General features: G+C 70.6%; 100 protein-coding genes, 1 tRNA gene and 1 riboswitch (2 of these 102 only partly in view). Of the genes, 53 read left to right on the top strand and 48 right to left on the bottom strand.

Translation table 11 applies throughout. The features are described 5' to 3' along the window. Nucleotides 1-531, bottom strand: the 5' portion of a protein-coding gene (gene ettA, locus OG266_RS28850; protein ID WP_266462053.1) for an energy-dependent translational throttle protein EttA. It extends 1,134 nt beyond the left edge of the window; 531 of the gene's 1,665 nt are visible here — the first part of the coding sequence; the start codon lies at nt 529-531; its stop codon lies off the left edge, out of view. Nucleotides 532-710: 179 nt separating this feature from the next. Between ettA and OG266_RS28845 the strand changes: the two genes are divergently transcribed. Further along, on the top strand, nt 711-983 hold the full coding sequence (locus OG266_RS28845) for a DUF1876 domain-containing protein (protein WP_266462051.1): 273 nt from the start codon (nt 711-713) through the stop codon (nt 981-983). 152 nt (nt 984-1,135) lie between these two features. Here the strand turns inward: OG266_RS28845 and OG266_RS28840 are convergent, their stop codons facing one another. Continuing rightward, nucleotides 1,136-1,783 (bottom strand): TetR/AcrR family transcriptional regulator, encoded by a 648-nt coding sequence (locus tag OG266_RS28840; protein ID WP_371549087.1) that lies wholly within the window; start codon nt 1,781-1,783, stop codon nt 1,136-1,138. 107 nt (nt 1,784-1,890) lie between these two features. Here OG266_RS28840 and OG266_RS28835 point away from each other — a divergent pair, with 107 nt between their 5' ends. Beyond that, nucleotides 1,891-4,089: an MMPL family transporter gene (locus tag OG266_RS28835; protein WP_371549085.1), complete on the top strand. Its 2,199-nt coding sequence runs from the start codon at nt 1,891-1,893 to the stop codon at nt 4,087-4,089. 139 nt (nt 4,090-4,228) lie between these two features. Continuing rightward, nucleotides 4,229-5,254, top strand: coding sequence for a TIGR01777 family oxidoreductase (locus OG266_RS28830; protein ID WP_371553000.1), 1,026 nt, complete (start codon nt 4,229-4,231; stop codon nt 5,252-5,254). On the opposite strand, the gene OG266_RS28825 is transcribed toward OG266_RS28830, so the two are convergent. After that, nucleotides 5,216-5,288: transfer RNA gene (locus OG266_RS28825), tRNA-Arg, on the bottom strand. The genes OG266_RS28830 and OG266_RS28825 overlap by 39 nt on opposite strands. 311 nt (nt 5,289-5,599) lie before the next feature. Between OG266_RS28825 and OG266_RS28820 the strand changes: the two genes are divergently transcribed. The 4 genes from OG266_RS28820 to OG266_RS28805 all read left to right on the top strand — a co-directional run bounded on the left by OG266_RS28820 (nt 5,600) and on the right by OG266_RS28805 (nt 11,641). After that, nucleotides 5,600-7,207: a dynamin family protein gene (locus tag OG266_RS28820; RefSeq protein ID WP_266462043.1), complete on the top strand. Its 1,608-nt coding sequence runs from the start codon at nt 5,600-5,602 to the stop codon at nt 7,205-7,207. A 311-nt stretch (nt 7,208-7,518) separates the two neighbouring features. Then, entirely contained in the window at nt 7,519-9,258 is a 1,740-nt protein-coding gene (locus OG266_RS28815) for a GTPase (protein ID WP_371552998.1), read from the top strand. A gap of 237 nt (nt 9,259-9,495) precedes the next feature. After that, nucleotides 9,496-9,942, top strand: coding sequence for a single-stranded DNA-binding protein (locus OG266_RS28810; protein WP_266462038.1), 447 nt, complete (start codon nt 9,496-9,498; stop codon nt 9,940-9,942). 286 nt (nt 9,943-10,228) lie between these two features. Beyond that, on the top strand, nt 10,229-11,641 hold the full coding sequence (locus tag OG266_RS28805) for a Cys-Gln thioester bond-forming surface protein (RefSeq protein WP_266462036.1): 1,413 nt from the start codon (nt 10,229-10,231) through the stop codon (nt 11,639-11,641). Nucleotides 11,642-11,662: 21 nt separating this feature from the next. Here OG266_RS28805 and OG266_RS28800 read toward each other — a convergent pair whose 3' ends face one another. Next, nucleotides 11,663-12,007 (bottom strand): winged helix-turn-helix domain-containing protein, encoded by a 345-nt coding sequence (locus OG266_RS28800; RefSeq protein ID WP_371549082.1) that lies wholly within the window; start codon nt 12,005-12,007, stop codon nt 11,663-11,665. An 80-nt stretch (nt 12,008-12,087) separates the two neighbouring features. Next, a riboswitch (cobalamin riboswitch) is annotated at nt 12,088-12,342 on the top strand. A gap of 27 nt (nt 12,343-12,369) precedes the next feature. Here OG266_RS28800 and OG266_RS28795 point away from each other — a divergent pair. Continuing rightward, complete coding sequence (locus OG266_RS28795) at nt 12,370-13,473, top strand: HoxN/HupN/NixA family nickel/cobalt transporter (protein WP_266462033.1); 1,104 nt, start codon at nt 12,370-12,372, stop codon at nt 13,471-13,473. 91 nt (nt 13,474-13,564) lie between these two features. Here OG266_RS28795 and OG266_RS28790 read toward each other — a convergent pair whose 3' ends face one another. Continuing rightward, a complete protein-coding gene (locus OG266_RS28790; RefSeq protein WP_371549080.1) occupies nt 13,565-14,296 on the bottom strand; it encodes a YcnI family protein in 732 nt (243 codons plus the stop codon). A gap of 30 nt (nt 14,297-14,326) precedes the next feature. After that, nucleotides 14,327-14,908 carry a hypothetical protein gene (locus OG266_RS28785; RefSeq protein WP_371549079.1) on the bottom strand — a complete coding sequence of 194 codons (582 nt, stop codon included), beginning with the start codon at nt 14,906-14,908 and terminating at the stop codon, nt 14,327-14,329. Between the two features lie 127 nt (nt 14,909-15,035). Here OG266_RS28785 and OG266_RS28780 point away from each other — a divergent pair, with 127 nt between their 5' ends. Further along, a complete protein-coding gene (locus OG266_RS28780) occupies nt 15,036-15,995 on the top strand; it encodes a D-2-hydroxyacid dehydrogenase family protein (RefSeq protein ID WP_371549078.1) in 960 nt (319 codons plus the stop codon). 704 nt (nt 15,996-16,699) lie between these two features. After that, nucleotides 16,700-16,975: a chaplin gene (locus OG266_RS28775; RefSeq protein WP_266462018.1), complete on the top strand. Its 276-nt coding sequence runs from the start codon at nt 16,700-16,702 to the stop codon at nt 16,973-16,975. Nucleotides 16,976-17,130: 155 nt separating this feature from the next. Here OG266_RS28775 and OG266_RS28770 read toward each other — a convergent pair whose 3' ends face one another. The 9 genes from OG266_RS28770 to chpG all read right to left on the bottom strand — a co-directional run bounded on the left by OG266_RS28770 (nt 17,131) and on the right by chpG (nt 22,795). Continuing rightward, a complete protein-coding gene (locus tag OG266_RS28770; protein ID WP_266462016.1) occupies nt 17,131-17,997 on the bottom strand; it encodes a tyrosinase family protein in 867 nt (288 codons plus the stop codon). After that, nucleotides 17,981-18,514: a tyrosinase family oxidase copper chaperone gene (locus OG266_RS28765; RefSeq protein ID WP_371549075.1), complete on the bottom strand. Its 534-nt coding sequence runs from the start codon at nt 18,512-18,514 to the stop codon at nt 17,981-17,983. Before OG266_RS28765 ends, OG266_RS28770 begins: the two co-directional genes overlap by 17 nt. Nucleotides 18,515-18,668: 154 nt before the next feature. Continuing rightward, a complete protein-coding gene (locus tag OG266_RS28760; RefSeq protein WP_266462012.1) occupies nt 18,669-19,187 on the bottom strand; it encodes a hypothetical protein in 519 nt (172 codons plus the stop codon). A 101-nt stretch (nt 19,188-19,288) separates the two neighbouring features. Then, nucleotides 19,289-19,873: a vitamin K epoxide reductase family protein gene (locus tag OG266_RS28755; protein ID WP_371549073.1), complete on the bottom strand. Its 585-nt coding sequence runs from the start codon at nt 19,871-19,873 to the stop codon at nt 19,289-19,291. Next, nucleotides 19,873-20,370 carry a DUF5949 family protein gene (locus OG266_RS28750; RefSeq protein WP_266462008.1) on the bottom strand — a complete coding sequence of 166 codons (498 nt, stop codon included), beginning with the start codon at nt 20,368-20,370 and terminating at the stop codon, nt 19,873-19,875. Before OG266_RS28750 ends, OG266_RS28755 begins: the two co-directional genes overlap by 1 nt. A 217-nt stretch (nt 20,371-20,587) precedes the next feature. Further along, nucleotides 20,588-20,827 (bottom strand): chaplin, encoded by a 240-nt coding sequence (locus OG266_RS28745; RefSeq protein WP_371549071.1) that lies wholly within the window; start codon nt 20,825-20,827, stop codon nt 20,588-20,590. Nucleotides 20,828-20,956: 129 nt separating this feature from the next. Then, on the bottom strand, nt 20,957-21,259 hold the full coding sequence (locus OG266_RS28740) for a hypothetical protein (RefSeq protein WP_266462006.1): 303 nt from the start codon (nt 21,257-21,259) through the stop codon (nt 20,957-20,959). Nucleotides 21,260-21,514: 255 nt separating this feature from the next. Beyond that, nucleotides 21,515-22,318: a hypothetical protein gene (locus OG266_RS28735; RefSeq protein WP_371549069.1), complete on the bottom strand. Its 804-nt coding sequence runs from the start codon at nt 22,316-22,318 to the stop codon at nt 21,515-21,517. Nucleotides 22,319-22,555: 237 nt separating this feature from the next. After that, nucleotides 22,556-22,795: a chaplin ChpG gene (chpG, locus tag OG266_RS28730; protein ID WP_266461998.1), complete on the bottom strand. Its 240-nt coding sequence runs from the start codon at nt 22,793-22,795 to the stop codon at nt 22,556-22,558. A gap of 250 nt (nt 22,796-23,045) precedes the next feature. On the opposite strand from chpG, the gene OG266_RS28725 reads away from it, so the two are divergent. From OG266_RS28725 to OG266_RS28685, 9 genes are read left to right on the top strand one after another with little or no spacing between them, the layout of a single operon-like run. Continuing rightward, nucleotides 23,046-24,146: a DUF3344 domain-containing protein gene (locus OG266_RS28725; RefSeq protein WP_371549066.1), complete on the top strand. Its 1,101-nt coding sequence runs from the start codon at nt 23,046-23,048 to the stop codon at nt 24,144-24,146. A gap of 40 nt (nt 24,147-24,186) precedes the next feature. Continuing rightward, nucleotides 24,187-25,383, top strand: a complete 1,197-nt coding sequence (locus OG266_RS28720) for a glycosyltransferase (protein WP_371549064.1) — start codon at nt 24,187-24,189, stop codon at nt 25,381-25,383. Continuing rightward, nucleotides 25,380-26,816, top strand: a complete 1,437-nt coding sequence (locus OG266_RS28715) for an exopolysaccharide biosynthesis polyprenyl glycosylphosphotransferase (RefSeq protein ID WP_371549062.1) — start codon at nt 25,380-25,382, stop codon at nt 26,814-26,816. The genes OG266_RS28720 and OG266_RS28715 overlap by 4 nt, the downstream gene beginning before the upstream one ends. A 40-nt stretch (nt 26,817-26,856) precedes the next feature. Then, a complete protein-coding gene (locus OG266_RS28710) occupies nt 26,857-28,197 on the top strand; it encodes an O-antigen ligase family protein (protein WP_371552996.1) in 1,341 nt (446 codons plus the stop codon). Then, the gene (gene murJ / locus OG266_RS28705) at nt 28,194-30,164 is read left to right on the top strand and encodes a murein biosynthesis integral membrane protein MurJ (protein WP_266461983.1); all 1,971 of its coding nucleotides are present in this window, start codon (nt 28,194-28,196) and stop codon (nt 30,162-30,164) included. The genes OG266_RS28710 and murJ overlap by 4 nt, the downstream gene beginning before the upstream one ends. Before the next feature lie 49 nt (nt 30,165-30,213). Further along, a complete protein-coding gene (locus OG266_RS28700; protein WP_323178319.1) occupies nt 30,214-30,906 on the top strand; it encodes a polysaccharide deacetylase family protein in 693 nt (230 codons plus the stop codon). After that, nucleotides 30,906-32,018 carry a glycosyltransferase gene (locus OG266_RS28695; protein ID WP_371549060.1) on the top strand — a complete coding sequence of 371 codons (1,113 nt, stop codon included), beginning with the start codon at nt 30,906-30,908 and terminating at the stop codon, nt 32,016-32,018. Before OG266_RS28700 ends, OG266_RS28695 begins: the two co-directional genes overlap by 1 nt. 17 nt (nt 32,019-32,035) lie before the next feature. Further along, entirely contained in the window at nt 32,036-32,695 is a 660-nt protein-coding gene (locus tag OG266_RS28690; RefSeq protein WP_266461974.1) for a lipopolysaccharide biosynthesis protein, read from the top strand. Beyond that, entirely contained in the window at nt 32,692-33,822 is a 1,131-nt protein-coding gene (locus OG266_RS28685; RefSeq protein WP_371549058.1) for a GNAT family N-acetyltransferase, read from the top strand. Before OG266_RS28690 ends, OG266_RS28685 begins: the two co-directional genes overlap by 4 nt. 31 nt (nt 33,823-33,853) lie before the next feature. Here the strand turns inward: OG266_RS28685 and OG266_RS28680 are convergent, their stop codons facing one another. Further along, entirely contained in the window at nt 33,854-35,167 is a 1,314-nt protein-coding gene (locus OG266_RS28680) for a glycoside hydrolase family 26 protein (RefSeq protein WP_371549056.1), read from the bottom strand. Nucleotides 35,168-35,338: 171 nt separating this feature from the next. Here OG266_RS28680 and OG266_RS28675 point away from each other — a divergent pair, with 171 nt between their 5' ends. Beyond that, nucleotides 35,339-36,601 (top strand): ATP-grasp domain-containing protein, encoded by a 1,263-nt coding sequence (locus OG266_RS28675; RefSeq protein ID WP_371549054.1) that lies wholly within the window; start codon nt 35,339-35,341, stop codon nt 36,599-36,601. Beyond that, nucleotides 36,601-37,848 carry an NAD(P)-binding domain-containing protein gene (locus OG266_RS28670; RefSeq protein ID WP_371549052.1) on the top strand — a complete coding sequence of 416 codons (1,248 nt, stop codon included), beginning with the start codon at nt 36,601-36,603 and terminating at the stop codon, nt 37,846-37,848. Before OG266_RS28675 ends, OG266_RS28670 begins: the two co-directional genes overlap by 1 nt. A gap of 46 nt (nt 37,849-37,894) precedes the next feature. Here the strand turns inward: OG266_RS28670 and OG266_RS28665 are convergent, their stop codons facing one another. From OG266_RS28665 to OG266_RS28655, 3 genes are all read right to left on the bottom strand, one after another. Continuing rightward, nucleotides 37,895-38,770, bottom strand: a complete 876-nt coding sequence (locus tag OG266_RS28665; RefSeq protein WP_371549050.1) for a chaplin — start codon at nt 38,768-38,770, stop codon at nt 37,895-37,897. Nucleotides 38,771-38,907: 137 nt separating this feature from the next. Next, nucleotides 38,908-39,165 (bottom strand): chaplin, encoded by a 258-nt coding sequence (locus tag OG266_RS28660; protein WP_326723004.1) that lies wholly within the window; start codon nt 39,163-39,165, stop codon nt 38,908-38,910. 242 nt (nt 39,166-39,407) lie between these two features. Further along, nucleotides 39,408-39,818 carry a rodlin gene (locus OG266_RS28655; protein ID WP_266461963.1) on the bottom strand — a complete coding sequence of 137 codons (411 nt, stop codon included), beginning with the start codon at nt 39,816-39,818 and terminating at the stop codon, nt 39,408-39,410. 252 nt (nt 39,819-40,070) lie between these two features. On the opposite strand from OG266_RS28655, the gene OG266_RS28650 reads away from it, so the two are divergent. Next, nucleotides 40,071-40,481 (top strand): rodlin, encoded by a 411-nt coding sequence (locus OG266_RS28650; protein WP_266461959.1) that lies wholly within the window; start codon nt 40,071-40,073, stop codon nt 40,479-40,481. A gap of 222 nt (nt 40,482-40,703) precedes the next feature. Continuing rightward, nucleotides 40,704-41,111 carry a rodlin gene (locus OG266_RS28645; protein ID WP_266461957.1) on the top strand — a complete coding sequence of 136 codons (408 nt, stop codon included), beginning with the start codon at nt 40,704-40,706 and terminating at the stop codon, nt 41,109-41,111. Nucleotides 41,112-41,182: 71 nt separating this feature from the next. On the opposite strand, the gene OG266_RS28640 is transcribed toward OG266_RS28645, so the two are convergent. After that, nucleotides 41,183-43,102: a long-chain fatty acid--CoA ligase gene (locus OG266_RS28640; RefSeq protein WP_371549047.1), complete on the bottom strand. Its 1,920-nt coding sequence runs from the start codon at nt 43,100-43,102 to the stop codon at nt 41,183-41,185. An 83-nt stretch (nt 43,103-43,185) separates the two neighbouring features. Beyond that, nucleotides 43,186-44,004, bottom strand: coding sequence for an SDR family NAD(P)-dependent oxidoreductase (locus tag OG266_RS28635; protein WP_371549045.1), 819 nt, complete (start codon nt 44,002-44,004; stop codon nt 43,186-43,188). A gap of 173 nt (nt 44,005-44,177) precedes the next feature. On the opposite strand from OG266_RS28635, the gene OG266_RS28630 reads away from it, so the two are divergent. Further along, nucleotides 44,178-44,753 carry a TetR/AcrR family transcriptional regulator gene (locus OG266_RS28630; RefSeq protein ID WP_266461946.1) on the top strand — a complete coding sequence of 192 codons (576 nt, stop codon included), beginning with the start codon at nt 44,178-44,180 and terminating at the stop codon, nt 44,751-44,753. Nucleotide 44,754: 1 nt separating this feature from the next. Here the strand turns inward: OG266_RS28630 and OG266_RS28625 are convergent, their stop codons facing one another. The 3 genes from OG266_RS28625 to OG266_RS28615 form a co-directional block, all read right to left on the bottom strand. Continuing rightward, the gene (locus OG266_RS28625; protein ID WP_371549043.1) at nt 44,755-46,347 is read right to left on the bottom strand and encodes a von Willebrand factor type A domain-containing protein; all 1,593 of its coding nucleotides are present in this window, start codon (nt 46,345-46,347) and stop codon (nt 44,755-44,757) included. 153 nt (nt 46,348-46,500) lie between these two features. Further along, nucleotides 46,501-47,364, bottom strand: coding sequence for an ABC transporter permease (locus OG266_RS28620; protein WP_266827658.1), 864 nt, complete (start codon nt 47,362-47,364; stop codon nt 46,501-46,503). Continuing rightward, nucleotides 47,361-50,018, bottom strand: a complete 2,658-nt coding sequence (locus OG266_RS28615) for an alpha/beta fold hydrolase (protein WP_371549042.1) — start codon at nt 50,016-50,018, stop codon at nt 47,361-47,363. Before OG266_RS28615 ends, OG266_RS28620 begins: the two co-directional genes overlap by 4 nt. A gap of 116 nt (nt 50,019-50,134) precedes the next feature. Between OG266_RS28615 and OG266_RS28610 the strand changes: the two genes are divergently transcribed. Further along, complete coding sequence (locus OG266_RS28610) at nt 50,135-50,545, top strand: GNAT family N-acetyltransferase (protein ID WP_371549040.1); 411 nt, start codon at nt 50,135-50,137, stop codon at nt 50,543-50,545. 22 nt (nt 50,546-50,567) lie between these two features. On the opposite strand, the gene OG266_RS28605 is transcribed toward OG266_RS28610, so the two are convergent. The 6 genes from OG266_RS28605 to iolC form a co-directional block, all read right to left on the bottom strand. Further along, entirely contained in the window at nt 50,568-51,977 is a 1,410-nt protein-coding gene (locus OG266_RS28605; RefSeq protein WP_266461932.1) for an APC family permease, read from the bottom strand. Nucleotides 51,978-52,282: 305 nt separating this feature from the next. Beyond that, entirely contained in the window at nt 52,283-53,785 is a 1,503-nt protein-coding gene (gene mmsA / locus OG266_RS28600) for a CoA-acylating methylmalonate-semialdehyde dehydrogenase (RefSeq protein WP_266461930.1), read from the bottom strand. 14 nt (nt 53,786-53,799) lie between these two features. Then, nucleotides 53,800-55,722: a 3D-(3,5/4)-trihydroxycyclohexane-1,2-dione acylhydrolase (decyclizing) gene (gene iolD, locus OG266_RS28595; RefSeq protein WP_371549036.1), complete on the bottom strand. Its 1,923-nt coding sequence runs from the start codon at nt 55,720-55,722 to the stop codon at nt 53,800-53,802. A gap of 8 nt (nt 55,723-55,730) precedes the next feature. Continuing rightward, nucleotides 55,731-56,564, bottom strand: a complete 834-nt coding sequence (gene iolB, locus OG266_RS28590) for a 5-deoxy-glucuronate isomerase (RefSeq protein WP_371552994.1) — start codon at nt 56,562-56,564, stop codon at nt 55,731-55,733. A 31-nt stretch (nt 56,565-56,595) separates the two neighbouring features. Then, a complete protein-coding gene (locus tag OG266_RS28585) occupies nt 56,596-57,582 on the bottom strand; it encodes a deoxyribose-phosphate aldolase (protein WP_371549035.1) in 987 nt (328 codons plus the stop codon). Beyond that, nucleotides 57,579-58,547 carry a 5-dehydro-2-deoxygluconokinase gene (gene iolC / locus OG266_RS28580; RefSeq protein WP_266461922.1) on the bottom strand — a complete coding sequence of 323 codons (969 nt, stop codon included), beginning with the start codon at nt 58,545-58,547 and terminating at the stop codon, nt 57,579-57,581. The genes OG266_RS28585 and iolC overlap by 4 nt, the downstream gene beginning before the upstream one ends. 122 nt (nt 58,548-58,669) lie before the next feature. Between iolC and OG266_RS28575 the strand changes: the two genes are divergently transcribed. The 3 genes from OG266_RS28575 (at nt 58,670) to OG266_RS28565 (ending at nt 60,882) form a co-directional block, all read left to right on the top strand. Next, on the top strand, nt 58,670-59,611 hold the full coding sequence (locus OG266_RS28575; protein ID WP_266461919.1) for a sugar phosphate isomerase/epimerase: 942 nt from the start codon (nt 58,670-58,672) through the stop codon (nt 59,609-59,611). A gap of 344 nt (nt 59,612-59,955) precedes the next feature. Beyond that, on the top strand, nt 59,956-60,156 hold the full coding sequence (locus OG266_RS28570) for an AlpA family transcriptional regulator (RefSeq protein ID WP_266461912.1): 201 nt from the start codon (nt 59,956-59,958) through the stop codon (nt 60,154-60,156). A 135-nt stretch (nt 60,157-60,291) separates the two neighbouring features. Continuing rightward, nucleotides 60,292-60,882, top strand: coding sequence for a GNAT family N-acetyltransferase (locus OG266_RS28565; protein ID WP_266461909.1), 591 nt, complete (start codon nt 60,292-60,294; stop codon nt 60,880-60,882). Here the strand turns inward: OG266_RS28565 and OG266_RS28560 are convergent. Both OG266_RS28560 and OG266_RS28555 read right to left on the bottom strand, forming a co-directional pair. Beyond that, nucleotides 60,863-61,906 (bottom strand): zinc-dependent alcohol dehydrogenase family protein, encoded by a 1,044-nt coding sequence (locus OG266_RS28560; protein WP_371549032.1) that lies wholly within the window; start codon nt 61,904-61,906, stop codon nt 60,863-60,865. The genes OG266_RS28565 and OG266_RS28560 overlap by 20 nt on opposite strands. Before the next feature lie 88 nt (nt 61,907-61,994). Then, on the bottom strand, nt 61,995-64,283 hold the full coding sequence (locus OG266_RS28555) for an MMPL family transporter (RefSeq protein ID WP_371549031.1): 2,289 nt from the start codon (nt 64,281-64,283) through the stop codon (nt 61,995-61,997). 198 nt (nt 64,284-64,481) lie between these two features. On the opposite strand from OG266_RS28555, the gene OG266_RS28550 reads away from it, so the two are divergent. Then, nucleotides 64,482-65,219, top strand: a complete 738-nt coding sequence (locus OG266_RS28550) for a TetR family transcriptional regulator (RefSeq protein ID WP_371549029.1) — start codon at nt 64,482-64,484, stop codon at nt 65,217-65,219. On the opposite strand, the gene OG266_RS28545 is transcribed toward OG266_RS28550, so the two are convergent. Next, on the bottom strand, nt 65,179-66,411 hold the full coding sequence (locus OG266_RS28545) for a cation:proton antiporter (RefSeq protein ID WP_371549027.1): 1,233 nt from the start codon (nt 66,409-66,411) through the stop codon (nt 65,179-65,181). The genes OG266_RS28550 and OG266_RS28545 overlap by 41 nt on opposite strands. A 208-nt stretch (nt 66,412-66,619) precedes the next feature. Here OG266_RS28545 and OG266_RS28540 point away from each other — a divergent pair, with 208 nt between their 5' ends. From OG266_RS28540 to OG266_RS28530, 3 genes are all read left to right on the top strand, one after another. Continuing rightward, the gene (locus OG266_RS28540; protein WP_371549026.1) at nt 66,620-67,570 is read left to right on the top strand and encodes a PrsW family intramembrane metalloprotease; all 951 of its coding nucleotides are present in this window, start codon (nt 66,620-66,622) and stop codon (nt 67,568-67,570) included. A 95-nt stretch (nt 67,571-67,665) separates the two neighbouring features. Further along, nucleotides 67,666-67,905: a heavy-metal-associated domain-containing protein gene (locus OG266_RS28535; protein WP_266461894.1), complete on the top strand. Its 240-nt coding sequence runs from the start codon at nt 67,666-67,668 to the stop codon at nt 67,903-67,905. A 101-nt stretch (nt 67,906-68,006) separates the two neighbouring features. Then, a complete protein-coding gene (locus tag OG266_RS28530) occupies nt 68,007-70,271 on the top strand; it encodes a heavy metal translocating P-type ATPase (protein ID WP_371549025.1) in 2,265 nt (754 codons plus the stop codon). 542 nt (nt 70,272-70,813) lie between these two features. Here OG266_RS28530 and OG266_RS28525 read toward each other — a convergent pair. Then, nucleotides 70,814-72,103 (bottom strand): citrate synthase, encoded by a 1,290-nt coding sequence (locus tag OG266_RS28525; RefSeq protein WP_266461889.1) that lies wholly within the window; start codon nt 72,101-72,103, stop codon nt 70,814-70,816. Nucleotides 72,104-72,365: 262 nt separating this feature from the next. Further along, nucleotides 72,366-74,594, bottom strand: coding sequence for an ATP-dependent RecD-like DNA helicase (locus OG266_RS28520; RefSeq protein ID WP_371549022.1), 2,229 nt, complete (start codon nt 74,592-74,594; stop codon nt 72,366-72,368). Between the two features lie 169 nt (nt 74,595-74,763). Here OG266_RS28520 and OG266_RS28515 point away from each other — a divergent pair, with 169 nt between their 5' ends. The 8 genes from OG266_RS28515 (at nt 74,764) to OG266_RS28480 (ending at nt 84,176) form a co-directional block, all read left to right on the top strand. Further along, nucleotides 74,764-75,780: a LacI family DNA-binding transcriptional regulator gene (locus OG266_RS28515; RefSeq protein ID WP_266461883.1), complete on the top strand. Its 1,017-nt coding sequence runs from the start codon at nt 74,764-74,766 to the stop codon at nt 75,778-75,780. A gap of 62 nt (nt 75,781-75,842) precedes the next feature. Further along, nucleotides 75,843-77,366, top strand: a complete 1,524-nt coding sequence (locus OG266_RS28510) for a sugar ABC transporter ATP-binding protein (RefSeq protein ID WP_329547496.1) — start codon at nt 75,843-75,845, stop codon at nt 77,364-77,366. After that, complete coding sequence (locus OG266_RS28505) at nt 77,356-79,302, top strand: substrate-binding domain-containing protein (protein WP_371549019.1); 1,947 nt, start codon at nt 77,356-77,358, stop codon at nt 79,300-79,302. Before OG266_RS28510 ends, OG266_RS28505 begins: the two co-directional genes overlap by 11 nt. A gap of 100 nt (nt 79,303-79,402) precedes the next feature. Further along, the gene (locus OG266_RS28500; RefSeq protein ID WP_329547494.1) at nt 79,403-80,305 is read left to right on the top strand and encodes a ribokinase; all 903 of its coding nucleotides are present in this window, start codon (nt 79,403-79,405) and stop codon (nt 80,303-80,305) included. Further along, nucleotides 80,302-80,691 carry a D-ribose pyranase gene (gene rbsD / locus OG266_RS28495; RefSeq protein ID WP_329547493.1) on the top strand — a complete coding sequence of 130 codons (390 nt, stop codon included), beginning with the start codon at nt 80,302-80,304 and terminating at the stop codon, nt 80,689-80,691. Before OG266_RS28500 ends, rbsD begins: the two co-directional genes overlap by 4 nt. A gap of 229 nt (nt 80,692-80,920) precedes the next feature. Then, a complete protein-coding gene (locus OG266_RS28490; RefSeq protein ID WP_329547492.1) occupies nt 80,921-81,301 on the top strand; it encodes a DUF937 domain-containing protein in 381 nt (126 codons plus the stop codon). Nucleotides 81,302-81,507: 206 nt separating this feature from the next. After that, nucleotides 81,508-83,010 (top strand): subtype B tannase, encoded by a 1,503-nt coding sequence (locus tag OG266_RS28485; protein ID WP_371549016.1) that lies wholly within the window; start codon nt 81,508-81,510, stop codon nt 83,008-83,010. Nucleotides 83,011-83,186: 176 nt separating this feature from the next. Next, entirely contained in the window at nt 83,187-84,176 is a 990-nt protein-coding gene (locus OG266_RS28480; RefSeq protein WP_371549014.1) for a helix-turn-helix domain-containing protein, read from the top strand. A 184-nt stretch (nt 84,177-84,360) separates the two neighbouring features. Here the strand turns inward: OG266_RS28480 and OG266_RS28475 are convergent, their stop codons facing one another. Genes OG266_RS28475 through OG266_RS28465 form a run of 3 tightly spaced genes read right to left on the bottom strand, consistent with a single transcriptional unit; the run spans nt 84,361 to nt 87,487 of the window. Beyond that, entirely contained in the window at nt 84,361-85,158 is a 798-nt protein-coding gene (locus OG266_RS28475; protein WP_266464224.1) for a sugar phosphate isomerase/epimerase, read from the bottom strand. A 26-nt stretch (nt 85,159-85,184) separates the two neighbouring features. Further along, nucleotides 85,185-86,339, bottom strand: a complete 1,155-nt coding sequence (locus OG266_RS28470; protein ID WP_371549013.1) for a dihydrodipicolinate synthase family protein — start codon at nt 86,337-86,339, stop codon at nt 85,185-85,187. After that, nucleotides 86,336-87,487 carry a Gfo/Idh/MocA family protein gene (locus OG266_RS28465; protein ID WP_371549011.1) on the bottom strand — a complete coding sequence of 384 codons (1,152 nt, stop codon included), beginning with the start codon at nt 87,485-87,487 and terminating at the stop codon, nt 86,336-86,338. Before OG266_RS28465 ends, OG266_RS28470 begins: the two co-directional genes overlap by 4 nt. A 302-nt stretch (nt 87,488-87,789) precedes the next feature. Between OG266_RS28465 and OG266_RS28460 the strand changes: the two genes are divergently transcribed. From OG266_RS28460 to OG266_RS28440, 5 genes are all read left to right on the top strand, one after another. Next, on the top strand, nt 87,790-88,839 hold the full coding sequence (locus OG266_RS28460; protein ID WP_371549009.1) for a LacI family DNA-binding transcriptional regulator: 1,050 nt from the start codon (nt 87,790-87,792) through the stop codon (nt 88,837-88,839). A gap of 202 nt (nt 88,840-89,041) precedes the next feature. Beyond that, nucleotides 89,042-90,076: an alpha/beta hydrolase family protein gene (locus tag OG266_RS28455; RefSeq protein WP_371549007.1), complete on the top strand. Its 1,035-nt coding sequence runs from the start codon at nt 89,042-89,044 to the stop codon at nt 90,074-90,076. Nucleotides 90,077-90,407: 331 nt separating this feature from the next. After that, complete coding sequence (locus OG266_RS28450) at nt 90,408-91,346, top strand: GNAT family N-acetyltransferase (protein ID WP_371549005.1); 939 nt, start codon at nt 90,408-90,410, stop codon at nt 91,344-91,346. 17 nt (nt 91,347-91,363) lie between these two features. Beyond that, entirely contained in the window at nt 91,364-92,164 is an 801-nt protein-coding gene (locus tag OG266_RS28445; RefSeq protein WP_371549003.1) for a sugar phosphate isomerase/epimerase family protein, read from the top strand. Between the two features lie 134 nt (nt 92,165-92,298). Next, nucleotides 92,299-93,621 (top strand): MFS transporter, encoded by a 1,323-nt coding sequence (locus OG266_RS28440; protein WP_371549002.1) that lies wholly within the window; start codon nt 92,299-92,301, stop codon nt 93,619-93,621. Between the two features lie 15 nt (nt 93,622-93,636). On the opposite strand, the gene OG266_RS28435 is transcribed toward OG266_RS28440, so the two are convergent. Continuing rightward, on the bottom strand, nt 93,637-94,221 hold the full coding sequence (locus OG266_RS28435) for an RBBP9/YdeN family alpha/beta hydrolase (protein ID WP_371549001.1): 585 nt from the start codon (nt 94,219-94,221) through the stop codon (nt 93,637-93,639). A gap of 50 nt (nt 94,222-94,271) precedes the next feature. Here OG266_RS28435 and OG266_RS28430 point away from each other — a divergent pair, with 50 nt between their 5' ends. Beyond that, nucleotides 94,272-95,210 (top strand): LysR family transcriptional regulator, encoded by a 939-nt coding sequence (locus OG266_RS28430; protein ID WP_371549000.1) that lies wholly within the window; start codon nt 94,272-94,274, stop codon nt 95,208-95,210. Here OG266_RS28430 and OG266_RS28425 read toward each other — a convergent pair. Both OG266_RS28425 and OG266_RS28420 read right to left on the bottom strand, forming a co-directional pair. Next, nucleotides 95,203-95,847, bottom strand: a complete 645-nt coding sequence (locus tag OG266_RS28425) for a GNAT family N-acetyltransferase (RefSeq protein ID WP_371548999.1) — start codon at nt 95,845-95,847, stop codon at nt 95,203-95,205. The two genes, OG266_RS28430 and OG266_RS28425, sit on opposite strands and share 8 nt — an antisense overlap. Nucleotides 95,848-95,953: 106 nt before the next feature. Next, complete coding sequence (locus tag OG266_RS28420) at nt 95,954-96,475, bottom strand: AAA family ATPase (RefSeq protein ID WP_371548998.1); 522 nt, start codon at nt 96,473-96,475, stop codon at nt 95,954-95,956. 56 nt (nt 96,476-96,531) lie between these two features. Here OG266_RS28420 and hemC point away from each other — a divergent pair, with 56 nt between their 5' ends. Next, entirely contained in the window at nt 96,532-97,467 is a 936-nt protein-coding gene (gene hemC / locus OG266_RS28415) for a hydroxymethylbilane synthase (RefSeq protein WP_371548997.1), read from the top strand. 96 nt (nt 97,468-97,563) lie between these two features. Here hemC and aroA read toward each other — a convergent pair whose 3' ends face one another. Both aroA and OG266_RS28405 read right to left on the bottom strand, forming a co-directional pair. After that, nucleotides 97,564-98,799 (bottom strand): 3-phosphoshikimate 1-carboxyvinyltransferase, encoded by a 1,236-nt coding sequence (gene aroA / locus OG266_RS28410; protein WP_371548996.1) that lies wholly within the window; start codon nt 98,797-98,799, stop codon nt 97,564-97,566. Nucleotides 98,800-98,803: 4 nt separating this feature from the next. Then, entirely contained in the window at nt 98,804-99,724 is a 921-nt protein-coding gene (locus OG266_RS28405) for an EamA family transporter (RefSeq protein ID WP_371548995.1), read from the bottom strand. A 112-nt stretch (nt 99,725-99,836) separates the two neighbouring features. Here OG266_RS28405 and OG266_RS28400 point away from each other — a divergent pair, with 112 nt between their 5' ends. The 3 genes from OG266_RS28400 (at nt 99,837) to OG266_RS28390 (ending at nt 103,856) form a co-directional block, all read left to right on the top strand. Beyond that, nucleotides 99,837-100,754 carry a LysR family transcriptional regulator gene (locus tag OG266_RS28400; RefSeq protein WP_371548994.1) on the top strand — a complete coding sequence of 306 codons (918 nt, stop codon included), beginning with the start codon at nt 99,837-99,839 and terminating at the stop codon, nt 100,752-100,754. Nucleotides 100,755-101,212: 458 nt separating this feature from the next. After that, complete coding sequence (locus tag OG266_RS28395; RefSeq protein ID WP_371548993.1) at nt 101,213-103,048, top strand: glycoside hydrolase family 3 protein; 1,836 nt, start codon at nt 101,213-101,215, stop codon at nt 103,046-103,048. A 169-nt stretch (nt 103,049-103,217) separates the two neighbouring features. Next, nucleotides 103,218-103,856, top strand: coding sequence for a hypothetical protein (locus OG266_RS28390; protein WP_371548992.1), 639 nt, complete (start codon nt 103,218-103,220; stop codon nt 103,854-103,856). Between the two features lie 63 nt (nt 103,857-103,919). On the opposite strand, the gene OG266_RS28385 is transcribed toward OG266_RS28390, so the two are convergent. The 5 genes from OG266_RS28385 to OG266_RS28365 all read right to left on the bottom strand — a co-directional run bounded on the left by OG266_RS28385 (nt 103,920) and on the right by OG266_RS28365 (nt 111,748). Beyond that, the gene (locus OG266_RS28385) at nt 103,920-105,368 is read right to left on the bottom strand and encodes a S28 family serine protease (protein WP_371548991.1); all 1,449 of its coding nucleotides are present in this window, start codon (nt 105,366-105,368) and stop codon (nt 103,920-103,922) included. Nucleotides 105,369-105,495: 127 nt separating this feature from the next. Then, the gene (locus OG266_RS28380; RefSeq protein ID WP_266461817.1) at nt 105,496-105,885 is read right to left on the bottom strand and encodes a hypothetical protein; all 390 of its coding nucleotides are present in this window, start codon (nt 105,883-105,885) and stop codon (nt 105,496-105,498) included. 88 nt (nt 105,886-105,973) lie between these two features. Further along, nucleotides 105,974-109,693, bottom strand: a complete 3,720-nt coding sequence (locus OG266_RS28375) for an ABC transporter ATP-binding protein (RefSeq protein ID WP_371548990.1) — start codon at nt 109,691-109,693, stop codon at nt 105,974-105,976. A gap of 87 nt (nt 109,694-109,780) precedes the next feature. Then, nucleotides 109,781-110,812, bottom strand: coding sequence for an esterase-like activity of phytase family protein (locus OG266_RS28370; protein WP_371548989.1), 1,032 nt, complete (start codon nt 110,810-110,812; stop codon nt 109,781-109,783). An 84-nt stretch (nt 110,813-110,896) separates the two neighbouring features. Then, the gene (locus OG266_RS28365) at nt 110,897-111,748 is read right to left on the bottom strand and encodes a serine hydrolase (RefSeq protein WP_371548988.1); all 852 of its coding nucleotides are present in this window, start codon (nt 111,746-111,748) and stop codon (nt 110,897-110,899) included. 207 nt (nt 111,749-111,955) lie between these two features. On the opposite strand from OG266_RS28365, the gene OG266_RS28360 reads away from it, so the two are divergent. The 3 genes from OG266_RS28360 to OG266_RS28350 all read left to right on the top strand — a co-directional run. Continuing rightward, nucleotides 111,956-114,259 (top strand): ArnT family glycosyltransferase, encoded by a 2,304-nt coding sequence (locus OG266_RS28360; RefSeq protein WP_371548987.1) that lies wholly within the window; start codon nt 111,956-111,958, stop codon nt 114,257-114,259. A 241-nt stretch (nt 114,260-114,500) separates the two neighbouring features. Continuing rightward, nucleotides 114,501-115,304 carry an endonuclease I family protein gene (locus OG266_RS28355; protein ID WP_266461804.1) on the top strand — a complete coding sequence of 268 codons (804 nt, stop codon included), beginning with the start codon at nt 114,501-114,503 and terminating at the stop codon, nt 115,302-115,304. 26 nt (nt 115,305-115,330) lie between these two features. Beyond that, nucleotides 115,331-115,343 carry the beginning of an ATP-binding protein gene (locus OG266_RS28350; RefSeq protein ID WP_371548986.1) on the top strand. It continues 476 nt past the right edge of the window, so only the first 13 of its 489 coding nucleotides appear in the window; the start codon lies at nt 115,331-115,333; its stop codon lies off the right edge, out of view.

Genomic DNA, 115,343 nt, shown 5'->3' with positions numbered 1-115,343 from the left:
AGCCTCGATCAGCAGCTTGCAGAGCGCTACGCGGCGCTTCTCACCACCGGAGAGGTTGGTGACCGGCCAGTCGCCGGGCGGGCAGCCCAGCGCGTCCATGGCCTGCTCCAGCTGCGCGTCGAGGTCCCAGGCGTTGGCGTGGTCCAGGTCTTCCTGGAGCTTGCCCATCTCGTCGAGGAGCGCGTCCGAGTAGTCGGTCGCCATCAGCTCGGCGACCTCGTTGAAGCGGCTGAGCTTGCCCATGAGCTCGGCGGCGCCGTCCTGGACGTTCTGCAGGACCGTCTTGGACTCGTCCAGCTGCGGCTCCTGCATGAGGATGCCGACGCTGAAACCGGGCGACAGGAACGCGTCACCGTTGGACGGCTGCTCAAGGCCCGCCATGATCTTGAGAACGGTGGACTTACCGGCGCCGTTCGGCCCCACCACACCGATCTTCGCTCCGGGCAGGAAGCTCAGGGTGACGTCATCAAGAATCACCTTGTCGCCGTGCGCCTTGCGCGTCTTGCGCATGGTGTAAATGAACTCAGCCAAGAGAAACCGTCCGGACGCTTGAAATCGGCAGTGGGCAGATACACCCCATCTTGCCTGACTGCCAGCCCTCGGGGGAAACCCGTTTGGTCGGCCCTCCGTGACCTGGCCGTTCCCCCGGGTGTGGGAGGACACTCGTAGACAGGGGACCGTCGACGGGCAGGGACCCGGAGGTGATCGTGATGACGCAGACCGCTGTCGGATGGCACGTGGAGCTGGAATTCGAGGAAGACGCTCACCGCACGCGCGCCGCCGCACTGGTACGGCTCCCGGACGGGAGCGAGGTGCGCGCCCACGGGTACGCGAGCCGCCACCCCTCCGACTCGAACCAGCCGAGGGTCGGCGAGGAGGTCGCGGGTGGCAGGGCGCTCAACGAACTGGCGATGAAGCTGCTGACCAAGGCGCACGACGAGATCGACGAGGAGTCGGGCAGGACGTCGCATCCGTTGACGTGAGGTGACGTGACGTGACGTGACGTGAGCCGGTCCGGGCCGGGCGGGCACAGGAACCTCGACCGGTCCGACCGGCTGACGCCTGTCCAACGCTTGGGCCGCGCTGCCCAAGCGCGCGAGCCCCGCTGCTCAACGCGTGAGCCAGCCCCCGCCGCCTAACGCGTAAGCCCCGCGACGATGGCCGTGAGCGTGCGCTCGATCACCGCGTCGCGCTGGTCGGCGGGCAGGTGGGCGAGCGGGCCGTCGAGGATGAGCAGCGACAGGCCGTGGACGGTCGACCACGCGGCGACCTCGGCCGCGGGCCGGTTCTCCGGCCGCATCCGGCCCGTCGCCGCAAGCACGTCGAGCGTCTCCGAGAGCAGCGCGAACGCCGCGAACTCCGGTCTTTCCTCGGGGATTTCGAGGCCGGCGAAGTCACCGTCCTCCGGTGTCGTGCGGCAGAAGGCGGTGCGGTAGAGCCCGGGGTGCTCGATCGCGAAACGTACATACCCGCGCCCGATCGCCTCGGTCCTGCGCACGGCCTCCTCGCCCGGATCGTCGAGTGCGGGCAGTGCACGTACGGCCTCGACCATCGAATCGGCGAGCGCCAGCTGGCCGCGGGTCTTCACGGCCTCCAGGAGGTCCACCTGGCCGCTGAAGTGGCGGTACGCGGCGGTGGGTGACACGCCGACGCTGCGGGCCGCCTCGCGCAGCACGACGCGTTCGGGGCCGCCTTCGGCCGCGAGTTCGAGGGCGGCCTCGATCAGCGCGTTGCGCAGGTCGCCGTGGTGGTAGCGGGACTTGCCGTCCGTGATCGATCCCATGACCCCATCCTGCCCGAAGTCGAAGTGGCCGACATCTTGAAGTTGACGCCGTTAACATCGTGTGCCATCGTCAATGTTAATAGCGTAAACATCAAGAGGTGAAGACCATGTACGACCGGATTTCGGAGCTTGCCCTCCGCAGGGGGCGGCTCGTACTGATACTCACCGCGGTGGCTGTCGTCGCCATGGCGGTCATCGGCTTCGGGGCGTTCGGCAAGCTCCTGGGCGGCGGCTTCGAGGATCCGAGCGCGCCCTCGACGCGCGCTCAGCAGCTCATCGACGAGAAGTTCGGAGGGGAGAGCAACCTGGTCCTGCTGGTCCGGGCCGACGACGGCGACATCGGCTCCGGCGCCGCCGAGCGCGCCGGCTCCGCCCTCACCTCGGACCTCAAGGGCGAGCCGACCGTGGCGAACGTGATCTCGTACTGGGACACCGGCGCCTCCTCGCTGACCTCCCGGGACGGGAACGAGGCGCTGGTACTGGCCCACATCAAGGGCGACGAGACCGAGCAGGCCGACAACGCCTCGGCGATCATCGACGAGTACACCGGCGACCGCGACGGGCTGACCGTGCAGGCGGGCGGAGCGGCCGCGGTCGGCAACGAGATACCCAGCCAGGTCGCCAAGGACCTCGCGGTGGCCGAGGCGATCGCCGTGCCACTGATCCTCATCCTGCTCGTGATCGCCTTCGGCAGCGTCGTCGCGGCGCTGATTCCGCTGGTCATCGGGCTGATCGCGATCGTCGGCACCTTCGCCGAGCTCTACGTCCTCGGCAGCCTCACCGACGTGTCGGTGTTCTCCATCAACCTCACCACCGCCCTCGGCCTCGGCCTCGGCATCGACTACGCACTGCTCATGATCAGCCGGTTCCGCGAGCACCTCGCGGAGGGCGCCGAGGTCCCCGAAGCGCTCCGGCACACGGTGAGGACGGCCGGGCGGACCATCACCTTCGCCGCGGCGACCGTCGCCATCGCGCTCTCCGCCCTGCTGGTCTTCCCGCAGTACTTCCTGCGCTCGTTCGCCTACGCCGGCATCGGCGTCGTGGTCATCGCAGCCGTCAGCGCCCTGCTGGTCGTACCGGCACTGCTCGCCGTACTCGGCCACCGGGTCAACAACGGCCGGCTGCCCTGGGCGAAGACCGTGCGCAGCGCCGAGGCACCGCTCTGGGGCCGGCTGGCCCGTACGGTCATGCGCAGGCCCGCCCTGACCGCACTGCCGGTCCTCGCGATCCTGCTGCTCGCGGCGAGTCCGCTGCTCGGCGTCGTCTTCGGCACGCCGGACGAGCGGGTGCTGCCGGAGAGCGCGCAGAGCCGGCAGGTCGCCACCGCGGTGCAGAACGACTTCACCGGCAGCGACGAGTCGGCGGTGCAGATCGTCACGACAGGCCCGGTGGCCCCGGCCGAGCTGAGCGCGTACGCGACCGACCTGTCGCGGCTCGACGGCGCGGCCCGTGTGGAGACCTCCGCCGGCACCTTCAGCGACGGCCGGTCCACCCCGCCCGGCCCGGCCGCCGCAGCGCTCGGCCGGCCCGACGCCCAGCGGATCGCCGTGATCAGCGACCTCACTCCCCACTCGGACGAGGCGCAGAACCTGGTCACGGACATTCGGGCCATCGACCCACCCGCCGGGACCGAGGCACTGGTCGGCGGCAACGACGCGCGGCTCATCGACGCCAAGGCCTCGATCGCCGACCGGCTCCCGTTCGCCATCGGCCTCGTGGCGGGCACCACGTTCGTGATCCTCTTCCTCTTCACCGGCAGCGTGGTCCAGCCCCTGCGGGCACTGGTCCTCAACGGCATCAGCCTCACCGCGGCGATCGGCGTCATGGTGTGGATCTTCCAGGACGGCCATCTGTCCTCGCTGCTCGGCTTCACTCCGCAGCCGATGGACACCTCGATGACCGTGCTCATGTTCTGCATCGCCTTCGGACTGTCCATGGACTACGAGGTGTTCGTGACCAGCCGGATCAAGGAGCTGCACGACGCGGGCGCCGACACGGAGACCGCCGTCACCAGCGGGCTCTCCCACACCGGCCGCATCGTGACCATGGCAGCCGGCCTGCTCGCGGTGAGCTTCTTCGCCTTCGGCACGGCCAATGTCAGCTTCATCCAGATGTTCGGGCTGGGCAGCGGCCTGGCGATCCTGATCGACGCGGTGGCCGTACGCGGGGTCCTGGTTCCGGCGGCCATGCGGCTGCTCGGCCGTACGGCCTGGTACGCGCCGAAGCCGCTGCGCGCGGTGCACGAGCGGCTGGGCATCTCCGAGGGCGGGCCCGCCGAGGAGAGGCGGGCACCGGCCAAGGTCTGACCCTGCTTTACGCGGAAGGCCCGGCCGGGATGTCCCGGCCGGGCCTTCCGCGTCTCTCGGGCTCATCGCGTTTTTGAACATGTTCAATTATCTGGGATATGCTCGCCCCGCACGCCGTCGCGCAACGAGGGGGAGCCCGATGAAGGTAGTCATACCCGGAGGGACCGGGCAGGTAGGAACCATCCTGAACCGCGCACTGACCGCCGTGGGCCATGAGGTCGTGGTCCTGACCAGACGGCCGACGCGCGACCGCGAAATCCGCTGGGACGGCGAGACACTGGGCCCCTGGGCCAAGGAGATCGACGGCAGCGACATCGTCATCAACCTCGCCGGACGCAGCGTCAGCTGCCGTTACACCCCGGCCAACCTGCGGGCGATGATGGACTCGCGCGTGCACTCCACCCGGGTCGTCGGTGAGGCCATCGCGGCCGCCGAGCAACCTCCTCCGCTCTGGCTGCAGATGAGCACCGCCACCGTCTACGCCCACCGCTTCGACGCACCCAACGACGAGGCGACCGGCGTGATCGGCGGCACCGAACCCGGCGTCCCGGACTACTGGGCCTACAGCGTCGAGATCGCCAAAGCCTGGGAACGTACGCAAGAACAAGCCAAAACCCCGCACACCCGCAAGGTCGCCCTGCGCTCGGCCATGGTCATGAGCCCCGACCGCGGCGGCGTCTTCGACGTCCTGCTCCGGCTGGCGCGACTCGGCCTCGGCGGCCCGGTCGCGGGCGGCGCCCAGTACGTCTCCTGGATCCACGACCACGACTTCGTCCGCGCAGTCGAATTCCTGGCCGCCCGGGAGGACCTCGCCGGCCCGGTGAACCTCTCCGCCCCCGCCCCGCTCCCGCAGCGCACGTTCATGCGCGCACTGCGCGCCGCCTGGGGTGTCCCCGTGGGCCTGCCCGCAACCAAGTGGATGGCGGAACTGGGCGCGTTCGCCCTGCGCTCGGACACCGAACTCCTGCTGAAGAGCCGCCGCGTCACCCCCGGCCGCCTACTCGAAGCCGGCTTCGCCTTCGACCACCCCCAGTGGCCGGAAGCCGCCGCCGACCTCACACGCCGCCTGCGCGGAGGCCCCACCCCAACCACCAAAAAGCCCTCCCGGAGGGAGGGCGGAGACTTGCGCCCCCGGCAGGACTCGAACCTGCGGCCAAGCGCTTAGAAGGCGCCTGCTCTATCCACTGAGCTACGGGGGCCGGGTGTGGCGGCCTTTGTCCTGGTGCCCGGGTGTGGGCTGATCCCTGACCTTGCCGGGGACAAGGATAGGGCTCCAGAATCCCCGACCCGCTCGCTTCGCCTCCGTGGCTCGATGTGGAGGTTCAGTGAAGCGGTCCTGATAATCGCAGGCGGGTACGAATCGTGCACCGCTTTTGGCGTCTCACGCATCGGGTGTTGTGCACTCGTTATGCCTGCGCCCCCGGTCATCCCTTCCGTCCCGTGTGTCCTGTCGGCGCGCAGACATACCCATATGCTTCAGAAAGACTCCAAAATTGGGCATTCTTCGCATGTGGTGACCTTGGACGTACGGCCTCAGCTGCTCGACGCACTCTCCGCCCTGCGCGACCGTGTCGCCGCCGCACGCTTCCCGCTGCCCCTGGCGGGGGCTCCACGCGCGCGTGCCAACCGCGACGAACTACTCGCACAGCTCGACGACTATTTGGTGCCCCGGTTGAGAGAACCCGAAGCACCCCTCCTCGCCGTCATCGGAGGTTCGACCGGCGCCGGGAAGTCGACGCTGGTCAACTCCCTTGTGGGGCGCCGGGTCAGCGAGGCGGGCGTGCTGCGGCCGACGACCCGCACGCCGGTGCTGGTGTGCCACCCGGAGGACCATCACTGGTTCAGCGGGATGCGGGTACTGCCCGACCTCACGCGCGTGTGGGTGCCCCATCAGGAGCCCGGCGACGACCTGCCCGCGCTCACCGAACGCGGGGAACGGGTGCTGCGGATCGAGACCGCGGACACCCTCCCCCGCGGCCTCGCTCTCCTCGACGCCCCCGACATCGACTCCCTGGTCGCCGACAATCGCGTACTCGCCGCCGAACTGATCTGCTCGGCCGACATCTGGGTCATGGTCACCACTGCCGCCAGGTACGCCGACGCCGTGCCGTGGCATCTGCTGCGTACGGCAAAGGAGCACAAGGCGACCCTGGTCACCGTGCTCGACCGGGTGCCCCACCAGGTGGTGTCCGAAGTCTCGCGACAGTACGGCGCGCTGCTCGCGAAGGCCGGACTCGGCGAGGTGCCCCGCTTCACCGTCCCCGAGCTGCCCGAATCGGCATGGGGAGGCGGCCTGTTGCCCGCCACCGCTGTCGCCCCGCTGCGTACGTGGCTCACACACCAGGTGGAGGACCCGGGAGCCCGGCACGACGCGATGGCCCGTACCGCCTACGGAGTCCTCGACTCGCTGAAGGCGCGGATGCCCGAACTGGCCAGCGCGGCCGCCGCGCAGTACGCCGCCGCGCTGCGGCTCACCGCGGCCGTCGACGGGGCGTACGACAGCGAGCACGCGCGCGTGAGGGGGCGTCTGCAGGCCGGGGCCGTGCTCTCCGGGGACGCGCTCAAGCGGTGGCGCGCCTATCCGCTCGACTGCACCGCGGGCGAACTGCTCGACGCGCTGGTCGAGAGCCTGAGCGCGCTGCTGCTGTGCTCCGTGACAGCCGCCGACGAGCGCGTGGACGAGGCCTGGCGGCGCGAACCGGCCGCGGGCGCTCCCGGGCTGACCGACCGTGATCCCACGCTGGAGAGCGCCGAGCACAGGATCGGGATGGCCGTACGACGCTGGCGGCGCGTCCTCGAGGAGTACTCCGAGGAGGAGGTGCGCGACCTCGACAGGAGTGTCGCGCAGGACGCGGAGGTGGTCGCCGCACTGGTCGCCACCGCGCTGCTCGGCGGCCGCAGGGCGCGATCCGCGGGCGAGGGGCTCGCGGAGCGGATCGGGGCGCACAGTGCCCTGCGGCTGCGCGACCGCGGCGGACGCCTGCTCGCCGATTACCTCGACAAGGCCCTGCAGACCGAACGCGAACGCCGTCTCGCCCCGCTCGACGCACTCGACGTACATCCAGAACCCCAGGCCGAACTCATCGCCGCGCTGTCCGTACTGCAGAAGGAGAGGTGACCGCGGTGACTGCCGTCACTGACCACACGGATCACGCCGACCGCCCAGACCAGCCCGGGGAGGACCACCTCGAAAACGCCTCCCCCGAAGAGGGCACATCCGAGAACGACCTCTCCGGGGACGCAAGTTCCGAGGACGAGAGCAAGGGCGAGGGCCAGAACGAGGGCGACCAGGACAAGGACCATGCCAAGGTCAAGGCCGAGAAGAGCACCGGCGACGGCGAGCCCCCCGCCGAAGAGGGGCTTCCCAAGAACACCCCCTCAGGGGACGTCCACGCGCGCGTGGAGCCTCAGGAAGCGGAGCACGCACGCGTGAAGGACGACGACCCGTCCGCGCGCGCGGAGGGCGGCCCCGCCTGGGACGACGGGCTCATCGCGCGGCGCGTGTCCGAGACGGCCACCGCGCAGGCGGCACCGGTGGAGACCAAGCCTGCCGTTCAGGACCCGCCCGCCCCTCTCGCGTACGACGGAGCCCTGCGCTCACGCCTCGACGCGCTGCGCGAGCTGGTGGGACTGTCCCGCACGCGGCTCGACAGCAGGACGCTCGCCGAGGCGGGCCGGGTCCTCGACGAGGCGGCGGCGCGGCGCAGGCTCTCCGGGCAGCACACCGTCGTCGCCATCGCCGGGGCCACCGGGAGCGGCAAGTCGCAGCTCTTCAACGCGCTCGCCGGTGTGGCCATTTCGGAGACCGGCGTACGCAGGCCCACCACCGCGGCACCCATCGCGTGCAGTTGGAGCGACGGCGCGGCGACGCTCATCGACCGGCTCGGCATCCCCGGACGGCTGCGCAGACGCCCGTTGCAGAGCGCGGAGGCGGAGGCACAACTGCGCGGCCTCGTCCTGGTCGACCTGCCCGACCACGACTCCGCGGCGGTCCAGCACCGCGAACACGTGGACCGCATCCTGGCGCTCGTCGACGCGGTCATCTGGGTCGTGGATCCGGAGAAGTACGCGGACGCGATCATCCATGAGCGCTATCTGCGGCCCATGGCGGGTCACGCGGAGGTCATGTTCGTAGTCCTCAACCAGGTGGACCGGCTGCCCGGTGAGGCCGCCGACCAGGTCCTCGACGACCTGCGGCGGCTCCTCGACGAGGACGGGATCGCGCTCGGCGAGTACGGCGAGCCGGGCGCGACCGTGCTCGCGCTGTCGGCGCTCACCGGGGACGGCGTCGGCGAACTGCGCGAGTCCCTCGGCCAGTTCGTGGCCGAGCGGGGCGCCGCCGCCCGCCGGATCTCCGCCGACGTGGACGCCGCCGCGGCACGGCTGCGGCCCGTGTACGCGACCGGGCGGCGGACCGGCCTCAGCGAGGAGGCGCGCGACGAGTTCGCGGCCCGGCTCGCGGATGCGGTGGGTGCGGTCGCGGCAGGCGACGCGGCCGAGCGCGCGTGGCGCCGCAACGCCAACCGCGCGTGCGGCACGCCCTGGCTGCGGCTGTGGCGCTGGTACGAGGACCGGCGCGAACCACCGACCGGACGGCTGCCCGTCCGTGCCCCCGCGGACGAGGAGGCCACGGCACGCCAGCGCGTCGAGCAGGCCGTACGTACGGTGGCGGACCGGGCGGCGTACGGGCTCCCCGCGCCCTGGGCGCAGGCGGTGCGCGAGGCGGCCGCACGCGGGGCGCAGGGGCTGCCCGAGGCGCTGGACGAGATGGCGGCGCGCGCCACGGCACCGGTGGGCCGGCCACCGCGGCCGGGCTGGTGGCCGGTCGCCGTGTTCGCCCAGGCTTCGATGACGGTCCTCCAGGTCATCGGCGGGCTCTGGCTGCTGGGGCAGATCATCGGCGTCACGTCACCGAATCTCGGGGTGCCGGTGCTGCTGATGGTGGCGGGCATCATCGGCGGTCCGGCCGTGGAGTGGAGCAGCAGGATGGCGGCGCGCGGGCCCGCCAGACGCTATGGGCTCGAAGCGGAACGGCGGCTGCGGGAGGCCGCCGCCGGGTGCGGAAGGGCCCGCGTGCTCGATCCGGTGGCGGCGGAACTGCTGCGGTACCGGGAGGTCCGGGAGCAGTACGTACGGGTCACGGGGGCGGCGTCCGCCTCCGTCGGCTGAACCGAGAGCCGCTGAACCGACGCCTGCGGAAGCGGCACCCGCTGAAACGCTGAACCGGCACCACCCCGTCGGGTGACGCGGTTGTCCACAACCGGCCGGTGGCACACAGCGCTCAGCGGGCCCGGCCTGGCGAAGGCAGTCTGAACTCGCGGCGATCGCAGCGCATGCGGTCGCCGCGAGAGGCGCGAGAGGCGCCGCAGACGCATTCGTGCGGGAGATACGGGAGAGGTGTTCGGGATGAACGAGACGATGGTGTGCGCGGTGGGCAACGTGGCGACGCCACCGGTGTACCGGGAGCTGGCCAACGGGGCGTCGGCGAGGTTCCGGCTGGCGGTGACGGCGCGGTACTGGGACCGCGAGAAGAGCGCGTGGACGGACGGACACACCAACTTCTTCACGGTGTGGGCCAATCGGGCGCTCGCCACGAATGTGGGGGCATCGGTGTCGGTGGGCGATCCCGTCATGGTGCAGGGCAGGTTGAAGGTGCGCACCGAACAGCGCGACGGCCAGAGCTGGACGTCGGCGGACATCGACGCGGTGGCGATCGGCCACGACCTCTCACGAGGCACGTCGGCGTTCCGACGTGCCTCCAAGGGGGACACCGGATCGACTCCGAGCCCCCAGCCGGAGCCCAGTTGGGAAACGGAGCCACAGACTCAGCCCGAGCCGGCCGGAGTGACGTGATGTCAGAGCCGGAAACGACCTGACCGAACTGCGGCTTATCGACAAGTACATTCCGAACAGCTTTCGTGGATTTGTCGATAAGCGCAGCTCACAGGCGTGTTGAGCGATAACGATTCCGAGTCGGATCGGTTATCGGATGACATGACTGGGGAGCGTGGTGCGCCGCGTCCTTAGGATGCCGGACATAGCTCATGGATCACGGGGCTTCTGATTCTGCTGCCGGGACCGTCCCCCCATGTCAACGGGTCCTGCTCGAAGTCAACGGGTCCTGCTCGAAGGGAATTCTGTGCTTTCTTCGTTCTCTGCGTTGTCCGCGCGCAGGCGAGGCGCCGCCCGCCTCGCCGCCGCGGCGTTGGTGTCGGGGCTCGTCGCCGCGGGGGCGATGGCCGCCGCCGGTACGGCCGTCGCCGACGAGACGCCGCGGAACCAGGGTGGCGCGACCGCCACCATAGGCGGCCTGAAGACCTACGGAACCGCCGTGATACACGACGCCAACGGCGAGGACCAGCAGGTGTCCGCGGGCCTGTTCGAGATGTCCGTCGACAACGGCGGCACCCTGCAGACCTACTGCATCGACCTCCACAACCCGACGCAGAAGGACGCCAAGTACCAGGAGACCTCCTGGAGCGGCACCTCGCTGAACGGCAACGCGGACGCGGGCAAGATCCGCTGGATCCTGCAGAACTCCTATCCGCAGGTGAACAACCTCGTGGCGCTGGCCGAGAAGGCCGGAGCGGACGGTCTCACCGAGCAGGACGCGGCGGCCGGCACCCAGGTGGCCATCTGGCGGTACTCGGACGGCGCCGAAGTGGACGCGGTGGACCCGCAGGCGGAGAAGCTCGCGGACTACCTGGAGAAGAGCGCGCAGAACCTGGCGGAGCCCGCGGCCTCGCTGACCCTCGACCGGCCCGCGGTCTCCGGCCACGCCGGCGGGAAGCTCGGCCCGGTCACGGTGCACACCAACGCGGACGGCGTGACGGTGATTCCGCCCGCGGACTCCGCCACCAGCGGAGTGGAGATCGTGGACGCGGAAGGCAAGGTGATCACCTCCGCGGTCGACGGCAGCCGGCTCTACTTCGACGTGCCCGAGGACAGCACGGACGGTTCGGCCGCGCTGACCGTGCAGGCGTCGACGACCGTGCCCGTCGGCCGGGCCTTCGCCTCGGAGACCCGCAGCCAGACCCAGATACTCGCCGGCTCCAGCGAGTCGACGGTCTCCGCGACGGCGACCGCCACCTGGGCCACGGAAGGCGCGATACCCGCGCTGTCAGCCGAGAAGAACTGCGCCAGGGGCGGCGTTGACATCACGGCTGCCAACGAGGGCGACGAGGCGTTCACCTTCGAGCTGGCGGGGATCGAGCACACCGTCCCGGCAGGCGAGTCCCGGGTGGTGACGGTGACGCTCCAGGAGGACCAGGCGTACGACTTCACGGCCATCGGCGCGAACGGCTTCGAGAAGCGTTTCACCGGCATGCTCGACTGCGAGACGCAGGGCAGCACGAGCGACGTCACGACCCAGACGGCCGGTGAGCCGAGCCCCGCCACGTCGGTCAAGACCTTCAGCGACGGCACCGACCTCGCCGAGACCGGCAGTTCCAGCGCCACCCCGATCATCGGGGGCGTGGCGATCGCCCTCGTCGTGATCGGCGGCGCAGCACTGGTCTTCGTCAACAAGAAGAAGGCACCGGAGCAGCACTGAGCGACACAGCACCTTGGCAACTCAACAGTGCTCGAGGAGTTCGGCGGTCGGGCCGTCGGTCACCCGGTAGCGCACGACCCGCCCGTCCTTGTCGCCCTCGACCACCCCGGCGGTACGGAGCAGACGCAGGGCCTGGGACACGGCGGGGTCGTTCATGCCGGTCGCGACGGCGAGGTCGGAGACGGCGAGGGGGCCGGCCCGGTGCAGGGCCAGGAGCAGGGCGAGGCGACGCGGGTCCGCGAGGAGGGAGAAGCGGTCGGCCCAGGCTCGTACGTGCCCTGGTTCACCGATGCCGGCGACTGCGTCGCAGACCCGGTGGCCGTCGATGGTCCGGCGATCGGCGCGCTCGGCGGGGACGAGGTGCATGAGGTCATCTTCGCAGGCACCGCTATGTGATCTTCAATACCTGCGCACCTGTGCAGCTTTGCAGGGGAGAGCGGCCACGCCTACGGTTGGTGGGCCGTGGTGTTCGGGAAGACCGGTGACGGCCTCTTCGTCCTCGAAGGGGCCCAGGCCGGAGCGGCCCTCGCCACTGTGATCGGGCCTCGGACCAGGTCCGTACACGGCGTACTCGTGTACGGAGCAAACGGCTTGAGGCGCCCCGTCCCACTTCGGCCACTGGTCGCCTCCCGGCGGCCGGGAAGGCGGGACGGTGCGGACCCCCGTCAGCCAGGAGACCGGCCACGGCATCTCACGAAGTGATCCACGAGGTGCTGGAGCGTGACCCCATGACCCTGCCCACGCAGTCGTCCCCACCCGCCGCCGGATTCCGCTGGCGACGCGAGGACACCGTGCGCACGGCCGTACTTCTGGCAGTGATCGCGGCGCTGCATGTCGTCGCGTTCGGCATCCTGTTCCTGCTCGTGGTGCCGGAGCACTACGAGGTCGGCTCCAAGGCCTTCGGCATCGGCCTGGGCATCACGGCGTACACCCTGGGCATGCGGCATGCCTTCGACGCCGACCACATCGCCGCGATCGACAACACCACCCGAAAGCTGATGGCCGACGGGAAGCGGCCGGTGTCGGTGGGCTTCTGGTTCGCGCTGGGGCACTCAAGCGTGGTGGTGCTGCTCGCCGCGCTGATCGCCGGAGGCACCCAGCTGGCCGGGCGGATCATGAACGAGGGCTCGAGTACGCACCAGGTGCTCGGGGTGATGGGCACCACGGTCTCCGGGTCGTTCCTCTACCTGATCGCCGCCCTCAACCTCGTCGCGCTGGTCGGCATCCTGCGGGTCTTCAGGGCGATGCGGGCCGGTACGTACGACGAGGCCGAGCTCGAACAGCACCTGGATTCCCGGGGGTTCATGAACCGGATCCTCGGCCGCTTCACCAAGTCCATCACGCGTCCTGGGCAGATGTACCCGCTGGGCTTCCTCTTCGGCCTCGGCTTCGACACGGCCACCGAGGTCACGCTGATGGTGATGGCGGGCAGCGGCGCGGCGGCCGGCCTGCCCTGGTACGCGATCCTGTGCCTGCCGCTGCTGTTCGCGGCGGGGATGAGCCTGTTCGACACCCTGGACGGCACGTTCATGAACTTCGCCTACCAGTGGGCCTTCTCCAACCCGGTGCGCAAGGTGTTCTACAACCTCACCATCACCGGCCTGTCCATCGCGGTGGCCTTCTTCATCGGCACGATCGAGCTGGTGAGCGTCCTGCACGAGAAGCTCGACCTGACCGACTCGGTCACCGGCTGGATCGCGGGGCTCGACCTGGGCAACGTCGGGTACATCATCGTGGGCCTGTTCGTGGCCGTCTGGGCCGCGGCCGTGGCGTACTGGCGGCTGGCCAAGGTGGAGCAGCGATGGGCGGTCCGCCCCGCCGAGGGGAGTTGAGACCGGCGGGGCGGCAACCGCTCGCGGACTGGGAGCGGAACAGGACGGACTAGGACGGACCAGGAACGGGACGGACTAGGAGCGGGACGGACTAGGAGCGGGCGCTGCGGGCGCGCGCGAGGGCGAAGCCGGCCGCGGCCAGGCCGAGGACGCCCACGACCAGGCCGGCGATCCCCAGGCCACGAGCAGTCGAGTCACTGCTCGCGGCCGAACTCTCGGCGGCAGGAGCCGAGTCCGAGTCCGAGCTCGACGACGCGGCCTCCTCGGAGTCGGCCGCGGTCTTGGCCGTGAGCATCAGCACCGGCGCTGGGTTCTCCGGCTCGTCCCCGCCCTGTTCCGCCTCCTCGATCCAGCGGGCGACGCTTCCGTCCGAGTAGGTCTGCAGCGTCTTGAAGGTCAACTGGTCCACGTCGTCGGGAAGTTGACCGAAGGCGACGTTGAAGTCCTGGTACTCGCCGTGGCGGATCCTGCCGCCGGTCCAGGTGATCTCGGAGACGGCGTCGGTGATCGTGCCGTCGTCCGTCTTGACGGGGGTCTTCAGCTTGGTCGTCGTCACCTCCGGGGTCCAGCCCTCCTCGGGAGTGACCAGAACGCCCAGGACCGGATGGTCGGTGGGCAGGAAGACCTGCACCTTCGTGGTGCTGGCGGTGTCCTCCTCGTTGGGGACACGGAAGGTCAGAACGCCGTCCGTGGCGCCCTTGGCGTAGCTCTCGGGGTGAACCGTCACATGGGCGAAGGCCGCGCCCGCGGCCGCCAGGACTCCGGCCGCGGCAAGACCGGCGACGAGGCCGGCCCGGCGCAGGGTGGTGCGTATCGGGGACATCAGGGAAGCTCCGTACTGGTGGGGATGGGATCAGGGCGTGTACACGAGCCCTGTCGGCGGTCCCCGGCGGGAGACGGCGTGCCGCAGCAGCACCTGTCGAAGTGGCCGTGGCTCGGCCGCGTTCCGGCATACGGCGTTCCAGCGCGGCTGGGCGTGGGACGGTCCGGTCTGCACCCGCCACCATGCCGCGAGCCCCGGGACGAGCGTCGCCGCTCTGCGCAGCAGGGACCACAGCGCCGCCTCACCGCGCCGCAGCCACCAGGTCGCGAGGAGAGCGGCGGCCAGGTGGGCGGCGGTGGCGTGGGACGTCATGGCATGCGGGTGCGTCATGTGCGCGCCGTGCATGTTCATCGCCATGTGTGGCCGGGTCGCCGCGAAGGCGACGTGCAGTCCGGCCTGCGCGGCGAGCATCCCGCCGCCGATCCCGAGGAGCGACCGCTCCCGGCCGCTCAGCAGGCAGCCTGCCGCGAAGAGGGCGAGGACCCCGGCACCGTCCGCCCACAACGGGGGTGCCTCTCCCGTCGCCAGCCCGTGTCCCCCGGCGGCCAGCAGCACACACAGCACGGCGAACACCGCCGCGCGCAGGCTCCGTACCGCCAAGGTCGCACTCATGGGTGCTCAGACTGCCATGGGGAGCGAGCGGCCGTCGCGGCTTCCGGAGGAGCAGGTTCCCTGGGCCCCGCCCCGCCGCCCTTCCTTCGCTCGGGTAGGGTCCGGTCGAGCCTGGAAGGGACCTGACATGCGACTTCGGTGTGCCGTGCTGGACGACTATCAGGGCGTCGCGACCGAGGTCGCCGACTGGTCGCCCGTCGCGGACGACGTGGAAGTCGTCGGTTTCGCCCGGCACTTCGCCGACGAGGACGCGCTGGCCGCCGCGCTGGCGGACTTCGACATCGTCGTCACCCTGCGGGAGCGGGTGCCCTTCCCGGCGTCGCTGCTGGCCCGGCTGCCCCGTCTGAAGCTGCTGATCGCCTCCGGGATGCGCAACACGGTGATCGACTACGCGGCCGCCGAGGCGCAGGGCGTGACCGTGTGCGGCACCCCGAGCGCTTCCACTCCCCCGGTCGAGCTGACCTGGGCGCTCCTGCTCGGCCTCGCTCGGGGGCTCGTCGCGGAGAACGAGGCGCTGCGTGCGGGCGGCCCCTGGCAGAGCACCGTCGGAGCCGATCTGCACGGCCGCCAACTCGGTCTGCTCGGGCTCGGGAAGATCGGCAGCCGGGTGGCTCAGGTGGGCCTCGCGTTCGGCATGCGGGTCAGCGCGTGGAGCAGGCACCTCACCAAGGAACGCGCCGAGGAGTTCGGGGTGGAACTGGCCGCCTCCAAGGAGGAGTTGCTCGCGAGCAGCGACTTCGTCTCCGTCCACCTCGCGCTCGGCGACCGCACCCGCGGCCTCATCGGCGCCGCCGAACTGGCCCTGCTCAAGCCGACGGCCTACCTCGTCAACACCTCGCGCGCGGCGATCGTCGACCAGGACGCGCTGCTCACCGCCCTGCACGAAGGCCGGTTCGCCGGAGCGGGCGTCGACGTGTTCGACGTCGAGCCACTCCCCGCCGACCATCCGATGCGCTCGGCCCCGCGCCTGCTGGCCACCCCGCACCTCGGCTATGTGTCGCGGGCCAACTACGAGGCGTATTACACCGGCGCGGTCGAGGACATCCAGGCGTTCCTGGCCGGCTCACCGGTACGCCGACTCGGCTGAGCAGCTTCGCCTGTACTCCGCCGGGGCTGACCAACGCGCCCCCACATCGGCTGACAGAGCCAGCCTGAATGGCCTGTGCATCCTTGGTGCGACTGGCTATCACGGGGTAGTGCTCAATGTGGTGTGGTCAGGCTTTTGTGGCACTTTCCAGTGACTGCGTGTCTCTGCGGTACAGGAGCATGATGGTGCTGCCGGTAGCGTGCGTGTCACTGCGAGGCCGGTGGGAGCAGCAATCACGATTCCGGTCTCCTTGAGAATCCGCCCCGTGCCCAGGAAAGCGACGCGGGGGCCCCGCCCCGCCCGGGTCCACACCGTGCGGAAAGCGTCCGGCGGGGCGGCTACCCCAGTTTCCGAATCGCCGCAGCCAGCAGCGCCACAGGCGGCAGGTGCCGCACACGATGAGCACCCGCACCGCACCCTGCGGCGACGGCCCACGGTCCACCGGCAGGCGTCCACACCCCGCCCAGCACGACGGACCGCCTCCCGGTGATCCCGGAAACCCAGGATCGCCCAACAGGGAACCTCAGCTCATCAGCGACGCTAATCGAGGGCATACCGCGAGCCGAAGCGATTTTCCTGCGCCCGCGGCGCGGCCCAAGAGTGATCGCCCGATGAAACGCCGTGACCAGCGGTGGGTGAACGCGTTGAAGGGTGAGTGCGGTCGCGGTCGTGCGGTCGCACTCACCAAGTCAAAGGAGAACGTGATGTCTCGCATCGCGAAGGTAGCCGGTGTCGCTCTCGGCACGGGTGCCGTGGTGCTCAGCGGAGCCGGTCTGGCCATGGCGGACGCCGGTGCTCAGGCCGAGGCCGTCGGCTCGCCCGGCGTTCTGTCGGGCAACGTCGTCCAGCTCCCGATCCACGTGCCGGTCAACGTGTGCGGGAACACCGTCAGCGTCATCGGTCTGCTGAACCCGGCGTTCGGCAACACCTGCGTGAACGCCAGCGACCACGACAAGGGCCACGGCGGCTACGGCGGCTGACCCGACGCACGTACGACCAGGCCCCCGGCAGTGACCACTGCCGGGGGCCTCGCCGTTCCACCCGAGCCGCCCACGCGACCCGACAACCGTTCATGCGACCCGACAACCGTTCACTTCACGCGGTGTGACAACCCTTCAGGCGCTCCGGTGGAGGTTCAGGCGTACCGGTAGATCCGGCTGTGATCCTCCAGCTCGTCCGGTGTCACGCGCCACGGCGGCATCTTCTCGTGCCGCGCGACGATCCGCCTGTACTGCTCGTCGTCCGGCCCCGGCGGCCGCGCGGGCAGATAGCGCGCGCCGCGGTGCCGCTTCTGCCAGCGGGACCACTGAAGGTCCACGAAGGCGTGGTGCAGCCAGAAGACGGGGTCGTTGACCGACGCCCCGCCGAGCATGTGCCCACCGACCCAGCGGTGCACGCGGTTGTGGTTGCGCCAGGCCGCGGTCCCGGACCCCGACCCCCACCCTTCGAGCCGGTTGCGGAACCCCTTGGAGGATGTGGAGTTCCAGGGCGCCGTGTCGTAGACGGGGTCGGCCAGAGCGGAGTCCAGCTCACGCTTGGTGGGCAGCTCGATCGGGGCCTGCGGGCGGCCGAACTCGCGTGTGAGGAACTCCCCGTCGGTCACGGCTTCCCTGATCCGCCACTTGCCGTGCGCGTAGGCGAAGGGCCCGGTCATGACCTGCCGGTCGGAGCGCCGCCCGTTCCCTCCGAGCAGATCCTGCGTCCACGGCGCGGATGAGGTCGTACGGTCCCGCGTCCAGTCCCAGTACGGCACGCTCACCGCGGAGTCCACGCGGCGCAGCGCCCGCTCCAGGTCCAGCAGGAACCGCCGGTGCCAGGGCAGGAAGGAGGGCGCCATGTGTGCCGTACGCAGTCCGCCGTCGCCGTCGGAGACGTAGTACTCGATGTGTGTGCGGACGAACTCGTCGTACTCGCCCCTGCGTTTGACCTCCAGCATCGCGCCGACGAAGCGGCGCCGCTCCGCTCGCGTCAGTGTGCTGACGTTCTTACGGGTGTACACCATGCGCGTGACCACTTCCCTCCGCGGCACTCTCCTCCGCGTCCGTGCCGCGCAGTTGCTCCGAGGGGCCCAGTTCGTCGACGGCCGCGCGGGCCGCCTCGAGCGCCGTCGGATATGACCGGTAGTGGTCCACCATGCTCAGATAGGTGCCGTCCGCGCGGCGCATCAGGTGCAGCGGCCGGCCGTCCACGGTGACCTGCCACTCACCGCCGCCGGCCGCGGCGCGGCGGCCCGCGTCGGTCTTCGCACCGAGAAGGTGGCGGCCTCGGTAGATCTCGTCGAACGGAGAGTCCTCGGAGCGAGCGGGCCGAGGGGGGTGCGGGGGCCGTGAGGCGGCGACGACCGGGGTCAGCGCCACGGCGACGGCCGACGCGAGCAGGCCGCGCACGACGTCCCGCCGGGTCCCGCGCCGGGAGGCCACCGGGCGGCCGGGTTCCCCCGCACTCGCCGGGACGACCGGCTGCACCGGCCTCACCGACACCGCGCTCGACACTCTGCTCGGCACTCTGTTGACGAACATGGTTCTCTCCTCGCCGGATCAGCCGGATCAATCGGGTGCGAGTACGGATGCAGCTGATGCGGATACAGGTGCGGTCGATGACGGTCGGGATCAGTCGCGGGAAGGTGTGGGCGGCAGGCCCGGGCCGGGCGCCCGGACCTCGCCCGTATGGCCGTTACGCTCCAGCCCCCATGACCACGTTCGCCCCGGGCACCGTCTGCAGCAGCGGTGTGAGCACGGCGACCTGAGGCAGCTTCGGCTCCGGCAGGCCGAAGTTGTCCGGGTTCGGCGCGGTGAGCGGGGTGTCCAGGGACAGCCCGGGGGTCAGCGTGCGGAGATCGGCGGCGGGCGCTCCGACTCCGAGGTGGTCGAAGCCGTCCCCGAGGACATGCGGGAGAGGCGTGCGCACGTCCGCCCCGGGCAGCCCGGCAGTGACCGGGAGTTGCGGCAGAGCCCGATCGGGGAGCAGCCGACCCTCGACGTACCGCGGGCCTTCGGGGCTGCCCGGCATGGGTACCGGCAGCTGCCCGGTGATCCTGGGCGTCTGCAGATTGAGGGCGCTCTCCACACCGTCCAGCGGCACGGGGACGGGGACCGTCTCTGCCGCGACGGCGGGGGCCGCGGCGGCGGCACCCACCGCTGCCGCGACGCCGGTCAGGACAGCGGCCAGAGTTCCTCGAGTGGTCGGCTTCATTTCAGGTACGGTCCCTTTCAGGATTCGGGGGGTCAGCGTCCGTACCGCGTAACGATGCTGAGAACCTCATCAGCGCAAGATTCCCCCAACAAGCCCAATAGTCAGCTCGTCCAGAAGTCCCACCATCGGGTCAGGATCAGCATGCCGATGATCCCGATGTGCAGCACCGGCAGAACCCAGGTGAATTCCCCGAGGAATCCCCTCAACCAGCCGGGCGCGGGCAGGAATTCATTCCGTACGTTGAACGACGTCACGTACCAGAACATGATGATCGTGGCGATCCAGGCCAGACAGCACCACAGGCACAGCGAGTTGATTCGGTAGAGCGACTGGAATTGCAGCCAGGTGCAGAATCCGACGCCGAACAGCGTGCCCGCGTCGAAGAGCAGCCAGTACCAGCGTGGAAAGGCCGCTCCGGCGAGCAGGCTCACGCCGACGCAGATCACGATGCCGTACGCCACCAGGCCCAGCATCGGGTTGGGGAACCCGAAGGCCGAGGCCTGGTCGCTCTTCATGATGTTGCCGCAGGAGACGACCGGGTTCAGGCTGCACCCGGGCACGAAGTCCGGGTTCTCGAGGAGCTTGAACTTGTCGATCGTGATGATCCAGGAGGCGAGCAGACCGGCCGCCCCCGTGAGCACCAGCAGCAGGGCGAGCGCACGGCTGCCACCCGCGGTCCGTGCCATCAGCCGCGCAGGCGGCGCGCGGGCAGCAGAACGTGCGCCGCGCTGTTCAGGGTCTCCTCGTCACCCGCGAAGGCGGCCAGGTTCTCCGGGTCGACGGGCTTGCCGGGCTCGGCGTCGGGCCAGGCGCGGGTGGCGAACAGGAAGTAGGCGTAGCCGCGTTCGCCGACGGCGGCGAGCCACTCGGGCGGAACGACGCACTGGGCGTTGAGGGACGGCATGGTGACGACGGCCTGGCCCGCCTCGACGAGGAGGGTGAGCGGCAGGCTCGGGTACTGCGAACCGTCGAGGAGCGTGTCTCCGACGGGCAGACCGTTGTCGCTCAGCAGCCGCTCGATGGCGGCCGAGGTGGCCTCCGGGCCGCCCTCGCTGTCGCCCAGGGAATAGGCGAGGAGGTACGGCATGTCCCCGTCGGGGGCGTCACCGCTGAAGGCCATGACGGCGAGCGTGCCGAGATCGGCGGCCCGGAAAGGGCGCGTTTCGCTTGAGGTTGAGGTCACCGCGGAACCTTATCGACGCACCCGAACGGGCCCGCCCCTTTCTCACCCGACCGGGCGACAACCGACCGGCCGACCACACGAACGAGGGACGCGAATCGAACAATGCGCAGCCGGCAACGCGGCAGCGCGCGGCCGGCAAACGCGAAGGGCCGACTCCGCGGGATGCGGAATCGGCCCTTTCAGCGCGCGTACGAATGTCGATGGTCGACGTACGACGTCACTTGTTGACGCAGGTGTTCCCGAACGCCGGGTTCAGCAGACCGATGACGTTGACCGTGTTGCCGCAGACATTCACCGGAACGTGCACCGGGACCTGTACGACGTTGCCGGAGAGGACACCCGGGGACTTGACCGCGGCTCCCTCCGCGCCGGCGTCGGCGAAGGCGCTGCCCGAAGCGGCACCCGCTGCCATTCCGGCAGTGGCGATAATCAGAGCGGCCTTCTTGGCAGTGTTCATCGTCAGCCCTTTCCTTGGAGATTTGCTCCAGCGTATGGAGGTGTCCGTGGGCCTCGCGGAAAAGACACGCGATGAAATGAACCGATTAGCTCGATTCAAGCCCTGACTCGGGTCAGCCCCTGACTCGGGTCAGCCCTGAAGGGGAAGTCCGCCGAGGAGCGCAGTGGGACCACCGGGCGAGTTGAGCGCGTCCGTCGCGCTGCTCACGGCACTGAGCGGTGAGCTCTGGTTCTCGGTGTTGAGCGCGTCCGACTGGTGCTGGAGCGGCTGCACGTCCTTCAGGCTGAGCGAGCGCTGGCTGGTGATGGTCTCCAGGGCGCCGTTGAGGCTGGTGGGCGTGAGGTCGGAGGCCTCGTAGGCAAAGGCGGGCGCGGCGGCACCAGCGATGGCGATGGACCCGGCAACGACAGCGGCGGCCTTCAGGGACTTCATCGTGTTCCTTTCTTCGGCAACTCATGTCACCGGTTCGGCAACTGATGTCACCAGAGGGAATGTGCATACGCCCTGGCTAACGATGGCCGGACGCGACGGAAACCCCGTGTGCAGAAATTTCCTGCACCCCACCCGAATGAACGGCGCGTCGCATTCTCATATAAGAGCGAATGCAAAACAGCCGTCGTGCCGACCGGGACGGTCGGCACGACGGCTGGGTGGCGACTGCTTCGCCTCAGGCACCGCTCCCCGGGATCAGGAGGGCAGAAGACCGCCCGTCGGGAGGGCCGGAACCGCCGGGACCGCGGGAACTGCGGGAACCGCCGGAACTGCCGGAACCGCGGGGACCGCCGGCAGTGAGGACAGGCTCGGCAGACCTGGCAGGTCCGGCACGGGCAGGCCGCCGCCGAGCACCACGGCGACGACGAGGTTGACGAGACCCGTCACCACAGCCGTCGCGGCGGGGACCACTCCTGCAGGATCGCCGGAGGTGACCGCCGCGAGCAGCGTGTCGACCGCCTTCTGCAGCGCGGCGAGCGCGTCGGCCTTCAGGTCCGCCGGAGCCGCGGCACGCGAACCGCTCGTAGCGGGAGCCTTGTCGTCCTCGGCGGCCTCGTCGCTCTTGGGCAGCGCGGGAACAGCCGGGACCGCAGGAACAGCCGGGACCGCGGGAACAGCCGGCACCGTCGGCGTCGCGGGCACAGCCGGCACCTCAGGGACCGACACCGGCGGCGTCACCGGGGCCACCGCGGTGAGCTTGGCGATCGCGTCCTTCACGGCCTGGCCGAGCGTGGCCGCCTGGTCGGCGGAGAGCTGGCCGTCGTCGGCCTTGAGCGCGGCGTTGAGGAGATCGGTGACCGGGGTCAGCACGGTGCCGATGTCGGCCAGGGACTGGACCTGCGCCAGAAGCGCGTCCGCGCCGGGGACGGGTGCCGCCGCAGCGGAGTGGCCACGCGCCGAGTCGCTGTCCGCCGCGATGGCGGCCGGTGCGGCGATCCCGAGCAGAAGCGTGGCGCAGAGTGCGGAGGACGCTATGCGCCGTGCGGGCAGAGCACGCATGGATGGTTCCCTTCGATGGTTCGTTCGGACTTTGACCTTGTTCTCACCGTGGAAGTGGTCATCGCCGTCTGCAACCGATCGAGCGCTCCGCGTAGCGGCCCGGAGTCCTTGCCACCGGCGTCCTCCCTGGTGAGGAGCCATACCGGGAGCAGGAACCCGCTTCCCCCCATTCGGGGCAACGCGAACCGGCCGCCCTCCCGTTGGGGAGGACGGCCGGCAGAAGGGGCCGCGCTGACGTCAGTCGTTGACGCAGGTGTTGCCGAACGCGGGGTTCAGCAGACCGATGACGTTGACCGTGTTACCGCAGACGTTCACCGGGATGTGGATCGGAGCCTGCAGGACGTTGCCCGACAGGACGCCCGGGGAGTGGGCCGCGGCGCCGTGTGCGTCGCTGTCGGCGGCGGCGATGCCGGCGGTGCCCGCCACGGCGGCGGCGGCAACGGAGGTCAGGGCCAGGCCCTTCGCGATACGCGACATGGAGAAGTGCTCCTTGGAGTCGACACAACATCCGGGCGGGGATGCCCGGCTCTGGAATCAACGCGCGGCGCCCGCGCGGGTTGTGCCTCCGAAAGGGTGATCTCGTAAACCGCCGGGCTTTCACCATTCCGACACACTTGTCAGCTTTCACCGATAAATACGGATAGAGGCTAGTGTGGCGCTCCTCCCGAGGCCGCTTGGAAGCAGGCCTGGTCCCGAACCTTTTCCTCCCGAAAGGGCACCGCCGGTCATGCGTATTTCCCCGGGTCTTCTGCTGCGCCGTGCGTTGGTCGGCTGCTCTGCCCTCGCCACTGTGCTGGCGCCTGGCTGCCCCGCGACGGCCGCGCCGTCCGCCGTCGAGGCGGAGAGCGTCAACTTCACCCAGCGGTACCGCGCGCTGCAGCACGGCGGAATCGTCCGGGCGGCCAACTCCTCCATCAGCTGCCGTACGACGGTCACCCGGGCGGCGGCGGCGTCCTGCTCCGCGGCACGCGCGGGCGGACAGGCGGCCGTGAACAGCGACTTCGACATGTTCTACGTCGATGTCGACAAGGACCCGAACACGTACAACTCCAGCCTCGGCGAGGTCCGTCTGCCGCAGGGCGCGCGCGTCACGTACGCGCGGCTGTACTGGGGCGGCAACCTCCGGGTCGGTGAGCAGAAGCCGCCGAAGGACAACGGGCGGGTGCTGTTCGCGGAGCCCGACGGCGAGTACAAGGCCGTGCTCGCGGACACCGTGGTCGGGCACCGGGTGGCGCGCGGAGCCGATGCCTTCCAGGCCTCGGCGGATGTCACGAAGCTGGTGCGGGCGAGCGGTTCGGGGCTGTACACCGTGGCGCAGGTCAATGTCGCCATGGGCCGCTCCGCCGCCGGTGCCTGGGGCGGCTGGACGCTGATGGTGGCGTACGAGAAGGAGTCGGAGCCGCTGCGGCATCTGGCGATGTGGGACGGCTTCGACTCGCTCGGCCCGCGCGAGGACCAGGTGATCCGGTTGCGCGGCCTGCGGTTCCCCGCGGGGGCCGGCGGGCGTGCGGGCCTGGTCGCGTACAACGGCGACCGCGGGAGCCGGGGCGACTCGCTGACCGTGTCGACCGGGCGAGGCGGGCCGACAGCGCTGGGCGACGGGGCGAACCCCCGTGACGACGTGCTGAATTCGACGATCAGCGAGCCGGCGTCGGCCGCGGTGAAGCGAGTGCCCGCGTACCCGAACACGCTCGGCTACGACTCGGACGTCCTCGAACTTGGTAAGGGGATCCGGCGCGGGGGTGACCAGTTGACCTTCCGGCTCGTTTCGCAGCGGGACGCGGCGTGGGTCGGGGCACTGTTCACCGCCGTCGACGCGAAGCAGTGACGCGCGCGCCCGCGCGCCACCCTTGAGCGAGGAACCGCGCATGCAACTGTCAACCGACCCTCCGCCCCAGGTCCTTCACATCACCCAGCCGGTCGACGGCGGAGTCGCCCGGGTCGTGACGGACCTGGTGAGGGCCCAGCTCTCCACCGGAACGCACGTCACCGTCGCCTGCCCGGACGGCAGCGGCCTCGCACGGACGCTCCGGGCGCTCGGCGGTGACGTACGCGACTGGCAGGCGACGCGTGCGCCGGGGCCTTCGCTGCCTCAGGAGGTACGGCGGCTCGGGCGGGTGATCGCGGATGTGCGGCCCGATGTGGTGCACGCGCACAGCGCCAAGGCAGGGCTCGCCGCCCGGCTCGCCGTACGGGGGCGGGTACCGATCGTTTTCCAGCCGCACGCCTGGTCGTTCGAGGCCGTCGGCGGGGTCACCGCCGGGCTCGCGCTGAAGTGGGAGCGGTGGGGGGCGCGTTGGGCTTCCCGGGTGGTGTGCGTCAGTGAAGCGGAGCGCACCACCGGCGTACGCGCCGGAGTGCGCGCCCCCTGGCGAGTGATCCCCAACGGCGTCGATCCGGCGCGCTTCCACCCCGCGGCCGTGGACACCGTGCGGGCCGGGATCCCGCTGCTCGCCGAGGCGGGAGTCGGGCCGGTGAGCCCCCTGGTGGTCTGCGTGGGGCGGCTGTGCCGGCAGAAGGGGCAGGACGTCCTGCTCGAGGCGTGGCGCGAGGTGGTCCGGCGGGTGCCGACGGCCCGGCTCGTGCTGGTCGGGGACGGGCCGGACACCGGGCGGCTGCGTGCCGGGGCGCCCGCCGGGGTGCTGTTCGCCGGTGCCGCCGACGATGCCGTGCCCTGGTACCAGGCCGCCGATCTGGTGGTGCTGCCGTCCCGTTGGGAGGGCATGGCGCTGGCTCCGCTGGAAGCGATGGCCTGTGGACGTCCGGTCGTGCTGACGGATGTGGACGGCGCCCGCGAGAGCCTGCCGCCGGCGCTCCGATCACGTTGCCTGGTGCCGTCTCAGGCGCCCGGCCCACTCGCCCACGCGATCTCCGAACTGCTGTCCGATCCGCTGCTGCGCGAGTCCCTCGGCCACCAGGGCCGCCGCCACGTACTGACCACGCACGACGTGCGCCGCACGGCCGACGCGGTCGCGGACGTCTACCGCGAGCTGCTCACTCCGGGGCTCGGCGGACAGGCCGTGAGCGGGGAACACACCGAGTGCAGGGAGTCCATCCACTCGTGACTGCGGAAAGCACCGTTCCCTCCCCCGGCGGACAGCCCCGGGAGTACGGATCCTCACCCGTCTCGGTCATCCCCCCGCGCGGGGCCGCCGACGGCTTCAGATTGCCGGCCGGACAGCGGCCCTCCGTGCGGCGGGCCTCCCGCCTGCCGCTGCTCGCCGTGGACGGCGGTGCGGCGCTGCTGGCCGGCCTTGCGCTCACACAGACGCAGCGGCAGCCGCTCCTCGTCGTCGCGCTGGTGCTCGGAGTGGTCTGGCTGAACGCGCACGCGTCGCTGTACCGCGCCGAGCCCATGCCCGCCGTACTGGACGAACTGCCCGCGGTCTGCGCGCGGATCGCGGTCGCCTGGTGCGTGCCGGCGGCCCTGCTCGCGGCGCTCTTCCCCGCCGCCGCGCTGTCCGCCCGGACCCTGGCCATCGGCTGCGTCCTCCAGTCGGCGGCGAGCTGCGCGGGCCGGGGCACGCTGCACTGGCGGCGGCGCCGGGCCCTCGTGCTGCGCCCGAGTGCCGCGCTGGTGATCGGCCCCGCCGCGACGGCGCAGCGGGTGGCCGCGGCCTTCCTGCGTCATCCTGCGTGCGGAGTGCGGCCGGTGGGCATCGTCGCCGACCAGGCGACCGGGGGTGACGGGCTGCCGGTCCTCACCACGGGCGAGGAGGTGCAGCGGGCCCTCATCCAGAACAGTGTGCGGGCGGTGCTCGTCGTGAAGTCCGGCGGCGAACGCGGGCCGCTGCTGCGGGCGTTGGCCGAGGCGGGCTGCGCGGTCTGGGAGGTCGACGCGGACTCTCCGTCGTACGACAGCGGGCAGCACGGGCAGCTCGCGGGCTTCTCCTGCCGGCAGCTGTCCGCGCCGAGGCGGCATGGCAGCATCGGCAAGCGGCTCCTCGATGTCGCCGTCTCCGGAACACTGTTGCTGCTGGTCAGCCCGTTGCTGCTGGTGTGCGCTGTCATGCTGCGGCTGAGCGACGGCCCCGGCGTGGTGTTCCGGCAGGAGCGCATCGGCAAGGACGGGCGCCCCTTCACGCTGCTGAAGTTCCGCACGCACCGACCGGTCGACGCGCACGAGGCCGCGACCCGCTGGAGTGTGGCGAACGAGCGGGAGATGAGCCGGTTCTGCCACTTCCTGCGGCGCAGCTCGCTGGACGAGCTGCTCCAGCTGTGGAACGTGTTCTGGGGCGACATGAGCCTGGTCGGGCCGCGCCCCGAACGCCCGTACTTCGTGGGCAAGTTCAGCCAGACCTACCCCGGCTACGCGGCCCGCCACCGCATGCAGACCGGCATCACGGGCCTGGCCCAGATCCACGGGCTGCGCGGCGACACCTCGATCGAGGACCGCTGCCGCTTCGACAACGCCTACATCGACAACTGGTCGCTGTGGCAGGACATCTGCATCCTGCTGCGCACGGCCGCCGCGCTCGTACGTCCGACGGGGAGCTGACCCGGTGAGTCAAGCCCTGCCCCTCTCGCCCCTGGGCACCCTGACGTCCGCCCTCGGGCGCGCGCTGCCCGTCCTGCCCGTGGTCGCCGTGATCGCCCTCCTCGGGCTGCCGGTCGCGCCCGGCGGCGAGGGTGGCGCGACCGTGGCCGACGCCGTCTCCGGGCTCGTCGTGCTGTGCTGCGCGGTGCGTCTCGTACGAGGCAGGCGGCGTCCCCTGTCCCGTACCGCCGCCCTGGTCATCGGACTTCCCGTGGTCGGCATCGCGGTCGCGGCGGCCGGGGCGGCGAACGCGGGGGCCGGGATCACCGGCCTCGCCCGCTATCTCCAGATCTTCGTGCTGGTCCCGGCGGCGGTGCTGCTCCTTGTGCGGGACCGGCGCGACTTCCGGGTGCTGGCCTGGTCGTTCGTCGGGCTCGCGCTCTGGCAGGGGGCGATCGGGGTGCAGCAGTACGTCACCGGGACCGGTGCCACCTACCAGGGCGAGGACATCCGCGCGGTGGGGACGTTCGGGCCGACGGACATCATGGGGATGGCGACCGTGGTGGCGTTCGGCCTTGTGTGCGCGGTGGGGCTGGCGCTCGGGGCAAATACAGCCCGGCAGCGGACGGCCGCCGTGGTGTGCTCGCTGGTCCTGCTGCTGCCGCTCGCGCTGTCGTTCAGCCGGGGCGCGTGGATCGCCACGGCGGCGGCGTGCGGCGCGCAGCTGGTGCTGGCGGGGCTGCGGCGGGCGGTGAAGGTGGGTGCGGCGGTGGCCGCGGCGGTGGTGATCCTCGTGGGCGGTTTCGGCGTCGGCACCGCGATGCTCCAGGAGCGGATCAGCAGCATCACGCAGGTCGCCGACGCGCCGGACCAGTCGGTGACCGACCGCTACACGATGTGGGCGGCGGCCGTCGACATGTGGCGCGAACACCCCCTGACCGGCGTCGGGTTGAAGGGCTTCCCCGACCACCGCGACGGACACGCCTCCCTCGCCCTCTCCTCGGGCAGCGACACCGGAGGCGCAGGCGCCGCCTTCCGCAAGCAGCCACTGCTCTCCCCGCACAACATGTACCTGCTCATCCTCAGCGAACAGGGTCTGATCGGCCTGCTCGCCCTCGCGGGCAGCTGGCTGGCGCTCCTGGTGTGCGCGCTGCGGGGGCTCGTACGGGTGCGGCGGACTCCGTCGGGCGCCGACTGCGCGCTCGTCGCGTGCGGGCTGCTCAGCTGGCAGTTGATCGACTTCATGTACGCGGACATCGGCGGGCCCTCGACGGTCCTGACTGCTGTCTGCTTCGGGCTCGTGGGGTGGTGGGCGCTGGTGGATCCGGCTTCCTCGACCCCTGAGCCGGCGCCGGACCCGGTGGCAGCACCCGGATCACTGGAGGAGGCCTCGGCGCGATGACGGTGACGCCGCCTCGGGCCGGGGCCGAGGGTGGGGCGGGTGGCGTGGCCGGGGGCGAGGTCGGCGACGTGGCCGGAGGAGCGGGCGACGGTACGGCCGGATACACGGTCAGCGGTATGGGCGGGAGCATGGTCGGAGCCACGGCCGGGGGTACGAGCGGACACACGGCCGGCGGCGCGAGTGCCCACCCGGCCGGTGCCACCGCAGGCGGTACGAACGGACACGCGGGCGGCGGTACGAGTGGCGGCCCGGCCGGCGGCACGGTGGCAGGTACGGGCGGTGGCGCGATCGCACGTACGGGCAGTGGCCGCCGCGATCGTGCTCCCGGAGCTGTCCGCGGCGGCGCCCCCGCAGGCCCCGTTCCGCTGCCCGCCGCGCGCACCGCGCCCCCCGCGCCCCCGCACCCCGACGACCCGCCCTCCAGCCGCTTCCTCGCCAAGGCGGCCCTGGTCACCGTCGCCCTCTCCATCGCCGGGGCACTGCTGGGCCTCGGCCGGGACCAGGCGCTGGCGCATCTCTTCGGGGCCGGGTCGGAGACGGACGCGTTTCTGGTGGCGTGGACGGTGCCGGAGTTCGCCTCGACCCTGCTGATCGAGGACGGGCTGGCTTTCATCCTCATCCCGGCGTTCAGCATGGCCGTTGCCCGCCGGGCGCAGGGGGCCCCGGGCGATCCGGTCCGTGCGCTGGTCGCCAGTACCCTGCCCCGGCTGTCGCTGGCCTTCGTGGCCGCCTGCGCCCTGCTGATCGTCGGGGCGCCCTATCTGGTCGAGGGCCTCGCACCCGGCCTGCCTGATCCCCAACTCGCCGTGGACTGCACCCGGTTGACCGCGACCTGCGTCCTGGGCTTCGGGTTCGCCGGGTACTGCAGTGCGGTGCTGCGGGCGCACCGGCGGTTCGTCGCGCCCGCCGTCATCTACGTGGCGTACAACACCGGGATCATCACGGCGATGTTCGTGCTCGGCGGCCACTGGGGCGTGCGCTCGGCCGCCCTCGGTGTCGCGCTGGGCAGCGGGCTGATGGTGGCGGCTCAGGCGCCCTCGGTGTGGCGGCAGCTCAGGCGGAAGAAGGTGGCGGAGGACGCGGGCGGCGTCGAGGAGGCGCGTCCGATGGACCTGAGCCTCGTCACCACGGTGCTGCTCTTCGCCCTGTGCCGCCAGTCCCAGGTCCTCATCGAACGCTTCCTGGCCTCCTCGCTGCCCGCCGGCGCCATCTCGCATCTGAACTACGCCCAGAAAGTGGCCCAGATGCCGATGGTGCTCTCGCTGATGCTCTGCACCGTCACCTTCCCGGTGGTGGCGCAGGCGATCGCCGAGGGGGACACCGAGCGCGCCCGCACCCGCGTGGAGCGCGATCTCGCGCTGGTCTCCTGCACGGTGCTCCTGGGCACGGCGGTGGTCGTCGCGTGCGCGCCCCAGATGATCCAACTGCTGTTCCAGCGAGGCGCGTTCAACGCGCACGACACGGCGGCCACCGCGTCCGTCATGCGCGTGTACGCCCTCGGACTGCTCGGCCACACCCTGGTCGGCGCGCTCGTCCGCTCGTACTTCTCGGGCGGGCGGCCCACCTGGTACCCGCTGTTCGCGATGACCGCGGGGATCATCGCGACCTCCTGGATCGGCGCACTGACCGTCGGCTCCTGGGGCGTGCTCGGGATCGCCGCCGCCAACGCCCTCGGCATCACCATCAGCGCCGCGCTCCTGCTGTACGGCATGGGCCCGCGCAGCGTGCCGATCCACACCCGTGAGGTGCTGGCCGAGCTCAGCAAGCCGGTGCGCGCCGCGCTGGTCGCCGCAGTGGCGGGCGGGCTCTGCGCGAGCCGCATGGACTCCCCCTTGCTCGGCCTCCTCGCCGGCGGCACAGCCGTGACCGTCGTGTTCGCCCTGCTCGCCTGGGCCCTGGGTGTCCAGGGCTTCGCACCCGCCCTCCGTTCGCTCACACAAAGGCTCCCGCATGTCCGTTTCCGCTGACACCGCATCCGCCACCAGACGCCTCGACACGACGCCCCCGTGGGTGGCGATGTACCACTCGGTGGGCGACCCCACCGACGACCCGTACCGCATCACGGTCTCGCCTGACCGCCTCGACCAGCAGCTGACCTGGCTGCGGCGGCGAGGCCTGCGCGGTGTGAGCATGAGCGACCTGCTCGCGGCGCGCGCCCGGGGCAAGGGGCGCGACCTCGTCGGCCTCACCTTCGACGACGGGTACGCCGACTTCGTCGAGACCGCGCTGCCCCTCCTGCAGCGCCACGACTGCGGCGCCACCCTCTTCGTCCTGCCCGGCCGGCTGAGCGGTGACAACGCCTGGGACCCGCTCGGCCCCCGCAAGCCGCTGCTGAGCAAGCAGGGCATCCGGCTCGCGGCCGCCTCCGTGGGCATCGAGATCGGCTCGCACGGGCTCACCCACGTCGACCTGACCAAGGCCGACGACGCCCTCGTGTACGCCGAGGTCGCCGAAAGCAGAGCGGTGCTCTCGGAGTTGATCGGTGCTCACATCGCCGGCTTCTGCTATCCGTACGGGACGATCGACCAGCGGGTCGTGGACGCCGTACGGGACGCCGGATACACGTACGCCTGCGCCATCGACCCCGGCCCGCTGACCGGCCCGTACGCCCTGCCCCGCGTCCACATCGGCGACAACGACACCGCCGTACGCCTGCTCCTGAAGCTCAAGCTGCACCGCCTGCGCCGGCGCCCGGCCGAGGGGGTCTGATGAAGGCCCTGCACATCATCACGGGCCTCGGAGTGGGCGGTGCGGAGCAGCAACTCAGGTTGCTGCTGCGCCACTTGCCCGTCGACTGTGATGTCGTCACCCTCACCAACCCGGGCTCGGTCGCCGACGGGCTCACCGACGACGGCGTACGCGTCACCCACCTCGGCATGGGCGGCAACCGCGACCTCGCCGCGCTCCCCCGCCTGGTGAAGCTGATCCGCGCGGGCCGGTACGACCTCGTGCACACCCACCTCTACCGGGCCTGCGTGTACGGCCGGATCGCCGCACGCCTGGCGGGAGTCAGGGCCGTGGTGGCCACCGAGCACTCCCTGGGCGACTCGCAGATGGAGGGGCGCAGGCTGAGCACGGGCGTCCGCGCGCTGTACCTGGCCAGCGAGCGGCTCGGCCGGTCCACGGTCGCCGTCTCGCCTACCGTCGCCGACCGGCTGCGCCGCTGGGGCGTGCCCGGACCGCGCATCGACGTCGTGCCGAACGGCATCGACCTGGCCCGCTTCCGCTTCGACCCGGTGCTGCGCGAGCGCACCCGCCGCCGGCTCGGGCTGCCGGACGGCGCGTACGTCGTCGGCGGCGTCGGCAGGCTCACCGCGGGCAAGCGGTTCGACGTACTGGTCCGCGCCCTGGCCGAACTGCCCGACGACTACTGGCTGTTGCTCGTCGGCGGCGGCGCGGAGGAGAGCGTGCTGCGGCGGGCGGCGCAGCAGGCCGGGGTCGCGGACCGGGTGCTGTTCACCGGCGAGCGCCCCACCGGCGGCTTTCCCGGGGCCGATCTGCCGTCGCTGATAGCGGCCATGGACGTCCTCGCCTCGCCCTGCGCCGAGGAGGCGTTCGGCCTGGCCGTCGTCGAGGCGATGGCGGCCGGTCTGCCCGTGCTCTACGTGTCCTGCCCGGCCGTCGAGGACCTGCCACCCGGCGCCACCCTGGGCACCCGCCGGGTGCAGGGCGGCTCGGACTCGTTCGCCCGCGCCCTGAAGAAGGTCCGCGAGGAGGGCCCCGCGCCCCGCTCGGTACCGGACGCCGCACACCACTACTGCATCACCCGCAGCGCCGCACAGCTCATGGACGTGTACGCGGCCGCTCTGTCCCGCACCTGACTGGGAGTGAGTTCCTCATGACCGAAAACCCCACCAGAGGCCACCGCCCGAACGGCTCGGCGGCCCTCGCCCGTGCCAAGGTCCTGCCGCCGTGGTCCCTGCTCGCCGCCGGCGCCGTACTCGGCGGGCTGGTCGGCGGCGCGTACGGCGTCGTGAAGCCACCGGCGTACACGGCGACGAGTTATGTCGTCGCCGTACCGACCGAGCAGTCGGACCCGGCCGCCGCCCTCGGCTTCGCGCAGGCGTACGGCCGGGTCGCCACACAGCTCGCGGTGCTCGGGGACGCGCAGGTGTGGGCCGGTGTGCCGGTGAAGACGCTCCAGCAGAGCGTGTCGACCGCGACCTCGCCGGACGCCCCGATGGTCTCCATCTCGGCCACCTCTTCGCGCCCCGACCTCGCCGCCGACATGGCCAACGCGGTCTCGCGCGCGCTGACCCGGCACGCGAACGACGCCAAGGCCGACACGAACGTCGAACTCGAGCAGTTCGCCCGGGCCACGAAGCCCACCCAGGCGTCCTCGGCCTCGCCGACGGTCACCGGTCTGGTGGGCGCCAGCGCGGGCGGCCTGCTCGGCGGTCTGGTGCTGCTCGTCCGCCCTCGGCGCACCGCGGACACCGCCCGCCCGGCCTCGGTGCCGAGCCCCGCCACGGCCGCCGATGTGCGCGGGCAGATGTGAGCGGCACGCTGCAGACCGCTCCGGCGGGCACCCTGGTGGCCGAACTCGTCACCGACGAGCGCGAGTTCGCCGAACTCGGTCCGGCCTGGGGCCGCCTGTACCGGAGTTGCGCCGCGGCCACCCCGTTCCAGAGCCACGCCTGGCTGCACTCCTGGTGGCTCTCGTACGGCACTCCCGGCCGGCTGCGTCTGGTGCTCGTGCGCGATGACGGCGGCGAACTCCGGGCGGTGGCCCCGCTGATGCGGGTACGCCGTCCGCTGCCCGCGCTCGTACCGCTCGGCGGGGCGATCTCCGACTACGGAGACGTCCTCATCGACGACGAGCACGCCGACCGGGCGGCCGCCACGCTCGCCGAGGGGCTGTCGGCGGCGGCCCGTACCGCGCTGATCGACTTCCGTGAGGTGCGACCCGGCGGCGCGGTGGAGCGGATCTTCGAGTGCTGGCGCGGGCCGCGCAGCCGAGTGCGTGACTCGCTCTGCCTGGAGCTGCCCGCCACGTCGATGGACGAACTGGTGAGCCGACTCCCCTCGTCGAAGGCCCAGCGGGTACGGGCCAAGCTGCGCAAGCTGACCGCGCTCGGGGTCGAGCAGCGCGTCGTACACCATGACGAGGTGGACGCGGCGCTGCGGCGGCTGCTCGAACTGCATCAACTGCAGTGGCAGGGCCGGAAGGTGACGTCGGAGCATCTTCAGGAGCGGTTCGCCGAGCATCTGGTCCGGTCGGTGGGCCCGATGGTGCGCTCCGGGGACGCCGTGGTCACGGAGTTCCGGCTCGACGACACCGTGATGGCCGTGGATCTCACACTGCTGTCGCGGCGCCTCGCGGGCGGCTATCTGTACGGCGCCCACCCGCAGCTGCGGGAGCGGAAGGCGGATGTCGCGGTGATACTGCTGAACGCCTGCGCCCAGCACACCGAGGCGGGCGAACGCGCGGCGCTGAGCCTGCTGCGCGGCGACGAACCCTACAAGCGCCACTGGCGTCCGGAGCCCGTCGTCAACCAGCGTCTGCTCCTCGCCCGGCGGCGTACGGCCCCGCTGATGTCGGCGGTCGTCTGCGACGTCGCCGCGCGCAGCCGGGGCAAGGAGCTGTTGCGACGCTGGAGGGAGCGCGGTGGCGGCAGTCCCTGAACGACCCGCCGCCACCGCTCTCATTCCTGGGTCACCGGCTGCGCGACCACCAGTCGAAGCGGAGGCAGAGCTTGCCGCCGATCCAGTACTCGACCCAGTCGCCCAGGTCCAGCGGCGAGCAGTTGGGCGGGGGGACCGGCTTGGACGGAGGCGTCGGTTCGGGTGTGGGAACGGGTGTGGGAACGGCCTGGCCGGAGAGCGCCGCGCGGTAGATCTCGGACGCCTTCGGGTTGTCCGAGCACTGCCACACACCATGCGGGCAGTAGTCGGTGACCGTGTTGTACAGCGGCTTGTGCTCTGTCATCCAGGCGAGCATGCGCCTCATGTACGTCGCATTGTCGCCGTTGCGGAAGAGTCCCCATTCAGGATAGGAAATGGGCTTGCCATGGGATTTGGCGAAGTCCACGTGCGCCTGAAGGCCGTAGGGCTCTTTCACCTGCTCGTCGAATGACAGCCCCGTCGGCTGGTCGTACGAATCCATACCGATGATGTCGACCGTGTCGTCCCCCGGATAGCACTGCGTCCAGGGGATGGCGTCCCGGCCGCGGTTCGGGGTGAAGTCGAACCGGAATTTCTGTCCCGGCACCGCCCGCATGGTGGTGACGATTCTGTTCCAGTACTTCTTCCAGGCCTCCGGGTCGGGACCGCAGCGATGGGTGTAGGTAATGCCGTTCATTTCCCAGCCGAGCACGATGACGGTGTCCGGCACGTTCAGCTCGACAAGGCGTTCGGCGAGCGCACGGAAGTGCTTGTCGAACATTCCTGCCGCGGCCTGGCGCAGCAGCAGCCGGACCTCGGCGTCGGATACGCCCTCCTCGTTGCGCTCCATCATCGGCACGTTGAGGACGAGCATCCGGTCGTCCTGCTCGAGCCGCCAGTCCGCCCAGACGTCGAGGAATCCGTGGGCGCCCTCGATGTTGCTCCAGCGGTCACCGGGCAGATACGTGTGCCCGACGCGGAGTTCGGTGCCGCCCAGCCACCTGCTGAGCTCGGCGATCCGGGCGACACCGCGGGCGCCGTAGTCCAGGTAGGCGCCCACGGCGGGGGCCTTCTCGGCGGGCTTCGGTTCCACGGAGGGTACGGCGGGCGCGGTCGTGTCCGCGGGGGTCGCGGGCGTCGTGGGCGTCGTCGCCGGTGGTGTGAGCGGTGTGGGTGTCACGGGTGTCGTCGGCGGGGTGACTGACGGGGTCACCGTCGTCGGTGTCGGCGCCGGAGGATCGGCGACTCGCACCGCCCCGGCGCCCACGGCGTATCCCGGACCCGACGCCAGGGCGACCGACGCGACGATTCCGGCCGCGACGCACGCCAGCCGCCTGCTCCGGGGCCGTTGCTGCTGTGGGGCCATGCCTGACCTCTCTCCACTCTGCTGATCCGACGGCGCTTTCCGTCTTCCGTTACTCCGATTTGCCCTCTGCCTACTGACACTCAGTCATATGAATACCCATTCCGCCAACCGAGGCTCCGGCCTTTGAGTGCGCCGATCACCCGCACGGGTGACCGACCCGAAGGAAATTCCGTGCCGTTTCTCGACACCCGAGTCCCCGCAGTCCTTCTGCGGATCGACCGGAACCCCTTTCACCACGGAACGCTGGGGGCCGTACGCTCACTCGGCAGAGCGGGCGTGGAGGTGCATGTCGTCGCCGATTCAACGGGAAGTCCCGTCCGCAGGTCGCGTTTTGTCTCCGAGATGCATCCCCCGCCACCGCCCGGCGCATCCGCAGGAGAAATCGTCGCAGCATTGCGCCGAGTGGCCGCGCGCGTGTCCCGTCCCGCCGTACTGATCCCTATGGATGACGCGAGCGCCGTCGCGGTGGCCCAGTGCCGTGAGCACCTCGCACCCTCCTATCTGCTGCCGCAGCAGCCCGGCGCCCTCGCCGAGCTCGTGGCCGACAAGGCGGAACTGGCCGCCCTGTGCGCGAGCGCGGGCATTCCGCACCCGGTGACGCTCATCCCGGACAGCCCGGCGCAGGCGGCCGCGGCAGCCTGGCAGTTGGGGCTGCCGGTGGTGGCGAAGTGGAGCCGCCCGTGGCTGATGCCCACCGGGACGGGGCTGCGCAGCACGGTGGTGGTGCACTCGGCGCAGGAGGCACAGGCGCTGTATCTGCGCGCCGAGGAGGCGGGCAGCCGACTGCTGTTGCAGGCGTACCTGCCGCCGGGGCCCGACCGCGACTGGTTCTTCCACGGATACGCCGACCGGTCGGGGGCGGTGTGCGGTGGCGGCCCCGGCCGCAAGCAGCGCGCCTGGCCGCGCGGCGCCGGACTGACCGCGGTCGGCCGCTGGACCCCCAACCCGCAGCTCCAGTCGCTCGTCGAACGGCTCGTCGGAACACTGGGCTACCGCGGCGTCTTCGACCTCGACTTCCGCAGGGACGGCGCGAGCGGCCGCTACCACCTGCTCGACTTCAACCCCCGCCCCGGCGCCCAGTTCCGGCTCTTCGCCGACGGAGCCGGCCTGGACGTCGTACGCGCCCTGCACCTGGACCTCACCCACCGTCCGCTGCCGGCTCCGGCCCCGCTGCCGGGCCGCGCGTTCGTGGTGGAGAACTACGCCCCGCTCAGCGCCCTGCGCCCGCAGGCAAGCGGCTGCGAGCTGGCCTGGCACGCACGGGACGACCTCGCGCCCGGGCTCACGATGTGGGCCCTGTGGTGCCGCCATGTGTTCCGGCGCCTGCTGGACCGCGTACGGCGTTCGGCCCCCGTCGCGGCCCAACCGCGGGTCGTACGGCAGCCGGGCGAACCGAATCCCCTGACCGACGACGAGAAAGCGAGCAGCTGCTGATGTACGACCTCCTGGTGGTGGGAGCCGGCCCGTACGGCCTGTCCGTCGCCTCCCACGCCGCGGCGGCCGGGCTGAGCCTGCGCGTGCTCGGCAGGCCCATGGCGTCCTGGCGGGACCACATGCCCGACGGAATGTTCCTGAAGTCTGAGCCGTGGGCGTCGAACCTCTCCGACCCCGAGGACCGCTGGCGCCTGGACACGTACTGTGCCGGTCAGGGTGTCCGGGCCCGGCACGGCGAGCCCATCCCGGTCGAGATGTTCGCCTCGTACGGCCTGTGGTTCGCCCGCAACGCGGTGCCCGAGGTCGACGAGCGCACCGTGGTCCGGGTGAGCGCAGTCCCCGGCGGCTTCGAGGCGGTCCTGGCCGACGGCGAGATCCTGCACGCTCGCACGGTCGCCCTCGCCGTCGGCGTCCTGCCCTTCATCGAGGTACCGGCCGTCCTGCGCGAGCTCGGACCCTCGTACGTCTCGCACAGCAGTCACCACGGCGACCTCGACCGTTTCCGCGGCCGGGACGTCACGGTGATCGGCGGCGGCCAGGCCGCGCTGGAGACGGCCGCCCTCCTCGCCGAACAGGGCAGCCGCGTCCGGGTCCTGGCCCGCGCCGGCCGGCTGAACTGGAACGACGTGCCGCCCGCCTGGGAGCGCCCGTGGTGGGAGTCCGCCCGCACCCCGCACAGCGGCCTGGGCTGCGGCTGGCGCAACTGGTTCTACGCCGAGCGCCCCGGCCTCTTCCACCGCCTCCCGGAGACCACCCGCGCCCGGATCGCGGCCACGGCACTGGGCCCGGCGGGCGCCTGGTGGGTCCGCGACCGCGTCGAGCCGGCCGTCGAGTTGCTCCTCGGCCACGAGGTCGCGGCGGCCCACGCGTCGGACGGCGCCGTACGGCTGGAGACGGTGAGCCGCGACGGCGAGGCGACATCCCTGGAGACCGAACACGTCATCGCGGCCACGGGGTTCAAAGCCACCCGTGAGCGGCTCGGCCTGCTCTCCGACGAACTGCGCGGGGATCTCGCGGCGGTGGCCGACGGTTCCCCCGAGGTCGGCCGGGACTTCGAGTCCTCGGTGCCCGGCCTCTTCATGGCGGGCCTGGTCACGGCGTCCGGCTTCGGCCCGGCGATGCGTTTCGTGCACGGCGCCACGTTCACGGCGGGCACGCTCGTACGGGGGGTACGGCGGCGGCTGGGCACGATGCCTGTGCCGGTACGGCAGCAGCGGCGCGAGGCCCTGGACCCGGCCCGGCGCTGACGCGGGCTCGGGTGCCGGGCGCGTGAGGCGTCCGGCACCCGGGGTGCTACCGACGGGACGCGGCTCGGCCTCGTCGGTACAGGACGGTTCCGCCCGCGAGCAGGGCGGCGCTTGCGGCCGAGGTCGCGAGCAGTCCCTCACTGCCGGTGTGCGGCAGGGTGGGCGGGGGCCCGGGGGGAGCTACGGGCGGGGTTGTCGAAGGAGTGGACGGTGTCGTCGTGGGGGGCGTCGTCGGCGGCTTGGTGGGCGGGGTCTTCGTCGGCGGCGTCGTGGTGGGCGGCGTCGTCGTCGGCGGCTTGGTCGGCGGCGTTGTGGGAGGCGTCGTCGGCGGGGTGTCGCCGTAGCCTCCCGGGCCGTTCTCGCAGTCGTTGCCGAACGCGGGGTTGCCCACGCCGACCACGTCCGCCGTGTTGCCGCACGCGTTCACCGGAACGTCGACCGGCGCCGCGACGTTGTTGCCCGACAGGATGCCGGGCGAACCGTGCGTCTCGCCGTACGCCGAGGATCCGGAGCCACCGCCGGAACCACCGCCGTGGTCGCTGCCAGGCCCGCCGCCGTAGCCGCCCCCGTGGCCGCCGCCCGAGTCGTCGGAGCCGTAGCCGGACGAGTCGTCATGGCCGGAAGAGCCATGCGAGCCGTTCGACCCATGCGACCCGTTCGACCCGTGCGATTGGTTCGACCCGTGCGATTGGTTCGACCCGGACGAATCCGCGCCGTTCGCACAGGAGTTCCCGAACGCCGGGTTGAGCGCGGCGATCACGTTGAGGGTGTTGCCGCAGGCGTTCACCGGTGCGTTCACCGGGAGCTGGAGGCTGTTGCCCGAGCCGACTCCCGGCGAGTCCTTGGCTGTTCCGTTCGCGTTCGAGTCGGCGAGGGCGGGGGTGGCGTACAGGGACAGGATGCTCGTCGCGGCCGCGGCCACGACCACTCCCCTACTCAGGGTCTGTCGCAATCTCGTTGTCTTCCTGCTTGATGAAGTGAGGAAAGCCGGCCTTGGAACCGAAAATGCGTTCCAAGGCCGGCCGTGGCACAGCCGAAGCGGCTGATGTGCCGTCTGCGTCAGTCGTTGATGCAGGTGTTGCCGAACGCCGGGTTCAGCAGGGCGATGACGTTGATCGAGTTGCCGCACACGTTGATGGGAACGTGGATGGGAACCTGGATCACGTTGCCCGAGAGGACACCCGGCGAGCCGATGGCCGCACCATGGGCGTCGGCGTCCGCGAAGGCGGGGGAGGCGAGTCCCAGGGCCATGATCGCGCCGGCGACGACAGCAGCGCTCTTCTTGAGCTTCACGTGCTTTCCCTTCTCTGCGGTCATGCCCCTATGACGGCCGAAGCCGAGCGAGCACAGCATGAAAGGCTCGCACCATGACCTGCAGGCTGTAAACGAGGGACAGCCGATCGAGAAACTACACAACGTAATCCACTTGGTAATTCACTCGAATTGCCCTGCACCAAAGCTCGATTCACCCTGCACCGAAGCAGGAAGGAAATCGCGGAAAAGCCCGGGCCCGCCCATTCGTCAACGCGACGGGCGGCCCGAGCCTTTCGAGACAGCGGTCAGTGGTTGCCGATGCCGTTCCCGGAGAGAACCGGGATGTTGCTCAGGATGTGCGACAGCGGCTCGTCACCCTTGGCCTGGGTCGAGTTCTCGGCGCACTGCTGGTTCTGCGGGGCCGACAGGATCGGGATGTCCTGGAGCGCCACACCGCCAATGAGGGCGGCTCCGCCCACGTTGCCCTTGACGGGCACGCCGAGGCAGAGCTTGTTCAGCGAACCCTGAGCCAGGCTCAGCTGCGGGCTCTTGTCGCCCTTGGTCACGGAGTTGCCGAACTCCTGGACCGCACCGTTTCCACTGACGGAGTTGGTGCCGTTGCCGTCACCGATGGCAAGCGCCTGAGGGGCGGCCGCCGCCGAGATACCGACCACGGAAGCGGTGACCGCCACCGCGGCCATTGCCTTCTGAAGCATTTCGCGTTCCTTTCCTGTGCAGACACACGTGTTCCTGCTCTCGCATCAACCCGGCGCGAACGGATTGGTTGCGGTGATTCACCCGAATGGCCCGTTCGGAACGAGGAAACGCATGGGACTCCGAATTGGCGCGCGCACGCCGGAATCACTCTTCGACGTGGGCCATCGGAGTGAAACAGAGCAACCAAGAGCGGCCGGGGCAGTTGACCAGAGCGCTCCGGTGGACGGGGTTTCTCCAGAAGGGACTAGCTAGTGATCAAGAAGGTTATGGCTGCTGCGGCGGTCGCCGCTTCCGTCGTCGGTGTGTCCGCTGCCGCCGCGACGCCGGCGATGGCGATCGGCAACGACAACGGCACGACGTCCACCAGCGGCAACGGTGCCGTGCAGACGTACGGCAACTCGGCCACGTACGGCAAGATGAGCCCCCAGATGGCGCTCATCCAGGGCTCGCTCAACAAGCCCTGTGTCGGCCTGCCCGCGAAGCTCAACCTCGGTGGAGCCGCCCTCATCGGCGGTGTCGCGCTCCAGGACATCCCGGTCCTGTCGGCCCCGCAGAACCAGCAGTGTGTCGAGAACTCGACCCAGGCCAAGGGCGACGAGCCGCTGTCGCACATCCTGAACAACATCCCGGTCCTGGCCGGCAACGGCGCCGGCAACAAGTAGTTCTCTTCTGAGTTCCCGTCAGCGGGCCGCCGATCCATCGGCGGCCCGCCGGCTTGTGTTCACGGCAGCGGCTTGTGTTCACGGCAGCACGGGCGCGCCCCTGCACGGCGTTCCCAAACACACGCTGGGCCAAACGGGGCATAACCCGCAACCCCGGCAGGCGCTACGCAGTTGATCATTACGCAGCTCCTCACTGGAGTCCGCTTTCTGAAGGGAATGAACATGAAGAAGCTGTGGGCAACCGCCGCTATTGCCGCTTCCGTCGCCGGCATCTCGGCCGGGGTCGCCCCCCAGGCCCTGGCGATCGGCAACGACAACGGCACCCAGTCCACCAGCGGCAACGGCGCGGTCCAGGAGTTCGGTAACTCCAAGACCGAGGGCGACATGAGCCCGCAGCTCTCGCTCATCCAGGGTTCCCTGAACAAGCCCTGCATCGGCCTGCCCGCGAAGGTCAACGCCGGCGGCATCGCGGGCATCGGTGGCGTCGCGCTCCAGGACATCCCGATCCTGTCGGCCCCGCAGAACCAGCAGTGTGTCGAGAACTCGACCCAGGCCAAGGGCGACGAGCCGCTGTCGCACATCCTGAGCAACATCCCGGTCCTCTCCGGCAACGGCGCCGGCAACAAGTAGTTCTCAGCACCGGGAGAGCGGGCCGCCGAGCACATCGGCGGCCCGCTCTTTTTCATGTCCGGCGCACGTGCTCAGCTCCCGTACAGCGCCTCGATCTCGTCCGCGTAGGCCGCCGTCACCGCATGGCGCTTGACCTTCAGGGACGGGGTGAGCAGTCCGTTGTCCTCGGTGAACTCGCCTGCCACCAGGGTGAACCGGCGAATGGATTCGGCGCGCGAGACCGCGTCGTTCGCATGGTCGACGGCCCTCTGGACGTCGGCGCGCATCCGGGGATCGTCCGTGAGCGCGGACAGCGGGGTGTCGGCGGGCAGTTGGCGTACGGCGAGCCAGTGGGCGACGGCCTCGGGGTCCAGGGTGATCAGGGCGGCGATGTACGGGCGGTTGTCGCCGACGACGATGCACTGGCCGACGGGCGGGCGGCTGCGCAGGCGGTCCTCCAGGACGGCGGGCGAGACGTTCTTGCCGCCGGAGGTGACGAGGATGTCCTTCTTGCGGCCGGTGATGGTGAGGTAGCCGTCCTCGTCGAGGGCGCCGAGGTCGCCGGTGGCGAACCAGTCGCGGCGCAGTACCGCGTCCGTGGCCGACGGGTTGTTCCAGTAGGCGCCGAAGACGACGCCGCCCTTGATGAGAACCTCGCCGTCGTCGGCGATGCGGATCGCGGTGCCGGGGACAGGGAGGCCGACCGTGCCGGGGCGGGGGCGCAGGGGCGGGACGATCGTCGCCGCGGCTGTCGTCTCGGTGAGGCCGTAGCCCTCGTAGACGATGATTCCGGCGGCGTAGAAGAAGAGGTTGAGGTCGCGGTCGAGCGGGGAGCCGCCGCTGATGGCGTAGCGGGCGCGGCCGCCGAGTTCCTTGCGGATACGGCGGTAGACCAGCAGGTCGTAGAGCGCCCAGGCGGCGTACAGGCCCGGTCCTGGCCCCTTGCCCGTCCCCAGGAACTTGTTCAGGTACGCCTCTCCGAAGCGGACGCCGATGCGGTGGGCGCGGTCGAAGGAGGCGCCGCGGCCGATCTTCTCGGCGGTCGCGCGGCCGGTGTTGTGGATCTTCTCGAAGAGGTACGGGACGCCGACCAGGAAGGTCGGCCTGAACTCCCGTAAGGCGGGCCGGAGTTCATCGGGCTTGATGCTCGGGCAGTGGCCCACTTCGATGCGGGCCATCAGGCAGGCGATCTGGAGGGTGCGGCCCATGATGTGGGCGAGCGGGAGGAAGAGGAGGGTCGAGGCGGTCTGGCCGGTGACTTCCTTGAAGATGGGGTGCAGCAGCTCGACCGTGTTGGCGGCTTCGGCGTGCAGGTTGGCGTGGGTGAGGACGCAGCCCTTGGGCCGGCCGGTCGTTCCGGAGGTGTAGCAGAGGGTGGCGATGGCGTCCGGGGTGAGGGCGGCGCGGCGCTTGACCACCTCCTCGTCGGGGATGTCCCGGCCCAGGGTGGCGAGTTCGGCCAGCGCGTTCGCGTCCAGCTGCCAGACGCGCGGGAGTTCGGGGTGCCGGGCCGTGGCGGTCGTCACGGTGTCCGCGTTCTCGGGGGTCTCGACGATCACGAAGTGTGCGCCCGAGTCCCTGACGATCCACTCCACTTGCTCGGCGGACGAGGTCGCGTAGACGGGTATGGACTGGCCGCCGGCTGCCCAGATCGCGAAGTCTAGGACCGTCCACTCGTAGCGTGTACGGGACATCACCGCGACCCGGCCGCCCGGTTCGAGCCCTGCCGCGATCAACCCCTTTGCCGTGGCGGTGACTTCGCGGGCGAAGGCCGCCGCGGTGACGGGGTGCCAGGTGCCGTGTTCCTGGCGGCGCAGGACGACGACGTCCGGGGTCTCGGCCGCGTTGGTGAAGGGCAGGTCGGCGGTGCTGCCGGTGGTGGGGCCCGGGGCCAGCCGGGCTGTGCGGGCCTCGCGGACCTTGCCGGTGTCGTCCCTGGTCAGCTCGACCTTGGTGCGGGACGCGAGGTCGGTGCGCTTCTTCGCCCGTTTCAAGTCCTTGCGTACGCCCATGGTGGCTCCCGGTCGCAGGGTTCCTGAACGGGGGTCAACTTACCCGCGCGTAACGGAAATTCAACGGGTCGTGCGTGACCGGTTCACGCGGCCGCCAGTTCGGAGGGCTTGCGCTCCGGCTCCAGCACCTTGCGCGTGACGCGCTTGGCGATCGCCGCCACCAGGGTGCGCGGGCGGCGGGGGGTCAGGTGGGCGCCGAGTGCGTTGCCCAGCCCCGGGGTGACGTAGGCGCGGTCGCGGTCGAGGGCCCGCAGGGCTGCGCGGACGACCGGTTCCGTGGTGGTGAAGGAGCCCGTCACCGCGGCCTTGCGGGTGCCGATCGCGTCGAAGAAGCCTGTCTCGACCGGGCCCGGGCACAGGGCCGTGACGCGGATGCCGCGTCCTCGGCACTCCTGGCGCAGAGCCAGCGAGAAGTTGAGGACGAAGACCTTGGTGGCGCTGTAGACCGCGAAGTACGGGCCCGGCTGGTAGCCCGCCGTGGAGCCGACGTTGAGGACGGCTCCGGAGCCGCGCTCCAGCATGCCGGGGAGCAGGGCGTGGGTGAGGTCCACGGGGGCGACGACGTTGACCATGATCTCGTCGTGCTCGCGCGCCGGGTCGATTTCCTCGAACCGGCCGCAGGTGCCGAAGCCTGCGTTGTTGACCAGCAGGTCGACGGTGAGGCCGCGGGCGGTGAGGGCGTCGGTGACCCGGGCGGCGGCATCGGGCTCGGCGAGGTCCTGGGGCAGGACGTGCGCCTGGACGCCGTGCCGGGTGCGCAGGCGCTCGGCCAGTTCTTCGAGGCGGTCCTGGGAGCGGGCGACGAGGACCACGTCGTGGCCGCGGGCGGCAAGCTGAGCGGCGAATTCGGCGCCCAGTCCGGAGGAGGCACCGGTGATGAGGGCGGTGGATGTGGTGGTCATGGCTGTTCCCCTTCGAAAGGTCGGGTGAAGGCGAGCCGGTATCTAACTAGGACACCACTGTAGCTCTTATTCTCTTATCTGCAACAGCTATGATGCAGATAGTCGAGGAACCGCAACTCAGGCGTACCATCTACGTCCACTGGGGGTCTGGAGCCGACTGAGTGGAGGAGCCCATGGGCAGAGCACTGCGGGCCGATGCCGAGCGCAGTGTGCGCGCGATTCTGGAGGCGGCAGAGCGGGTGCTCGCCGCCGATCCGGGCGCGTCCATGGAGCAGATCGCCGAGGCGGCCGGGGTGGCCAGGACGACGGTCCACCGGCGCTTCGCCAGCCGGCAGGCGCTGATCGACGCGCTCGCCGAGTCAGCCGTACGGCAGCTCACCCAGGCCATCGAGGACGCGCGGCCCGACACCACACCGTCGCTGGTCGCACTGCATCGCGTCACCGCCAACGTGCTGCGGATCAAGGGGGCTTGGAGCTATGCCCTGGGGCAGCCGGCCGACGAGGGCGGCGCCGCGGCGGCGGGCTGGGACCAGTTGGGGGCACGCTGCCTCGAACTCCTGGCGCGGGCCAGGGACGAGGGGCTGCTCGACCCGGCCGTGGACCTGGAGTGGGTCCGCCGCGTCTACTACGCCCTGATCGGCGAGGCCCTGCACGGCGACGACCGGCCGGACCCCGATCCCGACGTCCTGGCGGCGCTTGTCGTCGACACGCTGCTGCACGGCGCCGGGCGGCGGCCCGGCGCCGGCTGACTCAGCGTTCCGCGCGGGTGGCCGCCTCGATGGCGTCGGCGAGTTCTCGTACCGCCTTGTCCTCCGTGCTGTTGGCCAACTCGTCGGCGCGGGACTCGAGTTCGTTCAGCGGCAGGCTGCCGGGGAGCCGGGGCCAGCGGTCGTCTCCCTGGCGGAGGGCGTCGGCGAAGTACGCCGCCACGGCGGTGACCTGGAAGCGGTCGGAGGAGTTCCACAGGCTGCGTTCGAGGGCCGTGGCCTCCACCTGGCCCGATTCCTCGTGCGGGGTACGGGTGTCGGGGTCCTGCCAGCGGACGCTCGCGGTGGCGAGGTGGCCGGAGGCGCCGGGCTTGGTGCGGACCGCGTAGAGGGCGGTCACCGTGTGGCCGGGGCCGATCTCGCCGCCGTCGACCTGGTCGTTGCGGAAGTCCTCGTCGGCGACCTGGCGGTTGTCGTAGCCGATGAGCCGGAACTGCTCGACCGTCTGAGGGTCGAAGGCGACCTGTGCCTTGGCGTCGCGGGCGGTGAGGTCGATGTTCTGCGGGAGTTCCTCGCAGAAGACCTTGCGGGCACCCTCGGTGTCCGAGACGTACGTGGTGTGGCCGTCGCCCTTGTCGGCGAGGCGCTCCATCAGGGCGTCGCCGTAGTCGCTGCCGACGCCGACTCCGAAGAGCGTGATGCCGTGCTCGCGACGATTGTCCTCGATGCGCTCCAGGATCGTGTCGGCGTCGGTGTCGCCGGTGTTGGCGAGGGCGTCGGAGACGAGGACGACTCGGTTGGTGGCGCCCTTGCGGAGGCCTTCGGTGGCCGTGGCGTAGCCGGTTTCGACGCCGGCGCCGAGGTTGGTGGAGGACTGGGGTTCCAGGCTGTCGATCGCGTAGTGGACGCGGCCCCGGTTGTCGCCGAGCCGGGTCATGGGGAGGACGGTCTCGGCCTCGTCGCTGAAGGTGACCAGGGCGACCGAGTCGTCGTCGCGGAGCCGGTCGGTCATCACGCCGAGGGAGTCCTTGGCCAGGTCGAGGCGGCCCGGTTCGGCCATGGAGCCGGAGACGTCGAGGACGAACGTGAGGGCGGCGGGCGGGCGTTCACCGTCCTCCTCGTCGGCGCGGGTGGCGAGGCCGACGCGGACCAGGGACCAGTCCTCGTCCTCGGTGCGGGCGCCGTCGATGGTGACCGAGAAGCCGTTGCCGTCGGGGCGTTCGTAGTCCTGGCGGAAGCTGTTGACGAACTCCTCGGGGCGGACCGTCGAGGGGTCGGGCATCCTGCCGTCCGCCAGGGTGCGCTTGGCGTAGCCGTACGAGGCGGTGTCGACGTCCAGGGCGAAGGTGGAGAGGTAGTCGGGGGACGGGGCGAACTCACGGCCCTCGTCGTCCTGTTGCTCGCCGCTCTGCTCGCCGTTCTGCTCGCCCTGTGCGGAGCCCGACGGGTAGGCGGGGGCGGGCAGTGGGCCCGTGGCGTCGTTGCGGGACTTCGAGCCGTCCGGCGAGTCACTTTCGCCGTTCGATCCGCAGCCGGTGAGCAGCATGGCGCCCGCGGCTGTCAGGGCGAGCAGTGTGGCGCGGAGTCGACGGCCGCGTGTGGTGACCGCCGCCGTGCGTATGTGGTCCTTCCCCATCTGTGCCCCCTCGGTGAGCGGCCTGTGTTTGGGCCGACGTCTGTGACTGTGACGTCCGAGGGGGCCTGGATGTGCGCTACGGAGCGTTGCGGATGGATCTCGAAGCGGCCACGGTGGGCGTCCGTCGAGACCGGTAGGTGATCCTCCGGAGACCTACGACACGATGTCCTTGCGCCGGAAACCCCGGAAGGCCAGGGCAAACAGGACGAGCGCGTACGTTACCGAAATCGCGGCGCCCTGGATCATGCCCGACCACTCCATTTGCGGCTGGACGGCGTCCGCCCAGGCGAACTGCCAGTGCGCCGGCAGGAAGTCGCGCCAGTCGCCGAGGGCGGTGACGGCGTCCAGAACGTTCCCCACGATCGTCAGTCCGACCGCTCCGCCGACCGCGCCCAGGGGTGCGTCCGTCTTGGTCGAGAGCCAGAACGCGAGCCCCGCGGTGACCAGTTGGGAGACGAAGATGTACGCCACCACGACCAGCAGGCGCTGTGCCGCGGTGCCCGCGGAGAGCGCGCCGCCGGTGGGGATCTCCAGCGGGCCCCAGCCGTAGGCCGCGGTGCCGACCACCAGCGCGACGATCGGCAGCAGCACCATCGCGGCGAGGCTGAGGCCCAGCGCGACGGTGAGCTTGGACCAGAGCAGGCGGGCCCTGGGCACCGGGGCCGCCAGCAGGTATCTCAGCGAGGACCAGCTCGCCTCGGAGGCGATCGTGTCCCCGCAGAACAGGGCTACGGGGATCACCAGCAGGAAGCCGGCGGAGACGAACAGGTTCACCGCGGCGAAGTTCGCGCCCGACGCGGTGGCCGTGTCCATCAGCGTGATCTGGTTGCCCCGCCCGTCCGGAGTGCCTCCGATCGCGAACGCCGCGACCAGCACGAAGGGCAGCGCCGCGAGGATCGCACCCATGACGAGGGTGCGGCGCCGCTTCAGCTGCCGGAGCAGTTCCACCCGCAGCGGCAGCGTCCGCCGCGCGCGGTATCCGTCGGCCGTCTCGGCCCGCTCGACGAGGGTGCTCATGCGTTGCCCCCGATCAGGGTGAGGAAGGCGTCTTCGAGCCGGCGGTGGGGGCCCACCGATTCCACGGGTACTTCGAGCCGGACGAGCTCCACGACCAGGCGCTGCGCGCTTCCGTCGGGGTCGAGCCGGACCAGCAGCCCGCCCTCGGCGACGGCGGCCGAGGCCACGCCGGGCAGCGCACCGACCTTCTCGGCGATCGGCTCGTCCACGGGCGAACCCGTGCCGACGAGGAGGGTGTCACCGGAGCCGATGATCTCGGACACCGGGCCCGCCTGTATCAGCCGTCCGCGGTCCATGACCACCAGGTGGGTGCAGGACTGCTCGACCTCGGCCAGGAGGTGGCTGGAGACTATGACCGTGCGGCCCGCGGCGGCGTAGCGGATCATCACCTCGCGCATCTCACGGATCTGTGGCGGGTCGAGGCCGTTGGTGGGTTCGTCGAGGATCAGCAGGTCCGGGAGGCCGAGCATGGCCTGGGCGATGGCGAGGCGCTGGCGCATGCCCTGGGAGTAGGTGCGGACCGCGCGGGACAGCGCGTCGCCGAGGCCCGCGATCTCCAGGGCCTCCTCCAGGTGGGAGTCCTCGGTCGGACGGCCCGTGGCCCGCCAGTACAGCTCCAGGTTCTCGCGGCCCGAGAGGTGCGGCAGGAAGCCGGCGCCCTCGACGAACGCGCCGACCCGGGAGAGGACCGGCGCCCCCGGCTGGATCTCGTGGCCGAAGACGCGGATGTCGCCGCCGTCCGGCTTGATCAGGCCCATCAGCATGCGCAGGGTGGTCGTCTTGCCCGCGCCGTTCGGCCCGAGGAGGCCCAGGACCTGGCCCTTCTCCACGCGGAACGACAGCTCCCGGACCGCGTACCGGTCCGCCGACTTCGCGTACCGCTTGCTCAGGTCGGTGATCTGGAGCGGGACTTCGGCCATCTCGGGGTCGGGCGGGCCCGCGGTCGTACGGCGGCGGCCGGTCAGCAGCAGGGCCAGCGCGAGCAGTGCTCCGGCGAGCGGCAGCCACCACACCCAGGCGGGGAGCGGCGCGGCGGCCGTCGTCACGGCGGGTGCGGTGGGGACCTGCAGGTCGCCCTTCAGGGAGACGGTGTACGTCGCCGGGGTCACCGGTGACGCGTAGCCGAGGTCCGTCGAGGCCAGGACCAGGCTCAGCCGGTGGCCCTCCTGCACCTCGTAGTCGATGGCCGGAAGGGTGACGGTGACGTCCTTGCCCGCCTTCGCTCCCTCGACCCGCAGCGGAGTCACCAACTGCGACGGCAGTACCTGCTGCCCGCCGCCGGGGCCGACGTCGTACACCTTCGCGAAGAGGACGGCCTCGTCGGAGCTCGACTTGACGTGCACTGTCACCGTCGGGGATCCGGTGATCCGCAGGTCGCTGCCGAACGCCGAGGACTCGAACCGCGCGTACTGGCCCGGGAAGTCGAGCGACACCCCGACTCCGAGGGAGGAGAGCTGTGACAGGCCGCCCGCCCCACCGAGTCCGGGGAGGGCGGAGATGGCGGGCGGGGTCGCGCCCGCCGGGTTGTCGAAGCTCTGCTCGCGTCCGGCCAGGGCGACGGCGCGCTCGCCGTTCGCCAGGCCGGGGTACGTGTCGCCGCTCGCGCCCCGGAGCTGGGCGGCGCCGTCGGTGGAGTCGATGCCTCCGGTGCGGGTGACGCGGAACGCGGGGCCGGTGTCGACGCCTGCCTCGTCCTTCAGGTACCGGTCGAACCAGGAGCCGACCCGGGTCTGGACGCGGTCCGCTTCCAGGTCGCCGCCGTCGTGCCCGCCGGAGATCCAGTCGACGTCCACGGGTGCGCCGTTGGCGCGGATCTGCTTGGCCATCGCGTCGGCCTGGCCGAGCGGGAAGAGCGAGTCGGACTGGCCCTGCACGATGAGCGTGGGCACCTTGATGCGGTCGCCGACCGCGGAGGGGCTCCGCTCCTCGAGGAGCTTGGTGGCCGCCGCGTCCGGCTTTCCGGACTCCGCGACCCGGTTGTACATCTCGCACAGCTGCGCCTCGAACTTGTCGCAGCCGCCGCCGGAGTTGATGAAGATGCCGGCCCAGAGCTTCTTGAAGACGCCGTTGGGGAAGAGGGCGTCCGACAGGTTCCAGTAGGTGATCGCCGGGGCGATCGCGTCGACCCGCTGGTCGTACGCGGCGGCCTCCAGGGCGATCGCCCCGCCGTACGAGGCGCCGGTGACGCCCACGCGCGGGTCGCCGCTCTTGTCGAGCTGGACCTCGGGGCGCTTCGCCAGCCAGTCGATGAGCTTGGAGACGTCGGCGACCTCGCCCTCGGGGTCGTTCAGCCCGATCTTGCCGGTGGACTCGCCGAAACCGCGTGCCGACCAGGTCAGCACCGCGTATCCGTCACGCGCGAGCTGCTCCGCCTGCGCCTTCACGTCGTCCTTGCTGCCGCCGAAGCCGTGCGCGAGCAGTACTGCGGGGCGGCGGTCCGAGGTCGAGCCCGCGGTGAAGTACGAGGTGTCGATGTCCACCCCGTCGCCCATGTCCATGACGCGGTCGGCGCGGTGCACGGGCGGGGCGTCGTCGGAGGCGACAGCCGTCCACGTCCCGGCGCCGGCGAGCACCACAACAGCGGCCGCGGCGGCGATCCACCGTCGCGGCCTCCGCAGTGCGGGCCCCCGGAGTCGGGGCAGTCGAAGATCCATGCGTCAACGGTACGGCCCACCACGGACAACCGATGCCGCCACCGGTCTGAACCCCCGCCCCTCCCACGGGAGTACGGTCCCCTCCCGGCATACCGCGCCCGTGGTACGAACGGCCCATGGAAATCCGCCGCGCCACCACCGTGGCCGAACTGACAGCCGCCCAAGACCTCTTCGACCAGCCCGTACGCCCCGAGTGGGCCCAGCGCTTCCTGGCGGCACAGGGCCACCATCTCTTCCTCGCGTACGAGGACGAGGGCCCCGTCGGGTTCGTCAGCGGCGTCGAGACGCTCCACCCCGACAAGGGAAATGAGATGTTCCTCTACGAGCTGGCGGTCGCCGAGCCGTGCCGGAGGCGCGGTATCGCGCGGGCGCTGATCCGGACCCTCGCCGCTGTCGCCCGTGAGTGCGGCTGTTACGGGATGTGGGTGGGCGTCGACACGGGAAACGACGTCGCCCTTGCCGCGTACCGCAGTGCGGACGGCAAGGACGACGGGACGTGCACGGTGGTGACCTGGGACTTCACCTGAGGCCGACTGACCGGTTGACCGGTCAGGCCTGTGCGTCCTCCGGGATCGACACCAGCCAACGGGTCTCGCGGCGCGGCCGCAGGTAGAAGGCCCAGTACAAGGTGGCGACGGCCACGATGCCGCCGGTCCACAGGAGGTACTCGGTCTCCTGCTGGCTGAGGATGTACGCGAGGACCGCGATCAGCAGGACCGGCACGGCGGGCCACAGGGGCATGCGCCAGGCAGGTGTCTGGGTGTGCCGGCCGCGCCGGGCGAACAGTGCGGCGACCGCGACGAGCAGGTACATGCCGGTCACCGAGACGCCCGTGACGCCGTACAGGGTGTCCAGGTTGACGAAGCAGAGGGCCGCGCCGGGGACGCCCACCAGGAGTGTGGCGACCCACGGGGAGCCGAAGCGGCCGAGCTTGGACAGGACGCCGTTGACCGGCTCGGGCCAGGCCTTGTCGCGGGCCGAGGCGAACAGGACGCGGGAGTTCTGGATGACCATGACGATGCCGGCGTTGATGATCGCGAGGGCCACGCAGAGGCTGACGAAGGTGCCGACCGCGGAGTTCGACCAGGCGGTGACCATGGTGCTGATGTCGCCGCCGGTGAGGGCGGACAGGTCGGGGGCGCCCATGGTGATCGCGACGACCGGGACCAGGATGATCACCGTCGAGATGGCGAGGGTGGCCAGGACCGTACGGGCGACGTTGCGGCGCGGGTTCTCCAGTTCCTCGGAGAGGTAGACCGCGGTGGAGAAGCCCTGCGTGATGAAGAGGGCGATGGCGAGTCCGGAGACGACCAGCATGGCGGTCACGGTGTCCGTGTGGCCGCCGGAACCGGCCACCTCCATCGAGGTGAGGCTGGAGAGGCCGCGCTCGCTGTGGGAGAAGCCGAGGACCGCGACGACTGCGGCCGCGATGACTTCGAGGACCAGGAAGACGCCGGTGATCCAGGCGTTGGCCCGCAGGTCGAGGAGGCCCGCGAGGGTGGCGAGCAGCATCACGCCGGCGCCCGCCATCGAGGGGTTCAGGTGCACGATCGGCGCCAGGTAGTCGGCCGTGCCCATGGCGATCACCGGCGGCACGATCATGACGACCAGCAGGGAGAGGACGAAGACCAGCCAGCCCGCGAGGCGTCCGGCCATCGTCGAGACCATGGCGTACTCGCCGCCCGCGCTGGGGATGAGGGTGCCCAGCTCCGAGTAACAGAACGCCACGGCGATACAGAGCAGCGAGCCGATCGCGATGGTGAGCGCGGTCGCCGTACCGAGGGACGAGAACAGGTCGGGCACGACCACGAAGAGTGTGGAGGCCGGTGTCACGCAGGAGAGCGTCAGCAGGGTGCCGCCGACGATGCCGATGGAGCGCTTGAGCTTCTGAGGGCCGCCGGACGCCGTGGGGGCGGTGTCCGGGGCGGCGGTCTCGACAGGGCGGAGCGTGTCGGTCATGCGGCGGTTCCGATCGACTCGTGTCGTGCGTCAGGTGTTTCGGGCGGGAGCGTTATCGCCTCCGGCGGCTCGCGTTGTTCATCTCTTCGTCCGCTCCCGGCGTTGATGGAACCTTGACGGAAACCGTTGCGTCAATGGTTGTTCACCAACGGAATCCGCAGGCATACAGCCCTGCGAATACCCATCAGGGCACAACAGGTCATACAGAAGGGTTCTCTTCCTCCCTACGGGAACCGCAGCGCGAGGGAAGAAAAAAGTGAGGCCGTCCGCAATGCGGACGGCCTCACAAGCCCTGCCGGAGGGTCTCAGTGGTTGCGCGGGAACCCGAGGTCGACGCCGGTCGGGGCGTCGGCCGGGTCGGGCCAGCGGGTCGTGACGACCTTGCCCCGGGTGTAGAAGTGGGTGCCGTCGTTGCCGTAGATGTGGTGGTCGCCGAAGAGCGAGTCCTTCCAGCCACCGAAGGAGTGGTAGCCGACGGGGACCGGGATCGGCACGTTCACGCCGACCATGCCCGCCTCGATCTCCAGCTGGAAGCGGCGGGCTGCGCCGCCGTCCCGGGTGAAGATCGCGGTGCCGTTGCCGAACGGCGAGGCGTTGATGAGGGCCACGCCCTCCTCGTACGTCTCCACGCGCAGCACGCACAGCACCGGGCCGAAGATCTCGTCCTTGTACGCGTCCGAGGTGACCGGCACGCGGTCCAGGAGCGAGAGGCCGATCCAGTGGCCGTCCTCGAAACCGTCGACCGTGTGGCCGGTGCCGTCGAGGACGACCTCGGAGCCCTGCGCCGCCGCGCCGTGGACGTACGAGGCGACCTTGTCGCGGTGGGCGGCCGTGATCAGCGGGCCCATCTCGGAGGTCGGGTCGTTGCCGGGGCCGATCTTGATCTTCTCGGCGCGCTCGCGGATCTTCTCCACCAGCTCGTCGCCGATCGCGCCGACGGCGACGACCGCGGAGATGGCCATGCAGCGCTCGCCCGCCGAGCCGTAGGCCGCGGACACGGCCGCGTCGGCCGCCGCGTCCAGGTCGGCGTCCGGGAGGACCAGCATGTGGTTCTTGGCGCCGCCCAGGGCCTGGACTCGCTTGTGGTTCGCGGCCGCGGTGGTGTGGATGTAGCGGGCGATCGGGGTCGAGCCGACGAAGGAGACGGCCTTGACGTCCGGGTGCTCCAGGAGGCGGTCGACGGCCACCTTGTCACCGTGCACGACGTTGAAGACGCCGTCCGGCAGACCGGCTTCCGCCAGCAGCTCGGCGATCTTCATCGCGGCCGACGGGTCCTTCTCCGACGGCTTCAGCACGAAGGTGTTGCCGCACGCGACGGCGAGCGGGAACATCCACATCGGCACCATGGCCGGGAAGTTGAACGGCGTGATGCCCGCGACGACGCCCAGCGGCTGCCGGATCGACGACACGTCGACCCGCGAGGCCACCTCCGTCGACAGCTCGCCCTTCAGCTGCACGGTGATCCCGCAGGCCAGGTCGACGATCTCCAGGCCGCGCGCGACCTCGCCGAGCGCGTCCGAGTGGACCTTGCCGTGCTCGGCGGTGATCAGCTCGGCGATCGCGTCGCGGTTGGCATCGAGCAGCGCGCGGAACTTGAAGAGGATCGTGGTCCGCTTGGCCAGCGAAGACTGGCCCCAGGTCGCGTACGCGTCCTTCGCGGCGGCGACCGCGGCATCGACCTCCTCGACGGTCGCGAAGGCGACCTGCGTGGTCACGGCGCCGGTCGCCGGGTCGGTGACCGGCCCGTACGTACCCGACGCACCCTCGACGGTCTTGCCACCGATCCAGTGGTTGACAGTCTTCGTCATGGCCAAAAACTCCTTCACAGATGGCGGCGTCGGGCAGCGACGTGCCGGTCGTACTCCTCGCGCGCCTTGACCGCCGACGATCGGGTCGCGGTCTCGGCCACAGGTACATCCCACCAGGCTTGGGCCGGAGGCGCGCCCGACACTGTGTCTGCCGTTTCGGTCTCCACGTAGACACATGTGGGAGTGTCGGCGGCCCGCGCTTCCGTGAGGGCCGCGCGCAGGTCACGGACGGTCTTCGCGCGTAGGACGCGCATCCCCAGGCTGGCCGCGTTGGCGGCGAGATCCACCGGCAGCTTCGCCCCCGTGTACGTACCGTCCTCGGACCGGAAGCGGTACGCGGTGCCGTACCGCTCGCCGCCCACCGACTCCGAGAGGCCGCCGATGGAGGCGTACCCGTGGTTCTGCAGGATGAGGACCTTGATCGCGATGTTCTCCTGCACGGCCGTGACGATCTCCGTCGGCATCATCAGGTACGTGCCGTCGCCGACCAGCGCCCAGACGGGACGGTCCGGGGCCGCCATCCGCACCCCGATCGCGGCCGGGATCTCGTAGCCCATGCACGAGTAGCCGTACTCGACGTGGTACTGGTCCCGCGACCGCGCCCGCCACAGTTTGTGCAGGTCGCCGGGGAGCGAGCCGGCCGCGTTGATCAGGATGTCGTCCTCGGTGACCAGCTCGTCGAGGACGCCGAGGACCTGCGGCTGGGTGGGCCGGATGTCGATGTCCTCGGCCTCGAAGGCCGCGTCGACGCGGTACTCCCAGCGCTCCTTGTCGTCGCTGTACTCGGTGGCGTACGCGGGCTCGGTGCGGTGCTTGTGCAGCAGCAGCGCCTCCGTGAGGGCTTCCAGGCCCGCCCGCGCGTCGGCGATCAGCGGGATCCCGGACAGCTTGTGGCCGTCGTACGGCGCGATGTTGAGGTTCAGGAAACGGACGCCCTTGGCGGAGAAGAGGGTGCCGGAGGCGGTGGTGAAGTCGGTGTAGCGGGTGCCGACGCCGATCACCAGGTCGGCGGTACGGGCGAGTTCGTCAGCCGTCGCCGTGCCGGTGTGGCCGATACCGCCGACGTCCTGCGGGTGGTCGAAGCGCAGTGACCCCTTGCCGGCCTGCGTGGAGGCGACGGGAATGCGGGTGGCGGTGGCGAGTTCGGCGAGCGCCTCCTCGGCGCGGCTGTGGTGGACGCCGCCGCCCGCGACGATCAGGGGGCGGCGGGCCTCGCGGATCGCCCTTACGGCGGCGGTCAGTTCACCCTGGTCGGCCGCCGGGCGGCGCACCGTCCAGGTCCGCTCGGCGAAGAACTCCTCGGGCCAGTCGTACGCCTCCGCCTGCACGTCCTGCGGCAGCGCGAGCGTGACCGCGCCCGTCTCCACGGGGTCGGTGAGCACCCGCATCGCCTGGAGTGCGGCGGGGATCAGTGCCTCGGGGCGGGTGATCCGGTCGAAGTACCTCGACACCGGGCGCAGGCAGTCGTTGACCGACACATCGCCCGCGTACGGGACTTCGAGCTGCTGGAGGACCGGGTCGGCGGGGCGGGTCGCGAAGGTGTCACCGGGGAGGAGGAGGACCGGGAGGTGGTTGATCGTCGCGAGGGCGGCGCCGGTGACGAGGTTCGTGGCGCCGGGGCCGATGGACGTGGTGACGGCGTGCGTGGAGAGCCGGTTGGACTGGCGGGCGTAGCCGACCGCCGCGTGGACCATGGACTGTTCGTTACGGCCCTGGTGGTACGGCATCTCGTCCGCGTACTCGACGAGTGCCTGGCCGAGCCCGGCGACATTGCCGTGGCCGAAGATGCCCCAGGTGGCGCCGATCAACCGCTGCCGCTCGCCGTCCCGTTCGGTGTACTGGGCTGCCAGGAAACGCACCAGCGCCTGGGCGACCGTCAGCCTGGTCGTCGCGTCTGGCGTCTTCGACACCTTCGTCGCCTTTGGCACCTTTGCCATCGGATCGGTCATTGGTACCCCTCGGTGTGCTCTGGGTGGAAGCAGATCCGCCACTCCCGCTTCTCGCCCGGTCCGGCCATCACATTCAGGTAGTACATCGTGTGGCCGGGCTGGGCGATGGACGGGCCGTGCCATCCGTCGGGGACGAGGACGGCATCGCCGGTGCGGACCTCCGCGAGGACGTCGGATCCGCCCACGCGTGAAGGGAATACGCGCTGATAGCCGAAACCGTTCGGGCCGTCGATCTCGAAGTAGTAGATCTCTTCGAGCCGGCTCTCCTCCCCCGGCCGGTGCTCGTCGTGCTTGTGGGGCGGATACGAGGACCAGTTGCCGCCCGGGGTGATGACCTCGACGGCGATGAGTTGGTCGCACTCGAAGGCGTCGGCGGAGGCGAAATTGCGCACCTGGCGGGCGTAGTTGCCGCTGCCCCGGTCTTCGACGGGTACCTCCGGCGCGGGGCCGTAGCGGGCGGGGAGTAGGCGCTCGCACTTCGCTCCTGCCAGGGCGAAGCGGCCTCCCGCGCCGGAGGCGATCTGTGCCCGGGCGTCGCGGGGCACGTACGCGAAGTCCGTGACTCCGCTGAACACGCTGTCCCTGCCCAGGATTTGAAACTGTTCGTCCCCTGTGTTCACGGTGCAGCCGCCGCTCAGGGGCAGCACGATCCATTCGCTGTCACCGGTGGTGAAGATGTGCGTCCCGCCGGGGGCGAGTTCGACGACGCGCAGGCTGCTGTGGGTCCAGCCGGCCCGCTTTGGGTCGACGTCGAGGACGTACTGCGCGTTGGCGGTGCTGCCCTTCGGGACGTACAGGGCGTTGCTCGCCGTCCGGTCGGGGTCGGCCATCGGAACGCTCGTCCGGTCGCTCATCCGGCCCTCACAGCAGTCCGACGGCGGTGTCCACGGCCGCGGTCACATCGCCGTCCGCCGGGTAGAGCAGCGAGCGGCCGACCACCAGGCCCTGGACGGTGGGGAGTTGGAGCGCCCCGCGCCACTTCTCGTACGCGCCCTCCTGGTCCTCGCCGACATCGCCGCCGAGGAGTACGGCGGGCAGCGTGGACGTCTCCATGACGCGGGCCATGTCGTCGGGGTTCTCGGTGACGGGGACCTTCAGCCAGGTGTACGCCGAACTGCCGCCGAGGCCGCTCGCGATGGCGATGGACTTGGTGACCGCCTCGGCGCTGAGATCGTTGCGGAGGGTGCCGTCTTCGCGGCGACGGCAGAGGAACGGCTCGACGAACACCGGGAGTTGCCGCTGCGCCATCTCGTCGATGACACGGGCGGTGGACTCCAGGGTGCGCAGCGAGCCCGGGTCGTCGTAGTCGATGCGCAGCAGCAGTTTGCCCGCGTCGAAGCCGAGCCGTTCGATGTCCTGCGGGCGGTGCCCGGTGAACCGGTCGTCCAACTCGAAGGAGGCGCCCGCGAGTCCGCCGCGGTTCATCGAGCCGAGGACGACCTTGTGGTCGAGCGCGCCGAGCAGCAGCAGGTCGTCGAGGATGTCGGCGGTGGCGAGGACGCCGTCGACTCCGGGGCGGGAGAGGGCGGTGCAGAGCCGCTCCAGGAGGTCGGCGCGGTTCGCCATGGCGAACTTGCGGTCGCCGACCGCGAGGGCGCCGCGGGCCGGGTGGTCCGCTGCGACGATCATCAGCCGGCCGCCGTCGTCGACGAGGGGCCGGCGGGGCCTGCGGGCGGCGGCCTCGGCGATGGCTTCGGGGTGGTGGGTGCGGGTGCGGACGAGGTCCGCGACGTCCACTCGCCTGTACGGCGCCGGGTCGCCGCCTTCGTGCGCGGCCGTGCCGCCGCCTTCGTACGTCGCAGGGTCGCCGCCTTCGTGCCTCGCGCCCCCGACCTGACCCGCCCTCACAGCACCGCTCCCGCCGTGAGCGCGTCCTCGACCTCACGCGGGGTCGGCATCGCGGAGGAGCACTCGAGGCGGGACGCGACGATGGCGCCCGCTGCGTTGGCGTACCGCATGATCCGCTCCAGGTCCCAGTCGGCGAGCAGGCCGTGGCAGAGGGAGCCGCCGAAGGCGTCGCCGGCGCCGAGGCCGTTGAGGACGGTGACGGGGAGGGGTGGGACCTCGGCCGTCGTGCCGTCGCGGTGGACGGCGAGGACGCCCTTGGGGCCCTGTTTGACGACGGCGAGTTCCACGCCTGCGTCCAGCAGGGCGCGGGCGGCGGCGTGCGGTTCGCGCTCGCCGGTGGCGATTTCGACCTCGTCGATGTTGCCCACGGCGACGGTGGTGTGGCGGAGGGCCTCGGCGTAGAAGGCTCGGGCGGAGGCCTCCGGGTCCTTCCAGGCTGTGTCTTTCCAAAACATGGGGCGCCAGTCGAGGTCGAAGACCGTCGTACCGGACTTGGCGCGGTGGGCCAGCGCCGCGAGCGTCGCCGTGCGGCTGGGCTCCTCGCTCAGGCCGGTGCCGGTCATCCAGAGGATGCGGGCCTCGCGAAGAGCGTCGAGGTCGAGCTCGTGGGCGTCGATCTCCAGGTCGGGGGCCTTGGGCTGCCGGTAGAAGTACAGCGGGAAGTCGTCCGGCGGGAAGACCTCGCAGAAGGTGACCGGGGTGGGCAGGCCGGGGACCGGTGTGACCCAGCGGTCGTCGACGCCGAAGTCGCGCAGGGCCTCGTGGAGGTAGGTGCCGAAGGGGTCGTCGCCCGTACGTGTGATCACCGCCGTACGCCGCCCGAGCCGGGCCGCGGCCACCGCGACGTTCGTCGCCGAGCCGCCGAGGAACTTCCCGAAGGTCGTCACCTGCGCCAGCGGGACCCCCGTCTGCAACGGGTAGAGGTCCACGCCGATCCGCCCCATGGTGATCAGGTCGTACGCCATCGAGTTCCCTTCGCTTCGGCTGCACCTAGGTCTAGCCGTGTCCGTGGAGCCCTGTCAATGTTTTGTCCAGACATTCGGACCAGGCCTTGACACCCCTTCCGTGCCGCCGGAAGCTGACGCTCATGACGTCGTTGTCACCGCGGCCGTCGCCGCAGTCCTCACCTCCATCCTCACTGTCCCGTATCCGGGTCGGTTCGGCTCCCGACTCCTGGGGCGTCTGGTTCCCCGACGACCCGCAGCAGGTCCCCTGGCAGCGGTTCCTCGACGAGGTGTCCGGGTCCGGGTACGAGTGGATCGAGCTGGGCCCGTACGGCTATCTCCCCACCGATCCGGCCGTCCTCAAGGAGGAGACCGCGCGGCGCGGGCTCACGGTCTCGGCCGGCACGGTCTTCACCGGACTGCACCGTGGTCCCGACGTGTGGGAGTCCACCTGGGCGCACGTCTCGGACATCGCGGCTCTCACGCAGGCGATGGGCGCCGAGCACCTGGTCGTCATCCCCGCGTTCTGGCGGGACGACAAGACGGGCGAGGTGCTGGAGGACAGCACGCTGACGCCGACGCAGTGGCGCAATCTGACCGCTCAGACCGAGCGGCTCGCGCACGAGGTGCGGGAGCGGTACGGGCTGACGATCGTCGTCCACCCGCACGCGGACACACACATCGACAGCGAGGAGAACGTCACGCGTTTCCTCGACGCGACGGATTCCTCGCTGGTGTCCCTGTGTCTGGACACCGGGCACTACGCGTACTGCGGCGGCGACAGCGTCAAGCTCATCGAGACGTACGGGGAGCGCATCGGGTACCTGCACCTCAAGCAGGTGGATCCGGCGATCCTGGCCGACGTGCGGGCGAACGAGGTGCCGTTCGGGCCGGCCGTGGCCCGCGGTGTGATGTGCGAACCGCCGTCCGGCATACCGGCACTCGAGCCCGTCCTCGCCGCCGCGCAGAAGCTCGACATCGACCTCTTCGCGATCGTCGAGCAGGACATGTACCCGTGTCCACCCGACAAGCCGCTGCCGATCGCGCAGCGGACGCGGGCGTTCCTGAGGTCCTGCGGGGCGTAGTGAGGTGCTGCGGGGCGTAGTACGGGGTGATCGTGGCGTGGGCCCACCGGGCGCTCGGGGCTCGGCGGGCCTCCCCGGTCTCCCCCGCCTCCCCGGCCTCCCCCGCTTCCCTGGTCTCCTGGTGGCCGCCTGCCAATTGCGGCACTCGTGTCACAAATACCCCCTTCCTGTCACACATGTCGCGTGTACGCGGGTCTTAGGTCACACCCAGTCCACAGGCACTTCCCGGCGCTCACTCTGTGTCGTTCACGGGGCACAGGCTTTGTTGATCGCCAGCGCAGTGCCCGGCTCCCCCGACGGCCGCCCCCGGCCGCCGCCGCGGTACGCGCAGGGAGGTGGCACTCATGACCGACCGCAGGCTTTGGTCGTACAAGGAGATCGCGGCGCACATCAAGGTGCAGCCGGACACCGTGCGGTCGTACCGCAAGCACGGTCTGCTGCCCCCGCCCGACCATGTGGAGAGCGGCAAGCCCTACTGGTACGCGGACACCGTCCGGGCCTGGGTCGCCTCCCGGCCGGGCAACCGGGGCCGTAGAGAGGACTGACCCGCTCTCGTTCCTCCCCCTGTGCCCCGCCGTTCGCGTGCGGGGCACAGCCGTTATTCGGTTGCACAGCCGTTATCGGGTTGCACAGCCCCTATTCGGTTGCCCGTCCGTCGGCCCGCCGCCGAGGATCCTCAGATGAGCCACTCCTTCTCCGACAAGCCCGTCCTCACCGGTGAGAAGACCGTGCTGCGGCCGTTCACCAGGGCGGACGCGGACGGGATTTGGGAGATCCTGGACGATCCCGATGTCATCCGGTTCACCTTCGAGCCCTCCACCGAGCTGACCTTGGAACGGCTGCGTTCCTGGTACGGCTCCCGGGCCACGCAGCCAGACCGGCTCGACCTCGCCGTCACCGACCGCGCGACCGGTGAACTCCTCGGCGAGGTCGTCCTCCACGAGTGGGATCCCACGGGCCGCAACTGCACGTTCCGTACGCTCATCGGCCCCCGCGGACGCGGCCGGGGGATCGGCACCGAGGCGACCCGGCTCATCGTCGGCCACGGCTTCGAGCAACTCGGCCTGCACCGCATCGCCTTGGAGCTATACAGCCACAACCACCGGGCCCGCCGTGTCTACGAGAAGGTCGGCTTCGTCGAGGAGGGTGTCCGGCGGCAGACCCAGCTGCGTGACGGCGAGTGGGCCGACGAGACGCTCATGGCGATCCTCGCCCACGAGTGGGCCGACCACCGCGGTCACCCGGATCTGGTCAGCTCCACGGCTCGATGACCGTCACCCCCGCTCCCGGCGCCGTCCCCATCGCCGCCAGCGCGGCCGGTGCGGCGTCCAGCGGGATGGTGGAGGTGACCAGGAGGTCGGGGCGGAGTACGCCGGCCCGGACCAACTCCAGCATTCCCGGGTAGGCGTGTGCCGCCATTCCGTGGCTGCCGAGGAGTTCGAGTTCGAGGCCGATCACTCGGGCCATGGGGACCGGGGTGGAGCCCGTCGGTGAGGGCAGGAGTCCGACCTGGATGTGGCGGCCCCGACGGCGCAGGCTGTTCACCGAGGCCGCGCAGGTGACGGGGGAACCGAGGGCGTCCAGGGACAGGTGGGCGCCACCGCCGGTCAACGCGCGCACCGCCTCCGCCGTGTCTTCGACCCCCGACGCGTCCACAGCCTCCGTCGCCCCGAACTTCCGTGCCAGGTCCAGCGCCCGGGGCGATACGTCGACGGCGACGACCCGAGCCCCGGCGGCCGCCGCGATCATCACGGCGGACAGGCCGACGCCCCCGCAACCGTGTACGGCGACCCACTCCCCCGCGGCCACCCGGCCCTGCGCGACCACCGCCCGGTAGGCCGTGGCGAACCGGCAGCCCAGCGAGGCCGCGGTCGCGTAGGACAGTCCGTCCGGCATCGCGACCAAGTTCACGTCCGCGTGGTCCAGCGCCACGTACTGGGCGAAGGAACCCCAGTGTGTGAACCCCGGCTGGGTCTGGCGCTCGCACACCTGCTGGTCGCCCGCCGCGCACGAGGGACAGCTTCCGCAGGCGCACACGAACGGCACGGTGACCCGGTCGCCGGGGTGCCAACCGGTCACCTGGGCGCCCACCGCCTCGACGACCCCGGCGAGTTCGTGTCCGGGGACGTGGGGCAGCGTGATGTCCGGGTCGTGACCGATCCAGCCGTGCCAGTCGCTCCGGCAGAGGCCGGTGGCCTCGACCCGCACCACGACCCCGTGCTCCGCGGGCGCCGGGTCCGCCACCTCACGTACCTCGGCCGGCTCCCCGTACCGCTCGAACACCACTGCCCGCATCAGCTTCGCCCTTCGCGTTTCGCGTTCGCCCGTCCCGTCTTCGCCCGGCGCGTTCCGCCGCCGGGAGATCACGGTTCCGGAGCGAACGCTAGCCGCGCGCCGCGACCTTGTCCCGGTCCCGGTCGTCCTCCGCCGGGGCCTCGGCCTTCTGCGGTTCGCCCTCGCTGAGCCCGAACCGGTCATGGAACCGCCGCAGCGGCCCCGGCGCCCACCAGGTCGCCCGCCCCGTCAGCCTCATCACCGCCGGGACCAGCAGGCTGCGGACGATCATCGCGTCCATCAGTACGGCGAGCGCGATGCCCAGGCCGAGCATCTTGGTGTTGGTCACGCGTGAGGTGCCGATCGCGACCATCACCACCGCGAGGATGACCGCGGCCGCCGTGATCAGTCCGCCGGTGCGCTGGAGGCCGAAGCGGACGGCTTCCCGGTGGTCGCCCGTCTGGTCGTACTCCTCCTTTATCCGGGACAGCAGGAAGACCCCGTAGTCCATGGACAGTCCGAAGGCGACGCAGAACATCAGGACGGGGAGGGTCGTCTCGATCGACCCCGAGCTGGTGAACCCGAGCAGGCCGGAGAGATGGCCGTCCTGGAAGACCCAGACCACCGCCCCGAACATCGCCGTCAGGCTGAGGGCGTTGAGCAGCACCGCCTGGATCGGGATCAGCACGCTGCCGGTCAGCAGGAAGACCAGGAACAGGGTGACGATCGCGATGAACGCGGCGGCCCAGGGCAGCTGCTCGGCTATCGCGTGTTTCGAGTCGACCAGGACGGCCGCCGTGCCGGTCACCGCGGTGTCGAACGGGGCGTTCGTCGCGCGGAGTTCACCCACCAGGCGCTGGGCTCCCTCGTCGACGGCCTCGCCCTTCGGCAGCACCGTGAAGTAGGCGGAGTCGCCGTTCACCAGTGGCCCGTCCACCCGCAGCACCTCGGGCAGGGCGGCGATCCGCTCCTTGTACTGGGCGTACTGCGTCTCGGTCGCGCGCCCTTCCGCGAGCACCTCCAGACCGCCGCCGGGGCTGCCCGGGAAGCCCTCGCGGATGTGCTGCTGCACGACGTGGGACTCGGCGCCCGAGGGCAGCTGGCGGTCGTCCGCCGTGCCGAACTTCACGCCGAGGAAGGGCAGTCCGAGGACCACGAGCCCGACGGAGGTCGCCACCGCGAAGACCGGCGCCCTGCGCATGACGAGGTTGGCCATCCGCCCCCACGCGGCCCCGCCCGCCGCGTCGGACGACGCCCGGGGCTTTCCGCGCCGGAACAGCCGCCGCATATCCAGGGAGTTCACCCGATGTCCGAGGAGCACCAGCGCCGCCGGGAGCAGGATCAGCGCGGCGGCCGCGGCGAGCAGCACCACGGCGATGCCCGCGTATGCGAAGGACCGCAGGAAGTACTGCGGGAAGAGCAGCATCGCGGCCAGCGACACCGCGACAGTGAGGGACGAGAAGAGCACCGTGCGCCCGGCGGTGCGCAGGGTCGTGCCGACCGCGGTCAACGGCTCGGCTCCGGTGGCGAGTTCCTCGCGGAACCTGCGCACGATGAACAGGGCGTAGTCGATGGCGAGGCCGAGTCCCAGTGCCGTGGTGAGGTTGATCGCGAAGACCGAGACGTCGGTGAACTCCGTGAGGCCGCGCAGCACCGCGTTCGTGCCCAGGATCGCGAAGATGCCGACCAGGAGCGGGAGGAGGGCGGCCACCGCGCTGCCGAAGACCATCACAAGGAGCACGAGGGTCACCGGCAGGGCGATCAGCTCGGCCCTGGTCAGGTCCTCGCGGATGGTCGTCTGTATCTCGTGCCGCACGGCGACGGGGCCGCCGACCTCGACCTCGATGGGGCCGTGCGTCCCGCGGAAGGAGGGGGCGATGCGGTCCAGGGTCTCGCCCGCGGCCTTCTCCTCACCCGTGATGCGCGCCGCGACGAGCGCCTCGTGCCCGTCCTTCGCCCTGAGCGCCGGCGAACCCGACTGCCAGTACGAACCGACGCCCGTGACGCCCTTCTCGCCGGCGAGAAGCTCCACCAGCCGCTTCGCCTCGGCGGCGACCGCGGGATCGTCGACCGACGCGGACCCCGAGTCGATGAGCAGCAGCAGATTGGGCTGCGAGGCCGGGAACTCCCGCTCCAGCGCCTTCGTCGCATAGGTGGACTGGGCGCCCGGGTCCTCCCAGCCGCCGCTGCCCAGCCGGTCGGCGACCCCGCTGCCCGCGACCACGGCGAGCGCGGTGAGCACGAGCGCGACGAGCAGCGACAGCCGTGGCCGCGCGGTCACGAACCGGGTCCAGCCACCCACCCCCGGACCGCCGCCCGATCCACCGCCCGACCCGTCGTCCGGTCCTCCGTCCGGCCCCACCCTCGCGCCGCCACCTGCGCTGTTGACTTCGGACATGATGCGGTGTCCCCTTCACCGTGACCCCTGCGTCCCGCACATCCGCGTACGTCTGCGCACGTCCGCGTACATCCGTGCAGGCAGCATGGGTCGCCCATTGCCATAGAATGGCAAACACGAGCCATCGCTCGCATTTCCCAAGAATGCGAGCGACCACTCGTGTTTGTCAATCGCGTCCCGAGAAGCTGGGGATAACCCGTGCCCGAGAAGCAGCGGACAGAGGAGCAGGCGCAGGCCCCGCGGAACGCCGGGGCCCCGCAGACCGCCGCCCCCGCCGACCCAATCGGCCCCACCGGCCCCACCGGCCCCACCGAGGAGAAGCCGCGCCGTCGACAGGCCCGCGGCGAGCGCCGTATCGCGCAGCTCCTGGAAGCGGCGGCGTCGGTGTTCTGCCGGAGCGGCTACACGGCCGCGAGCACGAACGCCATCGCCCGCGAGGCCGGCGTCTCACCCGGCACGCTGTACCAGTTCTTCCCCAACAAGGAGGCCATCGCGGTCGGCCTCAGCGACCAGTTGCTCCACGACTGGCGCGCGATGCACGGCCAGGCCCTCGCCCCGGAGAACATCGGGCTCCCGCTGGACGCGATGCTCGACGCGGCCCTCGACCCGATGATCGCCTTCAACGTCGAGAACCCCGCCTTCGCCGTCCTGATGCACGGGACCGACACCCCGGGCCGGATCGCGGAGGACATCAGCTCCCTGCACGACACCGTCTTCACCCGGGTCGAGGAGATCGTCGCGGGCTATCTGCCGGACGCCCCCGCCGACGAGCTCTCGCGCATGGCGAACATGGTGCTCGCCCTCTTCAAGGCCGGACTCACCCTGATCCTGTCCCACGAGGGCGCCGAACGGGACGCGTACATCGCCGAGTTGAAGGCGGTCATGTACCGCTACCTCAAGCCGCTCGTCGAGGACGACTGCCCGGCGGCCCGCTGACTCTCACCACGACTCCGCCCCCTTCGCTCCCCACCCTCTCCCGCCGCAACTTCAGCCCCACCAGCGGAAACACCAGTACGGACACCATCGCGGCCCCCACCAGCGCCGCCGCCTCCTCGCTCTTCAGTACGCCGTCGTCCACGCCGATGGTCGTGATGGCCACCACCAGGGGCAGGGCCGTCGAGGCGAAGAGGGTGAGTGCGCTCCGGTCGCGCCCGAGAAGATCGCGCGGGGCCAGGGCGTACACCGGAAGGCCGCGCACCAGGAGGAACAGCAGCAGGAAGACGGGCAGCAGGAGAAGCGCCCGGCCGCCGGAGAGGAGGGCGTCGAGGTCGAACTCGATTCCCGTGACGACGAAGAAGATCGGCACCAGGAATCCGAATCCCATCGCCTCGATCTTCGCCAGGACCTCGCCCGCGCTCTCCGGCGCCGCCCCCTGCAGCACAAGGCGGGTGATCATCCCGGCGGCGAAGGCGCCGAGCAGGGTGTCGAGGCCGAGGGCGTCGGAGGCGCCGAGCATCAGGGCCAGCAGGAGCACGACGAGACGGACGGCGAACTGCCCGCTGCTGTGCAGGGTCTTGGCGATCACGTTCGAGAACCAGGGGCGCCGGGGACGCATCGCCCAGAGCACCGCCCCTGCGGTCAGCAGCGCGAACGCGGCGAGCAGCACCGTCGACTTCCCCGGCGAGCGCCCGCTCAGCAGCAGGGCCATCGCGATGATCGGCCCGAACTCCCCCACCGCACCCATCGCCATCATCACCGAGCCGAATCGGGAGCGCAGGTCACCGGCGTCGCGCAGGACGGGCAGCACCGTGCCGAGCGCGGTGCTGGTGAGGGCCGTACCGATGTAGACACCCTTGGACGCACCGGTGAGCAGCATGCCCAGCGCCAGGCCGACCGCCAGCGAGATCAGCCAGGCCCCGACCGAGCGCTTCAGGGTGTCCCCGCGGACCTTGTCGAACTCGATCTCGTACCCGGCGAGGAAGATCAGCATCGCCAGACCGAGGTTGGAGAGCGTGTCGATGACCTCGCCCGCGCCGGCCCAGCCCAGTACGTCGGGGCCGACCAGGACGCCGAGCACGATCTCGAAGATGACGAGAGGGACCGGCAGCCAGCGGCCGATTCCGTAGGACAGCAGCGGGGCGAGCACCGCGATGGACATGATCAGGATGAGCGTCCCGGACTGCGACATAGGGGGTATTTACCATAGGGTTCGGACAAATCGACCCGCCCGGGCAGCGCCTGCCCGAGCGGGCGGTCTCCGTCCGAGCGGACACAACAGCGGACAGCGTCCGTCCGGACGGACGAACGCCCCCCGCCCAGCGGACGGACGCCCTCCGCCCAAGCGGACCGACGTCCAAGCGGACGGACACCCCCAGCCCAAGCCCGAGGGATGAGCCGTGACCCACAATCAGCCGCCCGGTGCACCGCAAGCCCGCATTCCCGGACCCCAGCAGCCCCCGTCCCCGTATCTCCCGATCCGTGCCGGACTCTGGAAGCGCTGCCTGTGGGGCGGGCTCGCGCTCTGGGTGCTGACCGCGCTCGTCACGTACGCGACGAAGAACACCACGCTGCTGCCGACCCTGATCCTGCTCGGCAGCTTCCTGGTGCCCGTCACCTTCGTGCTCTGGGCGTACGAGCGGCACGGCCGCGACCTGGGCGTGCATCTGATCCTCGGCTGCTTCCTGACCGGCGGCACCCTGGGCGTCCTTGGCGCCTCGGTCATGGAGTACTACCTGCTGCACCCGTCCCTGTGGATGTACATCGGCGTCGGGCTCATCGAGGAGGCGGTGAAGCTCGCCGCGCTGATGTTCATGCTGCGCAGGCACCCCCGGATCCACGGGTTGCGGGCCGGCCTCGTGCTCGGCGCGACCGTCGGTTTCGGCTTCGCGGCGCTGGAGAGCGCGGGGTACGCCTTCAACGCCGCCGTCTCGCTCAAGGGCGTCGATCTGCGCGCGCTCCTGGAGACCGAGATCCTGCGCGGGGTGCTCGCCCCCTTCGGGCACGGCCTGTGGACCGCGATCGCGGGTGCCGTGCTGCTCGCACACCGCCACCCGAACGGGCGCTTCCAGTTCAACGGACCCGTGCTCGGCACCTACCTCGGCGTCGCGGTGCTGCACGCCCTGTGGGACTCGACGCACGGCATCGCGCTCTGGCTGGTGGCGCGGCTGACCAGTACGGGGCTCGACAAGGCGCTGTTCGCGCAGGGCTACATGCCCCGGCCCACCGGCGAGCAGAAGCATCTCTTCACGCTGTTCTCGGTCGGCGCCATGGTCCTCGTCTCGCTCGCCGGGGTCGGCTGGGTGCGCTCGCTGGCGCGCCGGGACCCCACTTGGAGAAGTACCCCCTAGGGGTATAGCCTGCGTAGCAGGAGGCAACCCTGGAGTCGCAGGATCCCTCCTGTGTACGTACGCACGCCCGACACGCCTCGATGAGGAGTAACGCCATGACCGCGCAGACCGACACCCCCGGTTCCGTCACGACCGTCTACCAGGTGAGCGGGATGAGCTGCGGGCACTGTGAAGGCTCCGTCTCCGGTGAGCTCTCCGGGATCGACGGGGTCAGCTCGGTGAAGGCCGTGGCCGCCACCGGCGAGGTCACCGTCGTCTCCGCCGCCGCCCTGGACGAGGACGCCGTGCGCGCGGCGGTCGACGAGGCGGGCTTCGAGCTCGTCGGCAAGGCCTGAACAGACCTCTCCGTATCGCTGATACCTAGCTCTCCACACCGGGCCGTACCGACCAGCTGATACTGGATCCGTACGGCCTGGTTCGTTCCTTGGAGCCGGACATGACCACCGCAGCACCCGAGACACCAGCACCCGAGACACCCATAGCCGAGAACGCCCCCGCGTCGGAGGTCGAGCTCGCCATCGGCGGAATGACCTGCGCCTCCTGCGCGGCCCGCGTCGAGAAGAAGCTCAACCGCATGGACGGCGTCACCGCCACCGTCAACTACGCGACGGAGAAGGCGAAGGTCTCGTATCCGCAGGGGGTGCGGGTCGCCGATCTCATCGCCACCGTGGTGAAGACCGGGTACACGGCCGAGGAGCCCGCGCCACCCCTGCCCGAGGCGGACGCCTCGGAGGAGCGCGACCCCGAACTGGCCTCGCTGCGCGAGCGTCTCGTCGTCTCCGCCCTCCTCGCCGTCCCCGTCGCCCTGCTTTCGATGATCCCGGCTCTGCAGTTCGACAACTGGCAGTGGCTGGCGCTCACCCTCGCCGCGCCCGTCGTCGTCTGGGGCGGACTCCCGTTCCACAGGGCCGCGTTCACGAACGCGCGGCACGGCGCGGCCACCATGGACACGCTCATCTCGATCGGCACGCTGGCCGCGTTCGGCTGGTCCCTGTGGGCGCTGTTCTTCGGGGACGCGGGGATGGAGGGCATGCGGGAGGAGGGTTTCCGGTTCACCGTCTCGCGTGCGGAGGGGACTTCGGCGATCTACCTCGAAGTCGCCGCGGGTGTCGTCGCGTTCATCCTGCTCGGCCGCTATCTGGAGGCCCGCTCCAAGCGCCAGGCGGGGGCGGCGCTGCGGGCGCTGATGGAACTGGGCACGAAGGACGTGTCCGTGCTGCGGGACGGCCGTGAAGTACGTGTCCCGGTGGCCCTGTTGGCCGTCGGGGACCGCTTCGTCGTGCGGCCCGGCGAGAAGATCGCCACCGACGGCACCGTCGTCGAGGGCGCCTCGGCCGTCGACGCCTCGATGCTGACCGGCGAGTCGGTGCCGGTGGACGTGTCGGCCGGCGACGCGGTGACCGGCGCGACCGTGAACGCCGGGGGCCGGCTGGTCGTCGAGGCGAGCCGGGTCGGCGCGGACACCCAACTCGCGCGGATGGCACGGCTCGTCGAGGACGCACAGAACGGCAAGGCGGAGGTGCAGCGGCTCGCTGACCGGATCTCCGGGATCTTCGTGCCGGTGGTGCTGCTGATCGCGCTCGGCACGTTCGGGGTCTGGCTGGCGGTCACGGGTGACACGGTCGCCGCCTTCACCGCGTCCGTCGCGGTGCTGATCATCGCCTGCCCGTGCGCACTGGGCCTTGCCACGCCGACCGCCCTGATGGTCGGCACGGGGCGCGGCGCCCAGCTCGGCATCCTCATCAAGGGGCCCGAGGTCCTGGAGTCCACGCGCCGCGTCGACACCGTCGTCCTGGACAAGACCGGGACGGTGACGACGGGACGCATGAAACTTCAAGAGGTGTACGTCGCCGAGGACATCGCCGAGAACGAGGTTCTGCGGCTCGCCGGCGCCCTGGAGCACGCCTCCGAGCATCCAGTTGCCCAGGCGATCGCCGCGGGCGCTCAGGAGCGTGTTGGCGCGTTTTCGTCGCCGGAGCACTTCGAGAACGTTCCGGGGCGCGGTGTGCGCGGGCGTGTGGACGGTCACGAGGTGACGGTGGGCCGGTTCGAGGACGTGCCCTCCGCCGAGTTGGCCGGCGCCAAGGCCGCGGCCGAGGCGGAAGGGCGTACCGCCGTCGTGGTCACCCGGGACGGTGTGGCGATCGGTGTGCTGACCGTCGCCGACGCGGTGAAGGAGACCAGCGCCGAGGCCGTCCGCGAACTGCGCGCCCTCGGGCTCAGGCCGGTCCTGCTCACCGGTGACAATCTGGCGGTCGCCCAGTCCGTGGCGCGTGCCGTCGGCATCGATGCCGGGGATGTGATCGCCGAGGTGCTACCCGAGGACAAGGTCGGTGTCGTCAAGCGGCTGCAGGGCGAGGGGCGGAGCGTCGCGATGGTGGGCGACGGGGTCAACGACGCGGCGGCGCTCGCGACCGCGGACCTGGGTCTGGCGATGGGTACGGGTACGGACGCGGCGATCGAGGCGAGCGACCTGACACTGGTGCGCGGGGATCTGCGGGCGGCCGCGGACGCGATCCGGCTGTCGCGCAGGACCCTCGCCATCATCAAGGGGAACCTCGTCTGGGCCTTCGGATACAACGTGGCGGCGCTGCCGCTGGCGGCGGCCGGGCTGCTCAACCCCATGATCGCGGGAGCGGCGATGGCCTTCTCGTCGGTGTTCGTGGTGACGAACAGCCTCCGGCTCAAGGCATTCTCATGATGTTCGGGTGAGAGCCCCCCTAGAGTCCGGGGAGAGCCTCACATAAGCTCTTCACAAGGCTCGCGCATCTTCCTTACGCTTGGGCCCCGATTCGCATTTGGGTCTCTTGCCTATCTTCAGGACATAAGCAAGAGACGCAGGTCACAGTGATGTGAACGTAACCATCGAAGGGGTTCGTGAGTCTAAGTTGGCGATGTCAGAAGCGTCTTGGGGGGCGTGACTGGCATCTGGGGATGTCTTGGGGGACGTTCCTGGAACTGCGTTGCCGGGACACGTACGCCGGGGAGCTTTGAGCGGCCCTCCCGTCGGTACGCGTCCCGGCCAACCGCACCGTAGTAACCGCAGTTTTGCTCGTTTTGCTCGCAAGTCCACAGCGGTTCAGGCGCTGTCCACAGACGCCCGGCCGGATCCCGTGGGGGGAATCCGCACCGGGACAAGGAAAGCGCCCTGACTGCCGGCCCGTGGGGGGACCGGTAGCAGGGCGCTTTCCGTTTTTTACGTGTATGCCGCTACGCGCGCGGCTGTTCAGCGAGTTCCGGTGCTCAGCGGCTCTCGACGGGAACGAAGTCGCGCAGGACCTCGCCCGTGTAGATCTGGCGCGGGCGGCCGATGCGGGAGCCGGGCTCCTTGATCATCTCGTGCCACTGGGCGATCCAGCCCGGGAGGCGGCCGAGGGCGAAGAGGACCGTGAACATCTCGGTCGGGAAGCCCATGGCGCGGTAGATCAGGCCGGTGTAGAAGTCCACGTTGGGGTAGAGGTTGCGCGAGACGAAGTAATCGTCGGAGAGCGCGTGCTCTTCCAGCTTGAGGGCGATGTCCAGCAGCTCGTCGGACTTGCCGAGGGCCGAGAGGACATCGTGCGCGGCGGCCTTGATGATCTTCGCGCGGGGGTCGAAGGACTTGTACACCCGGTGGCCGAAGCCCATCAGGCGGACGCCGTCCTCCTTGTTCTTCACCTTGCGGATGAAGGAGTCGACGTCGCCGCCGTTGGCCTGGATGCCTTCCAGCATCTCCAGGACGGACTGGTTGGCGCCGCCGTGCAGCGGGCCCCACAGGGCGGAGATGCCGGCGGAGATCGAGGCGAACATGTTCGCCTGCGAGGAGCCGACCAGGCGGACCGTGGAGGTCGAACAGTTCTGCTCGTGGTCCGCGTGCAGGATGAGCAGCTTCTCGAGCGCGGAGACGACGACCGGGTTGAGCTCGTACTCCTGCGCCGGGACCGAGAACGTCATGCGGAGGAAGTTCTCGACGTACCCGAGGTCGTTGCGCGGGTAGACGAAGGGGTGGCCGATCGACTTCTTGTAGGCGTACGCCGCGATCGTCGGAAGCTTGGCGAGAAGGCGGATCGTCGAGAGGTGACGCTGCTTCTCGTCGAACGGGTTGTGGCTGTCCTGGTAGAACGTCGACAGGGCGCTGACCACCGACGACAGCATCGCCATCGGGTGGGCGTCGCGCGGGAAGCCCTGGAAGAAGCGCTTGACGTCCTCGTGCAGCAGGGTGTGCTGCGTGATCTCGTTCTTGAAGGTGGCGAGTTCGTCCACATTCGGCAGTTCGCCGTTGATCAGCAGCGAGGCCACCTCAAGGAAGGTGGACTGCTCGGCCAGCTGCTCGATCGGATAGCCGCGGTACCGGAGGATGCCCTCCTCACCGTCGAGGTAGGTGATCGCGGATTTATATGCGGCGGTGTTCCCGTATCCGCTGTCCAGCGTCACCAGACCAGTCTGTGCGCGCAGCTTCCCGATGTCGAAGCCCTTGTCGCCGACGGTGCTGTCGATCACCGGGTAGGTGTACTCGCCATCGCCGTAACGCACTACTACAGAGTTGTCGCTCACGTCATCCCTCACCGACGTTGTCCCTCTTCTTCGAGGTGCCCTGACTGTCTCTACCATCCCCCATTTGGCCCTGGAGAGTGCACTCGGGGTCGACCATTGGGCCTATTGGCGGCACTGAGTGCCGCCAACCTACTCATCCTGCCCCCCTTCGCCCTGGTTCCGGAAGTGCTCTGTGACCTTTGCGACTCGTTTGATCGATCATTTTTTCCAAGGGGGCGTTCGGGGGGCTCTCCGGAGGCTTCCAGGGGAGATCGAGGGGTCGTCAGAGGTGTGCCCCGGACAGGCGGAAGTCCAGGGCCGTGCACCGCCGTCCGGCGGAGACCGTGCGGACCGCCTGGCCTATCGCCTTGCGGGAGCCGACCAGGACGACCAGCTTCTTCGCGCGGGTGACGGCCGTGTAGAGGAGGTTGCGCTGGAGCATCATCCACGCGCCCGTGGTGACCGGGATCACCACCGCCGGGTACTCGCTGCCCTGGGAACGGTGGATCGTCACCGCGTACGCATGGGCCAGCTCGTCGAGTTCGTCGAAGTCGTACGGCACCTCCTCGTCCTCGTCGGTCAGCACGGTCAGGCGCTGCTCCTCCGCGTCCAGCGAGGTGACGACGCCCACGGTGCCGTTGAAGACACCGTTCTTGCCCTTCTCGTAGTTGTTGCGAATCTGGGTGACCTTGTCGCCGACGCGGAAGACGCGGCCTCCGAAGCGCTTTTCGGGGAGGTCCGGGCGGGCGGGTGTGATGGCCTGCTGGAGGAGGCCGTTGAGGGCGCCCGCGCCCGCCGGGCCCCGGTGCATCGGCGCGAGGACCTGGACATCGCGGCGCGGGTCGAGCCCGAACTTGGCCGGAATCCGCCGTGCCGCCACGTCCACCGTGAGCCGTCCCGCCTCCTCGGTGTCGTCCTCGACGAAGAGGAAGAAGTCCTTCATGTTCTCCGTGTGCGGGTGCTGCCCCGAGTTGATCCGGTGCGCGTTCGTCACCACCCCGGACTTCTGGGCCTGCCGGAAGACCTGGGTGAGGCGGACCGCCGGGACCGGGCCGCCGTCGGCGAGCAGATCGCGCAGCACCTCGCCGGCGCCGACGCTGGGGAGCTGGTCGACATCTCCCACGAAGAGCAGATGCGCGCCCGGGGGCACCGCCTTCACCAGCTTGTTGGCAAGGAGCAGGTCGAGCATCGAGGCCTCGTCCACGACCACCAGGTCGGCGTCCAGCGGCCGGTCCTTGTCGTACGCCGCGTCGCCGCCCGGCTTCAGCTCCAGGAGCCGGTGCACGGTGGAGGCCTCGGCCCCGGTCAGCTCGGCGAGCCGCTTGGCTGCGCGTCCCGTCGGCGCCGCCAGGACGACCTTCGCCCGCTTGGCGCGCGCCAGTTCCACGATCGAGCGGACCGTGAAGGACTTGCCGCAGCCGGGGCCGCCGGTGAGCACGGCGACCTTCTTGGTGAGCGCGAGCCGGACCGCCTCCTCCTGCTCGGGCGCCAACTCCGTGCCCGTACGCCCCTTCAGCCAGGCAAGTGCCTTGTCCCAGGCCACGTCATGGAAGCCGGGCATCCGGTCCTGGTCGGTGCGCAGGAGGCGCAACAGCTGGGCGGACAGGGAGAGTTCGGCGCGGTGGAAGGGGACCAGGTAGATGGCCGTCACCGGGTCGCCGCCGTCCGGGCCCGGCACCTTCTCCCGTACGACACCGGGGTCCTCGCCGTCCTCGGCCGGTGCCGCCAGCTCCGCGAGGCACTCGATGACAAGGCCCGTGTCCACCTGGAGGAGCTTCACGGCGTCCGCGATCAGGCGCTCCTCGGGGAGATAGCAGTGGCCCTGGTCGGTGGACTGCGAAAGTGCGTACTGGAGACCGGCCTTGACGCGCTCCGGGCTGTCGTGCGGGATGCCGACGGACTGGGCGATCTTGTCGGCGGTGAGGAAGCCGATGCCCCAGACGTCGGACGCGAGCCGGTAGGGCTGGTTCTTGACCACCGAGATCGACGCGTCGCCGTACTTCTTGTAGATGCGGACCGCGATCGACGTGGACACCTCGACGGTCTGGAGGAAGAGCATGACCTCCTTGATCGCCTTCTGCTCCTCCCAGGCGTCGGCGATCTTCTTGGTGCGCTTGGGGCCGAGCCCCGGCACCTCGATGAGCCGCTTCGGGTCCTCCTCGATGATCTGCAGGGTGTCCAGGCCGAAATGCTGGGTGATCCGGTCGGCGAAGACCGGGCCGATGCCCTTGACCAGGCCCGAGCCGAGATAGCGGCGGATGCCCTGGACGGTGGCCGGCAGCAGCGTCGTGTAGTTCTCCACCGTGAACTGCTTGCCGAACTGCGGATGGGAGCCCCAGCGGCCCTCCATGCGCAGGGACTCCCCCACCTGCGCACCGAGCAGCGAGCCGACGACGGTGAGCAGGTCGCCGCCGCCGCGGCCGGTGTCGACCCGCGCGACCGTGTACCCGTTCTCCTCGTTGGCGTACGTGATCCGCTCGAGTACGCCCTCCAGGACAGCCAGCTGAGACATGATCCGACGCTACCGTCCGGCTCTGACAGCCCGGGACGCGTGTAAACAACTCCCCTCGCCGCTCCGCTCCGACCTCCTTCATCACGATCCGGTCTCGGGGTCTTGTCAACTCGCGTGTAATCGATTCCAATCCTCCATGTAATCGATTCCACGAGGAGGTGGATCGGCGATGGCGAGCATCAAGGACGTTGCTGCCGAGGCCGGCGTGTCCGTCGCCACGGTCTCGCGGGTCCTGAACGACCATCCGTCGGTCAGTACCGACGCACGCAGCCGCGTGCTGGCCGCCGTGAAGACTCTGGGCTACCGCCCGAACGCCGTCGCCCGCTCCCTGCGCACCGACCAGACCCGCACCCTCGGCCTGGTCATCAGCGACGTGATGAACCCGTACTTCACCGAGCTGGCCCGCTCCGTCGAGGAGGAGGCCCGCGCCCTCGGCTACAGCGTGATCATCGGAAACGCCGACGAGCGGCCCGACCTTCAGGACCACCACGTACGGACCCTGCTGGACCGGCGCATCGACGGTCTGCTCGTCTCCCCCACCGACGGCGGCTCCCCCGGAATGCTGGACGCCGCGCGCGCGGGGACCCCGATGGTCTTCGTGGACCGCTGGATCCCGGGTCTGGACGTGCCTGTCGTACGGGCCGACGGACGCGCGGCGATACGCGATCTCGTCGCCCATCTGCACGGGCTCGGCCACCGCAGGCTCGCCATCATCGCGGGCCCGGCGGCGACCACCACCGGCAGCGAGCGGGTCGAGGCCTTCAGGGAGGCCATGGCCGAGTACGGGCTGCCCCTGCCCGACGCCTACATAGGGCAGGGCGATTTCCAGGCCGAGAGCGGACGCCGGGCCACCGAGCGGTTCCTCTCACTTCCCGAGCCGCCCGAAGTCGTCTTCGCCGCCGACAACCTGATGGCGCTCGGCGCGCTGGACGCCATCCGCGCGCGCGGGATGCGGGTTCCCGAGGACATCGCGCTGGCCGCGTTCGACGACATCCCGTGGTTCGTGCACACCGATCCGCCGATCACCGCGATCGCCCAGCCGACGGGCGAGCTGGGCCGGGCCGCCGTACGCGCCCTGGTCGACCGCATCGAGGGGCGGCCCCCGCAGTCCGTCACCCTCCCCGCCCGTCTCGTCGTACGCGCCTCGTGCGGCGAGGCCACTGCCACAGAGAGGAGCAACCCGTGAGCCGCCCTGACGAGTTGCCCGGTACGGATACAGGCGAATCGCCTCGTGCCGATTCAGGCAAGGTGCCTACTACCCATTCAGGTGAACTGCTGCGTATCGAGGGCATACGCAAGACCTTCCCCGGCGTCGTCGCGCTCGACAGCGTGGACTTCGATCTGCGCCGGGGCGAGGTGCACGTGCTGCTCGGCGAGAACGGCGCGGGCAAGAGCACCCTCATCAAGATGCTCTCCGGCGCCTACCACCCCGACGCCGGGCGCGTCCTCGTGGACGGCGAGGAGGTCCGTATCCAGGGGGCGCAGGACTCCGAGCGCCTCGGGATCGCCACCATCTACCAGGAGTTCAACCTCGTCCCGGATCTGACGGTCGCCGAGAACATCTTCCTGGGGCGGCAGCCGCGCCGCTTCGGGATGATCGACCGGAAGGCGATGGAGACGGCCGCCGCCACCCTCCTTGAGCGGGTCGGGGTGAACGTGTCCCCCCGCGCGCGGGTGCGTGAACTCGGTATCGCACGTCTCCAGATGGTCGAGATCGCGAAGGCCCTCAGCCTCAACGCCCGCGTGCTGATCATGGACGAGCCGACCGCGGTGCTCACCTCCGAAGAGGTCGAAAAACTCTTCGGCATCGTGCGCCAGCTGCGCGAGGACGGTGTCGGCATCGTCTTCATCACGCACCACCTGGAGGAGATCGCCGCCCTGGGAGACCGCGTCACGGTCATCCGGGACGGCAGGAGCGTCGGCCAGGTGCCCGCGTCCACGCCCGAGGACGAACTCGTACGCCTGATGGTGGGCCGTTCCATCGAGCAGCAGTATCCGCGTGAACGCGCGGACGCCGGGGCCGCGTTGCTGACCGTCCGGGGCCTCACCAGGGACGGTGCGTTCCACGACGTGTCCTTCGAGGTGCGGGCCGGTGAGGTCGTCGGTGTCGCGGGGCTCGTGGGGGCCGGACGTACGGAGGTCGTCCGGGCCGTCTTCGGGGCCGATCCGTACGACAAGGGGTCGGTCGAGGTCGCTGGGGCCCGGCTGCCGCGCCACGACGTCCCCGCGGCGATGAGCGCGGGCATCGGGCTCGTTCCCGAGGACCGCAAGGGCCAGGGGCTCGTCCTCGACGCCTCCGTGGAGGAGAACCTCGGGCTCGTGACCATGCGGGCGGCCACCCACGGCGGTCTTGTCGACCTCAAGGGGCAGCGGGTCGCCGCCGCCAAGGTCGCCGAGCAGCTGGGCGTGCGGATGGCGGGACTCGGCCAGCATGTGCGCACCCTGTCCGGCGGCAACCAGCAGAAGGTCGTCATCGGCAAGTGGCTGCTCGCCGACACCAAGGTGCTGATCCTCGACGAGCCGACCCGCGGTATCGACGTGGGCGCCAAGGTCGAGATCTACCAGCTCGTCAACGAACTGACCGCCGCCGGCGCCGCCGTCCTGATGATCTCCAGCGATCTGCCCGAGGTGCTCGGCATGAGCGACCGGGTGCTGGTGATGGCGCAGGGCCGGATCGCGGGCGAACTCTCCGCCGACGAGGCGACGCAGGACTCGGTGATGGCCCTCGCCGTCAGCACGAACACAGAGAAGGAGGCCCCCCGTGGCCACTGACACGCTCAAGAGCACATCGGGCGCGAGTGGCGCCTCGGCGGTCCGCCGGCTCCTGCTCGACAACGGCGCGCTCACCGCGCTCATCGTCCTCGTCGTCGCGATGTCGGCGCTGTCCGGCGACTTCCTGACGACGGACAACCTGCTCAACATCGGCGTCCAGGCGGCCGTGACCGCCATCCTCGCCTTCGGCGTCACCTTCGTGATCGTCTCGGCGGGCATCGACCTGTCGGTCGGTTCCGTCGCCGCGCTGTCCGCCACCGTCCTTGCGTGGACGGCGACTTCGGAGGGCGTGCCGGTCTGGATCGCGGTGATCCTCGCGATCGCCACCGGCATAGCGTGCGGCCTGGTCAACGGCGTGCTGATCTCGTACGGGAAACTGCCGCCGTTCATCGCGACGCTCGCCATGCTCTCCGTGGGCCGGGGGCTCAGCCTGGTCATCTCGCAGGGCAGCCCGATCGCCTTCCCCGACTCGGTGTCCCACCTCGGTGACACGCTCGGCGGCTGGCTGCCGGTGCCGGTCCTGGTGATGGTCGTGATGGGGCTCATCACCGCCGTGATCCTGGGTCGTACGTACATCGGCCGCTCCATGTACGCGATCGGCGGCAACGAGGAGGCGGCGCGCCTCTCCGGCCTCCGGGTGAAGAAGCAGAAGCTCGCGATCTACGCGCTGTCCGGTCTCTTCGCGGCCGCCGCGGGCATCGTGCTCGCCTCCCGGCTCTCCTCCGCCCAGCCGCAGGCCGCGCAGGGTTACGAGCTCGACGCGATCGCCGCGGTCGTCATCGGCGGCGCCTCCCTCGCGGGCGGTACCGGCAAGGCGTCCGGCACGCTGATCGGCGCGCTGATCCTTGCGGTGCTGCGCAACGGGCTCAACCTCCTTTCCGTGTCGGCCTTCTGGCAGCAGGTCGTCATCGGTGTCGTGATCGCCCTCGCGGTGCTCCTCGACACGGTGCGGCGCAAGGCGGGGGCGACCCCGGTGGGCGCGGGTGCCTCGGGCGGCGGCAGGGGCAAGCAGGCGGCGACGTACGTCATCGCGGCCGTGGTCGCCGCCGCTGTCGTGGGCGCCATGTCCTTCCTGCACACCGGCTCGTCCTCGACGACGCCGAAGGTGGGCCTGTCGCTGTCGACGCTGAACAACCCCTTCTTCGTACAGATCAAGGCGGGTGCGCAGGAGGAGGCGAAGAAGCTCGGTGTGGACCTGACGGTGACGGACGCCCAGAACGACGCGTCCCAGCAGGCCAACCAGTTGCAGAACTTCACCAGCGAGGGCCTCGGGGCGATCATCGTCAACCCGGTGGACTCGGACGCGGCGGGCCCCTCGGTGCGCTCCGCGAACAAGGCCGACATCCCCGTCGTCGGCGTCGACCGGGGCGTGAACAACGCCGACACGGCCGCGCTCGTCGCCTCCGACAACATCGCCGGCGGCAAGCTCGCCGCGAAGACCATGGCCGAGAAGCTGGGCGGCAAGGGCACGATCGCCATCCTCCAGGGCCAGGCGGGCACGTCCGCCAGCCGTGAGCGCGGGGCCGGTTTCACCGAGGGTCTGAAGGACTACCCCGGCATCAAGGTCGTCGCCAAGCAGCCCGCGGACTTCGACCGCACCAAGGGCCTCGACGTCATGACCAACATGCTCCAGGCCCACCCCGACATCCAGGGCGTCTTCGCCGAGAACGACGAGATGGCGCTCGGCGCGGTCAAGGCGCTCGGCTCCAAGGCCGGCAAGTCGGTCTCGGTCATCGGCTTCGACGGCACCCCCGACGGACTGAAGGCCGTCAAGGACGGCACGATGTACGCCTCCGTGGCCCAGCAGCCGACGGAACTCGGGCGGATCGCGGTGGAGAACGCGCTGAAGGCCGTCGAGGGGAAGACGGTCGAGAAGACGGTGATGGTGCCGGTGAAGGTGGTCACGGCTCAGAACGTGGCCGAGTTCAGCGGATGACACCGGTGAGCGTGGACAGCATCAGCGGGTGACCCGTGAGCGGCCGGACAGACAGCACGTCTGTCCGGCCGCTCAACTGACTTTCCTTGGGAGACAGTTCATGTACGACTACGACCTGCTGGTCGTCGGATCGGCCAACGCGGATCTGGTGATCGGCGTCGAGCGGCGGCCCGCGGCCGGGGAGACGGTCCTCGGCTCCGACCTGACCGTCCACCCGGGCGGCAAGGGCGCGAACCAGGCGGTCGCCGCCGCCCGGCTCGGGGCCCGTACGGTCCTGCTGGCGCGCGTGGGCGACGACGCGTACGGGCGGCTGCTGCTCGACTCGCAGCGGGCGGCCGGTGTCGACACCGTGGGCGTCCTGGTCGGCGGCGCGCCCACCGGGGTCGCGCTGATCACGGTGGATCCGTCCGGGGACAACAGCATCGTGGTCTCGCCCGGCGCGAACGGGCGGCTGATGCCGGAGGACGTCCGCGCGGCCGGGAGCCTGTTCCAGGCTTCCCGGGTGGTCTCGGCGCAGCTGGAGATCCCGTTGGAGACGGTCGTGGAGGTCGTACGGAATCTCGCCGAGGACAGCCGCTTCGTACTCAACCCCTCGCCACCCAGGCCGCTGCCCCGCGAGGTACTGGCGGCCTGCGACCCGCTGATCGTGAACGAGCACGAGGCGCGTGTGCTGATCGGCTCCGGGGCCGGTCCCGAGCCGGAGGACTGGGCGCGGGATCTGCTGGCCATGGGCCCGAGCTCGGTGGTCATCACGCTGGGCGAGCAGGGCGCGCTGGTGGCCCAGCGGGCCGGGGCCCGGGTCCGGGTGCCGTCCGTGCGGGTCGAGGCCGTGGACACGACCGGGGCGGGCGACTCGTTCACCGCGGCGCTGGCCTGGCGGCTGGGGCGTGGCGAGTCACTGGCCGAGGCCGCCGCGTACGCCGCCCGGGTCGGGGCCGTCGCGGTAACCCGGCACGGCGCCCAGGAGTCCTTCCCGACCGCCGAGGAAGTGGCCGCGCTGTGAAGAAGGCCGGAATTCTGAACCGCCATCTCGCGGGCGCGCTCGCCGAGTTGGGCCACGGGGACGGGGTCCTGGTGTGCGACGTGGGGATGCCGATACCGGCGGGGCCGCGCGTCGTGGACCTGGCGTTCCGGGCCGGGGTGCCGTCGTTCGCCGAGGTGCTCGACGGGCTGCTCGACGAGCTGGTGGTGGAGGGCGCCACGGCCGCGCGTGAGGTCCAGGAGGCGAACCCGGACGCGTCGGCGTTGCTGGAGAAGCGCTTCCCGGGCCTGTGGACGGTCTCGCACGAGGAGCTGAAGTCGCTGTCGGCGGGCGCGCGTCTGATCGTCAGGACCGGGGAGGCCCGGCCGTATGCGAATGTGCTGCTGCGGTGTGGGGTCTTCTTTTAGCCGTGCCTTCGGTGCGCCAGACCGTTGGCGGGAAAAGCTTCGAGGGAGCCCGGTCCGTCGACCGGGCCCCCTCGGGTTCCCCTCCGCATCAGAACCCCCGCGATCCCCCCAGATCCCCCTCCAGAAGTCCTGATGCCAAGTACGACCCGCCATGTGCGGGGAGGGTTGTACGGACTTCTGAGATTTTTTTGGCGTGCGGGCGAAACGGGGCAGACGTAGCGTTTTCGTCATGAGCGAAGATTCCGGTACGTCCCTGGAGGCCGAGGTCCTCGACGAGCTCGGCGAGGACAGGCTCCAGGAGATCGCGGGCCTGCTGGGAACGGACGGCACCGAGGCCCGCGAGATGGTCGGAACGACGGTGTCGGCGCTCTCCGGCGAGGTGCGCGAGGCGCCCGTTCCGGAGGAGGAGGCGCCGCTTCAGGGCGTGTCGACGCTCGGCGGATTCACCGCCGGCGGCCTCCTGGCCGGTGTGCTGGCCAAGGCGAGCAAGCCGGTCGCGAACGCCGTCGCCAAGAAGACCGGCCTCCCCGCGGCGACCGTCACCCGGGTCGTCGAATTGCTGATCCCGGTGATCCTGACGGTACTGGCGAAGCGGGGCGCGAAGAAATAGCGGCAATCCCCCACCCCCGTAACTCCGGGGTGGGGCATTGGGCGAGCGCGATCACGCCCGACCGGGGACCCTCCGGGGGCGACGTCCACGCGCGGCCGAAAAGTTGACGAAATTGTTGACGATCTCTGGGCGGGCGCATACCTTCACATGCGCCGGAAGCGGTTCCTCGCCTTCCGGGCCGCCCCCCAGTGGAGAGAGAAGACGCGATGCAGCGGAGACACATGGTGAAGGTTCTGGCCGCGACGGCCGCCATACCGGCGGTTGTCGGCTCGGCCGGCGGGGCGTGGGCCTCGCCCGCCGCCAAGGTGCAGGGCAAGGCAACCTCGGCCGCGGACCTCTCGGCATCGGACCCCTTGGTGTTCGACCCCGCGACCTACACCACCCTCACCACGTCCGTCACCACTGCCGACGGCGTCAAGGCGGTCACCTACCGCTTCTACAAGGCGATCCCGTATGTCGCCGCCCCGGTCGACGTGACGTACCAGACCCTCAACGTCAACGTCCCGGTGGAGATCGACGGCGTTGCGGTCGACGCCTCGCACGCGCCGATCCTCTTCAACAACGCGGTCGGCGGCTACATGCCGTCCTCCACGGCCAACAACACCGGCATCGGTCGCGGCACCAACCCGGGCCTGGCGCTGGCGTCCGGCTACGTCGTGGCGGAACCGGGCGCCCGCGGCCGGTCCCTGGTCGACTCCACGGGCGTCTACTACGGCGTGGCCCCGGCGGCGATCGTGGACCTCAAGGCCGCGGTCCGCTACCTCCGCCACAACAAGGGCCGCGTCCCGGGCAACACCGACCGCATCGTCGCCACCGGCGTCAGCGCGGGCGGCGCCCTCACCTCGCTGCTCGGCGCCACCGGCGACAGCCGCCTCTACGACTCCTACCTGAGCGAGCTGGGCGCGGCCGACGCGAGCGACGCCGTCTTCGCCGCCGCCCCGTACTGCCCGATCACGGACCTCGAACACGCCGACATGGCGTACGAGTGGAACTGGGGCACCAACCCGCTCTCCAGTGGCGCGCAGGTCGACCAGGCCCTGTCCAAGGAACTGCGGAGCAACTTCGCCGAGTACCAGGCGTCGTTGAAGCTCAAGGGCAAGGGCGGCTTCGGCCGCATCACCGCCCGCAACTACGACGAGTACCTGGTCAGGACGTACCTGGAGCCCTCGGCCACCAAGTACCTGGCAGCTCTGTCCGACGCGGATCGCACCGCCTACCTGGCCGCCCACCCCGGGATCACCTGGTCCGGCGGCAAGGCGTCCTTCGCCTGGAGCGACTTCCTCACCCACGTGGGCGCCCGGAAGAAGAACGTCCCGTCGTTCGACCTCTTCGACCTGTCCTCCGGCGAGAACAACCTGTTCGGCGTGGACACCACCAAGGCACGCCACTTCACGGAGTGGAGCCTGCGCAAGGCCACCGGCGACGCGGCCGCCCGCCTCGACGCGGACCTGCCCGAGAAGATCGAACTGCTCAATCCGATGCCCTTCATCGAGCGCAAGAACCCGCACCGGGCCCGGAACTGGTTCATCCGCGTCGGCACCAAGGACAGCGACACCTCGCTGACCGTCGTCGGCAACCTCGCCGCGAGCCTGGAGAACCTCGGCGACAACGTCGACACGTACATGTACTGGGACGGCGCGCACGGCGCGAACCAGGACGCGCCCGCCTTCATGACCTGGATCGGCAAGGTCACCGGCTACAGGAAGTGACCCGAGCGGTTCCGATCCGGAAGGCCCGGCGCGCGGGAAGGGCGCCGGGCCTTCCGGATGCGGGGCCTTCCCCCGCGCACCGGGCCGACGTTCACCGAGCGAGGATAAAGTTCCCTCCGCGTTCCCTCCGCGCCGACGGGAGCGCCTGACGGGGACTCAGGGGGGAACGGGGCGGGATGATCGGGACGGTGTTCCGGAGCGAGGACGTGCCTGCGGAGCACAGGTTCGAGTACTGGCGGGAACTGATCGACCGGACGATCGCGCCGAGCGAGATCAGCAGTGAGTACGCCGCCGACTTCTGGGCGGAGCAGCGGTTGCTGGAGCTGGGGCCGGTGATCGTGTGGCCGACGTCGCTGCTGCCGGCGCGGTTCCGGCGGACCGCGCGGATGATCCGGCAGTCCGACCCCGAGCAGTACCACTTGTCGCTGGTGCTCGGCGGCGAGTTGGGGTTCGACCACGCCGGGCGGAGCGACATGTACGGCCCGCGCGACCTGTGGGTCTCCGACACCTCGCGGCCCTACGACGTGCGGCCGCCGGACGGCCTGGGCCGCCGCACGGTCACCGGGGTGGGCGTGGAGGTCCCCAAGGCACTGCTGCCCGTGTCACCGGACCGGGTACGGGAGTTGCTGGGCAGGCGGCTGTCGGCTCAGGAGGGAGTGGGCGCCCTGCTGACGGGGTTCCTCACCGGCCTGGAAAGGGAGTCCAACTCCCTCCAGCCGTCGGACGCGCCGCGCCTGGGCACGGTCGTGCTCGACCTGCTGGCGGCCTGGTTCGCCCAGATGCTGGAGGTGGAGGCCGCTCTGCCGCCGGAGACCCGTCACCGGGCCCTGACCGAACGCATACGCGCGTTCATCCGCCAGAACCTGCACGACCCTGAGCTGACACCGCCCGTGATCGCGGCCGTGCACCACATCTCGCTCAGCTATCTGCACCGCCTCTTCCAGGAAGAGGTGCGGGGCGAGACGGTCGCGGCCTGGATCCGCAGCCAGCGCCTGGAGGGCGCCCGCCACGATTTGGCGGACCCCGCGCTGCACGCCACCCCGATCCACGCCATCGCCACCCGCTGGGGCCTCCCCCGCAACTCCGGATTCACCCGCGTCTTCCGCACCGCGTACGGGCTCTCGCCCAGGGAGTACCGGCTCCAGGCGCTGGCCGTACGGGAGTAGACGCAACGTCAACTATCTGTGGACCCACTGGCAACGACAGCCACAGGGGTCACCGGGCATCCTGGTCAGGCACGGTGCCCTGACCTCGGTGCTCCATCCCAACCGGGGAGGGATGGAGCACCAGGGCGCTTCCGAGGCTTACCGCGACCCGGACCGCTACTCCACGTGCTCTACTCGGTGTGCCCTACTCGGCATGCTCCACGAACCGCGCCGCCGTCTCCGCCAACACCTCGCGCCCGTCCCGCGCCCACAACCCTTCGTTGAACAGCTCGACCTCGATGGGACCGGTGTAGCCGGCCGCCTCGACGTACGAACGCCACTCCCGCATGTCGACCGAACCGTCGCCGATCTGGCCGCGCCCGTTGAGCACGCCCTCGGGCAACGGGGTTGTCCAGTCGGCGAGTTGGAAGGTGTGGATGCGCCCGGAGGCACCCGCGCGGGCGATCTGAGCAGGCGCCGTGTCGTCCCACCAGATGTGGTACGTGTCCACCGTCACGCCGACCTGGTCCGCCGGGAAGCGCTCCGCCAGATCCAGCGCCTGGGCCAGGGTCGACACCACGCACCGGTCCGAGGCGAACATGGGGTGCAGCGGCTCGATGGCCAGGCGTACGCCCCGTTCCGCAGCGTAGGGGCCCAACTCCCCCAGCGCGTCGGCGATGCGCTCCCGCGCGCCATGCAGATCCTTACTGCCCGCCGGCAGTCCACCGGAGACCAGGACCAGCGTGTCCGTGCCGAGCGTGGCCGCCTCGTCGATCGCCGAGCGGTTGTCGGCCAGCGCGGCGGCCCGCTCGGCCGGTTCGATCGCCGTGAGGAAGCCGCCCCGGCACAGGGTCGTCACCGCCAGGCCCGCGTCACGCACCAGCTTGGCGGTCGCGTCGAGCCCGTACGACTGGACGGGTTCACGCCAGAGACCGACTCCGGGGACACCCAACTCCACACAAGCATCGACCAGTTCGGGCATAGACAGCTGCTTCACCGTCATCTGGTTGATGGAGAAACGCGACAGGTTCACTGAGCCACTCCGTACAGGGACAGCATCGTCCTCATCCTCGTCTCGGCCAGCTCCGGGTTCGGGAACAGACCCAGCCCGTCGGCCAGTTCATAGGCACGGGCGAAGTGCGGAAGCGAGCGCGCCGACTGCAGACCACCGACCATCGCAAAGTGCTCCTGATGGCCGGCCAGCCAGGCCAGGAACACCACACCCGTCTTGTAGAAGCGCGTAGGTGTCTGGAAGAGATGCCGGGACAACTCCACCGTGGGATCGAGGAGTTCGCGGAACCCCTTCACATCACCCGTGTCCAGAACCCGGACCGCCTCCGCCGCCAACGGCCCCAGCGGATCGAAGATGCCGAGCAGGGCGTGACTGAAGCCCTGCTCGTCACCCGCGATCAGTTCGGGGTAGTTGAAGTCGTCTCCGGTGTAACAGCGCACGCCCTGCGGGAGGCGGCGGCGGATGTCGATCTCGCGCCCGGCATCCAGCAACGACACCTTGATGCCGTCCACCTTGTCCGGGTGGGCCGCGATGACCTGAAGGAACACCTCCGTGGCGGCGTCCAGGTCGCTGGACCCCCAGTAGCCCTCAAGGGCCGGGTCGAACATCGGTCCGAGCCAGTGCAGGATCACGGGGTCGGACGACTGCCGGAGCAGATGGCCGTACACCTCCAGGTAGTCCTCGGGACCGGAGGCGGCCGCCGCCAGCGCGCGCGAGGCCATCAGGATCGCCTGGGCACCCGATTCCTCGACGAGGGCCAACTGCTCCTCGTAGGCCTTCCGGATCTCCTCGAGGGAACCCCCGCCGAGCTGGTCCGTGCCGACACCGCACGCGATCCGCCCACCGACCGCCTTGGCCTCGGCGGCCGACCGCCGGATCAACTCCGCCGCGCCGCCCCAGTCGAGGCCCATGCCGCGCTGAGCCGTGTCCATCGCCTCAGCCACGCCCAGCCCGTGGGACCACAGGTGACGGCGAAAGGCGAGAGTCGAGTCCCAGTCGACAGCGGCGGGCGAGTCGGGGGACACATCCGCGTACGGATCGGCAACCACGTGCGCCGCCGAGAAGACCGTACGAGAGGTGAAGGGCGAGCCGGTGGTGAGGGCGAGGGGCTCGGAGCGCGGGGTGTACGCGCGCAACCCCCCTCCAACTCCCGGCAGTTGAATGGTTCTCACAGCGAGATCTCCGGTACGTCGAAGCGGCGACCCTCGGCCGAGGACTTCAGGCCGAGTTCGGCGAGCTGGACGCCGCGGGCGCCGGCGAGGAGGTCCCAGTGGTAGGGCGCGTCGGCGTAGACGTGCCGGAGGAACAGCTCCCACTGGGCCTTGAAGCCGTTGTCGAACTCGGCGTTGTCGGGGACTTCCTGCCACTGATCCCGGAAGGAGTAGGTGGCCGGGATGTCGGGATTCCAGACCGGCTTGGGCGTCGAACTGCGGTGCTGCACACGACAGTTGCGCAACCCGGCCACAGCCGACCCCTCCGTCCCGTCCACCTGGAACTCCACCAGCTCATCACGATTGACGCGCACGGCCCACGACGAGTTGATCTGGGCGATCGCACCACTCTCCAGCTCGAAGATGCCGTACGCGGAGTCGTCGGCCGTGGCGTCGTACGGCTTGCCCTGCTCGTCCCAGCGCTGCGGGATGTGGGTCGCGGCGATGGCCTGGACGGAGGTGACCCGCCCGAAGAGCTCATGGAGCACGTACTCCCAGTGCGGGAACATGTCGACGACGATGCCGCCGCCGTCCTCGGCGCGGTAGTTCCAGGAGGGCCGCTGGGCAGACTGCCAGTCACCCTCGAAGACCCAGTAGCCGAACTCCCCGCGGATGGACAGGATCCGGCCGAAGAAGCCGCCGTCGATGAGGCGCTTGAGCTTGAGCAGGCCGGGGAGGAAGAGCTTGTCCTGGACCACGCCGTGCTTGATGCCCTTGGCGGCGGCCAGCCGGGCCAGTTCCAGCGCACCTTCGAGCCCCGTGGCCGTCGGCTTCTCCGTGTAGATGTGCTTGCCCGCCGCGATGGCCGCCTTGAGCGACTCCTCGCGGGCGGAGGTGACCTGCGCATCGAAGTAGAGGTCGATGGTCGGGTCGGCCAGAACGGCGTCGAGGTCGGTGGACCACTCCTCGAGGCCGTGCTGCTCGGCGAGCGCCTTGAGCACGTGCTCGCGGCGGCCGACGAGGACGGGTTCGGGCCACAGCACGGTGCCGTCGCCCAGGTCGAGGCCGCCCTGGTCACGCAGGGCGAGGATCGAGCGGACGAGGTGCTGGCGGTAGCCCATGCGCCCCGTCACGCCGTTCATGGCGATACGCACCGTCTTGCGTGTCACGTCATTCCCTTCGTACGCGGTTTCCGCGCCTCGTACGCCCTCTGAGGAACTGGTGAGCGTGCCAGCAAGCGCTTTCTATCTACGGAGAAGCTAGCCTCTGTCGAGCCCATTGGACAAGACCACACGGGGGACGAGATGTTCGATCGGTCGGACGGGTGGACGCGGAGGGCATGGTCAGGATCGGATGTACCCGGATATGGGGGCCGTACGAACACCCGGATCCCGGGCATTGTGTGCCCGCGCTCCCCTGACGAACAGCACGACGTAGACGACAACGAGTTGCGCGACCGGAGGACGACGAGATGACCGTGACCCTGGCGGACGTGGCGGCGCGTGCGCAGGTCTCGCCCGCGACCGTGTCCCGGGTGCTGAACGGGAACTATCCCGTCGCGGCGTCCACGCGCGAGCGGGTGCTGCGCGCGGTGAACGAGCTGGACTACGTACTGAACGGGCCCGCGAGTTCGCTGGCCGCGGCGACGTCCGACCTCGTCGGAATCCTCGTGAACGACATCGCCGACCCCTTCTTCGGGATCATGGCGGCCGCGATCCAGTCGGAGATCGGGGGCCCGGGGGGCCGCGCGGGCGGAGAACGGCTCGGCGTCGTCTGCAACACGGGCGGCTCCCCGGAACGCGAGCTCACCTACCTCACCCTCCTCCAGCGCCAACGTGCCGCCGCGGTCGTCCTCACCGGCGGCGCGATCGAGGACAGCGCGCACGCCACGGCCGTCGCCGCGAAGCTGCGCAGGCTGGCGGAGGCCGGCACCAAGGTCGTCCTCTGCGGACGGCCGCCCTCGCCCGAGGCTCCCGAGGCGATCGCCCTCACCTTCGACAACCGCGGGGGCGGCTCGCAGCTCACCGAGCACCTGATCGGCCTCGGCCACCGGCGGCTCGGCTACATCGCAGGGCCGGAGGAGCGGACGACGACCCGGCACCGTCTGGAGGGTCACCGGTCCGCGCTCGCCGCGCACGGCATCGAGGACGTTCCGCTGCGCACCGTGCACGGGCGGTACGACCGCCGGTCCGGGTACGAGGCGACGCTCGAACTCCTCCGGCGCGACCCGTCGTTGACCGCTGTCGTCGCGGCGAACGACACCGTGGCGCTGGGTGCGTGTGCCGCGCTGCGGGACTCGGGGCGGCGGATTCCCGACGACGTGTCCGTCGCCGGGTTCGATGATCTGCCGTTCAGTATTGACGCGGTGCCGGCGTTGACGACGGTGCGGTTGCCGCTGTCCGAGGCGGGGGCGCGGGCCGGGCGGATCGCCATGGGGCGGGAGGAGCCGCCGCCGGGCGGGATCGCCACGGTGCGGGGGGAGTTGATGGTGCGGGGGTCCACCGGAGGGCCGCGGTTGTAGGTGGGCGTCGGTTTCGGGGGCGCGGGGTTTGAGCGTGCCTTGGGATTGAGCGTGCCTTGGGTTCGGGGTGCCCGGCGTTGGGGCTGAGGTGGGGGTGGGTGCGCTTGCCGGCGCTTGCAGGGTGCCGCTGTGCCCACCCGTGCCGCCCCTAGCGGCACGCATGCCCACAGCGGGGGCGGTTGGCGGAAGGGATACTGGTCCCATGCGGTTGCTTCGGGGCTTGGGCATGGTTGTCGCCGGGGTGGTGCTCGTGGCGGTGGTCGGGTGCACCGGGGGTGATGGCGCCGACCCAGTGCCCACCGAGGTGCCGGCGTCGACCAGTGCCGCCACCAGGACGCCCACTCCCTCCCTCTCCCCCTCCCCTGCCGCCGACCCTGTGTCGATCCCAGGCCTGATCCAGCGCGAGCACACAGGCTCGAACCTCCGACTCCGCTCCGTACTCGCCCGAACCACCGCCTACACCCGATACGGGGTGACGTACGAGGCCAACGGGCTGACGATCTCGGGGATCATGAACATCCCCACGGGCAAGGGGCCCTTCCCAGCCCTCGTGCTGGCGCACGGATACATAGACCCGGACGTCTACACGACCGGCCGCGGTCTGGCCCGGGAACAGGATCTCCTCGCCCGCAACGGCTACGTCGTCCTGCACACCGACTACCGCAACCACGCCACCTCCGACGACGACCCGGACAACGACGTCAACCTCCGCCTCGGATACACCGAGGACGTCATCGGCGCCGTACTGGCGCTGCGCTCGTCCACCCGCCCGGAGATCGACGGCGACCGGATCGGCCTGCTGGGCCGGTCGATGGGCGGCGGCGTCACGTACAACACGCTGGTGGTGGAACCCGGCCTGGTCGACGCCGCCGTGGTGTTCGCACCGGTGAGTTCGCGCCCCGCCGAGAACGTCGACCGTTTCCAGCGCAGCGAAGGCGACCCGATCGTCAACGAGATCGAAGCGGCACACGGCACACCCGAGCAGAACCCGAAGTTCTGGCGGGAGGTCTCCCCCATCACCTACGCAGATCGCCTGACCGAGCCACTCCTCATCCTCCACGGCACAGCCGACGACACCTGCCCCATCACCTGGTCACGCCAGACCACGGCAGCATTCAAGGCGGCGGGCAAGGACGTACAACTCAAGGAGTACGAGGGCGAGGCCCACGCCTTCGGCCCCCAGTGGCCGGCCTCCATGGACACGACGATGGCCTTCTTCGCCCAACACCTCCGCTGAGCAGCAGAAGCAGCGCAAGCCCCCACGCACCCGCGGCCGCCGAAGCACGCGAGGGGCCGTGTCGGTACATCAAATGCCCGCATCCGGACGGATCCAAAGCAGACAGCACCTTCCATCCCCACAGTCGATCCGTCCGGATGCGGGCGGATGTACCGGCGCGGCCCCGACCCACCCCCCGGCGGCAAGCGCTGGACGTGCGGCCGCCGCCCCTTCCAGCGCACCCGCGGCCGAAGGGCGCAAACCCGTGGACGACGGGCCGAACGCGGCTTACGCTCGACTCAGGAACCTCTGACTGAGTCAACTATCCAGACCCGACCACCCGGGGCCGATCATGACCGTCCAGGACATCCGCTCCTTCAACCGCTTCTACACGAACGTCATCGGCGCACTCGACTACGGCCGCCACCTCTACGCCCCCTACACCCTCACCGAGTCCCGAGTCCTGTGCGAACTCGCGCACGCCTCGCACACGGACGCCGCCGACCTCCGAGCCGAACTCTCCCTGGACGCCGGTTACTTGAGCCGCATCCTGAACAAGTTCGAGCAGGACGGCCTGATCGAGCGCGCCCCGTCCGAGAAGGACCCACGGCGCCGTCGAGTCACGCTCACCACCCGAGGCCGGGAGGCCGCCGCCCTGCTGGACGAGCGCGCGCGGGAAACCGTCGGCTCGCTGCTCGCCACCGTGCCTTCGGCCGACCGACCACGGCTCGCGGAGGCGATGCGCACGGTGCGCACGATCCTGGGCGACGGCAAGGGGCAGGCCCCCCGCCGCGAGGACGTCGTCCTGCGCGAGCCCGGCCCGGGTGACCTCGGCTGGATGGTGCAGCGCAACGCCGCGCTGTACACGGCGGAGTACGGGTGGAACGCGGACTACGAGGGCCTGGTGGCGAGGATCGTCGCCGACTTCGCCGAGGACCACGACCCGCACCTGGAGCGAGTGTGGATCGCGGAGCTCGACGGCCGTCCCGTCGGCTGCGTGATGTGCGTACGGGACGACGCGCCCGGCGCCGCCCGCCTCCGCCTGCTCCTCGTGGAACCGGAGGCACGCGGGCTGGGCATCGGCGACCAACTCGTCACAGCCGTGGCCGACTTCGCCCGCGGCGTCGGCTACCACGAACTCGTCCTGTGGACGAACGACGTCCTGGCCGCCGCCCGCCGCCTCTACCAGCGCCACGGTTTCGTCCTGGTCTCCGAGAAACCCCACCGCTCCTTCGGCGCGGATCTGGTCGGCCAGGACTGGCGCCTGGACCTGCACGGCAACGGTGAGTGACGGGTAGTGTCCACTTCATGAAGCTGGCCTTCTCCACTCTCGGCGTCCCCGGCCTCCCCGTCGCCGACGTCGTACGCCTCGCCACCGCCCACGGCTACCACGGCGTAGAACTGCGCGCCCACCCCGAGGAGCCGGTGCACCCCGGTATCGGCCCGGCCGAACGGGCCGACGTGGCCGCGGAGTTCAAGGCGGGCGGGATCGAGATCCTGGGCCTGGCGGGATACGCACGGGTGGCGGCGCCGGGCGACGACACCGCCGTACTCGCGGAGATCCGTGAACTCCTGGACCTGGCAAGGGACTTGGGCGCACCTTTCATCCGCGTCTTCCCGGGCGCGGGGACCGACCAGAGCCCCGAGGAGGCGGACGCGACGGCGGCCCGGCGCCTGGGCACGGCGGCGGAGTACGCCACCGAGGCGGGCGTACGGATCCTGCTGGAGACGCACGACTCGCACCGCACGGGCGCGGACGCGATCCGTGTCCTCGGCCCGGTCGGCCACCGGCAGGTGGGTTCGCTGTGGGACGTCATGCACACCTGGCTCGGCGGCGAGCAGCCGTCGTCGACGTACGCGGCACTGTTCCCGTACCTCGGGTACGTCCAGGTCAAGGACATCGCGTCCGCCGAGGACACGACCCCGCTGCCGCTCGGGGCGGGGATGCTCCCGCTCACCGAGTGCGTGGAGCTGCTCTCCCGCGCGGGCTGGGACGGCTGGCTGTGCTGGGAGTACGAGAAGCGCTGGTACGAGGAGGCCGCGCCGCTCGCGGGGCTGCTGGGCCCGGGCCGCGAACACCTCGCACGGCTGCTCAACGAGTCGGCGTAACCCCAGCCGAGCGGCGGGCGGCGGGCGACCGCGGCCAAGTAATTGATTGGCCGCACCCCGGGACGAGAGGTTAGCCTCCGCCCGGTGAATCCACCCGCGCGCCCTGCCGCCCTCACCCCCGCCCTCCCCCTCTCATGAACCTGCTGTCCCGCACGCTGCTCGATGTCGGGCCGCTGCGTACGTCCCCCGCCTTCCGAAGGCTGCTGATCGGGCGGACGGTGTCCATGTTGGGCGCCATGATGACCATGGTCGCCGTCATGTACCAGGTCTGGCAGATGACGCACAGCACGGTGTGGACCGGTGCGGTCGGGCTGGCGCAGGCGCTGCCGATGGTGGCGTTCGGGCTGTTCGCCGGTTCGCTGGCCGACCGGCGGGACCGGCGGCAGATCTATCTGGTGGGCACCGTCGGCCAGGCGGCCGTCTCGCTGCTGCTCGCGGTGCAGGGTTTCCTAGGCAATGTGCCGGTGGCCGGCGTGCTCGCGCTGGTCGCCGTGCAGTCCGCCTTCGGCGCGGTCGGCGGCGCCGCGGCGGGCTCGTTCGTCCCGCGCCTGCTGGCAAAGGACCAGGTGGGGGCCGGGCTGGCGCTCAACCAGGTCTCCTTCCAGGGGACGATGCTGGTCGGCCCGGCGCTCGGCGGACTGCTGGTGGGCTGGCTGGGCGTCGGCGGCTGCTATCTGCTCGACGCGCTGAGCTTCGGGATGGCCTTCTACGGCGCTTTCGGCCTGCCCAAGCTGCCGCCCGAGGGCGAGCCCGCCCGGGCCGGGCTGCGCGGGGTGGCGGACGGGCTGCGTTTCCTTGCCGGGCACCGGGCGGTGCGCGGCGCGCTGATCACCGACCTGGCCGCCACCGTGCTGGCGATGCCGATGAGCCTGTTCCCGCTGGTCAACGCCGAGCGTTTCGGCGACAACCCGCGCACCCTCGGCCTGTTCCTGTCCGCCGTCGCGGTCGGCGGCATCACCGCCTCGGCGCTGTCCGGATCCGTCACCCGCCTCGGCCGCCCGGGCCTGGTGATGCTGTGCGGCGCGGCGACCTGGGGGACCGCGCTGGCCCTGTTCGGCCTGGTGACCAACCCGTGGGCGGGCCTTGGCCTGCTGGTCCTGGCCGGCGCCGCCGACACGACCTCCGTCATCTCACGCAGCACGATCGTGCAGACCCATACGCCGGACGCGCTCCTCGGCCGGGTGACGGCCGCCGAGCAGATCGTCGGCCAGGCCGGACCCAACCTCGGCAACCTGCGTGCCGGCCTGGTCGCCGGGTGGACGTCCGGCGTGACCGCACTGGTCAGCGGCGGCGTGCTGTGTGTGCTCGCGGTCGCCGCGGTGGCCGCGACCACGCCGGAGCTACGGGGCTCCGAGTCCACCGGGTCCGACGAACCCGGCGCGCCACACGAGCCCAACGAACCCGGCGCGCCCAACAAGCCCAACGAGCCTCCTGAGAAGAACGTCGCCGTCAGCTGAGCCCCCGGCCCGGCCCTACGCCGGCCGAGCCGTGAACTTCGTCGAGCCGTCGAGACACCAGTCCAGTACGGCAGGCCAGGACCCATACCCGGCGACCAGGTCAAGATGCCCCACCCCCGGGATGATCTCGGTGGGAATGCCCAACGGATCCCCATAGACGGCGAGCGCACCCTCCGGGCAGTACGGATCGTCGTCGCCCGCCACCAGCCGCGTGGCCCCGGGCAGGGCGAGCGGAAACGCGGGCGGGGCGAACGCCACGACCTCAGGGAACCCCAGGAGTACGGGCCCGGACGGCGGCCCCACGAGCAGCACCCGATCGACGTCGAGGCCAGTGACACCGCGGGCGACCGCGTGCAGCCACAGCAGAACGGACGCACTGTGGGCGATCACCACGCGCTCCCCGCCACCCGGAAGCCCTTCGAGGTGACGGGTCAGCTCCGCCAGCCACACGTCCAGATCCGGGTCGTCGGGGTCGGGCAGCTGCGGGTACACGACGTGGTGCCCGAGCTCGGTCAGCCGGTCGGACAGCCAGTGCTGCCAGTGGTCGTGCGGCCGGTGGTTCTGCCAGCCGTGGAGGATGAGGAAGCTGCGGGAGGTCATGGGGTGATGGTTTCCGATCACCGGCACCACGGTCCAGTTAATCTTTCGGAGTGGAACAGGTAAGCGAGCCCTTCACTGTCGACCTCCGCCGCCTCACCGTCCTGCGCGAACTCCAGCGCCGCGGCAGCCTCGCCCGGGCCGCGGAGGCCCTGCACCTCACGCCCTCGGCGGTCTCCCAGCAGATCGCCGCGCTCGCCCGTGAGGCGGGCGTCCCGCTGACCGAGCGGGACGGCAGAGGCGTACGGCTGACCGGTCAGGCCCGGGTACTGCTCGCGCACGCCGATCTCATCGCCGCCCAACTGGAGCGTGCGCGCGCCGACTTGGCGGCGTACGGAGAGGGCGGCGGGCGCGCGTCGGTGACCATCGGCGCGCTCTCCAGCGGCATCCTCGGCCTCCTGCCCGGCGCGCTGAGCCGCCTGGCCGAGCGCCTGCCCCAGGTCCGTATCGACGTCGTCGAGGCCCAGCCGCCCGACCTGTTCACCGCCCTGGACGCGGGCCAGGTCGACGTCGCCGTCGCCGTGGACTTCCCGGCCACACCCCCGCACACCGACCGCCGCTACGCCCGCACCGACCTGCTGACCGACGTCCTGGACCTCGCCGTACCGGCCGGCCACCGCCTCGCCGGCCGCGACCGGGTCGCCCTCCGCGACCTGGCCAGGGACCCCTGGATCGTCGGCGACGCCGACAGCTGCTGCGGCGCGGTCGCCCGCACGGTCTGCGCGGCGGCCGGTTTCACGCCCGACATCCGCCACGCCGTCAACGACTGGGCCGCACTCGCCGCCCTGGTCGAGGCTGGCCAGGGAGTCGCCCTCGTCCCCCGCATGGTGCGACCCCTGTACGCCCACCGCCGCCTCACCCTGCTGACCACCGACGGAACACCACCGTCCCGCAACGTCTTCATGGCCGTACGAACGGGCTCGGAGAGCGACCCCGTACTGACCGCGGTGCAGGAACAACTGCGCGCTGCAGCAGCTGAGTTGGTCAGCTGAGCAGTCGGCCGCGCACCCCCGGGATCCCCGCCAGCCGGTCCTCCAGCCGCACCCGGCACTCCGGCCACTCCGCCGCCGTGACCGAATAGATCGCGGAGTCGCGGAGGCGGCCGTCCTCGCCCGGCGCCCACGAGCGGGACCAGTTCCGCAGCACGCCCTCGAAGCGCGCGCCCGTGCGCTCGATCGCCGCGCGGGAACGGCTGTTGCGCGCGTCCGTCTTCAGGTCGACGCGTGCCACGCCCCACTCCTCGAAGGCGTGCCGGAAGAGGAGGAACTTGGCCTCGGTGTTCAGCCCCGTCCCCTGCGCACGGGACGAGAGCCAGGTGAACCCGACCTCGATGGCGTCGAGTTGATCGTCCGTACGCCAGCTCCGCGGTTCCCAGAACGAGGTCGCGCCGACGGCCCGCCCGGAGGCCCGGTCGATCTGCGCGTACGGCGCGAGCTTCCCGGTCGCGGCCCGACCGAGCTGCGCGTCGATGTACGCGTCCACCTCGTCGGCCCTCGGCACCCACGTGAACGCGTACGTGCCACGGTCCTCCTCCGCCGCCACCGCGAGGTCGGCCGCATGACGTCGGTCCAGCGGCTCCAGTCGCACGAGCGCACCTTCGAGAACCGGCCCCTCCAGCATGAAACCCAACGCCCGACACTCCTTCGCGCAAGCCTGTGAAGTCCGGGAGAGTCTCCCCCCACACACCTGCACCCGTCGAACGAAATACCAGGCACCCGGGCTCAGCGGCGTCAGCTCACTCGTCGCCCAGACCGGCGATGACGAGTTCCGCGACCCGGGAGGGCGGGATGCCGGTCGTGTCGACGGTTTCCGCCTGCTCGCGGAGCCAGGGCAGGGCGCGTCGGTAGTCGGCGAGGTGGTCGAGGCGCCATTGCCGGGCGCCGATGCTGTCGGGGTCGGTGTCGGTCTCGATGCGGTGGACGAGGGTGTCGTCGTCCGTGTGGAGGAGGTAGTGGCGTACCGGGATGTCCGCCTTCGCGAGGCCCGTGCGGATCTCGTGCCAGTACTCCTCGTTGAGGACCGTCTGCGGGACGACGAGCGTGCCGCCCACGTGGTCCAGGACCTGGCGCGCCGTCTCGACCACCAGCCCGCGCCACGGTGGGAAGTCCTGGAATTCTCGCGGCTGCCCGAGGACGTGCCAGAGCATGTAGCCCACCTGTTCGGGGTCGAAGAGCCTGGACTCCGGTATGCGGGCGGTGAGTTCCTTGGCGGTGGTGGTCTTGCCCGCGCCGAAGGTGCCGTTCAGCCAGAGGATCATGGCGAACGAGCGTACGTGGATCCCGGTGCGGGTGTCAGGCGGTTACCGTGGACGCCATGACCGTCCCGGAACTCATCCGTATCGTCTCCCGCGACTCGCCGATGGCGCTGGCCCAGGTGGAGCGGGTCCGAGCCGAACTGGCCGTGCTCCACCCCGGCATCCGCACCGAGGTCGTCCCCGTGAAGACGACCGGTGACAAGTGGATGGGCGATCTGGCCCAGGTCGAGGGCAAGGGGGCGTTCACCAAGGAGGTGGACGCCGCGCTGCTGGCGGGCGAGGCGGATCTCGCGGTGCACTGCGTCAAGGACATCCCCGCGGACCGGCCGCTGCCTGCCGGGACGATGTTCGCCGCCTTCCTCGCGCGGGACGACATCCGCGACGCCCTGATCCACCCCGGCGGGCTCACCCTCGACGAGCTGCCGCCGGGCACCCGGATCGGCACCTCCTCCGTGCGCCGCGTCGCGCAGCTCGCCGCCTCCCATCCGCACCTGGACTGTGTGCCGTTCCGGGGGAACGCCAACCGGCGCCTGGCGAAGCTGGCGGCCGGTGAGGCGGACGCCCTGCTGCTCGCGGTGTCCGGCCTCGAACGCATCGGTCGTGCGGACGTGATCACCGAGATCCTGTCGCCCGAGACGATGATGCCGCCGATCGGCGCGGGCATCCTCGCCCTGCAGTGCCGCGAGGGCGACACGGCCGTGATCGAGACCGTCAGCGATCTCGGCGATCCGGCCACGCACCGTGAGGCCACCGCCGAGCGCATGTTCCTGCATGTCCTCCAGGGCCACTGCAACTCACCGATCGCCGGCTACGCGAAGTCCGAGCGCGGCGGCGAACTGTCCCTGCGGGCCTGCGTGTTCACCCCGGACGGCAAGACCGTGCTCAACGCCCACGAGTGGGCGGGCCGCCTCGACCCCGCGACGCTGGGCACGTCCGTCGCCGTTGCCCTGCTGCGCCAGGGGGCGCGGGAACTCATCGACAACATCCCGCACTGAGCGCTCCGCTGGATTCCGGTGCGTCGCCTGCGGGTTCGTTGTGGCTGGTCGCGCAGTTCCCCGCGCCCCTTTGGGGGGGGCCATCGCCGGACCCGTTCAGCTCGTCGCCGTCGCCCACTCCGCGAACGCCTCGTGGAACCCCGGGAACGTCTTCCGTACGCAGCCGGGGTCGTCGAAGGAGATGCCGGGCACGCGGAGTCCGGTCACCGCGAAGGACATGACGATGCGGTGGTCGCCGTATGTCGTGACCGGGGTTGCCGCGACGGGAGTGCCCGGGTGGATCTCGATCCAGTCCGGGCCCGTCTCCACCCGGATCCCCAGGCGTCGGAGGTTCTCCGCGCAGGCCTCCAGGCGATCGCACTCCTTGACCCGTGTGTTGGCGACGTCCTCGATGCGGACCGGGCCCGAGGCGAAGGGGGCGAGGGCGGCGAGGGTCGGCATGGTGTCGGAGATGTCGCGCATGTTGACCGTGAGGCCGCGCAGCTCGCCGGTGCCCGTGACCGTCGTACGGTCGGAACCCACTTCCACGCGCGCGCCCATCCGCCGCAGTACGTCCACGAACCCCAGGTCGCCCTGGAGCGCGCCCTCGCCGAGGCCCTTCACCGTGACCTCGCGGCCGGTCAGCGCGGCCGCCGCGAAGAAGTAACTCGCGGTGGAGGCGTCGGGTTCGATGGCGTAGGTGGTGGCGCGGTAGCCGCCGGGCTCGACGACGAAGACGTCGCCGTCACGTCGTACATCCGCCCCGAACGCCCGCATCATCGCGAGCGTGATCTCGACGTACGGCGCCGAGACCAGGTCCGTGACCGTGATGCGCAGGCCCTTGCGGGTCAGCGGGCCTAGCAGGAGCAGGGCCGTCAGGTACTGCGAGGACTGGCCCGCGTCGAGGACCACGTCACCGCCCTCGACCCCCGCCGCCGCGATCCGCAGCGGGTGGTGGCCCTCCGCCTCCTCGTGCCGGAGGTCGACGCCGAGGTCGCGGAGCGCGTTCGTCAGCGGGGCCAGTGGGCGGCGGCGCATCTGTGCGGAGGCGTCGAAGCGGTAGGTGCCGTGGCCCGCGGCGGCCAGGGTGGGGAGGAAGCGGGCGGTGGTCGCGCCGTCCCGGCAGTACACGTCCGCCTCCGTGGCCGCGGGGCCCTGCGGGCGGCCGTCGACGTGCCAGGCGTCCGGGGTCCGGCCGACGCGGTAGCCGAGCCGCAGCAGGCCCTCGGCGAAACCCTCGGTGTCGTCCGAGCGGAGCGGGCGGGTCAGTGTGGTGACACCGTCGGCCGCCGCGGCGAGGAAGAGGGCGCGTGCGGTGATGGACTTGGAACCGGGGATGTCGACTGCGGCCATGGGGTCATGCTGGCTCCTTGACCTGCCCCGGCGCTGGAACGTCCGCCAAGTGGACCCTCGCGCTCCGGCTCTTCCCCGTCGCCAGGGAGGTCAGCCCCACCCCTCCCACCAGCAGTGCGGCCGCTCCCCACCGCAGCGGGCTGATCGACTCGCCGAGGAAGACCGCCGCGGACGACATCCCGAAGACCGGGACCAGGAGGGAGAAGGGGGCCACCGTGGACGCGGGGTGGCGGTGCAGCAGCCAGCCCCAGGCGCCGAAGCCGAAGACCGTGGTGATCCAGGCGACGTAGACCACGACGCCCGCGCCCTGCCAGTCCAGGGCGCGCAGCGCGGCGAGGTCGCGGGACGGGCCCTCGGTGAGGAGGGAGAGGCCGAGCAGGGGCAGTACGGGGACGGTGCTGACCCACACCATGAAGTTCAGCGCGTCCGGCGGGGACGCCTTGCGGGTGAGGACGTTGGACAGGCCCCAGCAGGCGGCGGCCGCGATGACCAGGGCGAAGGCACCGAGGGGGCCGGCCGCGCCCTCGTCCACGGCGGCCAGGCACACCCCGCAGAGTGCCACTGCCATGCCCAACAGCCTTACGCCGGTGAGGCGTTCGCCGAGGAACGTGATGGCGATCAGCGCGGTGAACACGGCCTGGATCTGGAGTACGAGGGAGGACAGGCCGGCCGGCATGCCCGCGTCCATGCCGATGAAGAGCAGGCCGAACTTCGCGACGCCCAGTACGAGGCCCACCGCCACGATCCACTTCCACGCCACCTTCGGGCGGCCCACGAAGAAGACCGCGGGCAGGGCGGCCACCAGGAAGCGGAGGGCCGAGAAGAGAAGGGGCGGGAAGTGGTCGAGGCCGATCTCGATGACCGTGAAGTTCACGCCCCAGACGGCGGCGACGAGGACGGCGAGGACGGTGTGGGTGGGTCGCATGGTTCGAGCATCGGGCTTGCGCACCGTGTAGCACCAGCGCGGATATCTGCATGGTCGGATGTAGCGATGCTTACGTAAGGTGGCTGCGTCGCCGCACCCCCCGGGAGTCCCCGTGCTCGATCTCCAACGCCTGCGCGCCCTGCACGCCGTCTCCGTCCACGGCACCGTCGGTGCCGCCGCGGCCGCGCTCGGGTACACGCCGTCCGCCGTCTCCCAGCAGATCGCGAAGCTGGAACGGGAGACCAGGACCGTACTTCTGGAACGGCAGGGGCGGGGCGTACGGCTCACCGAGCAGGCGCATCATCTGGCCGCCGCCGCACAGGAGTTGCTGTCCATCGTCGAGCGCACCGAGACCGAGCTGGAGGAGCGGCGCGGGCTGCCTGCGGGGCGGCTGACTGTGGCCGCGTTCGCGTCGGCGGCGCGGGGGCTGCTGCCCGGCGTACTCGCGGATCTCGCGCGGCGGCATCCCGCGCTGGACACCCGGCTGACCGAGGTCGATCCGCATCTCTCCGTCGATCTGGTCGCCAAGGGGGCGGTGGACATGGCTGTCGCGCACGACTGGGACATCGCGCCGTTGCCTGCGCCCGAGGGGGTGGAGCAGGCGGTGATCGGGGACGATCTGTGCGATCTGCTGGTGCCGGCCGGGCATCCGTTCGCCGGGCGGTCTGCCGTGCAGCGGGAGGATCTTCAGGGGGAGCGGTGGATCTGTCAGCCGCCGGGGCGGGTGTGTCATGAGTGGCTGGTGCGGACGTTGCGGGGGGCGGGGTGTGAGCCGGAGATCGTGCATCAGGCCGATGAGAATCCGACGCTTGTTGCGCTTGTCGCGGCGGGGTTGGGGGTTGCGCTGATTCCTCGGCTTGGGCGGGGGGTGCTTCCCGAGGGGGTTGTGGAAGTGGCTCTCGATCCCATGCCGGTGCGGCGGTTGTACGCGTTGTGGCGTACTGGGGCTTCTCGGCGGCCCGCTATCGCGGAGATGGTGCGGACCTTGCAGGGGCATTGGGCGTCTGTGTCCGAGCGGCGGTCCGGCTGAGGTTCTGATTGCCGGTTGCCCGGGGTGGGGGTTGCCGTCGGGGTGGGTCGCGTGGCCCGGCGCTTGCGGGGTGCCGCTGTGCCCACCCGTGCCGCCCCTAGCGGCACGCATGCCCACAGCGGGGGGGGCGGGTGCCACAGTTGTCTCCTCCGTCCCAACTTCCAGGGTTCCGGTGAATCCGGGGAACCCGGATCCCCGTCGGCCCGTCCAATCCGCACGCTGTCGGATGAGTCTCCGCAGAGCGGTGTCGGCATCGCTGCTGGCTGCGAAAGCTGACTTACCCTCTCCGCCGCCTGCGGCCGGCAGCATGTCGTCACCGGCGCGCCCCCCTCCAACAGCGCCGGTGACGACCCCCACCGCGATCCGCCGCGCGTCAATGCGCACACCCTTGACTGGAAGAAACTTCCCGGATATTCGTGACTCCTCGGAAGTTTCCTTCATGAGGGAAGGAGCGCCACGTGCGCGACTCCAGCACGGGAAGCACCACCCCCAGCAGGACCAGACCGTCCAGACGTACCGTTCTCGCCGCCACGGCGGGCGTCACCGCCGCCCTCGCCACCGGCACAAGCGCGTACGCCGGCCCACCCGACGACAAGGAACTCCGCGCCCTCATCTCCCGTATGACGCTGGAGGAGAAGGTCGGACAGCTCTTCGTGATGCGGGTGTACGGCCACTCGGCGACCGCGCCCGACCAGGCCGACATCGATGCCAACCTCAAGGAGATCGGCGTCAGGACGGCCGCCGAGCTGATCGCCAAGTATCGCGTCGGCGGGATCATCTACTTCGCGTGGGCGCACAACACCCGTGATCCGCACCAGATCGCGGGCCTTTCGAACGGGATCCAGCAGGCCTCCCTGGAACAGCCCCACGGCCTGCCCGTCCTCATCTCGACCGACCAGGAACACGGGATAGTGGCACGGGTGGGCAAGCCCGCGACGCTGCTCCCGGGTGCGATGGCCCTGGGTGCGGGAGGCTCGCGGGGCGACGCCCGTACGGCCGGCCGGATCGCGGGCGCCGAACTGCACGCGCTCGGCATCCGCCAGGACTACGCCCCGGTCGCCGACGTGAACGTGAACCCGGCCAACCCGGTCATCGGCGTACGTTCCTTCGGTGCCGACCCGGACGCCGTGGCGGAGCTGGTCGCCGCCCAGGTGAAGGGGTATCAGGGCGCGGATGTCGCGGCCACGGCCAAGCACTTCCCGGGGCACGGGGACACCGCCGTCGACAGCCACTACGGCTTCCCGGTCATCACGCACAGCCGGGAGCTGTGGGGGACCCTCGACGCCACGCCCTTCCGGGCCGCCATCCGCGCCGGCATCGACTCGATCATGACCGCGCACATCATGGTCCCGGCCCTGGACGACTCCGGTGACCCGGCCACGCTCTCGCCGGTGATCCTCACCGGCATCCTGCGCGGCGAACTCGGTTACGACGGCGTCGTGGTGACCGACTCGCTCGGCATGGAGGGCGTACGCACGAAGTACGGCGACGACCGCGTCCCCGTGCTCGCCCTCAAGGCCGGTGTCGACCAGCTCCTCAACCCGCCCTCCCTCGACATCGCCTGGAACGCCGTCCTCAAGGCCGTGCGGGACGGCGAGCTGACCGAGGCCCGCCTCGACGAGTCGATCCTGCGCGTCCTCCGTCTCAAGTCGAAGTTGGGGCTGCTCAAGAACCCGTACGTCACCGACGCCGGTGTCGACCGCTCCGTCGGCACGGCGGCACACCTCAGGGCCGCCGACCGGATCGCCGAGCGCACGACGACGCTGCTGGTCAACAAGGACGACCTGCTGCCGCTCTCCCGTCGCCGCTCCCCCAGGGTGCTGGTCGTCGGCGCCGACCCGGCCTCCCCGTCCGGCAGTGACGGACCGCCCACCACGGTCCTCGCCAGGGCCCTCACCGAGCTGGGCTTCACGGCGACGGCACTGTCCACCGGGACGGCACCCTCGGCCGCGACGATCGCCCGCGCGGTCACGGCGGCCGGCGAGGCGGACGCGGTGGTCGTCGGGACGTACAACGTGTCGGCGACCAGCTCCCAGAAGACCCTGGTCAGCCAGCTTCTCGGCACCGGCGTCCCGGTCATCGCGGTCGCCGTCCGCAACCCGTACGACGTGGCCCAACTCCCGGATGTCCCGGCCTACTTGGCGGCGTACTCCTGGACCGACGTCGAACTGCGGGCGGCGGCCCGGGTGATCGCGGGCCGCGCGGAGCCGCGGGGCGAGCTGCCGGTGCCGGTGCAGCGGGCGGACGATCCGACGCAGGTGCTGTATCCGATCGGGCACGGGTTGACGTATTAGACGTACGCCGCACACCCGGCGCACCCCACCCAAGTGGCGCAAAGCCCCCCACATGCCTGGCGTGGTCCGCTGTCGCGGGTCACGCTGGGCAGGGGTACCGGGGGGATTGCCAATGCGAGCCATGCGGGGTGCACATACCGTGCTGGGCCGGAGCACGTCGGGGCGGGGCGTGCTGGGACGGAGAGGGCTGGGCGCGCTGTCCACGTGCGCGCTTGCGGTGTCGATACTCACCGGCTGCGACGCGCTGTCGAGTTCCTCCGGACCCACGGAGCCCTCCGCGTCCGTGCCCGCCGGAGGTACGGCGTCGGTCCGGCCCTCGGGCTACGGCGCCGTGTTCCTCGCGGTCGGCGAGTGCAGCTCGTTCGGGACGACCAGCTTCACCGAGGTGCTCTGCACCAGCGAACGGGCGGCCGCGCGGGTCGTCGCCCGCTACGACGGCAAGGTGGCGGACGGCCCCTCCTGCCCTGCGAACACGGACTTCGTCCTGCACATCAGCGAGACGCGGCCCGCCTCGGACGAGGACGGCGACGGCGCGGTCCCGCAGGGCTACGCCTGTATGCGCAAGCTCGAACCGCCGCACCCCGGCGACCCGGGCGGCGGAGGAGGCCCCCGCACCCTCGTCGGCGACTGCGTCTACAGCTCCGGCAGTGGCAAGGTCCGCGAGACCGCCTGCGACGGCACGGGCAGCAAACCCCCGGAGTACAAGGTGACTTCGGCGGTCGAGGACCGCTCGAAGTGCCCGCCCTCGACCGAGCTGTACGTCCAGCTCGGCGGCGTAAAGCCGGTGGGCTGCGCCCGCCCGATATAGCGAACGGGCGGGCGCAGCAAGGGAGTTGCAGCCGCGGACGGAAGTGCGTCCGCGGCCCGGGAGTTACGGCCGCAACGCGGGCTCGCGCTCCACATCACGCTGGTCGAGCTTCGCGTCGAACTTGGCCAGCGGCTTGGCCGCCGCCGGGTCCGACTGGACCGCCGCCGAGGCGACGCCCGCCCACTGGAGGATGCGGGCCGTGGCGAGGGCCTTCTCGTCGGCGACGAGACCCGCGACGTTGGCGCCGTGGTTCAGGCCCGGCGCGGTGAAGACGTAACTGTCGTGCGCGCCCTTGCCGAGGCGGAAGCGCTCGGCGCCCCACGGGTCGTTCTGGCCGTAGACGTACAGCATGTGGTTGGCGTTGTTCTTGACCCAGGAGTCCACGTCACGCATCGCCGACGGCTGGAACTTCATGGGGATGTCCCGCGGCACGAAGTTCCGCGGCGGCTGGTAGCCGTAGCGGATCAGGCTCTTCTCGATGTGCGGGAACCCGATGGTCGGCGCGCCCAGCTGCGTACCCGCCTGGTAGTAGTACGGCGTGTACGGCTCCAGGCCCTGGTCCGTGTAGAAGGAGAACCCGGAGATCGTGTCGATGGAGGTCCAGATCTCCTCGTCGGTGGCGTTCACCGCGTCCGCCGGGATCGTGTCGCAGTCGGCCAGCAGGCTGTACTGCCAGAAGCCCCAGACGTAGTCGAGGACGACCGCTTCGTACGCCTTGTCGAGGCTGCCGATCGTGGTGAAGGTGTACTCGTTCTCGGCCGCGTAGGCCGCGTACGTCTTCTCCAGCGGCTCACGGCGTACGAGCGCCTCGCGCTGCACGGCGTTGAGCCGGTCGCGGCACTCCTTGGTGCCGACGCCGGCGAAGAAGCGGTCGTAGGCCGAGTCCTCGTTGTTCACCACGTCGTTGGGGGCGACGTACGCGACGACGCCGTCCATGTCACGCGGGTAGAAGCGCTCGTAGTACGTGGCGGTCATGCCGCCCTTCGAGCCGCCCGTGGAGATCCACTTCTTGTCGTAGATCGGCTTGAGGGCCTTGAAGATGCGGTGCTGGTCGCTGGCCGCCTGCCAGATGTCGAGCTTGGACCAGTCGGCCGGGTCGGGCCGGGACGGAGTGAAGAAGCGGTACTCCATCGAGATCTGGTTGCCGTCCACGATCTGGGTCGGCTCGCGGCGGCTGGGCGTCGTGGAGACGAAGTAGCCGCCGGTGTAGAAGACCGTCGGGCGCGCGGTGTCCTTGTGCAGCACGGTGATGCGCTGCTGGAACGTGCCCTTGGACGGGTGCCGGTGGTCGATCGGCTGGGTGTAGTTGAGAACGAAGTAGCGGTAGCCGGTGTACGGCTTCTCCTGGACCAGGCTCATCCCGGGTATCGCGAGAAGCCTGTCCAGTATGTCCGCACTGGTCGTGCTGGTGCCGGTGGTGGCCTCCGGCTGGGCGGCGGTGGCCGCCCCCGCCGTGCTCAACGTGCCTATGAGCACTGTGAGCGCCAGCAGCCATCTGAGCGCCTTGCGCATGCACCCTCCCCTGGAGTTACGCAGATGTCCGCCGGAACCTAGCGGAGCAACTCGCGTGACACCAGGGGTGATTGAGCAATCCCTGTGGGATTGCGGTGATTCGGCTGAGAAGGTTCCGGAAGGTGCTTCAGCACAGGATCCAGCCCGAGCTCACCGAGCCCCTGCCGACGGAGCCCGTGATCCACACGCAGCGGCGTCCCGCGTGCACCTTCGCCGGGCCCGCGTGGTGCGAGAACAGCCCCTCGTCCTTGTCCGGCCGGCCGCCGCGGGCACGCACGCTGACGGACATGTACTTCCGGGCCCCCTGCCTCTTCGGGAAGGTCACGGCGCAGACGTATCCGCGGCTCTTGTAGACCCGTACGGTCCCGGTCGAGAAGGGCAGCTTGCGGACCTCGCGGCCCGAGCAGTACGAGGCGGCGGCCGCCGCGCTGCCGGGGCTCATCAGCGCGAGCAGCCCGGACGCGGTGAGCACGGCCAGACCGAGCGCCACCCGTCGGCGTAGCGCACCAATGTCCACTGTCGTCCCTCCCGTACCGCAGCCCATGAGCGTACTGGTGTACGGACGCACGAGGTACGTCGAATGGTTGCGCGAAGGTGAGAGAGGTTCAGACCACGTGGCCGACGGGCTCCCCCGGCTCGGCCGCCCCCACGAAGGTCCGCCACAGCTCCGCGTACTGACCGCCCCGTGCGAGCAGCTCCTCGTGGGTGCCGTCCTCGGCCACCCGCCCACGGGCCATCAGCACGACCCGGTCCGCGCGGGCGGCCGTGGTCAGGCGGTGGGCGACGACGAGGGTCGTACGGCGGCCCGCGATGCGGTCGGTGGCCTGGTTGACCAGTGCCTCCGTCGCCAGGTCCAGGGCTGCGGTGGCCTCGTCGAGGAGCAGGATGTCCGGGTCGACGAGTTCGGCGCGGGCCAGCGCGATCAGCTGGCGCTGTCCGGCGGACAGGTTGCGGCCGCGCTCGGCGACCTCGTGGAGGTAGCCGCCGTCGAGCGTCGCGATCATGTCGTGCGCGCCGACCGCGCGTGCGGCAGCCTCCACCTGGGCGTCGGTCGCGTCGGGGCGGCCGTAGGCGATGGCGTCCCGGACCGTCCCCTGGAAGAGGTACGCCTCCTGCGGGACGACGCCGAGGCGATGGCGGAAGGAGGTGATGTCGAGGTCGCGAAGGTCCGTGCCGTCGACCGTCACCCGCCCGCCGGTCGGGTCGTAGAAGCGCGCGACCAGCTTCACGAGCGTCGACTTGCCCGCGCCGGTCTCGCCGACGAAGGCGACGGTCTGCCCGGCGGGGATGCTCAACGACACCTGGCTCAGGGCCTCTTCGTCGTCGCCGTACGCGAAGTCGACGTCCTCGAAGGCGATTTCGCCCCGCAGGGACAGCACCTCGAGGGGCTTGTCCGCGGCCTCCGTCGATGTCGGCTCCTGGAGCAGCTCCTGGATCCTGCCCAGCGACACCGTCGCCTGCTGGTAGCCGTCGAAGACCTGCGAGAGCTGCTGCACGGGCGCGAAGAACAGGTCGATGTAGAGGAGGTACGCCACCAGCGCGCCCGTCGTGAGCGTCCCGGCGTCGACGCGGTTCGCGCCCACCACGAGCACCGCCGCCCCGGCCACCGACGCCAGCAGCTGCACGAACGGGAAGTAGACCGAGATCAGCCACTGGCCGCGCGTACGCGCCTGCCGGTAGCTGTCGCTGCCCGCCGCGAACCGCCGCACGCCCGAGCCCTCGCGCCGGAACGCCTGGAGGATCCGCAGCCCGGAGACCGACTCCTGGAGGTCGGCGTTGACCACCGACACCCGCTCGCGGGCGAGTTCGTACGCCTTCACACTCGCCCGGCGGAAGAAGAACGTGCCGACGACCAGCACCGGCAGCGTCAGGAAGACGACCAGCGCCAGCTGCACGTCGATCACCAGGAGCGCGGCCATGATGCCGAAGAAGGTGACGACGGCGACGAAGGCGGTGACAAGACCGGTCTGCAGGAACGTCGACAGCGCATCCACGTCCGTCGTCATCCGGGTCATGATCCGCCCGGTCAACTCCCGCTCGTAGTAGTCGAGTCCGAGGCGCTGCAGCTGCGCGAAGATCTTCAGCCGGAGCGAGTACAGGACCCGCTCCCCCGTCCGTCCCGTCATCCGCGTCTCGCCGATCTGCGCCACCCACTGGACGAGCACGGTGATCAGCGCGAACCCGGACGCCGCCCACACCGCGCCGAGCGCGACCTCGGAGACGCCCTGGTCGATGCCGTGCCGGATCAGCACGGGCAGCAGCAGGCTCATGCCGGCGTCGACGGCGACGAGCCCGAGGCTGAGGAGCAGCGGCGCCCCGAAGCCGCGCAGCAGCCGCCGCAGCCCGTACGACTCCTCGGGCCTGACCGCGCGCGCCTCGTCGATGCCGGGGGTGTCGGTGGCCGGGGGCAACGCCTCGACCTGGGTGAGGAGTTCGGGGGTGGCGGGCATCCCGGCGAGCGCGTTGTCCTTGGGCTCGCGGTCGCCGGTCCACAGCCGTGGGGTGACCCCGCGCTCGGCGTCGAACTCGGCGTCCAGCTCGTCCCGTACGGAGGTGTCCTCCTGCGGCACTGCGGGCAGGGCGTGTCCCGGGGAGACGCCGCCCAGCTCGTCGGGGTCGGTGAGCAGCCGCCGGTACAGCGGAGAGCGCCGCTGGAGTTCCTCGTGCGTGCCGATGTCGGCGAGGCGTCCGTCGTCGAGTACGGCGATGCGGTCGGCGAGGTTGAGGGTGGAGCGGCGGTGTGCGATCAGGAGGGTGGTGCGGCCCTCCATGACCTGGCTGAGCGCCTCGTGGATCTCGTGCTCCACGCGGGCGTCCACGGCGGAGGTGGCGTCGTCGAGGACGAGCAGGCGCGGGTCGGTGAGGATGGCGCGGGCGAGGGCGACGCGCTGACGCTGGCCGCCGGAGAGGGTGAGGCCGTGCTCGCCGACCGTGGTGTCGTAGCCCTTCGGCAGCTCGCTGATGAAACGGTCCGCCTGGGCGGCGCGGGCGGCGGTCGCGATCTCCTCGTCACTCGCCTCCGGGCGGCCGTACGCGATGTTGGCGCGAACGGTGTCGGAGAAGAGGAAGGAGTCCTCGGGGACGAGCCCGATCGCGGCCCGCAGCGACTCGGTCGTCAGCTCGCGCACATCGTGGCCGCCGACGAGAACGGCGCCGTGCGTCACGTCGTAGAAGCGGGGAAGCAGCAGCGAGACCGTCGACTTGCCGGACCCGGAGGAGCCGACGACGGCGAGGGTCTCGCCGGGCCGGATCTCGAAGCTCAGCCCGTCCAGGACCGGCCGCCCCTCCTCGTATCCGAAGGACACGTCGTCGAACTCGACGGTCGCGGGCGCGTCGGCGGGAAGGGTCTTCGTCCCCTCCTTGATCGACGGCTCGGTGTCGATGAGTTCGAGGACGCGCTCGGCGCCGGCCCGGGCCTGCTGTCCGACGGTCAGCACCACGGCCAGCATGCGCACGGGCCCGACGAGCTGCGAGAGGTACGAGGAGAACGCGACGAAGGTGCCGAGCGTGACCTGTCCGCGCACCGCGAGCCAGCCGCCGAGGGCGAGCATCGCGACCTGTCCGAGGGCGGGTACGGCCTGAAGCGCCGGGGTGTACTTGGAGTTCAGCCGGATCGTCCGCAGCCGCCCCGCGAAGAGCCTGCGCCCGACCTCCCGGAGCTTCCCGGTCTCCTGCTCCTCCTGCCCGAAGCCCTTCACCACGCGTACGCCGCTGACGGCGCCGTCGACCACACCCGCGACGGCGGCGGCCTGGGCCTGCGCGTACCAGGTGGCGGGGTGCAGCCGGGAGCGGCTGCGCTTGGCGACGACCCACAGGGCAGGGGCGACGGCGAGCGCGACGAGGGTGAGCGGGAGGGACAGCCAGGCCATGATCCCGAGCGAGATCAGGAAGAGGAGCACATTGCCGATGGTCATCGGCAGCATGAAGAGGAGGCCCTGGATCAGCTGGAGGTCGCTGGTGGCGCGCCCGACGACCTGTCCGGTGGACAGCTCGTCCTGGCGGCGGCCGTCGAGCCGGGTGATCGTCTCGTACATCTCGGTACGGAGGTCGTGCTGCACGTCGAGGGCGAGGCGGCCGCCGTAGTAGCGGCGGATGTAGGTGAGGACGTAGACGACGGCGGCGGCGGCGATCAGCGCGCCCGCCCAGGGGGCCATGTCCTTGGTGTGGCCCACGACCACGTCATCGATGATCACCTTGGTGATGAGCGGGACGAGCGCCATGATCGCCATGCCGCCCAGCGAGGAGCCGAGCGCCAGCACGACGTCCTTCGGGTGCCGCCATGCGTACCCGGCGAGTCGCCGTGCCCATCCCCCTTGCGCTGCCACGCGGGTGCCTTCCGTAGATCTCAGTCCGCCGGAAGGCACCAACGCTCAGCGAAGCGGATTTCATCCCTCCGCAACAAAAGGGGCGGCTTATCGGGGCAGCCGGACGCGCAGAGAGTAGAAGCGGGTGATCTGGGCCGCGTTCTGGTTGTCGTCGCTGACCAGGAGGAGGTCCAGGCGGCCCTTGGTGCGGCCGGTGATCGTCAGGCCCTCGATGTTGTCGAGGAGCGGGTTGGGCTGGGGCTGCTTGGCCGTGGCACCCAGTGACGGGCAGTTCACCAGGTCGGCGAGCAGGGTCTTCTTGACCAGTCGTACGCCGTCCTGCCCGGTGAGCGTCGCCTCACCGGCGGTGTCCGTGGCGTGCCGCAGGTCGGCCAGATAGAGGCGGACGGTGTTGCCGACGCCCGCGGTGAAGCCGCGCTCCAGGACGAGGAGGCGGCCGTCGGGGGTGGCGGTGGCCTCGGAGACACCGAGGCCGGTGTCGGTGCGGTAGCCGTACTGGGCACCGAGGCGGAAGGTCCCCTTGCTCCGGTCCCAGGTCTGGAAGCGGACGATCTCCTTGCTGTCGCCGCTGATGCTGTTCTCCATCGTGGCGAGGACGGTGCGACCGCCCGGCAGCAGGGTCAGGCCCTCGAAGGTCTGGTTCGTGGTGGCGCGGCCCGCGGGGGCGACCCTGAGGGCGTCCGGTACGGGGAGACGGTCGAGGATCTTGCCGTCGCGGGAGTAGCGGCGTACGGAGGGCTCGGTCTCGGAGGAGATGAGCCGCGTGCCGTCGCGGTCGACGACCAGGCCCTCGGAGTCGAGCGCGGCACCGTTCTCGTCGGCGAGCGGGACGACACCGGTGGGCTGAAGGGTCTTCGCGTCGAGGGTGAAGAGGGAGGACCGGTCGGATACGGCGGCGATCTGGCCGTTCCGGTCCACGGCGAGCGCGGAGAAGTTGCCGACGAAGGTGCCCTCGTACGTCGTCTTGTCGAGCGCGTCGGAGAAGCCGGCGATGGCGACGGAGGGCGAGCAGGCGTTGGCGCTGCTGCTCGAAGCGGCGGTGGCGGGCCCGGCGGCGGTGAGGGTGGTGGCCGCCGCCAGGCCGGCGGTGAGGGTGGCGAGTACGGTTCGCAGGCGCATGGCGACACGGTAGGCGGCTGCTGGTTTAGGGCAGGCGTACTGGTCGTGAATTCCGGGGAGTTGGGTCCTCCCTCGATGCGCCGGTCAGCTGGCCGCCAGGTCCTTGTGGATGACCTTGGCCACGGCCTGGATGGTGTTGATGCCGTACTGCATGGTGCTGTTGCCGTGCGTCAGGACCGTGATCGTGTAGTCGTGGCCGCCGCCCTTGAAAGTGCCGACGCTGTGCACCCGCCAGCCGTGCGTGGCCCGCGACAGCCAGCCGTTCTTGACGTGCACGGCGACACCGGCGGGCGCCCCCGCCGGCGTACCCCAGCGCTGGGAGGAGATGACCTGACCCATCAGCTTGAGGATGTACGCGCGGGCGTTGTCGCTCAGGACCGAGTTCTTCGCGGTGGTGAGCGCGAGCAGCTTCTGCTCGTCGCGCACGGTGATCTGGGTCAGGCCCCAGTAGCCGTCCGCTCCCGGCTTGGTCTGGGTCATCCCGGCGGCGGTGAGGAAGCCCTTGATCTTCGTCAGGCCGAGCTGACGCCACAGGGTGCTGGTCGAGGCGTTGTCCGACTTGGTGATCATGGCCTTGGCGAGGTCGGCCTCGCGCTGTGTGAGGTAGCGGTTGTGCTTCTTGGCGTCCCACAGCAGCGTGGCGAGGACGGTGACCTTGACGACGCTGGCCGAGTCGTACGCGGTGGACGATCTGAGAGAGCAGGTCGTCTTCGTACTGCGGTCGTAGAGGCCGACCGCGATGGTGCCCGTACGGTTCGCGAGCGCGGCGGTGATGTCCCTCTGAAGCTTCGTGGCCAGCCCCGCCTTCGCGGACGTACAGCTGACCTGCGGCGTGGCTGCGGCAGCGGGCGCCGCGGCGGCCACCAGCGGTATGAGCATCCCGGCGCCGATGCCTGCGCCGAGCACGCGGGCGCGCCGCGATATGCGGTGAGTCATGAAGGCTTCCCGTCCCCTTGGGTGGATACGAGCGCACCCCCGGCACGCTCGCCCCCTTTGACTCACCTGTGTGTACGAATGGTTGTACGGCTTGCCGAACGTGTTGGCGAACCGTTGTACGGGCCGTGACCGACAGTTGCCGGGATTCACAGGTCGCCCCCAGGTAGGCCACAGCGCGCGCCCACCGCCTGTTCGCAGGATGCGCTGGTGACATCTGCCACCGACCCACACCCCCACGCCCCCGTGGCCCCCGACTCGCCCGCTCCCACGCCGCCCGGACCGCCCGGGCCACCGGAGAAGGCGCCGCGCTGGTCACTCCCCGCCCTGATCGCGATCATGCTGCTGGCCGCAGTGCTGTACTCCTGGAACCTCTCCTCGTCCGGTCTGAACAGCTTCTACAGCGCCGCCGTGCTGAGCGGCACGCAGAGCTGGAAGGCCTGGTTCTTCGGCTCGCTGGACGCGGGCAACTTCATGACCGTCGACAAGCCGCCCTTCGTCCTGATGGTGATGGGCCTGTCCTGCCGCGTCTTCGGCTACGGGACCTGGCAGATGATGGCGCCGCTGATCGCGTCCGCGGTCGGCACCATCTGGATCCTGCACTCCTCCGTGAAGCGGGTCTTCGGACACGCGGCGGCCACCGTGGCCGCGCTGGTCCTCGCGCTGACGCCGATCACGGTGGCCATCAACCGGGACAACAACCCCGACACGCTGCTCGTCCTCCTGATGGTGGCGGGCGCGGCACTCGCGCTGCGCGCGACGCGGGACGGCAGGCTGCTGCCGCTCATCGGCTCGGCGGTCTGCTTCGGGCTCGCGTTCAACACGAAGATGCTGCAGGGCTACATCGCGCTGCCCGCCGTCTTCGCCGTGTACCTGTACGCGTCCCGGCTCGGCCTCGTGAAGCGCATCGTGAACCTGCTGATCGCGGGCGTGGCCCTGGCGGTCGCCAGCTTCTGGTGGCCTGCCGCCGTGTCGCTGGTACCCGCCTCCGAGCGGCCGTACATCGGCGGCTCGACGGACGGCACCGCCTGGAACCTGATCATGGGCTACAACGGCCTCGGCCGGGTCTTCGGCGGCGAGGGCAACGGCGGAGGCGGCGGGGGTGGCGGAGGCGGCTTCTCCGGGACCGCCGGCATCGGCCGGATGTTCAACGACACGCTGGGCGGCCAGATCTCGTGGCTGCTGCCGTTCGCGGGCATCGCGCTGGTCGGCGGCCTGGTGCTGTGCGGGCGGGCGCCGCGCACGGACCTGACGCGCGCCGCGCTGGTGCTGTGGGGCGGCTGGACCGCGCTCCACTTCCTCACCTTCAGCATGGCCGAGGGCACGATGCACCCGTACTACACGACCGCCCTCGCGCCCGGTATCGCGGCGCTCTGCGGTGGCGGCGGCGTCATGCTGCTGCGTGCCTTCCGGGCGGACAAGCGGTGGGCGTGGGTGCTGCCCGCCGCTCTGGCGGTCACCGGCATCTGGGCCGTCGTGCTGCTGCGCCGGGCCTCCGGCTGGAACACCTGGCTGTGGCCGACGATCGCGGTGGTCATGGCGCTGGCGATCGTGGGTCTGCTGGTCTTCCGCTCCGGTCACCGGGCACGGCTCCTCGCGGTCTCCATCGCCGCGGCGGTCGTCGCGTCGGTCGCGGGGCCTGCCGCGTACGCCGCCTCGGTGCCCGCGGGCACGGCCGGCGGCATGGGCGGCACCAACCCGACTGCCGGGCCCACGACGGGTGGCGGCGGTTTCGGTGGAGGAGGCGGGGGCGGTGGCGGCCGGATGGGCGGCGGTGCCGCGATGGCCGGTGGCCAGCAGCCCGGCGCCGAGCAGGGCGGCCAGGCGGGTGGCACGGGTGGCGCGCCGAGCGGCATGCCCAGCGGGGCGCCGGGCGGCACTGCGCCCGGGGGCCAGCAGGACGGCGGTCAGCAGGGCGGCGGTCAGCAGGGCGGCGGCATGGGTACGCCCCCGAACGGCGCCGACGGGACCGGCGAGGCGGCCGAAGGAGCTGCCGGAGGCGCAGCCGGCGGGGCTGCCGGCCAGCGCGGTGGCGCGGGCGGCGGTTTCGGTGGCGGTGGCGGCGGCATGGGCGGCGACACCAGCAGCGAGCTCATCACGTACCTGAAGAAGAACCAGGACGGCGCCGAGTGGCTGCTCGCGGTGTCCAGTTCACAGACCGCCTCGTCGCTCATCCTGAGCAGCGGGGAGCCGGTCATCTCCATGTGGGGCTGGTCCGGCACCGACAAGGCGATGACGCTCGCCAAGCTCAAGGAGCTGGTGAAGGCAGGCGAGTTGCACTACATCCAGCTCGGTGGCGGCGGAGGCGGCGGCATGGGCGGCGACTCCAGCATCAGCTCGGAGGTCACCACCTGGGTGGAGAAGAACGGTACGGCGGTGAAGGAGAGCGAGTACAGCGGCAGTTCCTCCTCCACGTCCGAGTCCGATTCCGCTTCCGATTCCACTTCCGACTCCGCGACCGGAACCCAGAACACCCAGTCGCTCTACCGGCTCGACCCGTCGGACGTCAACTAGGGGAAACCCTCCTCCAGTTGGGGTAAACCCTCGCGCAGAGCAACCTCTGACCGTTCTCACGGTCAGGGGTTGCTCTCTATTCCATAACGTCACACAAACGCCTCTCACTGGTTACACGGCCGACCCCCAACACATGCCACGCTCCCGGTTACCAAAAAAGTCAACACGCGTAGAACGCAGCATCGTTGAGGCGAACGCAGCCGCGTTCACATGTGTGCCGATCCCGGGAAAGGGCACCCCCATGTCCGTTGCGCAGATAGGCAGATGGAAGGCGCTTGCGGTGGCCACGTCCGCCGTTCTCGTCGGCGTCACCCTCCCGACCTTGGCAGCGTCCCCCGCCGCTGCCACAACCACCGCGTACGACAGCACGTACTACAAGAACGCGATCGGTAAGACCGGCACGAGCCTGAAGTCCTCGCTGCACACGATCATCGCCCCCCAGACCAAGATCTCGTACTCCGCGGTCTGGAACGCGCTCATGGTGACCGACCAGGACCCGAACAACAGCAGCAACGTGATCCTGCTCTACAGCGGCGTCTCGCGCGCCAAGTCCCTCAACGGCGGCGACGTGGGCGACTGGAACCGCGAGCACACCTGGGCCAAGTCCCACGGCGACTTCGGCGAGGCGACCGGTCCCGGCACGGACCTGCACCACCTGCGTCCCGCCGACGTCCAGGTCAACAGCATCCGTGGCAACAAGGACTTCGACAACGGCGGCAGCACGGTCACCAACGGCGGCGGCAGCCTCACCGACTCCGACTCCTTCGAGCCGCGCGCCGCGGACAAGGGCGACGTCGCCCGCATGATCCTCTACATGACGGTCCGCTACGAAGGCGACGACGGCTGGGCCGACCTCGAGCCCAACCAGCTGGTGAACAACGGCAGCAACCCCTACATGGGCAAGCTCTCCGTCCTCAAGGCGTGGAACGAGGCGGACCCGCCCAGCGCCTTCGAGGAGAAGCGCAACCAGCTCATCTACGACAACTACCAGCACAACCGCAACCCGTTCATCGACCACCCGGAGTGGGTCGAGGCGATCTGGTAGCCACCTGCCGACCGGTTGAACTCCCCGTGCCCAACGGGG

Origin of the sequence: Streptomyces sp. NBC_00554, from assembly GCF_041431135.1 — a bacterium.
Taxonomy (GTDB): Bacteria; Actinomycetota; Actinomycetes; order Streptomycetales; family Streptomycetaceae; genus Streptomyces.
The sequence above is the reverse complement of the archived record's forward strand: the minus strand, read 5'-3'. Positions and strand labels throughout refer to the sequence as shown.

Coding starts and splice junctions, on each gene's coding strand:
- OG266_RS28845 (WP_266462051.1), top strand. CDS start 711: ATGACGCAGACCGCTGTCGGATGGCACGTGGAGCTGGAATTCGAGGAA.
- OG266_RS28840 (WP_371549087.1), bottom strand. CDS start 1,783: ATGGGATCGATCACGGACGGCAAGTCCCGCTACCACCACGGCGACCTG.
- OG266_RS28835 (WP_371549085.1), top strand. CDS start 1,891: ATGTACGACCGGATTTCGGAGCTTGCCCTCCGCAGGGGGCGGCTCGTA.
- OG266_RS28830 (WP_371553000.1), top strand. CDS start 4,229: ATGAAGGTAGTCATACCCGGAGGGACCGGGCAGGTAGGAACCATCCTG.
- OG266_RS28810 (WP_266462038.1), top strand. CDS start 9,496: ATGAACGAGACGATGGTGTGCGCGGTGGGCAACGTGGCGACGCCACCG.
- OG266_RS28800 (WP_371549082.1), bottom strand. CDS start 12,007: ATGCACCTCGTCCCCGCCGAGCGCGCCGATCGCCGGACCATCGACGGC.
- OG266_RS28795 (WP_266462033.1), top strand. CDS start 12,370: ATGACCCTGCCCACGCAGTCGTCCCCACCCGCCGCCGGATTCCGCTGG.
- OG266_RS28790 (WP_371549080.1), bottom strand. CDS start 14,296: ATGTCCCCGATACGCACCACCCTGCGCCGGGCCGGCCTCGTCGCCGGT.
- OG266_RS28785 (WP_371549079.1), bottom strand. CDS start 14,908: ATGAGTGCGACCTTGGCGGTACGGAGCCTGCGCGCGGCGGTGTTCGCC.
- OG266_RS28780 (WP_371549078.1), top strand. CDS start 15,036: ATGCGACTTCGGTGTGCCGTGCTGGACGACTATCAGGGCGTCGCGACC.
- OG266_RS28775 (WP_266462018.1), top strand. CDS start 16,700: ATGTCTCGCATCGCGAAGGTAGCCGGTGTCGCTCTCGGCACGGGTGCC.
- OG266_RS28770 (WP_266462016.1), bottom strand. CDS start 17,997: ATGGTGTACACCCGTAAGAACGTCAGCACACTGACGCGAGCGGAGCGG.
- OG266_RS28765 (WP_371549075.1), bottom strand. CDS start 18,514: ATGTTCGTCAACAGAGTGCCGAGCAGAGTGTCGAGCGCGGTGTCGGTG.
- OG266_RS28760 (WP_266462012.1), bottom strand. CDS start 19,187: ATGAAGCCGACCACTCGAGGAACTCTGGCCGCTGTCCTGACCGGCGTC.
- OG266_RS28755 (WP_371549073.1), bottom strand. CDS start 19,873: ATGGCACGGACCGCGGGTGGCAGCCGTGCGCTCGCCCTGCTGCTGGTG.
- OG266_RS28745 (WP_371549071.1), bottom strand. CDS start 20,827: ATGAACACTGCCAAGAAGGCCGCTCTGATTATCGCCACTGCCGGAATG.
- OG266_RS28740 (WP_266462006.1), bottom strand. CDS start 21,259: ATGAAGTCCCTGAAGGCCGCCGCTGTCGTTGCCGGGTCCATCGCCATC.
- OG266_RS28735 (WP_371549069.1), bottom strand. CDS start 22,318: ATGCGTGCTCTGCCCGCACGGCGCATAGCGTCCTCCGCACTCTGCGCC.
- chpG (WP_266461998.1), bottom strand. CDS start 22,795: ATGTCGCGTATCGCGAAGGGCCTGGCCCTGACCTCCGTTGCCGCCGCC.
- OG266_RS28725 (WP_371549066.1), top strand. CDS start 23,046: ATGCGTATTTCCCCGGGTCTTCTGCTGCGCCGTGCGTTGGTCGGCTGC.
- OG266_RS28720 (WP_371549064.1), top strand. CDS start 24,187: ATGCAACTGTCAACCGACCCTCCGCCCCAGGTCCTTCACATCACCCAG.
- murJ (WP_266461983.1), top strand. CDS start 28,194: ATGACGGTGACGCCGCCTCGGGCCGGGGCCGAGGGTGGGGCGGGTGGC.
- OG266_RS28700 (WP_323178319.1), top strand. CDS start 30,214: ATGTACCACTCGGTGGGCGACCCCACCGACGACCCGTACCGCATCACG.
- OG266_RS28695 (WP_371549060.1), top strand. CDS start 30,906: ATGAAGGCCCTGCACATCATCACGGGCCTCGGAGTGGGCGGTGCGGAG.
- OG266_RS28690 (WP_266461974.1), top strand. CDS start 32,036: ATGACCGAAAACCCCACCAGAGGCCACCGCCCGAACGGCTCGGCGGCC.
- OG266_RS28680 (WP_371549056.1), bottom strand. CDS start 35,167: ATGGCCCCACAGCAGCAACGGCCCCGGAGCAGGCGGCTGGCGTGCGTC.
- OG266_RS28670 (WP_371549052.1), top strand. CDS start 36,601: ATGTACGACCTCCTGGTGGTGGGAGCCGGCCCGTACGGCCTGTCCGTC.
- OG266_RS28660 (WP_326723004.1), bottom strand. CDS start 39,165: ATGACCGCAGAGAAGGGAAAGCACGTGAAGCTCAAGAAGAGCGCTGCT.
- OG266_RS28655 (WP_266461963.1), bottom strand. CDS start 39,818: ATGCTTCAGAAGGCAATGGCCGCGGTGGCGGTCACCGCTTCCGTGGTC.
- OG266_RS28645 (WP_266461957.1), top strand. CDS start 40,704: ATGAAGAAGCTGTGGGCAACCGCCGCTATTGCCGCTTCCGTCGCCGGC.
- OG266_RS28640 (WP_371549047.1), bottom strand. CDS start 43,102: ATGGGCGTACGCAAGGACTTGAAACGGGCGAAGAAGCGCACCGACCTC.
- OG266_RS28635 (WP_371549045.1), bottom strand. CDS start 44,004: ATGACCACCACATCCACCGCCCTCATCACCGGTGCCTCCTCCGGACTG.
- OG266_RS28630 (WP_266461946.1), top strand. CDS start 44,178: ATGGGCAGAGCACTGCGGGCCGATGCCGAGCGCAGTGTGCGCGCGATT.
- OG266_RS28625 (WP_371549043.1), bottom strand. CDS start 46,347: ATGGGGAAGGACCACATACGCACGGCGGCGGTCACCACACGCGGCCGT.
- OG266_RS28620 (WP_266827658.1), bottom strand. CDS start 47,364: ATGAGCACCCTCGTCGAGCGGGCCGAGACGGCCGACGGATACCGCGCG.
- OG266_RS28615 (WP_371549042.1), bottom strand. CDS start 50,018: ATGGATCTTCGACTGCCCCGACTCCGGGGGCCCGCACTGCGGAGGCCG.
- OG266_RS28610 (WP_371549040.1), top strand. CDS start 50,135: ATGGAAATCCGCCGCGCCACCACCGTGGCCGAACTGACAGCCGCCCAA.
- OG266_RS28605 (WP_266461932.1), bottom strand. CDS start 51,977: ATGACCGACACGCTCCGCCCTGTCGAGACCGCCGCCCCGGACACCGCC.
- mmsA (WP_266461930.1), bottom strand. CDS start 53,785: ATGACGAAGACTGTCAACCACTGGATCGGTGGCAAGACCGTCGAGGGT.
- iolD (WP_371549036.1), bottom strand. CDS start 55,722: ATGGCAAAGGTGCCAAAGGCGACGAAGGTGTCGAAGACGCCAGACGCG.
- iolB (WP_371552994.1), bottom strand. CDS start 56,564: ATGGCCGACCCCGACCGGACGGCGAGCAACGCCCTGTACGTCCCGAAG.
- iolC (WP_266461922.1), bottom strand. CDS start 58,547: ATGGCGTACGACCTGATCACCATGGGGCGGATCGGCGTGGACCTCTAC.
- OG266_RS28575 (WP_266461919.1), top strand. CDS start 58,670: ATGACGTCGTTGTCACCGCGGCCGTCGCCGCAGTCCTCACCTCCATCC.
- OG266_RS28570 (WP_266461912.1), top strand. CDS start 59,956: ATGACCGACCGCAGGCTTTGGTCGTACAAGGAGATCGCGGCGCACATC.
- OG266_RS28565 (WP_266461909.1), top strand. CDS start 60,292: ATGAGCCACTCCTTCTCCGACAAGCCCGTCCTCACCGGTGAGAAGACC.
- OG266_RS28560 (WP_371549032.1), bottom strand. CDS start 61,906: ATGCGGGCAGTGGTGTTCGAGCGGTACGGGGAGCCGGCCGAGGTACGT.
- OG266_RS28555 (WP_371549031.1), bottom strand. CDS start 64,283: ATGTCCGAAGTCAACAGCGCAGGTGGCGGCGCGAGGGTGGGGCCGGAC.
- OG266_RS28545 (WP_371549027.1), bottom strand. CDS start 66,411: ATGTCGCAGTCCGGGACGCTCATCCTGATCATGTCCATCGCGGTGCTC.
- OG266_RS28535 (WP_266461894.1), top strand. CDS start 67,666: ATGACCGCGCAGACCGACACCCCCGGTTCCGTCACGACCGTCTACCAG.
- OG266_RS28530 (WP_371549025.1), top strand. CDS start 68,007: ATGACCACCGCAGCACCCGAGACACCAGCACCCGAGACACCCATAGCC.
- OG266_RS28520 (WP_371549022.1), bottom strand. CDS start 74,594: ATGTCTCAGCTGGCTGTCCTGGAGGGCGTACTCGAGCGGATCACGTAC.
- OG266_RS28515 (WP_266461883.1), top strand. CDS start 74,764: ATGGCGAGCATCAAGGACGTTGCTGCCGAGGCCGGCGTGTCCGTCGCC.
- OG266_RS28500 (WP_329547494.1), top strand. CDS start 79,403: ATGTACGACTACGACCTGCTGGTCGTCGGATCGGCCAACGCGGATCTG.
- OG266_RS28490 (WP_329547492.1), top strand. CDS start 80,921: ATGAGCGAAGATTCCGGTACGTCCCTGGAGGCCGAGGTCCTCGACGAG.
- OG266_RS28485 (WP_371549016.1), top strand. CDS start 81,508: ATGCAGCGGAGACACATGGTGAAGGTTCTGGCCGCGACGGCCGCCATA.
- OG266_RS28480 (WP_371549014.1), top strand. CDS start 83,187: ATGATCGGGACGGTGTTCCGGAGCGAGGACGTGCCTGCGGAGCACAGG.
- OG266_RS28475 (WP_266464224.1), bottom strand. CDS start 85,158: ATGACGGTGAAGCAGCTGTCTATGCCCGAACTGGTCGATGCTTGTGTG.
- OG266_RS28460 (WP_371549009.1), top strand. CDS start 87,790: ATGACCGTGACCCTGGCGGACGTGGCGGCGCGTGCGCAGGTCTCGCCC.
- OG266_RS28455 (WP_371549007.1), top strand. CDS start 89,042: ATGCGGTTGCTTCGGGGCTTGGGCATGGTTGTCGCCGGGGTGGTGCTC.
- OG266_RS28450 (WP_371549005.1), top strand. CDS start 90,408: ATGACCGTCCAGGACATCCGCTCCTTCAACCGCTTCTACACGAACGTC.
- OG266_RS28445 (WP_371549003.1), top strand. CDS start 91,364: ATGAAGCTGGCCTTCTCCACTCTCGGCGTCCCCGGCCTCCCCGTCGCC.
- OG266_RS28440 (WP_371549002.1), top strand. CDS start 92,299: ATGAACCTGCTGTCCCGCACGCTGCTCGATGTCGGGCCGCTGCGTACG.
- OG266_RS28435 (WP_371549001.1), bottom strand. CDS start 94,221: ATGACCTCCCGCAGCTTCCTCATCCTCCACGGCTGGCAGAACCACCGG.
- OG266_RS28420 (WP_371548998.1), bottom strand. CDS start 96,475: ATGATCCTCTGGCTGAACGGCACCTTCGGCGCGGGCAAGACCACCACC.
- hemC (WP_371548997.1), top strand. CDS start 96,532: ATGACCGTCCCGGAACTCATCCGTATCGTCTCCCGCGACTCGCCGATG.
- aroA (WP_371548996.1), bottom strand. CDS start 98,799: ATGGCCGCAGTCGACATCCCCGGTTCCAAGTCCATCACCGCACGCGCC.
- OG266_RS28405 (WP_371548995.1), bottom strand. CDS start 99,724: ATGCGACCCACCCACACCGTCCTCGCCGTCCTCGTCGCCGCCGTCTGG.
- OG266_RS28385 (WP_371548991.1), bottom strand. CDS start 105,368: ATGCGCAAGGCGCTCAGATGGCTGCTGGCGCTCACAGTGCTCATAGGC.
- OG266_RS28370 (WP_371548989.1), bottom strand. CDS start 110,812: ATGCGCCTGCGAACCGTACTCGCCACCCTCACCGCCGGCCTGGCGGCG.
- OG266_RS28365 (WP_371548988.1), bottom strand. CDS start 111,748: ATGACTCACCGCATATCGCGGCGCGCCCGCGTGCTCGGCGCAGGCATC.
- OG266_RS28355 (WP_266461804.1), top strand. CDS start 114,501: ATGTCCGTTGCGCAGATAGGCAGATGGAAGGCGCTTGCGGTGGCCACG.